The sequence below is a fragment of the Actinotignum timonense genome, from assembly GCF_030216305.1.
In the GTDB taxonomy this organism is placed as follows: domain Bacteria; phylum Actinomycetota; class Actinomycetes; order Actinomycetales; family Actinomycetaceae; genus Actinotignum; species Actinotignum timonense_A.
On sequence record NZ_JASOKT010000001.1, the window covers coordinates 115,054 to 230,396 of the forward strand.

At 62.5% G+C, this 115,343-nt stretch carries 99 protein-coding genes, 2 tRNA genes, 1 pseudogene and 1 riboswitch (2 of these 103 only partly in view); of the genes and pseudogenes, 26 read left to right on the forward strand and 76 right to left on the reverse strand.

All coding sequences use genetic code 11. The annotated features are described in order from the left end of the window. Positions 1-233: the 3' portion of a hypothetical protein gene (locus QP305_RS00525; RefSeq protein WP_284903274.1), read on the forward strand. It extends 133 nt beyond the left edge of the window; only the last 233 of its 366 coding nucleotides appear in the window; its start codon lies off the left edge, out of view; it ends in the stop codon at positions 231-233. 117 nt (positions 234-350) lie between these two features. Here the strand turns inward: QP305_RS00525 and QP305_RS00530 are convergent, their stop codons facing one another. The 3 genes from QP305_RS00530 to QP305_RS00540 form a co-directional block, all read right to left on the reverse strand. After that, complete coding sequence (locus QP305_RS00530; protein ID WP_026429366.1) at positions 351-1,040, reverse strand: DUF981 family protein; 690 nt, start codon at positions 1,038-1,040, stop codon at positions 351-353. Positions 1,041-1,046: 6 nt separating this feature from the next. After that, positions 1,047-1,298, reverse strand: a complete 252-nt coding sequence (locus QP305_RS00535; protein WP_016442796.1) for a hypothetical protein — start codon at positions 1,296-1,298, stop codon at positions 1,047-1,049. A gap of 241 nt (positions 1,299-1,539) precedes the next feature. Next, positions 1,540-1,613: transfer RNA gene (locus tag QP305_RS00540), tRNA-Pro, on the reverse strand. Between the two features lie 329 nt (positions 1,614-1,942). On the opposite strand from QP305_RS00540, the gene QP305_RS00545 reads away from it, so the two are divergent. From QP305_RS00545 to QP305_RS00570, 6 genes are all read left to right on the forward strand, one after another. Further along, complete coding sequence (locus tag QP305_RS00545; protein WP_016442798.1) at positions 1,943-2,392, forward strand: FHA domain-containing protein; 450 nt, start codon at positions 1,943-1,945, stop codon at positions 2,390-2,392. Further along, complete coding sequence (gene ftsR / locus QP305_RS00550) at positions 2,385-3,197, forward strand: transcriptional regulator FtsR (RefSeq protein WP_284903277.1); 813 nt, start codon at positions 2,385-2,387, stop codon at positions 3,195-3,197. Before QP305_RS00545 ends, ftsR begins: the two co-directional genes overlap by 8 nt. 204 nt (positions 3,198-3,401) lie before the next feature. Next, complete coding sequence (locus QP305_RS00555) at positions 3,402-4,820, forward strand: purine-cytosine permease family protein (RefSeq protein ID WP_101594742.1); 1,419 nt, start codon at positions 3,402-3,404, stop codon at positions 4,818-4,820. A 53-nt stretch (positions 4,821-4,873) separates the two neighbouring features. Continuing rightward, entirely contained in the window at positions 4,874-6,640 is a 1,767-nt protein-coding gene (locus QP305_RS00560; protein ID WP_284903279.1) for an adenine deaminase C-terminal domain-containing protein, read from the forward strand. 43 nt (positions 6,641-6,683) lie between these two features. Next, positions 6,684-7,691, forward strand: coding sequence for an adenosine deaminase (gene add / locus QP305_RS00565; protein WP_284903282.1), 1,008 nt, complete (start codon positions 6,684-6,686; stop codon positions 7,689-7,691). A 361-nt stretch (positions 7,692-8,052) separates the two neighbouring features. Continuing rightward, positions 8,053-8,616: a MerR family transcriptional regulator gene (locus QP305_RS00570; RefSeq protein WP_026429372.1), complete on the forward strand. Its 564-nt coding sequence runs from the start codon at positions 8,053-8,055 to the stop codon at positions 8,614-8,616. A 161-nt stretch (positions 8,617-8,777) separates the two neighbouring features. Here QP305_RS00570 and QP305_RS00575 read toward each other — a convergent pair whose 3' ends face one another. Beyond that, positions 8,778-12,674: a S8 family serine peptidase gene (locus QP305_RS00575; RefSeq protein ID WP_284903284.1), complete on the reverse strand. Its 3,897-nt coding sequence runs from the start codon at positions 12,672-12,674 to the stop codon at positions 8,778-8,780. 409 nt (positions 12,675-13,083) lie between these two features. Here QP305_RS00575 and QP305_RS00580 point away from each other — a divergent pair, with 409 nt between their 5' ends. Then, a complete protein-coding gene (locus tag QP305_RS00580; protein ID WP_016442806.1) occupies positions 13,084-13,437 on the forward strand; it encodes an RNA polymerase-binding protein RbpA in 354 nt (117 codons plus the stop codon). Positions 13,438-13,508: 71 nt separating this feature from the next. Here the strand turns inward: QP305_RS00580 and QP305_RS00585 are convergent, their stop codons facing one another. The 5 genes from QP305_RS00585 to QP305_RS00605 are packed head-to-tail and all read right to left on the reverse strand — an operon-like array spanning position 13,509 to position 20,785. Next, entirely contained in the window at positions 13,509-14,279 is a 771-nt protein-coding gene (locus QP305_RS00585; RefSeq protein WP_284903286.1) for a polyprenol monophosphomannose synthase, read from the reverse strand. A 2-nt stretch (positions 14,280-14,281) separates the two neighbouring features. Then, positions 14,282-15,907: an apolipoprotein N-acyltransferase gene (lnt, locus tag QP305_RS00590; protein ID WP_284903289.1), complete on the reverse strand. Its 1,626-nt coding sequence runs from the start codon at positions 15,905-15,907 to the stop codon at positions 14,282-14,284. Further along, positions 15,904-18,501 carry a DEAD/DEAH box helicase gene (locus QP305_RS00595; protein ID WP_284903291.1) on the reverse strand — a complete coding sequence of 866 codons (2,598 nt, stop codon included), beginning with the start codon at positions 18,499-18,501 and terminating at the stop codon, positions 15,904-15,906. Before QP305_RS00595 ends, lnt begins: the two co-directional genes overlap by 4 nt. Beyond that, positions 18,498-19,736: a WYL domain-containing protein gene (locus QP305_RS00600; protein ID WP_284903292.1), complete on the reverse strand. Its 1,239-nt coding sequence runs from the start codon at positions 19,734-19,736 to the stop codon at positions 18,498-18,500. Before QP305_RS00600 ends, QP305_RS00595 begins: the two co-directional genes overlap by 4 nt. Then, on the reverse strand, positions 19,733-20,785 hold the full coding sequence (locus QP305_RS00605; protein ID WP_284903294.1) for a helix-turn-helix transcriptional regulator: 1,053 nt from the start codon (positions 20,783-20,785) through the stop codon (positions 19,733-19,735). The genes QP305_RS00600 and QP305_RS00605 overlap by 4 nt, the downstream gene beginning before the upstream one ends. A gap of 36 nt (positions 20,786-20,821) precedes the next feature. Here QP305_RS00605 and QP305_RS00610 point away from each other — a divergent pair, with 36 nt between their 5' ends. Next, positions 20,822-21,931 carry a DUF3866 family protein gene (locus QP305_RS00610; protein ID WP_284903296.1) on the forward strand — a complete coding sequence of 370 codons (1,110 nt, stop codon included), beginning with the start codon at positions 20,822-20,824 and terminating at the stop codon, positions 21,929-21,931. Between the two features lie 292 nt (positions 21,932-22,223). Here the strand turns inward: QP305_RS00610 and QP305_RS00615 are convergent, their stop codons facing one another. From QP305_RS00615 to mihF, 12 genes and pseudogenes are all read right to left on the reverse strand, one after another. After that, positions 22,224-23,000, reverse strand: coding sequence for a hypothetical protein (locus QP305_RS00615; RefSeq protein ID WP_284903298.1), 777 nt, complete (start codon positions 22,998-23,000; stop codon positions 22,224-22,226). A gap of 213 nt (positions 23,001-23,213) precedes the next feature. Next, positions 23,214-24,260 carry an ABC transporter substrate-binding protein gene (locus QP305_RS00620; protein WP_284903300.1) on the reverse strand — a complete coding sequence of 349 codons (1,047 nt, stop codon included), beginning with the start codon at positions 24,258-24,260 and terminating at the stop codon, positions 23,214-23,216. A 122-nt stretch (positions 24,261-24,382) separates the two neighbouring features. Then, complete coding sequence (locus tag QP305_RS00625; protein WP_284903301.1) at positions 24,383-25,186, reverse strand: ABC transporter permease; 804 nt, start codon at positions 25,184-25,186, stop codon at positions 24,383-24,385. 103 nt (positions 25,187-25,289) lie between these two features. After that, positions 25,290-25,408, reverse strand: a riboswitch (FMN riboswitch). Between the two features lie 72 nt (positions 25,409-25,480). After that, complete coding sequence (gene rpe, locus QP305_RS00630; RefSeq protein WP_284903302.1) at positions 25,481-26,155, reverse strand: ribulose-phosphate 3-epimerase; 675 nt, start codon at positions 26,153-26,155, stop codon at positions 25,481-25,483. A gap of 10 nt (positions 26,156-26,165) precedes the next feature. Continuing rightward, on the reverse strand, positions 26,166-27,608 hold the full coding sequence (locus QP305_RS00635; protein ID WP_284903304.1) for an RsmB/NOP family class I SAM-dependent RNA methyltransferase: 1,443 nt from the start codon (positions 27,606-27,608) through the stop codon (positions 26,166-26,168). Continuing rightward, positions 27,601-28,584: a methionyl-tRNA formyltransferase gene (gene fmt, locus QP305_RS00640; protein ID WP_284903306.1), complete on the reverse strand. Its 984-nt coding sequence runs from the start codon at positions 28,582-28,584 to the stop codon at positions 27,601-27,603. The genes QP305_RS00635 and fmt overlap by 8 nt, the downstream gene beginning before the upstream one ends. 46 nt (positions 28,585-28,630) lie before the next feature. Then, entirely contained in the window at positions 28,631-30,850 is a 2,220-nt protein-coding gene (locus QP305_RS00645) for a primosomal protein N' (protein WP_284903310.1), read from the reverse strand. 108 nt (positions 30,851-30,958) lie between these two features. Next, entirely contained in the window at positions 30,959-32,158 is a 1,200-nt protein-coding gene (metK, locus tag QP305_RS00650) for a methionine adenosyltransferase (protein ID WP_284903311.1), read from the reverse strand. 74 nt (positions 32,159-32,232) lie between these two features. Next, positions 32,233-33,516 carry a bifunctional phosphopantothenoylcysteine decarboxylase/phosphopantothenate--cysteine ligase CoaBC gene (gene coaBC, locus QP305_RS00655; protein WP_284903313.1) on the reverse strand — a complete coding sequence of 428 codons (1,284 nt, stop codon included), beginning with the start codon at positions 33,514-33,516 and terminating at the stop codon, positions 32,233-32,235. After that, positions 33,516-33,764 (reverse strand): annotated as a pseudogene (gene rpoZ / locus QP305_RS00660) (DNA-directed RNA polymerase subunit omega); the annotation flags it as partial. The gene coaBC and the pseudogene rpoZ, both read right to left, overlap by 1 nt. Positions 33,765-33,830: 66 nt before the next feature. Then, on the reverse strand, positions 33,831-34,400 hold the full coding sequence (gmk, locus tag QP305_RS00665) for a guanylate kinase (RefSeq protein ID WP_284903316.1): 570 nt from the start codon (positions 34,398-34,400) through the stop codon (positions 33,831-33,833). 95 nt (positions 34,401-34,495) lie between these two features. Beyond that, complete coding sequence (gene mihF / locus QP305_RS00670; protein WP_016442823.1) at positions 34,496-34,804, reverse strand: integration host factor, actinobacterial type; 309 nt, start codon at positions 34,802-34,804, stop codon at positions 34,496-34,498. Positions 34,805-35,043: 239 nt separating this feature from the next. Here mihF and QP305_RS00675 point away from each other — a divergent pair, with 239 nt between their 5' ends. Then, positions 35,044-35,421, forward strand: a complete 378-nt coding sequence (locus QP305_RS00675; protein ID WP_087070820.1) for an RNA-binding S4 domain-containing protein — start codon at positions 35,044-35,046, stop codon at positions 35,419-35,421. 136 nt (positions 35,422-35,557) lie between these two features. Here QP305_RS00675 and QP305_RS00680 read toward each other — a convergent pair whose 3' ends face one another. The 10 genes from QP305_RS00680 to QP305_RS00725 all read right to left on the reverse strand — a co-directional run bounded on the left by QP305_RS00680 (position 35,558) and on the right by QP305_RS00725 (position 46,203). Continuing rightward, positions 35,558-36,163: a transcription antitermination protein NusB gene (locus QP305_RS00680; RefSeq protein ID WP_284903318.1), complete on the reverse strand. Its 606-nt coding sequence runs from the start codon at positions 36,161-36,163 to the stop codon at positions 35,558-35,560. Then, a complete protein-coding gene (gene efp / locus QP305_RS00685) occupies positions 36,163-36,726 on the reverse strand; it encodes an elongation factor P (protein ID WP_016442826.1) in 564 nt (187 codons plus the stop codon). Before efp ends, QP305_RS00680 begins: the two co-directional genes overlap by 1 nt. 47 nt (positions 36,727-36,773) lie before the next feature. Continuing rightward, the gene (locus QP305_RS00690) at positions 36,774-37,295 is read right to left on the reverse strand and encodes a shikimate kinase (protein WP_284903320.1); all 522 of its coding nucleotides are present in this window, start codon (positions 37,293-37,295) and stop codon (positions 36,774-36,776) included. Beyond that, entirely contained in the window at positions 37,292-38,503 is a 1,212-nt protein-coding gene (aroC, locus tag QP305_RS00695; protein ID WP_284903321.1) for a chorismate synthase, read from the reverse strand. The genes QP305_RS00690 and aroC overlap by 4 nt, the downstream gene beginning before the upstream one ends. Positions 38,504-38,633: 130 nt before the next feature. Further along, a complete protein-coding gene (locus QP305_RS00700) occupies positions 38,634-39,179 on the reverse strand; it encodes a prepilin peptidase (RefSeq protein WP_284903323.1) in 546 nt (181 codons plus the stop codon). A 154-nt stretch (positions 39,180-39,333) separates the two neighbouring features. Beyond that, positions 39,334-40,725, reverse strand: coding sequence for an endolytic transglycosylase MltG (mltG, locus tag QP305_RS00705; RefSeq protein WP_284903324.1), 1,392 nt, complete (start codon positions 40,723-40,725; stop codon positions 39,334-39,336). Continuing rightward, positions 40,718-41,209 (reverse strand): Holliday junction resolvase RuvX, encoded by a 492-nt coding sequence (gene ruvX / locus QP305_RS00710; RefSeq protein ID WP_284903326.1) that lies wholly within the window; start codon positions 41,207-41,209, stop codon positions 40,718-40,720. Before ruvX ends, mltG begins: the two co-directional genes overlap by 8 nt. Next, on the reverse strand, positions 41,209-43,890 hold the full coding sequence (gene alaS / locus QP305_RS00715) for an alanine--tRNA ligase (RefSeq protein WP_284903327.1): 2,682 nt from the start codon (positions 43,888-43,890) through the stop codon (positions 41,209-41,211). The genes ruvX and alaS overlap by 1 nt, the downstream gene beginning before the upstream one ends. A 237-nt stretch (positions 43,891-44,127) precedes the next feature. Further along, positions 44,128-44,748, reverse strand: coding sequence for a 30S ribosomal protein S4 (gene rpsD / locus QP305_RS00720; RefSeq protein WP_016442833.1), 621 nt, complete (start codon positions 44,746-44,748; stop codon positions 44,128-44,130). Positions 44,749-44,859: 111 nt separating this feature from the next. Continuing rightward, a complete protein-coding gene (locus QP305_RS00725; RefSeq protein ID WP_284903329.1) occupies positions 44,860-46,203 on the reverse strand; it encodes a replication-associated recombination protein A in 1,344 nt (447 codons plus the stop codon). Positions 46,204-46,372: 169 nt separating this feature from the next. On the opposite strand from QP305_RS00725, the gene QP305_RS00730 reads away from it, so the two are divergent. Then, positions 46,373-49,000 carry an MMPL family transporter gene (locus QP305_RS00730; RefSeq protein ID WP_284903331.1) on the forward strand — a complete coding sequence of 876 codons (2,628 nt, stop codon included), beginning with the start codon at positions 46,373-46,375 and terminating at the stop codon, positions 48,998-49,000. Between the two features lie 7 nt (positions 49,001-49,007). Further along, positions 49,008-49,556, forward strand: coding sequence for a DUF421 domain-containing protein (locus QP305_RS00735; protein WP_284903332.1), 549 nt, complete (start codon positions 49,008-49,010; stop codon positions 49,554-49,556). A 113-nt stretch (positions 49,557-49,669) separates the two neighbouring features. Here the strand turns inward: QP305_RS00735 and aspS are convergent, their stop codons facing one another. Continuing rightward, entirely contained in the window at positions 49,670-51,526 is a 1,857-nt protein-coding gene (gene aspS, locus QP305_RS00740) for an aspartate--tRNA ligase (protein ID WP_284903334.1), read from the reverse strand. 218 nt (positions 51,527-51,744) lie between these two features. Between aspS and QP305_RS00745 the strand changes: the two genes are divergently transcribed. From QP305_RS00745 to QP305_RS00760, 4 genes are all read left to right on the forward strand, one after another. Then, positions 51,745-53,211 carry an MFS transporter gene (locus tag QP305_RS00745; protein WP_284903335.1) on the forward strand — a complete coding sequence of 489 codons (1,467 nt, stop codon included), beginning with the start codon at positions 51,745-51,747 and terminating at the stop codon, positions 53,209-53,211. Between the two features lie 137 nt (positions 53,212-53,348). Further along, a complete protein-coding gene (locus QP305_RS00750; RefSeq protein WP_284903336.1) occupies positions 53,349-55,457 on the forward strand; it encodes a DEAD/DEAH box helicase in 2,109 nt (702 codons plus the stop codon). A gap of 100 nt (positions 55,458-55,557) precedes the next feature. After that, the gene (locus QP305_RS00755) at positions 55,558-55,929 is read left to right on the forward strand and encodes a hypothetical protein (RefSeq protein WP_284903337.1); all 372 of its coding nucleotides are present in this window, start codon (positions 55,558-55,560) and stop codon (positions 55,927-55,929) included. 244 nt (positions 55,930-56,173) lie between these two features. Next, entirely contained in the window at positions 56,174-56,656 is a 483-nt protein-coding gene (locus QP305_RS00760) for a hypothetical protein (RefSeq protein WP_284903340.1), read from the forward strand. Positions 56,657-56,873: 217 nt separating this feature from the next. Here QP305_RS00760 and QP305_RS00765 read toward each other — a convergent pair whose 3' ends face one another. From QP305_RS00765 to QP305_RS00780, 4 genes are all read right to left on the reverse strand, one after another. Beyond that, entirely contained in the window at positions 56,874-57,773 is a 900-nt protein-coding gene (locus QP305_RS00765; protein WP_284903342.1) for an SDR family NAD(P)-dependent oxidoreductase, read from the reverse strand. Next, positions 57,773-60,316 carry a phenylalanine--tRNA ligase subunit beta gene (gene pheT / locus QP305_RS00770; protein ID WP_284903343.1) on the reverse strand — a complete coding sequence of 848 codons (2,544 nt, stop codon included), beginning with the start codon at positions 60,314-60,316 and terminating at the stop codon, positions 57,773-57,775. The genes QP305_RS00765 and pheT overlap by 1 nt, the downstream gene beginning before the upstream one ends. Further along, complete coding sequence (pheS, locus tag QP305_RS00775; protein WP_101594874.1) at positions 60,316-61,395, reverse strand: phenylalanine--tRNA ligase subunit alpha; 1,080 nt, start codon at positions 61,393-61,395, stop codon at positions 60,316-60,318. The genes pheT and pheS overlap by 1 nt, the downstream gene beginning before the upstream one ends. 149 nt (positions 61,396-61,544) lie before the next feature. After that, complete coding sequence (locus tag QP305_RS00780; RefSeq protein ID WP_284903345.1) at positions 61,545-63,212, reverse strand: MFS transporter; 1,668 nt, start codon at positions 63,210-63,212, stop codon at positions 61,545-61,547. 521 nt (positions 63,213-63,733) lie between these two features. Here QP305_RS00780 and uxaC point away from each other — a divergent pair. Continuing rightward, positions 63,734-65,185, forward strand: a complete 1,452-nt coding sequence (uxaC, locus tag QP305_RS00785) for a glucuronate isomerase (RefSeq protein ID WP_284903346.1) — start codon at positions 63,734-63,736, stop codon at positions 65,183-65,185. 211 nt (positions 65,186-65,396) lie between these two features. Beyond that, positions 65,397-65,705, forward strand: coding sequence for a hypothetical protein (locus QP305_RS00790; protein WP_101594883.1), 309 nt, complete (start codon positions 65,397-65,399; stop codon positions 65,703-65,705). A 136-nt stretch (positions 65,706-65,841) separates the two neighbouring features. On the opposite strand, the gene QP305_RS00795 is transcribed toward QP305_RS00790, so the two are convergent. From QP305_RS00795 to hrcA, 19 genes are all read right to left on the reverse strand, one after another. Further along, on the reverse strand, positions 65,842-66,681 hold the full coding sequence (locus QP305_RS00795) for a TrmH family RNA methyltransferase (RefSeq protein ID WP_284903348.1): 840 nt from the start codon (positions 66,679-66,681) through the stop codon (positions 65,842-65,844). 72 nt (positions 66,682-66,753) lie between these two features. Beyond that, positions 66,754-67,467, reverse strand: a complete 714-nt coding sequence (locus QP305_RS00800; RefSeq protein WP_284903349.1) for a glycerophosphodiester phosphodiesterase family protein — start codon at positions 67,465-67,467, stop codon at positions 66,754-66,756. A 77-nt stretch (positions 67,468-67,544) separates the two neighbouring features. Then, entirely contained in the window at positions 67,545-67,928 is a 384-nt protein-coding gene (gene rplT, locus QP305_RS00805; protein ID WP_026429412.1) for a 50S ribosomal protein L20, read from the reverse strand. A gap of 37 nt (positions 67,929-67,965) precedes the next feature. Then, complete coding sequence (gene rpmI / locus QP305_RS00810) at positions 67,966-68,160, reverse strand: 50S ribosomal protein L35 (RefSeq protein ID WP_016442851.1); 195 nt, start codon at positions 68,158-68,160, stop codon at positions 67,966-67,968. An 81-nt stretch (positions 68,161-68,241) separates the two neighbouring features. Next, a complete protein-coding gene (gene infC, locus QP305_RS00815; protein ID WP_434736376.1) occupies positions 68,242-68,955 on the reverse strand; it encodes a translation initiation factor IF-3 in 714 nt (237 codons plus the stop codon). A 240-nt stretch (positions 68,956-69,195) separates the two neighbouring features. Continuing rightward, positions 69,196-69,933 carry a HisA/HisF-related TIM barrel protein gene (locus tag QP305_RS00820; RefSeq protein ID WP_284903353.1) on the reverse strand — a complete coding sequence of 246 codons (738 nt, stop codon included), beginning with the start codon at positions 69,931-69,933 and terminating at the stop codon, positions 69,196-69,198. Continuing rightward, positions 69,930-70,550, reverse strand: coding sequence for a hypothetical protein (locus tag QP305_RS00825; protein WP_284903354.1), 621 nt, complete (start codon positions 70,548-70,550; stop codon positions 69,930-69,932). The genes QP305_RS00820 and QP305_RS00825 overlap by 4 nt, the downstream gene beginning before the upstream one ends. A 31-nt stretch (positions 70,551-70,581) precedes the next feature. Then, positions 70,582-71,103 (reverse strand): YbhB/YbcL family Raf kinase inhibitor-like protein, encoded by a 522-nt coding sequence (locus tag QP305_RS00830; RefSeq protein WP_284903356.1) that lies wholly within the window; start codon positions 71,101-71,103, stop codon positions 70,582-70,584. 69 nt (positions 71,104-71,172) lie between these two features. Continuing rightward, on the reverse strand, positions 71,173-72,075 hold the full coding sequence (uppS, locus tag QP305_RS00835) for a polyprenyl diphosphate synthase (RefSeq protein WP_284903358.1): 903 nt from the start codon (positions 72,073-72,075) through the stop codon (positions 71,173-71,175). After that, positions 72,072-72,803, reverse strand: coding sequence for a DNA repair protein RecO (gene recO / locus QP305_RS00840; protein ID WP_284903360.1), 732 nt, complete (start codon positions 72,801-72,803; stop codon positions 72,072-72,074). The genes uppS and recO overlap by 4 nt, the downstream gene beginning before the upstream one ends. A gap of 11 nt (positions 72,804-72,814) precedes the next feature. Further along, positions 72,815-74,677 (reverse strand): 2-isopropylmalate synthase, encoded by a 1,863-nt coding sequence (locus QP305_RS00845; protein WP_284903363.1) that lies wholly within the window; start codon positions 74,675-74,677, stop codon positions 72,815-72,817. A gap of 214 nt (positions 74,678-74,891) precedes the next feature. Continuing rightward, entirely contained in the window at positions 74,892-76,559 is a 1,668-nt protein-coding gene (locus QP305_RS00850; RefSeq protein ID WP_284903365.1) for an alpha/beta hydrolase family protein, read from the reverse strand. 3 nt (positions 76,560-76,562) lie between these two features. Continuing rightward, entirely contained in the window at positions 76,563-77,471 is a 909-nt protein-coding gene (era, locus tag QP305_RS00855; RefSeq protein WP_101594916.1) for a GTPase Era, read from the reverse strand. A gap of 6 nt (positions 77,472-77,477) precedes the next feature. Beyond that, positions 77,478-78,758, reverse strand: coding sequence for a hemolysin family protein (locus QP305_RS00860; protein ID WP_087070849.1), 1,281 nt, complete (start codon positions 78,756-78,758; stop codon positions 77,478-77,480). Between the two features lie 6 nt (positions 78,759-78,764). Next, positions 78,765-79,250 carry an rRNA maturation RNase YbeY gene (gene ybeY / locus QP305_RS00865; RefSeq protein ID WP_026429421.1) on the reverse strand — a complete coding sequence of 162 codons (486 nt, stop codon included), beginning with the start codon at positions 79,248-79,250 and terminating at the stop codon, positions 78,765-78,767. 98 nt (positions 79,251-79,348) lie between these two features. Beyond that, complete coding sequence (locus tag QP305_RS00870) at positions 79,349-80,320, reverse strand: PhoH family protein (protein WP_284903367.1); 972 nt, start codon at positions 80,318-80,320, stop codon at positions 79,349-79,351. 6 nt (positions 80,321-80,326) lie between these two features. Then, on the reverse strand, positions 80,327-81,112 hold the full coding sequence (locus tag QP305_RS00875) for a 16S rRNA (uracil(1498)-N(3))-methyltransferase (protein ID WP_284903369.1): 786 nt from the start codon (positions 81,110-81,112) through the stop codon (positions 80,327-80,329). After that, positions 81,109-82,221, reverse strand: coding sequence for a molecular chaperone DnaJ (gene dnaJ, locus QP305_RS00880; protein ID WP_101594922.1), 1,113 nt, complete (start codon positions 82,219-82,221; stop codon positions 81,109-81,111). Before dnaJ ends, QP305_RS00875 begins: the two co-directional genes overlap by 4 nt. A 149-nt stretch (positions 82,222-82,370) precedes the next feature. Next, positions 82,371-83,390: a heat-inducible transcriptional repressor HrcA gene (gene hrcA, locus QP305_RS00885; RefSeq protein ID WP_026429424.1), complete on the reverse strand. Its 1,020-nt coding sequence runs from the start codon at positions 83,388-83,390 to the stop codon at positions 82,371-82,373. Positions 83,391-83,533: 143 nt separating this feature from the next. On the opposite strand from hrcA, the gene QP305_RS00890 reads away from it, so the two are divergent. The 3 genes from QP305_RS00890 to QP305_RS00900 all read left to right on the forward strand — a co-directional run bounded on the left by QP305_RS00890 (position 83,534) and on the right by QP305_RS00900 (position 86,340). Next, on the forward strand, positions 83,534-84,391 hold the full coding sequence (locus QP305_RS00890; RefSeq protein WP_284903569.1) for a DUF3097 family protein: 858 nt from the start codon (positions 83,534-83,536) through the stop codon (positions 84,389-84,391). A 120-nt stretch (positions 84,392-84,511) separates the two neighbouring features. Next, the gene (locus tag QP305_RS00895) at positions 84,512-85,474 is read left to right on the forward strand and encodes a DMT family transporter (protein ID WP_284889062.1); all 963 of its coding nucleotides are present in this window, start codon (positions 84,512-84,514) and stop codon (positions 85,472-85,474) included. A 77-nt stretch (positions 85,475-85,551) separates the two neighbouring features. Then, a complete protein-coding gene (locus tag QP305_RS00900) occupies positions 85,552-86,340 on the forward strand; it encodes an SDR family NAD(P)-dependent oxidoreductase (protein ID WP_101594937.1) in 789 nt (262 codons plus the stop codon). 34 nt (positions 86,341-86,374) lie between these two features. Here the strand turns inward: QP305_RS00900 and hemW are convergent, their stop codons facing one another. The 3 genes from hemW to lepA are packed head-to-tail and all read right to left on the reverse strand — an operon-like array spanning position 86,375 to position 90,414. Then, positions 86,375-87,643, reverse strand: coding sequence for a radical SAM family heme chaperone HemW (gene hemW, locus QP305_RS00905; protein ID WP_284903371.1), 1,269 nt, complete (start codon positions 87,641-87,643; stop codon positions 86,375-86,377). Between the two features lie 6 nt (positions 87,644-87,649). Then, the gene (trmB, locus tag QP305_RS00910) at positions 87,650-88,558 is read right to left on the reverse strand and encodes a tRNA (guanine(46)-N(7))-methyltransferase TrmB (protein WP_284903372.1); all 909 of its coding nucleotides are present in this window, start codon (positions 88,556-88,558) and stop codon (positions 87,650-87,652) included. A gap of 2 nt (positions 88,559-88,560) precedes the next feature. Then, positions 88,561-90,414 (reverse strand): translation elongation factor 4, encoded by a 1,854-nt coding sequence (gene lepA / locus QP305_RS00915; RefSeq protein ID WP_087070857.1) that lies wholly within the window; start codon positions 90,412-90,414, stop codon positions 88,561-88,563. Between the two features lie 100 nt (positions 90,415-90,514). On the opposite strand from lepA, the gene QP305_RS00920 reads away from it, so the two are divergent. From QP305_RS00920 to rpsT, 3 genes are all read left to right on the forward strand, one after another. Further along, positions 90,515-91,492 carry an LLM class flavin-dependent oxidoreductase gene (locus QP305_RS00920; RefSeq protein WP_284903572.1) on the forward strand — a complete coding sequence of 326 codons (978 nt, stop codon included), beginning with the start codon at positions 90,515-90,517 and terminating at the stop codon, positions 91,490-91,492. 122 nt (positions 91,493-91,614) lie between these two features. Beyond that, positions 91,615-92,127: a PH domain-containing protein gene (locus QP305_RS00925; RefSeq protein ID WP_284903373.1), complete on the forward strand. Its 513-nt coding sequence runs from the start codon at positions 91,615-91,617 to the stop codon at positions 92,125-92,127. A 160-nt stretch (positions 92,128-92,287) separates the two neighbouring features. Beyond that, on the forward strand, positions 92,288-92,554 hold the full coding sequence (gene rpsT / locus QP305_RS00930) for a 30S ribosomal protein S20 (RefSeq protein ID WP_016442875.1): 267 nt from the start codon (positions 92,288-92,290) through the stop codon (positions 92,552-92,554). 140 nt (positions 92,555-92,694) lie between these two features. Here rpsT and QP305_RS00935 read toward each other — a convergent pair whose 3' ends face one another. The 6 genes from QP305_RS00935 to QP305_RS00960 all read right to left on the reverse strand — a co-directional run bounded on the left by QP305_RS00935 (position 92,695) and on the right by QP305_RS00960 (position 100,829). Next, positions 92,695-92,976: a hypothetical protein gene (locus QP305_RS00935; protein ID WP_284903374.1), complete on the reverse strand. Its 282-nt coding sequence runs from the start codon at positions 92,974-92,976 to the stop codon at positions 92,695-92,697. A gap of 218 nt (positions 92,977-93,194) precedes the next feature. Further along, positions 93,195-94,628, reverse strand: a complete 1,434-nt coding sequence (gene pntB / locus QP305_RS00940) for a Re/Si-specific NAD(P)(+) transhydrogenase subunit beta (protein ID WP_284903573.1) — start codon at positions 94,626-94,628, stop codon at positions 93,195-93,197. A 48-nt stretch (positions 94,629-94,676) separates the two neighbouring features. Beyond that, a complete protein-coding gene (locus QP305_RS00945; protein WP_284903378.1) occupies positions 94,677-96,203 on the reverse strand; it encodes a Re/Si-specific NAD(P)(+) transhydrogenase subunit alpha in 1,527 nt (508 codons plus the stop codon). A 156-nt stretch (positions 96,204-96,359) separates the two neighbouring features. Continuing rightward, positions 96,360-97,286: a DNA polymerase III subunit delta gene (holA, locus tag QP305_RS00950; protein ID WP_284903575.1), complete on the reverse strand. Its 927-nt coding sequence runs from the start codon at positions 97,284-97,286 to the stop codon at positions 96,360-96,362. Beyond that, the gene (locus tag QP305_RS00955) at positions 97,201-99,699 is read right to left on the reverse strand and encodes a ComEC/Rec2 family competence protein (RefSeq protein ID WP_196800260.1); all 2,499 of its coding nucleotides are present in this window, start codon (positions 99,697-99,699) and stop codon (positions 97,201-97,203) included. Before QP305_RS00955 ends, holA begins: the two co-directional genes overlap by 86 nt. Positions 99,700-99,839: 140 nt before the next feature. Then, positions 99,840-100,829, reverse strand: coding sequence for a ComEA family DNA-binding protein (locus QP305_RS00960; protein WP_016442880.1), 990 nt, complete (start codon positions 100,827-100,829; stop codon positions 99,840-99,842). Between the two features lie 118 nt (positions 100,830-100,947). On the opposite strand from QP305_RS00960, the gene QP305_RS00965 reads away from it, so the two are divergent. Beyond that, on the forward strand, positions 100,948-102,825 hold the full coding sequence (locus tag QP305_RS00965; protein WP_039899032.1) for a helicase HerA-like domain-containing protein: 1,878 nt from the start codon (positions 100,948-100,950) through the stop codon (positions 102,823-102,825). Positions 102,826-102,837: 12 nt separating this feature from the next. Here the strand turns inward: QP305_RS00965 and QP305_RS00970 are convergent, their stop codons facing one another. Together QP305_RS00970 and QP305_RS00975 are read right to left on the reverse strand one after the other, a co-directional pair. After that, positions 102,838-103,809, reverse strand: a complete 972-nt coding sequence (locus QP305_RS00970; protein WP_039899034.1) for an aldose 1-epimerase — start codon at positions 103,807-103,809, stop codon at positions 102,838-102,840. A gap of 126 nt (positions 103,810-103,935) precedes the next feature. Then, a complete protein-coding gene (locus QP305_RS00975; protein WP_274733123.1) occupies positions 103,936-106,836 on the reverse strand; it encodes a leucine--tRNA ligase in 2,901 nt (966 codons plus the stop codon). Positions 106,837-107,002: 166 nt separating this feature from the next. On the opposite strand from QP305_RS00975, the gene QP305_RS00980 reads away from it, so the two are divergent. After that, positions 107,003-107,443: an HIT family protein gene (locus QP305_RS00980; RefSeq protein ID WP_101594982.1), complete on the forward strand. Its 441-nt coding sequence runs from the start codon at positions 107,003-107,005 to the stop codon at positions 107,441-107,443. A 57-nt stretch (positions 107,444-107,500) separates the two neighbouring features. On the opposite strand, the gene QP305_RS00985 is transcribed toward QP305_RS00980, so the two are convergent. The 10 genes from QP305_RS00985 to rsfS all read right to left on the reverse strand — a co-directional run. Beyond that, a complete protein-coding gene (locus tag QP305_RS00985) occupies positions 107,501-108,253 on the reverse strand; it encodes an HAD-IIB family hydrolase (RefSeq protein ID WP_284903380.1) in 753 nt (250 codons plus the stop codon). A 199-nt stretch (positions 108,254-108,452) separates the two neighbouring features. Beyond that, positions 108,453-108,956: a hypothetical protein gene (locus QP305_RS00990; RefSeq protein WP_284903383.1), complete on the reverse strand. Its 504-nt coding sequence runs from the start codon at positions 108,954-108,956 to the stop codon at positions 108,453-108,455. Between the two features lie 415 nt (positions 108,957-109,371). After that, positions 109,372-110,721 carry an NAD(P)/FAD-dependent oxidoreductase gene (locus QP305_RS00995; protein WP_284903386.1) on the reverse strand — a complete coding sequence of 450 codons (1,350 nt, stop codon included), beginning with the start codon at positions 110,719-110,721 and terminating at the stop codon, positions 109,372-109,374. 76 nt (positions 110,722-110,797) lie between these two features. Continuing rightward, a complete protein-coding gene (locus QP305_RS01000; RefSeq protein WP_284903388.1) occupies positions 110,798-111,646 on the reverse strand; it encodes an HAD family hydrolase in 849 nt (282 codons plus the stop codon). A 96-nt stretch (positions 111,647-111,742) separates the two neighbouring features. Then, on the reverse strand, positions 111,743-112,309 hold the full coding sequence (locus tag QP305_RS01005; protein WP_284903390.1) for a TetR/AcrR family transcriptional regulator: 567 nt from the start codon (positions 112,307-112,309) through the stop codon (positions 111,743-111,745). Then, entirely contained in the window at positions 112,306-113,079 is a 774-nt protein-coding gene (locus QP305_RS01010; RefSeq protein ID WP_284903392.1) for an ABC transporter permease, read from the reverse strand. Before QP305_RS01010 ends, QP305_RS01005 begins: the two co-directional genes overlap by 4 nt. Next, positions 113,076-113,804, reverse strand: a complete 729-nt coding sequence (locus QP305_RS01015; protein ID WP_434736377.1) for an ABC transporter ATP-binding protein — start codon at positions 113,802-113,804, stop codon at positions 113,076-113,078. Before QP305_RS01015 ends, QP305_RS01010 begins: the two co-directional genes overlap by 4 nt. 257 nt (positions 113,805-114,061) lie before the next feature. After that, positions 114,062-114,137: transfer RNA gene (locus QP305_RS01020), tRNA-Ala, on the reverse strand. A 91-nt stretch (positions 114,138-114,228) separates the two neighbouring features. Beyond that, positions 114,229-114,888: a histidine phosphatase family protein gene (locus QP305_RS01025; protein WP_284903395.1), complete on the reverse strand. Its 660-nt coding sequence runs from the start codon at positions 114,886-114,888 to the stop codon at positions 114,229-114,231. Next, positions 114,885-115,343, reverse strand: the 3' portion of a protein-coding gene (gene rsfS, locus QP305_RS01030; RefSeq protein ID WP_284903396.1) for a ribosome silencing factor. It continues 39 nt past the right edge of the window; 459 of the gene's 498 nt are visible here — the last part of the coding sequence; the start codon falls outside the window, past its right edge; the stop codon is at positions 114,885-114,887. Before rsfS ends, QP305_RS01025 begins: the two co-directional genes overlap by 4 nt.

The following is a 115,343-nucleotide window of genomic DNA, read 5'->3' on the forward strand; positions in this document are numbered from 1 at the left end:
CATTCGAAAGTGATAATGCCGGCGAGCTTGGGATTGAAATGGATGATCCTCAATACGATGAATTCTTCGTCGTTGCGATTGAGATTGTGAGTATTGTTCACGATGGTCCCAGACGTCTCAACCAATACCTTTCGCTCGATTATCGGGATTTTCCGCAGAAGATTATCGACATCACGAACGGTGTTGTGCTCTATCCACCCTCGCCGCATTCTCCGTGCAGTACCGTTCAATAGCAATCCGCGGGGCCCGAGATGCTCACCAGGAACACCGCCAAACCCCGCGGATCGCGTGATGTGCACTAGCGTTTCCGCTACCGCGTCATCATGAAATGTGAAATATAGGAACTGTTATTAGATATAGGAACCGTCCGGCTGCGGGAAGAAGCCCACGTGGCTGTAGAACACCGTGAAGGACAGGAAGATCCACAGCATGCCCACGCCCCAGGTCAGGATGGCAGCGATACGCGCCACCCACTTGCTATCCGGAACGAAGGGGGAGAGGATCGCCGAAACCCCGGTACCCACGTACAGGAACATGACCAGCAGCGGCTCGATGAGCGATCCGGCCATGAGGCGCGCAACCGGCTCGATTTCCGGAGGACGCCACATACCGAAGTGCATACCCGCGATGCCGAAAAGCACCAGCCCGAAGCCACCGATAGCGGCAACGTAGAGAAGCGGACGCAGCGTGGCCACCAGATCGAGGGGGCGCACGCCCTTATCCGCAAGCTTTTCAGCACGCAGAATCGCAATACCGGCGATGAAGGTCAAAATCCCGTAGAAAGCGGCCGGCTCACCGAAGGTGATGTTATCAACGGAGCAGCAGAAAGCGCCGTCGATCTGGGCCAGCGGCCAGGTCAGGGTCATATGAATGCCGGTAATCCCCAGGAAGGCACCGGTAGCAACGAAAGTCCAGCCCCACCCGGCCAGGGTGCGGTGATTCGGGTTCGCAGCCACGCGGGCGAAAAGAACCACGAGCACCATAATCGCACCGGCAACGAGCGCCATGGTGGTGTTATACGTAATACCTTGCATGAGCATGGCCCGTTACCTCCTTTCCGAAAGCAGGAATTGGCGGATGGACATCAAGGCGATGGAAGCGGCAAAAGTGATGCACCAGCTCAGGACGCCAAGATCCTGCCCGGTACTTCCGCTTGCCGTGGCCCAGAAGACCAGCCCGATAACGAGTCCAAGCGCGAGGACAACCCAGGTGGCTTTAGCGAGGAGCGACGCCCACCTGGCAACCTTGTGCTCCTCTAGGTCAGTGGGGATGCCACTGAAATCTTGATGATTTTCCATGTGTCAAGCATAACTTAAATCGCCCAGACTTTTATCAGCTTGCGTGGAGCATTTCTTCGGACAATAGTCCCGTGTGACGCAAATCGCTGAAAACGCGCCATTTTTGCGAAATTTTAGTTGTAGTACGACGACGCTGCGTGTCTCACCACCCGGAATGGACTCAGCAGCACGCCAGTACAGCAACCCGGTATAAGAAAATTCCCGCGTCACAGGCGGACCTATGACGCGGGACATCACAACGTCGGGCTAGCGGGATTTGAACCCACGACCCCTTGACCCCCAGTCAAGTGCGCTACCAAACTGCGCCATAGCCCGAAGCGATAAGAAAACTTAGCGCTATCCCCGCCCCAATAACCGGATTTCAACATCAGGTCATCGCCACGTGGACCACATGAGATTACCTCATACGAACAGAAAAAGACAAATCCCAGAAGGTGACATAGCCCGCTCTTCGCGCGGTGCTGCGATATGCCCTGGGCCGTGTGGCGATAAGTAGAGCGCAGCATCGCGACATGTACGGCACAGCGCCGCAATACGCCTCGCGCCGGATGATCTCACTAGAGTTATAGCCCCAAATCGTTATAGGATTGTTACCGATAAAGAGGCGCCGGAGGGAGTTCTCCAGGGCAGTGAAGGAGAGGCATATGGCTGAACAATTTGATCCGAGGTCGGCCGCACCCGCGCCTACGGAAACATCTCGCTTCACCGCTATTGGCGCGCAGCCCGATCAGCCGGTGGCCGAACGCCATCTCAGCCCTCAAGAATGCACCGCCATCGATGCCCTCCCCGCAGGTTCCGCGCTCCTTATTGCGCTATCCGGCCCGAATTCGGGGGCCCGGTTCCTCCTCGATGGGGAAGTGACGAATGCGGGGCGTTCCCCACGCGCTGATATTTTCCTTGACGACGTTACGGTTTCCCGCAAACACGTGCAGTTCTTCCGCCGTGGCGATACGTTCCACGTGCGTGATTCCGGCTCCCTCAACGGCACTTACGTTAACCGGGAACGGGTGGATGATGCTGTGCTCCGCACCGGCGATGAAATCCAAATCGGAAAATTCCGTTTGACCTTCTACGCTTCGCGAGCCGGTGCGTGATACACCGGTGATATCTCGCGCTTCTACGGCCACCCCGGATTCTTCCTTCTCGCCCGCTTCCGCTCCGCGCCGCATGCGGGCAGATGGCAGCCCGAGCACCTGGCCTCATGACCTCAGCCACGAACCAACCCTGCGCATCGGGGAAGTTCGCCGTGCCCTCACCGATGAATTCCCCATGCTCTCGGTTTCGAAAATCCGGCATTACGAATCCATCGACCTTATTTCTCCCTATCGCACCGCAACCAATCAGCGGCTTTTTTCCACCTCGGATACCGAGCGTTTGCGTTTCATCCTGAGGGAACAGCGTGACCGCTTCCTGCCCCTCGACCAAATCCGGGAAGAGCTGCGCCAGCTCGATGAAGGCATTATTGAGGCACCGGGCCGCCCCGGGGGGATGCGCGCCGTCGCCGCACCGGAAGTGCGCCGCCCGAAACCGGGCGAACGTATCACCCAAGCCGAATTGGCCGATATGACCGGAGCGGCGCTGGGCACGATTGAAGAGCTGGTCACCGCGGGAATCCTCGCCACCGATGCGCGCGGGCGCCTATCCGCGCAATCGGCGGATATTGTGCGCTACTGCGTGATGCTGCTGGAAGGCGGCTATGACCTGCGCCAAATCCGCAGCGTCAAGAATTCCGCGCACGCCCAGGCCGTGATGATTACCACCCAGTTGGCTACCGAGCTGGCAAAGAAAACCCCGGTTGCCTCCGAACGCGCCCTCAACCAGGCCGCCGAGGATGGCGCCACCATCGCCCGGCTTTACGGCGCTCTCCTCACGGAAAACGTCGAAGTGGAACTGCGCTAAATCGCATCGCGCGCCGCCGGTCATCCCCGGTAAAACCTTCCACTTCGCTCCCCTGAAAATGCAGTTCACGGCGCTATTTGCGCAAAAGTGAGCCACGCCGGGCAGACAGCACCGCCCACCCAGGAGTAGGGTGGTAGTACAACTTCATATCGATTGAACCGAACCCAGGTCATGCTGGGCACCTCAACTAGCAGGAGACAATTAATGTCAGGTTCTGTGGAAACCCAAGGTATTGACCTTGTTTCTCCCCGGGAAAGGTACGGTCGCCCCCGCGATCTTTTCTTCCTGTGGGCGGGCACAACCACTAATATTTTTACCGTGTCCTACGGCGCCATGCTGGTGCTACTGTACGGACTTTCATTCACCCAGGCACTCGCCGTTATTGTGATCGGCAACGTTATTGCCTATCCGCTTCTCGCGCTAACCTCCATTCAAGGGCCGCTCACCGGTACCACCACGATGACCATTTCGCGGGCATCACTCGGTACCCGCGGGGCTCGTATTAATGGGGTGCTGTCCTGGCTTATGCTCATCGGCTTCGAAGCCGGGGGACTCATTCTCGTCTACTACGCCTGTGAGGCACTCCTCGCCCGCGCGGGCATTGCCCTAGAGGGCGGCGGGCAGATTGCCGTCGTCGTTCTTCTTGCAGGGATTCAGCTTCTTCTTCCCCTTCTTGGCCACCGGATTCTCATGGCAGCGCAAAAATACGCAACCATGATTTTCACGGTGGCTTTTCTCGTGCTGGCGGCCCTCATTATTCCGCAAGCTGCACCGGGTGCCTCGGCGGGCACCGATTCGCTTTTCACCCTAATTTCCGCAACCTCGCTCGTTATTGTCTCGGGTGGGCTGTCTTGGGCGCCGAGCGGTGCGAATTTCTCCCGCTACCTGCCCGCTGATTCTTCGCCCCTCGCGGTGGGAACCTGGGCGGCGCTGGGCGGGTTCATTCCCTACGTACTACTCCAGACTCTCGGAGCAGCGATGGCAACCGTGGCGGTTCCCGCGGAGGTGGAGCTGTCCAATCCGCTGGCCGTCCCGGCCATCCTCAGCCCGGCCTTCGCGGTGCCCTTCCTCATCCTGGTGATGGTCGGTTTGCTGCTTCAAAACGGCACCAACCTCTATTCCTCGGGCCTGAATTTGCAGACGGCCGGTATCCACGTGCCGCGCATGGTGATTGTGTGCATCGACAGCCTCATCTGCGTGGCCATCTGCATTTTCGCGATCCAGCAAGAAGCTTTTTACAGCCTCCTCAACGCTTTCGCGGCCTCGCTGAGTATCTGGCTGGCGCCCTGGGTGACCGTGTATCTGCTCGATTGGGTGGCACGGCGCGGTACCTACCACCTGTCCGGCCTGGCCATTGAATCCCACGGTCCGTACTGGGGCAGCGGTGGGGTGCGCTGGTCCGGGATGGCCGCGCTGCTGGGCGGGATGCTCTGCTCGGCGCTGTTCACGAACTCGGGTTACCTGGTGGGTCCGCTTACTCGGCTCCTCGTGGACGTGCCCGCCGCGGCCCCCGATCTGTCTATTCCCGCCGGCGTGATCGCCTCCACCCTCATCTACCTGGCCCTGCGGCCGGTGCGTGAACGTGAACGCGCAGCCCGCCGCGCCTTTATTACCGCTGCCTAAGGGCCGCGCAACAGCCACATCCGCCCCGACCCTCATAGTTTTTAGGAGAACCCATGCCTCATCGTCAGCTTCTCGACGTCGCCTACGGGCGCGCCCACGCCGATACCATTATTGATAACGGAATCCTGGTGAACGTGCTCACCGGGGAAACGTACCCGGCCTCCGTCGCCATCGCCTACGGGCGGGTGGCCGCGGTGGGGAACGTGGACGCGCAGCGCGGCCCGAATACCACCGTTATTGATGCCGACGGCGCCTACCTGACTCCCGGACTCATTGACGGGCACCAGCACATCGAGTGCTCCAAACTTTCCGTAACCATGTTCGCGGATCTGGTATCCCGCTACGGAACCACCTCCGTGATTTCCGGCCTGGACCAGATCCTGGTATCCGCCGGCCTGGAAGGCGTGCAGGAATTCCTGGCCGAAGCCGAGGAATCCTCCATGCGGGTATGGTGGGGCGCGCCCGCCAAGGCGCCCTACACGGTGCCCGAATCCACCGTGGGGCACCGTTTCGCCGTGGAAGACCACCGGAAAGTGCAGCGCATGCCCGAATGCGTGGGCCTGTGGGAAACCGTGCAGGAAATGGTGGAATACGGCGATGAAGAAGTCCTCACCGCCATGGACCTGGCCGAAGAAAACCGCCTGCACGCCTTCGGCTGCGCACCGCTCGTGGATGCGCGGCGGGTTGCCGGCTACGCGGCCTCCGGCGTGACGCTGTGTCACGAATCGTATTCCCCGGAAGAAGAACTGGAGAAGATGCGTAACGGCATCAATATCCTCATCCGAGAATCCACCGCCGCCCCCATGCTCGCGGAAAATATTAAGCTCATCACCGAGATGGGCGCCCCGGCCCACCGGGTTGGTTTCTGCACCGACGATGTGACCGCCACCGATATTCTGGGCCGCGGCCACCTCGATTACGTGGTGCGCCTGGCCATTGAGAAGGGGATTGACCCGGTGACCGCGATCCAGATGGCCACCATTAACACCGCCCGGATGTTCCAGCTCGATGACCGCATTGGCGCCATCGCCCCGGGGCGTTTCGCCGATGTTCTCTTCGTTGATTCTCTCGAAGATTTCCGGCCCCGCACCGTCCTCAAGGGTGGGCGGATCGTGGCGCACAACGGCGCCGCCGTGCAGGCCCCGCAGGCCCCGCAGCGCACCGCCACGGTGCTCGATACTTTCAAGCTCGCCCCGGTGAGCGCGGATCGCATTGCGGTTCCGGTTGCCGATTCGGCTACTTCTGCGCGAGTGCGCACCATCGTGCTCTCCAAGGACGTTGCTTTCAAGCGCCCCGGCGCGGAGGTCGAACTCCCGGTGGTGGATGGCAAGGTGCAACCCGATATCGCCCAGGATGCCATTTATGTATGCGTGGCCGAACGCTACGGCAAAACCACGAACCTGCCCGTTGCTTTTATTCAGGGCTTCGGCCTCAAGCGCGGGGCGATTGCCACCTCGGCGGCCCCGGACGATAACAATGTGGTGTGCGCGGGGGTGAACCCGGAGGATATCGCCCTGGCAATCAATGAAGTGGCCCGGCTGGGCGGGGGACAGGTTGCGGTATGCGACGGTGAGGTTGTTGCCTCGCTGCCCCTCCCGGTGGGCGGTATTGTTGCCGACCTGGCTGCTGAAGATATGGCCGCCGCCGAAGCTGAAATGGACCGGGCCGCCCGGGAGGTGCTGGGCGCGGAGCTCGATTCGCCCTTCGGCCAGCTCATCTTCCTGTCCATCACCGCGATTCCCGATTGGGCGATCACCGATCTTGGCCTCATTGACTGCGTCACATTCAACGTCGTCGACCCCGTTATTGCAGCGCGGTAAACGTGCGCGACCGCGCGAACGTTACCACGCAGAAAGGAAAAATATGACCGCGATTTCGCCCTTCGTGCAGGGCCTGCCCAAAGTTGAGCTGCACCTGCATATTGAAGGAACCCTGGAACCCGATCTCAAATTTAAGCTCGCCGCCCGCAACGGCGTGGAGCTGCCCTACGCGAGCGAGGAGGAGGTGCGGGCTTCCTACCAATTCGATGACCTCGCTTCCTTCCTGGACGCGTATTACGAAGGCATGAGCGTGCTCCTCACCGCGGAGGATTTTTACGACCTCGCGATGGAGTATTTCCGCAAGGTCGCGCGCCAGAACGTGCGCTACGTGGAGATGTTCTTCGACCCGCAGGCGCATACCTCGCGCGGGGTGGAGTTCCACACCGTAATCTCCGGGCTGCGACGCGCCCAGATTGAGGCGCGTGAGCAGCTGGGGGTGGACAGCGCTCTCATTATGTGTTTCCTGCGGGATTTCCAGGCGGAATACGCCATGGCGACCCTGCTGGAATCGCTGCCGTACCACCCGTGGATTATCGGCGTGGGGCTCGATTCGGATGAAACCGGCAACCCACCCGCCAAGTTCGCGGCCGTCTTCGCCAAGGCCCGTGAGCTGGGCTATCAGCTCACCATGCACTGCGATGTTGATATTGCCGATTCGGCCGAGCATATCCGCCAGGTCCTCGAGGACGTGCGGGTGGACCGCGTGGACCACGGCACCAATGTGCTGGAAAAGCCCGAGCTGGTGGAGTACATGGCCAGCCACGGTATTGGCCTGACCTCCTGCCCGATCTCCAATACCTGGGTTTCCGACGGCTCCAAGGTGGGGCTGCTCACCGAGCTGGATAAGCGCGGGGTCAAGGTCACCGTCAATTCGGATGACCCGGCGTATTTCGGCGGGTATATCGCGGAGAATTACCAGCGCGTGGTGGACGAAGCCGGGGTCGATAAGGAGACGCTCAAGCGTTTCGCGCGCAATGCGGTGGATATTTCCTGGGCTCCGGCCTCCCTCAAGGAGCGCATCGCCGCGGAGATTGCCGCCTATGAGGGCTAGATGAGGTAGGCGCTGGGGCGGGCGAGTAGCATCTCGCCTGCTCGCCTCAGCCGCCTCAATTTTCACAATAACATCGCGTGTATCGTTTATCACATCGCGATAGGAACGACGGCGCCGGCCGCTTCTCGTGTGGGAGCGTGCCGGTGCCGCGGGCTTTAAGTGTTGGAAACTAGCCAATTTTGGGTGAGGATGCGGTAGGCTAGGGGAGTAGTAAACAGTGCTTTCTTGCGGCGCCTTACCCTAAACCTCAAGTTGAGCTTTAGACACGCCGCGCCGGGCGCTGATCCGCTGGCCGGGCTGCTATATCGTGGTAGCTAACACTGGCAACCGGCCAGAATCCACGCTGCGAAACGGAGAGACTATGAGCGACGCGACTGCCAAGGACGCGACGTATCGGCGTACCCAACCGATGCTCTTCGGCGATCCTCTTCCCGAGCTTGACGCCGAAACCGGCTACCGCGGTCCGATTGCCTGCAAGGCCGCAGGCATCACCTACCGCCAACTCGATTACTGGGATCGCACCGGTCTTGTGTCGCCTACCGTGCAGAATGCTTCGGGTTCCGGCAGCCAGCGTCTCTACTCTTTTAAGGACATCCTGGTCCTCAAAGTGGTCAAGCGCCTCTTGGATACCGGGGTATCACTTCAGCAGATTCGGGTTGCTATCGCGCAGCTCAAGGATCGCGGGGTGGAAGATTTGGCCGGTATCACGCTCATGTCCGACGGTGCTTCGGTCTACGAATGCACCTCTGACGATGAAGTGATCGACCTGGTCAAGGGCGGCCAGGCTGTTTTCGGCATCGCGGTTGGCCGGGTTTGGCGTGAAATCCAAGGTTCGCTTTCCGAGCTTCCTACCGAACGCGCTGAAGAAGAAGTGGTGGATGAATTGGCCCAGCGCCGCCTCGCCAAGCGCCGCCGCGGAGCGTAGCAAGGCTTCAACGGGGAGCTGGTGTTCCAGCTAGCTTCCCAGCAGTTCTAGTCTTTTCCGAACAACTCCTATATAACAAAGAAATCCCGGTTACCTCGTCTGCTTGAGTAGTGAGGTAACCGGGATTCTTCTTGGGCTAGCGGGCCCGTGCCGGCGCTACCTTAGCGGCGCACAGCAGGGGTATCCGTTCCGTTACCGTCCCAGTCCCCGAGGAAGACCGCATCGCCGTGCCGCCCGTAGGCGAGCGTTGTTTCAGCATCTCCTCCGGTGAGGCGGTTGGTGATGTGGAAGGTGTTTCCGCGGCGCACCGCAAAGGTATCCTTGCCGTCTGCGTCGAAGTCTCCGGCGAAGACCTGGTCATCGGCGCGTCCGTAGGAGAAGACCTGCTCAGCATTCCCGCCAACGAGCGAGTTCTGGACGTAGAAGGTGTTTCCGCGGCGCACCGCGAAAGTATCCTTGCCATCCCCGTCGAAGTCTCCGGCAAAGACCTGGTCATCGGCGCGTCCGTAGGAGAAGACCTGCTCAGCATTCCCACCAACGAGCGAGTTCTGGACGTAGAAGGTATTCCCGCGACGCACCGCGAAAGTATCCTTGCCATCCCCATCGAAATCACCCACGAGGACTTCGTCACCTGCACGCCCATAGGAGAACACCTGCTCAGCATTCCCACCAACCAGCGAATTCTGGACGTAGAAGGTGTTTCCGCGGCGCACCGCGAAAGTATCCTTGCCATCCCCGTCGAAATCACCCACGTAGACCTCGTCACCAGCGCGCCCGTAAGAGAAGACTACGGAGGCAACGGTCGCCGTCCAGTTATTGGAGACGAAGAAGGTATTGCCGTGCGCGGCCGGGGGAGTGGCCGGCTTGCTCGGCTCCGCGCTCGGTTCCGGATCTTCGCTCGGCTCGGGCGCCGGAGGTTCGTCCGTGGGCTCCACGCTCGGAGTAGGAACCGGGGTCGGTTCCGGAACGGGCGTGGGTTCCGGCTTGTCACTCGGGCTCGGCGCCGGCTCGGCCGGCTCCACCGAAGGCGTCGGCACCGGAGCGGGCGTGGTCGGATCGACCGTCGGCTCAACACTCGGAGTCGGTGCGGGAGCAGGAGTCGTCGGCTCAACGCTCGGAGTCGGTGCGGGAGCGCTCGGCTCCGGCTTCTCGCTCGGGGTAGGCTCCGGCGTGGGCGTCGGCTGCGGCGTTGTGCATTCCTTGACGCAGAAGGGGGCGGTTACGAAAGTTTCTTCACTGGAGCTGCGGGTGAAACCGGGAAGGGTCTCACCGCTCGGCTCCGTTGTTCCCCCGCCGGTACCCTTCACGACCCGCAACTCGAAGACATAGCGACCCGGGGCGGCCGCGGTGCGCGTCGTCGCCGAAGCAGATTCGAGGTAGGTACCGTCCCAGGCGAAGCGCCCCAGATCGGTACGGCCCACACCGTCCTCGCTATGCACCACGTTATTTTCCGAAACTGGGGCGCCCTTCGAGCCGTCCTCGTTGGCGTGGAAGACCCGGATCTCCAGCTTCTGTACCGGGGAATCAATATGGTATTCCACCACCGGAACCGCGCCGTTGGTGTAGTCCATGGCGTAGGCGAAAAGCTCGGAATTGGGAGCGTTGGAGTACTGCGCACCCTTGTCCAGGCACTCACCCTTGTAGATGGTGGCCGGGTTGGGGCAGGCAATGAGCTTGGTCAGCGAGGGCGGATCGTAGGCGAGTAGATTCGCCAAATCCGGGCGCTTCTGGGCGATATCCGGGCGAATATCCTTGACCTTCCACGTGGTGTGGAGGAATTGCAAAGCATTTTCGTAATCGCCCTTGAGGCCCGCAAAAGGCACCTGGTAGGTGGAATTATCATCGCCGTGGGCCACCACATAACCGCCGTAAATCGCGCCCTCGGGCACATTCGTCGGATCGGTGACCGAGACCTGTACCTGGGCATCCGCCCCGGGCTGCACCGTCACCTGCGCGGGGTTAATCGCCACCTGCGCATCGGTCCCGTTGTAGGTGGTGAAACGATCGTGCGGCCCGCTGGTGGCGCGCACGTGAGTATCCGCCGTGAAGGTGTAGGTGACGGACGCTGCCGAGGCGTTGTGCACGGTGAGCGTCGTCGTTTCCTGCACGTCCGAATCGCCCAGCGAAATCTTCGCGGGCGTGATCGCGGTGGGAGCCCCGCCGCCATTCGTGCCCGGTTCCGTGACCGCAGCGAGGGCCGCGGGCAGATTCACCAGGCCGGCACCCTGGCGGTGGGTAGCGAGCTTCGGGGCATCCGCGCTGCCGTCGACGGTGACCGGGTCGGCGGTATTCTGCAAGGCTGTGCGCACCTGGGCCGGCGTGAGCTTCGGGTTGGCTTGGAGCAGCAGGGCTGCGCTCCCGGCCACGTGCGGGGCGGCCATTGAGGTACCCGAAATCGTCTTCCACGAGGGCGTCACGGCATCATCAACCGGCCACGCGGAATAAATATTGCCGCCCGGGGCAACCACGTCCGGCTTGAGCTGGAGGTCCGCAGCTAGGCCCCAGGAGGAGAAGTCGGAAATTTTCCCGCCGGTGGGGGAGGTGGCTACTCGCTTGGCGTCCGTCCATTCCAGGCTGGCGTTTCCGGCGGCCGCGGCCTCTTCGAAGCGCTCGCCCTGTTCCTGGGTGACCGCGATGACCGGGATCGTTACGGCCGGGTTTCCGGCGATCGTTGCGTTAATGGTGCCGGGTTGGTTGTTATAGATGATGACCGCTGCGGCGCCGTCGTCCTGCGCGGCACGGGCCTTCTGGTAGAAGGTCGAGGTTCCGCGCGAGATAAGCACTGCTTTCCCGGTAAACGGTGTTCCGGGAAGATCAACGGCGCCGGTTTTTTGCCCTTCGGGATAGGCGACGACGTCGAGCCTACCCGCCGTGGGCACCGCGGGAGATTCTGTAACATTCTCAAATCCCTCAGGCCCGCCGTTGAACATAAATACCGGGCGCAGTACGTGGGTATTGTCCACGGAACCTACCGCGATAACCGAGGGGCCCACGGCCGGAGCACTACCGGAGAAAATACCCTTCGCACCGGAATTACCCTGGGAAGCCGTCACCACCACGCCGGCGGCAACGAGGTTTTCCGAGGCCACCGCGGTGGGGTAGTTAGGCCAGGTCGCGAAGGCCGCGCCGATGGACATGTTGACAACGTCCATTTTGTCCCGCTGGGCGCGTTCGAGCGCGGAGAGAATCACTTCGGAGCTGGTGGAACCCGTGCATCCGAAAACGCGGTAAGCACCGATCACGGCATCGGGAGCCACGCCCTTGAACGTGCTTTCCGGGTCATTACCTGCGGCGATGCCGGCCACGTGCGAGCCGTGCCCGCCGCCGGCCCCGCAGTCATCAGGAAGAGCATCCGGGTGGGGGACCGGCTGGAAATTCGGGTCACTGCGATCCGTATTGAAGGAATCGCCCACGAAATCGTAGCCGGTTACGATCTTGTCATTGGGGAAAGCACGCTCGCCCTTGACGCCGTTCCCGCCGAAAGCCGGGTGATCGATGGCCACGCCGGAATCAATGATTCCCACGCGCACGCCCTTGCCGGTGACGCCGAATTCCTCATTGGCTACGCTCGCGCCGGTCATATCCCGCGCGGAGTACATATCGGGGGTTTCGCCGGGGCGGTTCATTTCCGCGTCAGATTCAACTTCGGCAGGCCGTTCCACCGTGAGCACCGGGTAAACACCGATCACATTAGCGTCATTAACGTAGCGCGCTAGTTCCACCGAATCGGCTTCGACGGTCACGCCGTTCCACACGTGCTGGTAGGAGGTATCCACCTCGCCACCATCATCTTCGACCGTCTGGGTGAATTCCCGCTGCTCGCCCGCGATGCGGGCGGAGGAGCCACCTCGAATAAGAGGTTCGCTCTTGAGTTCAATAAACCATTTGCCGGTGAAATTCGGATCGCTTTCCGCCGCGGCAACGGTGGCGCGGATATCGAGGGGATCGTGCCCATCTGATTCCGTGGCCGCCGCGGTTGCGGGAGCGAGGGCGCCGCCAACGAGGGCGGCACACGCACAGGTGACGCTCAAGCGGCGCCAGCGTGGTTGCTCAGCCATACATATCCTTCCTGATAGCTGGCCGCTGGTCCGGGCATGGAAATATGAGCCCAGCTCAACGGCATGCCAGCAATTTTGCCGAATATCTTAAATAATCAAAATTGATAGTCCAGAGTGTGAACGACCGGCGGAACAGAATGTGAGAGTGGAGAGCGGGCGAGCGGGGGGATCAGCAGGGGGGGCGAGCGGGGCTCACCGTCACCCTCGCGCGGCGTCGCCCGGCCGCGTTTTGACATAATGTACATTATCGGCAAGTAGTGCAAGGGCGCCGGATTCCTGTCCAGCCCCTCTTTAAGGCGTCATGGCGCCCGATTCGGGGACGTAACCACCGGGGCCCGCGGCGTCGTCGTTAATATGGAAACGGAGAAACGTAACGCGAGCAGACACGCTCGCGAGGAAGGACAGCACGATGGCTGAACGTTCGTTGCGCGGCATGCGCATCGGAGCTAATTCGCTCGAAACCGATGACAATGTGGTTTTTGTGGACCGCCAGCAGGTGAAATACCGCTGCAAGAACGGCCACGAATTTGGCGTGGCGATGGCGGTGGACGCCGAAGTTCCTACCGCGTGGACCTGCCGCTGCGGCGTGGAAGCTGAGCTCATCGAAGGCGAAGGCGTGGACGACCGCAAGCCACCCAAGCCGGTGCGGACCCACTGGGATATGCTCCTGGAACGCCGCAACGAAGATGAGCTCAAGGTGCTGCTGGAAGAACGCCTCGAGCTGCTGCGTGAAGGCAAGCTGCGGCTGCGGCGCAATCGCTAATCGCGCTCAGTTCCGCGGCGTGCCGGCCGCGCGCTTCAGATTCGCGGCGCTGTACTCCACTACCGCGCCGCTCAGTCCCGCGGCCGGCGCAGCTGAGTAACCACGCGTTTCGCGAGATTGCCCAGCTGCCGCCCCCGCCGCGTGACGCCCATCACCGTGGTGCGCTTGAGGGATTCAGTGAAGACCGAGCCGGAGAGCTTCGACTCCCCCGCCTCGCGCTCCGAAAAAGTGATGGGCATTTCAACGATATGGCCCCCGCAGCGCGCCACGTGATCCGTCATATCGGTCTGGAAGAAATAGCCACGCGCTTCCACGGTGTCCAGGTTGAGGCGCTCGAGGATATCCGTGCGGTAGACGCGGTAGCCCGCGGTGGCGTCGCGCACCGGCAGCCCGAGCATCCCTTGAATATAAAGGTTACCCAGGCGCGAAAGCGCCTCCCGGGGCTTGGACCAGCCGTCAATTTTCCCGCCCCGCACGTAGCGCGAACCGATGACCAAATCCGGCGCATCGGACATCGCGGCGCGTTCGAGCAGCAAGGGCAGCTGTTCGGGATGATGCGAACCATCGGCGTCCATCTCCACCACGTGGCTGTAGCCGCGCTCCATGGCCCAGCCGAAAGCCGCGATATAGGCCCGCCCGAGCCCGTCTTTTTCGGTGCGGTGCAGCACGTGGATGTGCTCATCGCGCCCGGCCAGCTCATCTGCGATCTTCCCGGTACCGTCCGGTGAATTATCATCAACCACGAGGATATCCGCCTCGGGTACGGCCCGCCGGGCCCGCTCAATGATCCGCGGAAGATTCTCCGCCTCGTTGTACGTGGGAATCGTGATGAGAACGTGCACGACTAACCTTTCTTCCAGCGCAGCCTTGCGTACCACACCCATGCTATACCGCCAGCCGCGGCCGCCGCAGCCAGAAGTCCGTCCCGGTAGTACGGGTAGAAACGCGCCGCCGGCGTGAGACCTTCGTGCAGGGCGACCGTGGTGGTATGCGCTGCTTGCGTCCACGGTTCGGTGCGTTCGCGTACCGCACCATTTGTTTCGACGACGCCGGAAATTCCCACGGTGGAAACCTGGAGCGCAATACGCTGGTATTCGACCGCCCGGAAACGAACCATATCGAATTGTTGGGCCGATTCGGCACTATCCCCGAATGACGCATTATTGGTGGCCACCACATAAAGTTGGGCGCCCTGGCGGATTGCCTCAGATCCTACATCTCCCAGCGCCACTTCGAAACAAATGGGTGTGGCCAGGCGCACGGTAGTACCCTGCGCGCCCGTGGTGCCGGTTTCGCCACCGGCGGGGCTCTCTGCCGGGGCTGGCTCCTCCACTGGCGCGCGCTCCCCCACCGGAATATCAAGAACCGCCGGTGTGGTGCCGGCCCGCATATCAACGGAGACCAGATCAACGGCGGAGCTGAATTTGCGGAAGAAATCCCGGTAGGGCATATATTCCCCGAAGGGAACCGGATGCTGCTTGCTGTAAACAGCGCTTACCTCTCCCCCGGTCTCCGTGGGCAGGTAGACAACAAGGTCATTGGTACGGCTGACTGCTTGCCCGGTGGCATCGCGCTCATAGGATTGGGTACCCAAGAGCAGCGGGACACCCAGGTAGGTGGAGGTTTCGCTGACCAGGGCGCGGGCGCGCGGGTGTTCGCGAATATCGTGGTCGGAGGCGGATTCCGGCCATACCACCAGGTCCACATCCCCCGGGGTAATTGCGCGGGTGGCGGCGCTGAGATTCTCGGTCACGGTGAGAGCTTGATCGCGGCCCTCGGGAAGGCTGCCCGCCCGCGGGACGATCCCCTGCGCGTAGCCGATGCGCAGCGAACCGGTGGGCGCGGTGGCGGGAAGCGGAAGCGCCCAGGGTAGGGCGAAGAGTAGTGCTGCGCTGAGGGCTAGACTCGCCCCCGCGAAGAGCCGCCCGCTGCGCACCCGCATCAGGGCCAGGCTGAGGGCGGCCCCGCAGATGACCACCGCGGCGGAGACCAGCATGGTGGAACCCCAGGGTGCTAGCCGCACCAGCGGGCTATCTACCTGAGAAAAGGCGAGGGTTCCCCAGGCGATACCGCCGAAGGGCCATAGGGAGCGGGCCAGTTCCGCGCCTGCCCACACCAGGGCTACCGCGGGGAGGTAGATAAGCGGGCAGCGGGTCCAGCGCGCCCGGCACATAGCGCTCCAGGTGGCCACCACCAGCCCGGTAAACAGTGCTTGCGAAAAAGCGAGGGCGAGTTGGGGAATGAGAGCCCCGGAGGCTTCCCCGGCCCAGGAAAAATGCAGGGAGAAAAATATGCATCCGGAAAGGAGTCCGTATCCGAAGCCGGCGCTGGGGCGGCAGTGTGCCGCAACGAGGAGAAGCAATGCGATACTCACCGGTGCGAGGATCCCGTAGCTCAGGGGCGGGAAGGATGCGAAAAGCCCGAGCCCGGCCAACACCGCGCCGCACAGCCGCAAGAGAACACCGCTCACATGAGCTCCGATCGTCGCATGAGGTCACGAGCCTGGCGCGCGATATCGCTCAGCCAGGTTCCTTCGGTTGCTACCGTGACCTGCCCGAGGACGTCGATAATACGGCGCGCGGCGGAAATGAAATCCCCTGCGGTCATGCGGGCTGATTCTAGGCAGGCTTCCAAGCCCACTCCCCCGGCCCAGGCCGCGAACACGTCCGCGCAGCCCGGGCTGAGATCCGGGGTGCGGGTAATCCCGTATGTAAGTTCCAGAGATTGCAGGTATTGGACTTCCGCGCGCGCTACGCGGGCGGCATCAACAAGCCGGGCCTCTCGCGGCAGCGCACTGCCCAGCCGGTCATCGGCCAAAAACATGGAGACCCATCCGGCTAGGGCAGGTGCGTCCAGGCTACCTTCGGGGAGTTGCGCCAAGCACTGGTACATGAGCAGGTCGGCTTCGGTGTGCAGTTCGCGTAATTGCGCGGCACCCGGGCCCATGCGGATGGCGTCATTATCACCCTGGAGCACCCCCACTTCGCGTAGGACGGCAGCCGTGGCATCAAATTCCCGCCCCGCCGAATCGGTGAAGGCCGCTATGCGCTGATCGATTTCCTCGATGCGGTGGTGCAGCGAGACCCACGTTTGGGCCTCATCGAGGTGGGCGTACAGATGCGGGCAGGAAGCTACCGGATGCGCAGCAACTTTGGGATCGCGCGGGGTGGCGAAACGCGCCCAGGATGCCAGCAGATCCCGGTCGATTCCCAGATCGGCGCGCCCACCCACCAGGTCGAGAATATCTTCGGCGATCTGCTCGCGCACCGTCGGCTTTTTGGTGGACATCCCGAAAGGCACCGTGACCGGGCCAATTTCGCGCATCTCCGAGGCAAGGGAATCTTCATACAGCCAGGCCAGGTCCCCGAACCAATCGATCACGCGCACGCGGTCCGGGGCGGCAGAAAGCACCAGGGCGTAAACGAGATCGGTGCCAATCGCGTAAGCGTACACGTAGCCCTGGCGCACAGCCGCGAAACTCTTTGCTATGCGCTCCCGATAGCGCCGTTTCGCGGCTTTACGTTCGGCTTTTGCGGCTCGCCCGGCATTCCCGCGCAGGCGCAGATAGTCAAGCAGATCACCGCGCGAGCAACTCAAGCGGGTTTCTTCGGTTTCCACCCGGCGTTGAATCCGGGCGCGCCGCGCCGCCAGGCCGCCCAGTTCCGCATTGCGTTGGAATTGCGCGAAGGACCGGCCCATCAGATCGCGCGCCGCCGCGTAGCTCATGCGAGCCAGCAAATTCGTCACGGTGTTATAGGAGGGCTGGAAAGCAGAGATGAGGGGCTCGACCCGCCCCGAAGCCAGATCTGCCAGATGCTCCGGATCGGTTTCCGAGTCAGCCAGGACTACCCCGTAGCCCACGGTATCGCGCCCGCGCCGCCCGGCCCGCCCGATGAGCTGGGTGTATTCGGTGGCGTTCAGGTCCACGAAACCGTGCCCGTCCCAGCGCTGGAGCTCCTCCAGAACCACCGTGCGGACCGGCATATCGATACCGAGAGCCAGGGTGCCGGTAGCGTAAACAATGCTGAGGAGCCCGCGTTCCATAAGGCGCTCGGTTAGCTCTTTGATCGCGGGGAAAACCCCGGCGTGATGGGCCCCGTAGCCGCGCTCCAGCGCCGCGGCAGCCCGCTCAAAATGCACGGCCCGCCGATCCGATTCCGTGAGCGTTTCGCGCAGGGCCGCGATTTCTTGTCTAATCTCCGCACGCTGGGCGCGGGTGGTAAGAACTTCGTTATGGCGCAGCAAAGCTTCAACCGCTTTATCACAGCCTTTGCGGGAAAAAATAAATTCGATAGCCGGGAGCATGCCCCGCTCGCCGAGCTTGTCGATAATGGCACGGCGCTCGCGATCCGAGACCCGTTTTTTACGTTCCGCGCTGCGCCGGTCGAGCGCATTGACGAGGGCCGGATCGGGCTCCAAGGTGTCTGCGCGGTAGAGCGGGAAGAGTTTGCGACCCACATTAACGTATTGCGCGAGGGGAACGGGCCGTTTCGTGGATACCACGACGTCCGTTGGCCCGCGCACGGAGCGCATCCACGCCGCGAGTTCCTCAGTATTGGCCACTGTGGCGGAGAGCGCCGCCAAACGCACGTGATCGGGCAGCGATAAAATCGTTTCTTCCCATACCGGCCCGCGATCAGGATCGGCCAAAAAATGCACTTCGTCCAGAACCGCGTAGCCCACGTCAAGGATATCCGGGGATTCGTGCAGCAGCATATTGCGCAGCACTTCGGTGGTCACCACCAGAATCTGCGCTTCGCGATTAATACTCTGGTCCCCGGTGAGCAGCCCCACCTGCTCCTCACCGATTTCTCGCGCCAGTTCGGCGTATTTTTGGTTGGAAAGCGCTTTTATTGGTGCGGTATAGATACATTTTTTCGACGACGCTAAAGCCAGATACACCGCGTAGTGGGCCACCACTGTTTTCCCCGAACCGGTAGGTGCGCATACCAGCACATCATGGCCGCGTCCCAAAGCCGCGCAGGCCTCCAGCTGGAAATCATCGAGGTGGATCCCGCGGCTAGCGTAGCTTTCCCGATAGTCCTCGAGTAGCAGATCCGTCATTGCTCCCCCTCCGGTGTGCTTTCCGGTGTATGTTCACGGATGGCCGGCGTAGCGGCGGCGTCGCCCTCCTGCGCGCGTAAGCGCGTGCAATAATCGGCCACCGCGCGCGCAACTTCCGGTGGTTCTAGGGCGACCACATCGTCGATTTGCACGAGGAGTGAGACGAGCCACGGGAGGGAGCGGGCACGGACCTCAATGGTGAGCAGCTCCTCGCCAGCGCGCGCATTCGCGGTGCTGAGCGCATTCGCGTTGCCGTGATCTTCATTCGCATCGCCGCGCTTATCCGCGATGCCGAGCTCTTCGTTCGCTTCGCGTAGCCGTGCGCCGGGCAGGGTTTCCGCTACCCAGCGCGAGGCTCCGGTGACGGTGATACGCACGTCCGTGCCGCTCGGCTCCCAGGTGTTCTCCCCGCGGGCGCGCTGTGCTTTCTCGTTTTTCTCCACCTCGGCGAGGGCCCGGCGAGCCTCCGCGCGTTCCGATCTGCTGAGCTTCGCGCCGGGGCGGGCCGCGGTTATGCGATCCAGGCGGAAATGGCGCAGGCCCTGCTCGGTGAGGGTACGCAGCAGCGGGGCGTCGCCGGCCAAGATGACGAGGGGAATAACGTGTTCGTGCCCGGCGCGCGCGTGCGGAAGCGGATCGTTGAACGCGCGTTCGTAGTTGAAATCGAGGTAGCAGCCACCTTCGAGGGCGGCGTGCACGGCTTCCATGGTTGCCGCGTCGGCGGCCGGGCGGGTGGGTGGCCAGAGCGCGCCTTCGTATCCGGCTTCGCGCACCGCCTCCCCCAGCGCAGCGCGGGTGGCGGTGAGGGTCGCGGCGGCTGGCCCGGGGGCGGTAACATCCCGGGCGGCGTCAAGCAGCGCGGCCACCACCATCGCATCGTCCAGGGTGAAGGGAATAACCGGGTCATCGGTCATGGAGCGCAGGTAGACGCGGCTCTCCGGCCCGGCCACGGTATCCGCCTGCGCCATATTTTCCGGCAGCTCCGCGGCGCACGCACCTGCCGCGCTATCGGCCGGCGCCGTGCTCCCCGCGCAAGCACCGCGTTCGGGAAGCTCCAATTCGAAGGGGACATCAAAATCGGCGGTTTCGGCCAGGTTGGCATCCCAAAGGTAATCGAGGGTGCGCTTCCAGGAGGGGAACTGGAAATGTGCGGTTAGCTCGGCCAAAGTGGCGCCCTGGGGGCGTTCATGCAGGTAGATCAGCATCCCGAGGGTGGTGACGATATCGGTACTCATCGCGATCCCCCCGTCTCCAGCCCGGTGGCTTCACTCAGGTTAATGAGATTGTTCACCCGGCGCTCCCATTCTTCGCGCAGTTCGCCAGGGGCGGCCAGGCGCACATCCACCCCGTAAAAAGCCAGATATTCGAAAATACGATTAAGGCCCACGGTGGAGAATCGGTAGGCCGTCCAGCCCGTGGGGGCTGGTGCGTGTGCGGGAGCTGGCGCATCTGCTAGAGCTGGCACATTCGTTGGAGCCAAAGTTCCTGCTACAGCCGGCGCATCCGCGTGGCTGAGTTTCTCCCCGCGGGCGGCAAGGGCGGCCGCGGCGCCGTCGCGAATATGCAGAATGATGTCCACATCAAAATGCTCCCCGCTCACCTCCCCGCGCGGGAACTCGCACCGATCACCCACGCTGAGGGTCCCGGAAATTACGCGACTGAGGCGGAAGGTTCGCTCCGCCCAGGGGCCGAAATCCTTAAGGCCGCTCTCCCGCGAGCGTGCCAGCCCGGAAACATAGAACATGCCGTAATGTTCAGCGAAATTCCACGGCTCTACCTCGTAATGTTTGACCAGGTCAGCACCCCTGCGGTAATCGAAGCTGACCCGGCGGCGGTACTGCAAGGCACGCGCAACCACCCGCGCTGCCGCGCCACCCGGAATCCGGACGCGCAAGTGGGTGGGGACTGCGGCGTCGCCGCTTTCCGGAGGCGCGCCCGCAAGAAGTTTCGCCACCCCCAGGCGCGCCGATTCACCTTGGGGATCTCCCGCCTCGATACTGGAGCGCAGGGCGTGGAGCACCCCGGCGCCGATCCCGGTGACGCGCGCGAGCACCGGCGCCGCGGAATCGTATGAATAACGCCACTGGTCGTCAAAAATAATGGGATAACCGGCTTCCCGCAGCGCGTCAATATCGCGTTGGAAGGTGCGCAGATCGATTCCCGCTTCGGCGTAGGCCGGGATGCGCTCCATGAGTTCGGCCGCGGTGAGGAAACTGCCGCGGCGAATCGTGTGGAGGAGCGCGAGTTGGCGTTCGCGGTGCCGGCGTGTCTCTTTCTGCTTCACGTACCCAGCCTAGCCGACGGTAGAGTTAAAGCCGTGATGATGTGGCGCAGAGGGAAAATTATTTCCCTGGGGAAAACATGGCGCGGGGCGCGCGAAGCCGAGGTGGAACTTGAGGACGGCAGTCGCGCTCGGGCGCTTGCCTATCCCGATCTGGTGGGCGAACCGGCTGCCGGTGATACCGTGCTGCTCCAGGCGAGCGCCGCCGCGCGCGGGCTGGGCACCGGCGGGTATTTCTTTGTGTGCGCGATTCCGGAGCGGCTCCCCGCCGACTCCCCCACGCCCGGCCATATCGTCAAGGCCCGCTACACGCCGCTCCAGTACCTCACCCTGGGGGTTGATGAACAGAATTCCCCGTACCACGAGCTGCTGCGCGAGGCGGATTCCATTGCCGGGATCCCGGTGGTGGTTGCGGATTTACATTCGGCGCTTCCCGCGATTGTTGCCGGGGTGCGTGCGCGCGTGCCGGGTGCGCGTATTGCGTATGTGATGGACGACGGCGGAGCTCTGCCAGCGTGGTTCTCCCGCACCGCTGCGCAATTGGAAGATCTCGGCCTTATCCTGGGCACAATTTCGTGCGGGCAGGCCTTCGGGGGGAAGCTCGAAGCTGTCACGATCTACACTGCCTTGCTGGCGGCGCGCCTGGTGTGGCAGGCCGATGTAGCCGTGGTGGCACAAGGGCCGGGGAATTTAGGCACGGATACCCGATGGGGATTTTCTGGCACGCGCGTCGGTGAGCATCTCAATGCCGCGGATACCCTGGGAGGAATCCCGATTGCGGCCTTGCGCATGTCGAGCGCGGATCAGCGGGAGCGCCACCTGGGGCTTTCCCATCACAGCGTGACCGCCTTGAGGCGGGTGGCGCGCTGCCGGGTAAGCTGCCCGGTGCCGGTGCTGGGTGAGGATGCGCTCTCCCGCGCGGTTCCCGCTGAGGTGGGAGTGCGGCTGACCGAGCAACTGGACGAGCTTTTCCAGGCCCCGCACCTAGAGCGCGTGGACGTGGAGGTGGATGCGGTGGCGAGCGCCCTCGCGAACTTCCCGGTACGGCTGTCTACGATGGGGCGTTCGCTCACCGAAGATCCCCTCAATTTCTTAGCGGCCAGCGCGGCCGGCTACGCGGCTGGGGAGCTAGTGGCGCGGGCGAGGTGAGCTACATGCCCGAGGTGACCCGCGCGGCCGGTGGGCCGGTGGCGCGCAGCTGCGTCGTGATTGCCCTAGCAATTCCTGAGGACTGATGTGAGGCGACCTTAGCGGTTGCCGGGTATGCGCTTCTTGGGCGAAGGATACGTGCGGAACATCCGCAAACCTCCTAGATCGTGCGTGACAAACACCCAACTGGGTGCTTCGCATATCTAGTGTGCGCAACTGTTCGGGTTTTGTGTGGGGTACGAAAAACACCCGCCTTGGCTGGGTCAAGGCGGGTGTTTTTCGTACATGAGGGCTAAGGGCAACGCCAGGCGTTACCCTTCGTATCAAGCTGCCAACAATCGTCAGTGCCGTTAGGCTCCCAAGACTCCACCCATCGCCCACCGCCACTATTCACCGCAGGTTCCGGCGCAGCTGGTGCCTCATAGACAGGCTCGGGCGCGGGTGCTTCATAAGCCGGCTCGGAATAGCTCTCATCGCCGCCGCTATAACCAGCATCCCCACTTACCTCAGCGCGGCTGTCGCTGGCCGGGGCATCCGCAGCCGGTGCTTCAGGTGCAGGAGCCGCAGCGGCCACGCGCGCCTTGACAGCCTCGGTCTTGGACTTGGCTTCGGGCAGCTTCAAGCCGGCCCCTCGCAGGCTGTCGCATTCGGGGTCGAGGCTGGCCGGGCACTCCTTATCCAGGTAGGTGGCTACGGCGTTGGCCTGTTCGGTAGTCATCTTCTTCGAAAGCTCGGCCAGCTCACCCGCGAGCTTCTCGCGCTTGGTAGTAGCTTCTTTTACCTTGGCCGCGTCTTTGCCCGGCTTTTCGGCCAGCCCGGCCTTAGCATCCGCGACCGCCTTTTCCAGGGCGGAACAGGTTTCAGCGTCCCCGCCGTTATCGGTGCAGCCAGCGGTATCCACACCGGACACCACTTTTTCCAGGGCTGTACCAGCCTTGGTGTAGGCGGCCGTAGCTTCATCGAGCGCTTTAGCGCGGTTGTTATGGGCCACAACCGCCCATAGGCCAGCCCCCAGCAGCACTACAGCCATAACGCCGGCAATAATCGCCGCGATCTTCTTCCGGGACATCTTTGATTTTCCTCTATATTTATGCACCGTGCTTTGGTTACCAGAATAGCGGTGCGCGGTAGGGTATAGGCGGCTAACACCAACCTCGTTCCAGCGGACTCGGCCAGCTACGCGGCCGGGGAGCTGGTGGCGCGGGCACGGCCGAGGTGAGCTGCATGCCCGAGGTGAGCTGCGCGCCTGATGGGCCGGTGGCGCGCAGCTGCGTCGTCGTTCTTAATGCGCGCTACCAACGGTCAGATCAACGAAAGCATCGGCCGCAGCGACCGGTTCGCGCAAGAGCTTCTCGGACATGAACGCGGCCATCGCCTCCCAACGCTGCGCGTCCTGCACCCCGAGCGGAGTGCGCCCGGCGTAAAGCTCAATGGTATTCGCGAGGACTTTCTCAGCCGCGGCCGCGTTATCCGCTTCGCGCAGAGCCGGCACATGCTTTGCTGTGATCTCCACGGTTTCCTTCGGGTTGCTGCGCGCGAAGTTCACCGCGCGGTCAAGAGCTGCGAGCATGCGGGTGAAATCATCGCGATGGGCATCCGCGGTGGAGCGCAGCGAACCGAGCCCCACGCCCACGAGCGGCAGCCCGCCCGGGAGCATCTCGATAGTGCGCACCGGCACCCCCTGGCGTTCCACGCTGGGAACATCGGAGTTACGGAAGCCGATAATCGCGTCCACTTCCCCGCTGGCCAGGGCCGCGGCCTGGGTGTAACCGATGTAGTTCACGCTAATATCCGATTCACTCCAGTTGTGGGCGGCCATGAGCGCCTGGAGCGCATAGTAGTTTTCCCCGTACGGGCCGGGCAGGCCGACGCGGCGGCCGGCCAGGTCAGCGGCGCTCTTGATCGGGGAATCGGCCGGGACGATGAGCGTGACGGGGTAATCCTGGTACATCGTGGCCCAATTGACTACGTCGATACCGTTGGAGCGGCCTTCCACCATTTCATCGCCGCCGGCAAAGACCACATCCTCGCTACCGCTGGACAGCGCGCCGAGGAGGGATTCTTGGGCGCCGTGGTGACGCAGCGTGATATCGAGCCCGGCTTCGCGGAAATAGCCCTGGTCTTCGGCCACGTAGAAGGGTGCGAATTGGATATCGGGAACATAGGTGAGGCCAACGGTGAGGGAAGCGGTGGCGCTCGCGGTAGTTGGCTGCGCGGCGGAGGGGGAGGCGTTTTCCCCGTTTTTATCCGCGCCGCCTCCCGCGGTGCCTCCCGCGCATCCGGCCAGGCCGAGGGTAGCGGCCGCGAGTGTGGCAATGAGTCGTTTCATGGGTGTCCTTTCTTGTGTGGTGCGCTTCTATGCGCTGGGGTCTTGTTGGTGCGTGAGTTGTGGCTATGGGTTGGGCTTTGGCGGCCAGCGTTAGCGCACCGGATCGTTACCGCACGGCATCGTCACCGCACCGCCGCGGTCACGTGTTTTTCGACGGTAAAGATGAGCAGGTAGATGCTGATGGCGGCTGTGGCCATGACGACGATGACGGCGAACATTCCGGTGATGTCTCCGGTGGGTTGGGCGCGCGAGAGTTCGGTGCCCAGGCCCGCTCCCCCGATGATCATTTCGCCCACGACGGCGCCGGTGATGGAAAGGGTGAATCCGGTGCGCAGGCCGGCCAGGATGGAGGGCGCGGCCAGGGGGACGATGATGGGGAAAAGGAGGGTGAGCCGAGCGGCGCCGTCGAGCCGAGCTGCGGCGATGACGTCGCGGTCGATAGCGTGCACGCCCACCGAGGTCGAGACGATAATCGGGAAAATCACCATGATGGTGCAGAGCACCACAATGGAGGGCATCCCGTAGCCAATCCACACCACGAGGAGGGGGGCGAGGGCAACGGCGGGGACGGCTTGTGAGGCGGCGAGGAAAGGTTGGAGTGCGCTGTTGAGGAGGCGCCAGCGGGCCAGCGCGATGCCGAGGGGAATTCCGAGGAGGGCCGCCCAGGCGCAGCCGGTGAGGGCCGCGGTGAGGGTGTTGCCCAGTGCGCTGAGGAGGTAGGGCGGGTGGTCGCCGATTCCGAGGAGTGCGGTGGCGAGGCGTTGCCCGACCGCGCCGGGCGCGGGAAGGAGATGCTCGGGCACCAGGTGGGCGCGGGTGACCACCACCCAGAGGAGAAAAACCGCGAGGAGAGAAAGGGTGGCGGGTACCCACGCGGTGCGAGACGAGCGCGGGCGTGGGTGAGAGTTGCGGCGCACAGTGTTCACGTCCTGGTTCCTGACCTTCCCGATGGCCGGGAATGCTGAAACCGGGAGACGCTGACGCCGCGGCACGCCGAAATAGCGTAGCCGAAGCAGGGCTTGGAGCCCTTCGATGCGCCTCCCATCCGGACTGTTACCGTCGGTTGGGGAATTCCACCCCATCGGCCACTTGCGTGGTTCGCGGACTGTTACCGCCGGTTCAGACTTTCACTGACCCCGGTGCATCATGTTCTATATTAGCCTTTCGGGTGCTGGCGTGCACCCGTGGTTAATGTGTTGCGTGCGGGCGTGCACCCGTAGTTAATTTGAGGCGTGCTGGCACGCGCCCGCGGCAAGTTCACGGAGCTTCTCCACTTCGGCATAAGCATCCTCTGCACGGAATACCGCCGAGCCCGCCACGAAGTTATTGGCTCCAGCGGCTGCGGCCTGTTCGATGGTGGAGCGGGAAATGCCGCCGTCTACCTGGATCCATACGTCCAAGCCGGCTGCTTCAATAGCGCGCCGAGTGCGGGTGACTTTCGGCATCATCGTTTCGATGAAGCTCTGCCCGCCGAATCCCGGCTCCACGGTCATGATGAGGATCATGTCGAATTCGTTGAGGATATCGAGGTACGGCTCGATGGGGCTAGCGGGTTTGAGGGCTAGTCCGGCGCGGGCGCCCTGCGCGCGTAGTTCGCGGGCCAGGCGCAGCGGGGCTTGGCAGGCTTCGGCGTGGAAAGTGACAGAGGCGGCTCCTGCCTCAGCGTAGGCGGGGGCCCACCGATCCGGGTTCTCGATCATGAGGTGCGCGTCCAGCGGAACACTGGTTGCCTGCGCCGCCGCCTCAAAAATAGGCAGGCCGAGGGCGAGGTTGGGGACAAAATGGTTATCCATAATATCCACGTGCACGAAATCGGCGTTGGAGATTTTCTCCAGTTCGTCAGCGAGATGCCCGAAATCGCAGTTGAGGATCGAGGGGGAAATCTTCACGTCCATGATGGTCCTTTCAGGAGCGCCGCTCTGCGGGCGCGGGGGCGGTTGCGGGTTTGAGGATGCGTGCCATGTACATGGCGTCCGTGTGATGGATATCAGGCCAGAGTTGCACGGTCATTCCGCGAGAGGCGACCGGGCGCAGCGCCCGCCGGTTCGCGGTGACGGTTACGTCTCCGAGTTCCGCGCCGGCGGTGCGATCCAGGAAGGCGGAGATGACGTCGCGAGTTTCCGCGAGTACCGGAGAGCAGGTGGTGTAGAGCAGCAGTCCGCCGGGGCGCAGGGCCCGGTAGGCGGAGTCGAGGAGTTCACCTTGGAGTTGCGTAAGTGCGCCCAGGTCGCTTTCTTTTTTGCGCCACCGGGCTTCAGGGCGACGACGCAGCGCTCCCAAGCCAGAACATGGGGCATCCACGAGGATCCTGTCATAGCTGTCCGGTTCCTGAGCGCCAATCTCCCGCCCATCGCCTTCCCGCAACGCCACGGTATCCGCCCAAGGGGCAACGTTTTCTTCCACGAGATCGAGGCGGTGAGCCTGGGGTTCATTCGCGAATACCCGGGCCCCGCGCCGAGCAGCCGTAGCGGCGATAGTTGCGGTTTTTCCGCCCGGGCCGGCGCACATATCCAACCAGGATTCATCCTTCCCGGAAATGGAGGACTCCGTAACAACAGCGGAGATCAACTGTGAACCCTCATCTTGGACGCCGGCGACCCCGTCGCGCACGGGCCAGAGCCGGTGCGGGTCACCGGAGGCTAGCAACACTGCGCTGGGCACCAGGTAGGGATCTTCCCACGTCATTTTGGCGCGTTCAATCCGGGCTTTGAGGTGCTCGGGTGAAATATTGCGGCAGGCGAGCGCTACTTTCGCGGGCGTGTTATTCGCTTCGAGAACGGCTTCTACTTCGGTTGAGCGCCCGGCGGCGGCGAGGGAGGCTTCCAGCTGGCGCACGATCCAGCGCGGATGGGAATGCCAAACCGCCAGGAATTCTTCCCGGGATGCGGTGCTGTTTTCGATAATTCCGCGCCAGGCATCCCTGCGCTCGGAGACTCTACGTAGCACGGCATTGACAAAACCGGCGATTCCCTGCCCGAGTTCATTGCGGGCCAGCGCAACTGTTTCGTTAATGGCCGCGTGGGGTGGTGTTTTCAGTTCGATGAGCTGGTAGCAGCCCAGGCGGAGCAGATCAAGGGCACCCGGGTCAATTTCTGCGAGGGTGCGGCCTTGGGAGCATCGGGCAATCATGGCATCCCAGCGGCCCTGGAGCCGCAAAGTCCCGTAGGCGAGGTTGGTGGCGAAGGCGGCATCGCTCCGATTGAGGCGCGCTCGGCTCACCATGCCCGGGAGGATGAGATTAGCGTAGGCATCTTCGGTATGGACTGCCCGCAGTGCGTCATAGGCAACGAGGCGGGCGTGGTTCGATGACTGGCGGCGCGGTACCCAGCCGGCGGGGCGCTCATTCATGCTGGCCCTCCTTCACCTCGGCATCGAAATGGGTGTGCGCGACCAGCCGGGCGCCGTTGAGCCAGGCGGAGGCATCCATATGTGCTTTGCCCGGCGGGGCAACCCGCAGTAACTGGATTCTTCCTTCCCCGCAGCCGACCGCGCCGCCCGGACCGATTTCGCCCGGTGCCAGGGTGACGCGGGTGGCGGGGGCTTCGGGTGTTCCGGGTGTTTCAGATGTTTCGGGCGCAATGACGCGCACCGATTCGATTTTGAAGCGCTGCCCGTGGAGGGTGGTCCAGGCCCCGGGTGCGGGGTTGGCGGCGCGGATGCGATCCGCGATGCGCTGGGCGGGCCACTCCCAGTTCACCCGTGCCCAGGACGAGTCGAATTGCGGAGCGAGGGTAACTTCCCCGCTTTGGGGCTGCGCGTGGGCGCGGCCGGCAGCAATAGCGCGAAGGGTATCGCTCAATTGGCGCGCCCCGGATTCTGCCAGGCGGGCGAGCAGCTCTCCAGCGGTTTCTTCCACTCCGATCTGGGTGGCTTCGCTCGCGAAAATAGGGCCGGTATCCAGACCTTGTTCAATCTGGAAAACGCTGGTTCCGGTGGTGGTATCCCCCGCGGCGATCGCGTAATTGACCGGGGCTGCCCCGCGCCAGCGCGGCAGGAGGGAGAAGTGCAGGTTGATCCAGCCGTGGCGCGGCACGTTGAGAAGCGCGGGCGGAATAATGAGCCCGTAGGCAACCACCGCAACAGCTTCGGGGGCAAGTTCAGCGATCTGTTCCTGAATCGCGCCGTCTTTCAAGGTGTGGGGAGTGAGCACGGGAATACCTAGTTCTGTTGCCCCTCGGTGTACCGGCGAAGGGGTGAGCACCCGTTTGCGACCCTGGGGTGCCGGTGCGCGGGTGAGCACCCCCGCGATATCGAAACCTTCATCATGCAGTAGCTGCAAGGCCGGGACTGCGGTCTCCGGTGTTCCTGCGAATAATATTCTCACGTGTCAATCCTACCTAGTTCTTTTCCGTGCCTATGATCCGGGCTGGTTACAGGGGCGGATTGACCTGTAAGCGCAGTGAGCCACCCAGGCGCTGGGCGGAGTAAGCGCCGTAGGTTTTTCGTGCCTGCCGGGTCAGGGTGATGCCCCGGGAGAGTTCTGCTCGGGCATAAACAGTGATTTCTCCCGGGCGCGCCCCCGGCACCGGGCCAAGCAGCACGATTCCGGAGGCTAACTCAAAGGCTCCCCCGGTGAGCAGATCAGCTTCTGTTTCTTTCCCGCTCTCCGACTGCCATTCTTTGCTACCGGTACCAGGAGAAAACTGGGTGAAGAGATGCTCACCATACGCATCCTGAACATCGTGCGTTCCCTGCGTACCGCGCGCCCCTGCCGCGGATTCCCCGCGGTTGAGCGCGGCGCGCAGCATGGCAAGGTAGGTACGCACATCCCCACTGGCCCCGGTGATCCCCACCCAGGTGGCAGTGGGAGGCAAATCGAGTTCGGCCCGTTGTTCGAGCAGCTCAGCCGCGTATTCACCCAATTCCCACCGTGCGATCCGGTTGAGGAGTTCGGGTGGTGCTCCCCCGGCTACCAACATATGGCCGCCTTCTGCCGCGCAGCGCACCCGAGCCGCGACCCGTGCGAGCACCCGAATAAAACGTGTTTCAGCGCCCAGGCCTTCCCCGAGGAGGTAGCGTGCGTCCAGTACCAATGCGGCGGCAAATCCTCCTTCGGCTTCCGGTTCTGCCCCCGGAGTTGCCACCACGATCCGCGGGCGCTGGGAAACATTCCCAATAATTCCCTCCGGGGAGTGTGCTCCGGAGAGAATAATGCCCACCCCGGGGAAAGCCCGCCCGATTTCTTCTGCCGTGCGCGCTGAACCAATTCGGATAGCCCGCAGTTTCCCGTTGTGGCAGTGCTGGCAGCGCCACGGGTGCACCCGCACCCCGCAACGTTGGCATTGCAGAGGATCATGCGGAGTGCCCTGGGCCAAGTTACCTCCGCAGATCGTGCATAAGGCACGCTCCCCGCAGTAGGCGCAGCACAGTGCCGGGATGTACCCGCTACGCGGCACCAGAATTAGAACCGGGCCATCTTCCAGGGCCCGCCGCAGAATGGGGAACGCGGGTTGGGGTAGGCGTAAATGATCCGCTTCTCCCCCGGGCCACTGGTGCGGGCCAGAAATATTCGGGAGGGCGGCGCGGCGCGCGGCCGCGGTGCCATCTAGCAAGGTGATGCGGTGTTCGGATAGCAATTGCGCGCATTCTTCACTCACATAGGGTGAGAAGGCGAGGAATGCAGCGTTTTCCCGCCGTGCCCGTTCCAGTACCACGTCACGCGCAGCCAAGTAGGGCGCACGGATATCCCGCAGGGTGGAGGCGGCATCATCCATGATGATGGCGAGCCCCAGGTCAGTGAGCGGAGCCCAGGCGGCCCCGCGGGTGCCCACTACGATACGTGATTGCCCCGAGAGCACGCTCAAAAAAGCACGGTAGCGTTTTTCATGGGATTCTTCGGAGACCATGAGCGTGGGATTTTCCCCCACCCGGGTGGCGAGGGTAGCTTGAAGCGTTCGTGCCGCGCGGGTGGTGGGAACAACCAGCAGGACGCTGCGCCCGGCGCGCCGCACTGCCTGCACGGCTCGAACCAGGACCTCCACTCCCCCGGCGGACCCGGGTAGCGCAGCCATACAGGCCCGCACGGCTTTCCCGGCCCCGAGTGCCGCCAGGAATTCCGGCCCGCCCCGATAGGCTTCCCAGGGCCCCGGTTCAGGAGCCGGGCGCGGACTGGCCAAAGGAATAGCCTCTTGGGCATCGGCCAAGAATTCTTTTGCGGCGCGGGCGTGCCGTTCCGGGATGGCAGCCCGTAAAATATCAGCAACTGTTCCGGTGTATTTATCGGCAAGGGTGCGGGCAACCGAGTACACCGATGCGGTAAGAACGGGGTGTTCCGAGACCACCCGATACAGGGGGCGCAGCCGCCCGCTGCCTTCCGTGGTGCCATCCCGGGCAACGATGAAGCCGCCCACCCGCTGCGCACCGAGATCTACCACCACCCGGGTTCCCACCCGGGCGCTATCCGCGAATTTTTCGGGGATAAGGTAGTCAAATACCCGGTCCATATGGGGTTGGGAATGAAGCACATGAACATGTGCCACCGGATCGGCTACCTTGGAGCGCACGCGGGTGCGTGCCGGGCGCGCCTCAAGCAGGGCACCCTGCTCCCCCATGAGGGGGAGGGCATCGAAATCAAAGAGTGTGCTCTCCATGCCACCTAGGATATCCCGGCCCTACGACAGAAAAATTCGCCGCGAAACTTCAGGCCCTAGGGACCTTAGATATCTGAGATACCTCAGTTAGCCCTACCTCACTCATCCTTAGATAGCGCGGAGGAGCTCTTCAACCCGATCCGTTTTCTCCCAGGTGAATTCAGGAAGTTCCCGCCCGAAATGACCGTAGGAAGCCGTCTTCGCGAAGATGGGGCGCTTGAGTTCCAGGGCCTCGATAATCGCCGCGGGGCGGAAATCAAAGACTTTCTGAACCGCGTTTTCGATGCGACCCAGTTCTTCTGTTTCCGTGCCGAAGGTATCCAGGCGCACGGATACCGGGTGGGCGCGCCCAATCGCGTAGGCGAGCTGGAGTTCGCACCGGGAAGCGAGCCCGGCAGCAACCACATTCTTGGCCGCCCAGCGCGCCGCGTAGGCCGCGCTGCGATCCACCTTGGAGGCGTCTTTTCCGGAGAAAGCCCCACCGCCGTGCCGGGCCATTCCGCCGTAGGTGTCCACGATGATCTTGCGGCCGGTCACTCCGGCGTCGCCCATCGGCCCTCCCACCACGAAACGCCCGGAGGGGTTAACGAGAAGCGCAAATTTATCGGTATCGATGTCGATATTTTCTTCTTCGAGCACGGGCGTGACCACGTGGTCACGCAGGGTTTCCGTGAGCCAGTCACGCTGCACATTTTCATCGTGCTGGCTGGAGATGACCACGGTATTGAGGGACACGGGCCGCGCGCCTTCGTAGTCAATGGTGACCTGAGTTTTACCGTCGGGGCGCAGCCCGGGAACCACGCCTTCGCGCCGCACCAGCGCCAGGCGTTCGGCAAAGCGATGGGCGAGCAGAATGGGCGCGGGCATAAGCGTTTTGGTTTCATTGCAGGCGTACCCGAACATGAGGCCCTGATCCCCGGCGCCCTGCAGGTCGAAATGATCGTATTCAGCTTCCTGGCTTTCGCGCCGTTCCAGGGAAGTATTCACACCGGCCGCAATATCCGGGCTTTGCTCATCGATGGAAATCGTCACGCCGCAGGAGTTGCCGTCAAAGCCGACCTGCGAGGAGTTGTAGCCGATCCCGGTCACCACATTGCGGATAATATGAGCGATATCCGCGTAGGCATCCGTGGTCACTTCACCGGCCACGTGCACCAGCCCCGTGGTCACCATGGTTTCCACGGCGACGCGCGAATTCTCATCCGACGCGAGCAGCGCGTCAAGAATGGAATCGGAGATAAGGTCACACACCTTGTCGGGGTGTCCTTCCGTGACCGATTCGGACGTGAACGGTTGCCGGTAATGCATCGTATCCCCTCGCTATTTCAATCTATTTTCTCAGTATTAGTCACCAGCGGCTGGCAGGTAAGGCAAGCCTTATTCTATACGCGCTCGGTGGTGAAATAATCGGCTATAAGGCCCCCAATAATAACAGCCATCTGGGCTTTGGTGCCCGCTCCGCTCGCAATGATCTCACCTGCTGGAGTGACCACGGTGATCTCGGTAGGTACCTCGCCGAATCCGGCCTTCTCCCCCACCCGATTGATCACAAGTAAATCAGCGCCTTTGCGCCGGGCTTTTTCGCGTCCATAATCCAAGACGGTTCCGCCCGCATCCCCGGTTTCCGCCGCGAAACCCACAATGAGCTGGCCGGCCCTGCGGCGTTTATGGGAAATATCAGCCAAAATATCGGGATTTTCCACCAGTTCGACGACGCGTTTCCTGCTGCCGTCTTTTTTCTGTTTGCTCGCGGCGGTTTCGGCCGGGCGGAAATCGGCCACCGCGGCGCTCATGACCACGCCATCCACATCCTTCACCCGCGCCAGAACCGCTTCGTGAAGATCGCGTGCTGAACTGACCGGAACAATTTCAGCTCCCGGAGCAAGTGCGGTAATATCGCGACTCACATGGGCCGCTAGCACGGTGACCTGCGCGCCACGTTCCAGCAAGGCACGCGCAATTTCCAGGCCGAAGCGCCCCGAGGAACGGTTGCCGATAAAACGGACTGGGTCGAGAGCTTCGTGAGTACCGCCCGCGGTAACGAGGATATGCCGCCCGCGCAGCGATGTACGTTCCGCACTATCCTGTGTAGCGCGCATTTCCCGGTTTTCGCCGGTGAGGATCGCCCAAGCGTACGCGAAGATCTCTTCCGGTTCGGGCAGCCGGCCCGGCCCGGAATCCGCCCCGGTGAGTTGCCCGGTGGCGGGTGGAATAATATGCACCCCGCGCGCCTGCAGCACCGCAATATTTTCTTGGGTGGCCGGATGCTCCCACATTTGGGTATGCATCGCCGGTGCCATGATCACCGGGCACTGCGCCACCAGCAAGGTGTTGAGAAGGAGGTTATCAGCTATGCCTGCCCGAGCTTTGGCGATGGTATTCGCAGTTGCCGGGGCAATCACAATGAGATCGGCTTCTTTTCCGAGCCGAACATGCGCAACTTCATCAGCGTGTTCACTGGTGCGCACCAGAACGGGATGGTGGGTGAGGGCTTCCCACGTGGTGACGCCGACCATCTCCAGGGCGGCCGGGGTGGGAATAACATGCACATCCGCACCGGCTTTCACAAAAAGCCGGACGAGGTAGGCCGCTTTATAGGCGGCGATACCTCCGGTCACGCCGATAACGACGCGCGGCGTGTGCTCTACTTTTCGTCCAGCTGCCATTCGAGCTTGTCCTCGGCGATTTCACGCAGCGCGATGGACAGGGGCTTTTCTTCCGGTTCCGCCGAGACAAGCGCACCGTAATGCTCGATATTGCCGTCCCCGCGGGCCATTTCCTGCTTGTAGGAGTTGATCTGACGTGCACGATCCGCTGAAAGCACGCACAGCGCGTACTTCGAGTCAATCTTTGCGAGAAGATCATCAATGGGCGGGTTGGTAATGCCTTCGGGTTCCGGAACAGTTCCGAACATGTAGTTCCCTTCTGGATAAACGTGGTGCCGCGTACGGGCACCACCGTGAAGCTTCGGCCTTTTATTCTAACGCGTGGGGGCGATGAGGTCGAGGATTTCGCCGGTGGCACGTGCCACGGTGTCATTAACGACGACGGCATCAAACTCCCCCTGCGCAGCTAATTCACCACGAGCAGTTTCCAGGCGGCGTTCGATGGCCTCCTCGGTTTCAGTACCGCGCCCCCGCAGCCGCGCCTCAAGTTCTTGGAACGACGGCGGGGCTAGAAAGATCTGGAAAGCTTCGGGCAGCGACCGGCGAACCTGGCGCGCCCCTGCCAGATCGATTTCGAGAAGCGGAATTTTTCCCGCTGCGTACGCTTCCAGCACGGGCTGGCGCGGGGTGCCGTAACGATGCTTCCCGTGAACAACGGCCCATTCGAGCATCTCCCCGCTTTCCACGAGGTGATCGAAGTGTTCATCATCCACGAAGAAGTAGGATTCCCCTTCGCGTTCCCCCGGGCGAGGCGCGCGCGTGGTGGCAGAAACGGAAAGCCAGATGCGCGGCTCCCGCTCAAGGAGCTGCGCAACCACGGTCCCCTTCCCTACCCCGGAAGGGCCGGCAAGCACGCAAATACGGCGATCATCCTCAGGTGTCATGACATTTATTCTGCCACAGCCCTACGACACAAATTTCGGTCGCAAAATCCCGTGCCGGCCGCCTGGAGTAGTTGAGTCCTGCCCCGGCTCAGCCTTTAACCGAAAAGCGCGATGAGGGCCGCAGTTTGATGCACACCCAGCCCGCGCACCCGCCGAGAAGGAGCGATCCCAATATCGGCCATGGCCCGCGCGGCCTTGGCTTCACCAATACCGGGAAGTGCCCGCAGCAGCACGCTGGCGCGGGTGCGCGCGATGACAGGGTCATCACGCTGAGCCAAAACCTCCGAAAGGTGCAGCTGTCCGGATTTCAGTTGCTGCAAAAGTTCCGCGCGGCGCCGCCGTGTTTCGGCGGCCTTATCCAAAGCGGCGAGACGCTGCTCCGGAGTAAGTGGTGGTACCTCCACAGTGTCCCCTTTCTAGCGCATCAGATATACCCTGGTGCTCATAACAATTCCGTCAACATCAGTCACGGCGACGCTGACGCTACGAAACTTCTTCGTCTTGTTAGTAGCGTAGAGCGAAATAGCGCTAAATAATATAAGAAGCCACGCCCTTGTTTTTTTATAAAACCATCGCGGCAGGTCAGCGCCGCGGCTTGTGACGAAGTTCGCGACCGGTAGCGGCGTCCGAGTAGGCTACAGCCATGGAAACAACCCGGATTGACGTGTGGCTATGGAGTGTGCGCCAGTGCAAAACTCGCTCGCTCGCCACCTCCGAATGCAAGGCTGGCCACGTGCGCATCAACGATGAACCGGTCAAGCCCGCCGCGAAAGTCCGTGTTGGTGATGTGGTGCGCTACCGGGTGGAAGGTTTTGATCGGATCCTCAAAGTTACCGGAATTATTACCAAGCGCACGAGTGCCCCGCTGGCCCGGGAAAATTACGAGGATCTCACCCCGGTGCGGGAGAAAGTTTATCTGCCGGTGATGAGGCGCGATCCTGGTAGCGGCCGCCCCACGAAGAAAGAACGGCGCGAACTCGACCGCCTTTTCGGCCGCAATTCCAATTACGGCCGCCGGTAACCCCGCGGATCCCAGGGATGCACAGCTACGCTATTATCGCTGAGCAACGGAAGTGCTCGCATAAGCATAAAAATGGCGAGTTTCCGTGAAATTTTCACGGAAACTCGCCATGGGGTACTAGCTGGCAGAGAAACTATTAGTCTTCTACGCTGACTTTGCCGGCTTCGGGAGCATCCAACTGGCCGGTGCGGATAGCATCAATAAGGCCCGCCTCGTCGGATTCCGAAAGCTCGCTTTCTTCGCCAGATTCCACTGCGCTAGCGGCGTCGTCGTTCTGAAGAATGGGTGTGCTGCTGCTTTCCTCACGTTCGCGGATATCGGCAGCCTTGTTGAGCACGCCCATCACGAAACCGACTGAGCGGTCGGTGGAGAATTCGCGCACCAGGTTGGTCCACTCCACGATAACGGCACCGCGGAAAGTCCCCAGGTACATGAGTTCGGCAACCGCCCCGCGCAAAGCGCTGCGATCCACCGCGTTCATGCGGTCAAGGGCCCAATCCTCCGAGGATGCCTCAATGAGGGTATCCACCTGCGAGATTTGCTGCGCGTAAGCGGTCACGATCTGCGAGCCGAATTCCCCGATAGGAACCTGGGCCGTGGAGACACGCTGGCGTTCGGCAAGAAGATCGAGGATGCCCGCTTCCGAGGTGATGTTCTTTTCATCAGCTTCGAAAAGCACATCCAAGGCGCGATGGCGCTGGGTGGAGCGGCCCGTGGACCGGCGTTTCTTCTGTTTAGCCATTAGTCGTTCGCCCGGGAAATGTATTCACCGGTGCGCGTATCAACCTTAATCTTGTCCCCAATATTGAGGAAGAGCGGCACCTGGAGTTCGTACCCGGTCTGCACCGTAGCCGGCTTGGTGCCCGCATTCGAGCGGTCGCCCTGAAGACCCGGTTCGGTTTCCGTCACTTCGAGAATCACCGAAGCGGGAAGTTCCACGAAGAGCACATTGCCTTCGTGGAAAGCCACGATGGCCTTCTGGTTTTCCAGCAGGAAGTTTGCGAGATTGCCCATGACTTCAGCGGTGACGGGAACCTGTTCGTAGGTATCCTCATCCATGAAGATGAAATCAGTGCCGTCATGGTAGAGGTACTGCATATCGCGGCGGTCCACGGTGGCGGTTTCGACCTTAATGCCCGCGTTGAGGGTGCGATCCACAGTCTTGCCGGAGAGGACATTCTTCAGCTTGGTCCGCACGAAAGCGGGGCCCTTGCCCGGCTTGACGTGCTGGAATTCAACAACCTGCCACAGCTGGTTGTCGAATACCAGGACCATGCCATTCTTCAAATCATTGGTTGTTGCCACAAGGTATCCTTTCAGAAATAGTCCTCCCCAAGTTTACACGGGGAGTTTCATCTTTGCGACGCACACGCCTCCAAAGCCGCGCGGATCCGGCGTACCACCCGGTGCGGAGAGCCACCATCGGACGTCACCGTCACGCTTGCCACCTCGCGGTAGAGCGGAGTGCGCTCCCGGTCGAGTTCGCGTAGCCGCGCCGCCGGATTATCCTCGAGGAGCGGGCGGCGGGTGCGTGATCCGGTAATGCGCCGTACCAAAATATCCATCCGCGCTTCGATAAGAACCACGGGATAGCCGCGCAGTGCCCGGCGGGTGGCCTCACTCAAAATAGCGCCTCCCCCCAGGGAAAGCACGCCGTCAAAATCCGCGAGGGTCCGCGCGATAATATCGGCTTCCAGCCGCCGGAATCCCTCTTCCCCTACCGTCTGGAAAATCTCCGGGATGCTCTGCCCGGTTTCGCTGACGATAAGAGCATCCGAATCGGCGAAAGGAAGCTCAAGATCCTTGGCCAGCAGCTTTCCTACAGTCGATTTGCCCACTCCCGGCATCCCGACCAGCACTGCCCGCACGCTCATCGGCGTTCCTCCGGGATGCGTTCCAGGTAGGCGCGCACCGCCGCTTGGGTATCACCGAGGGTATCCCCGCCGAATTTATCCTGGATGGCTTCCGCGAGAACCAGGGCCATCATCGCTTCGCAGATAACCGCCCCGGGAACCACGGCGCTGGCATCACTGCGCTGGTGCAGCGCGGTGGTGGCTTCCCCGGTTTCGGTATCGATCGTGCGCAGGGCCCGCGGGACGGTAGAAATCGGCTTGAAAGCAACCCGGACCCGGATCGTTTCCCCATTGGACATGCCGCCTTCGATGCCACCCGCCCGATTGGTCAGGCGGTGCACGCCCTCTTCGGTGCGGACGATCTCATCATGGGCCTGGCTGCCGGGCCTGCCGGCGGTGGCGAATCCGTCCCCAATTTCCACGCCTTTCACGGCTTGGATCGACATCATGGCGCGGGCCAATTCCGCGTCGAGACGCCCGTAGGGGGTTGCGTAACTGCCCAAGCCTTGCGGCACGCCGTAAGCAAGAACTTCGACGACGCCGCCCAGGGTATCCCCGGCGCTTTTCGCCCGATCAACTTCATCCATCATGGCCTGTGCTGTGGCCTCATCCAGGCAGCGCACCGGCGAAGCATCGAGAGCCGCGGCATCGCCCGGCCCCGGAACGGTATCCGAGGTATCACGCACTCCGCCGAGGGCCACCACTCTGGAAAGAATGGTGATTCCGGCACTTTGCTTCGCGTACTCGCGGGCGATGGCACCCAGAGCCACCCGGGCCGCGGTTTCCCGGGCCGAGGCGCGTTCGAGGACGTTCCGGGCATCGCTGTGATCGTATTTATTCATGCCGGTGAGATCGGCATGCCCGGGCCGGGGCGCGGTGAGGCGCTTATTACGGGCAAGTTCTTGGCTATCTCCCCGCCCGGCATTACGCAGCAGGGCTTCGGGTGGGACCGGATCAACGGACATGACCGCTTCCCATTTGGGCCATTCGGAATTCTCAATAACGAGGGCGATAGGTGAACCGAGGGTGGCTCCGTGCCGCAATCCGGTGAGAACGTGCAGCTTATCCTGTTCGAATTTCTGGCGGGCACCGCGACCGTAGCCGAGCCGGCGGCGGGCCAATTGATCGCGAATGGTATCCGAGCTCAGGCTCAGGCCCGCCGGGATCCCCTCGATAAGTGCCACGAGGGCTGCTCCGTGGGATTCCCCCGCTGTTGACCACCGAATCATGCGCCGTCCTTCCCCGTTCCTATGTTCATAGATCCCGTTCCCCATCCTGGCCATCCGTGCTGGTGCCAGATGAGTAAGCGGTTCCGTTCCGCGCGCCGCTGCCCGATGCTGCCGGGATGCGGGCGCCTACCTATCCTAGCCCGGCCAGCCAGGCGAGGGCGCCACCGCCCATGAGCCACGGCCCGAGCGGCACCGCATCCGCTAGGGTGAGCCGGGCGCTCAGCACCCGCACCGCGGCGAAAATGCCCGCTCCCAGCACACTGAGGAGTAGAGCGAGCCCGAGCTGCGGGCCCGTCCACCACCCCAGCACAATCAGCATTTTGACATCACCCCAGCCGAGCTGGGCGAGGCGATGTGCCACGTAGCCTCCCAAGCCGGCCGCTGCTCCGATAGCGATATCCTCCCACTGCCCGCGTAGCGCGATCCCCGTGAGTGCGGCTCCCCCGGCCGCGGCCAGCAGCGGATCGGGAAGGAGCTGTACCCGCGCGTCCACCACCGCGGCAAGCGCCAGGCATCCCCCGCAGAGGGCCTCGCAAAGAAGCGCAGGCATGCTCGCACCTACCGCGCGCGAACACCCCAGCCCCGCCCAGCACAGGCTCAGGCCCAGCAGGAGCACGACCGCTACCGGTGGGCTGAGGGTGCCGCGCAGGATGCGCTCGCGGGAAAAGAAGGTCATGCGCTCAGGTTACGGATGCCCCAGCGCCTCAGCCAGTACCCGTTTGCGCCCTGTGGATAGCACCGCCATTTGGGCAACCTGGGGATAAGTACCGGCACCGCCGAATGGGCACGTGCCAAAGCAGCTTGCGCAGTCGTACCTATACGCGGCTGCGCTAGTGGTCCTTCTTCTCTCCGTCCGGGTGCGCGGCGTACCACTCGCGGAATTCGGCCTGGAAACGCATCTGCTCCTCGTAATCGGCCGTGAACTTCGTTTCCCCGGTTTCCAGATTGACGGTGGTGAAGTAGAGCCAATTGCCCTCGGCCGGATTGACGGCCGCTTCAATGGCCTCCACCCCGGGTGCCCCGATAGCGGTGGGCGGCAGGCCCTTCACCCGGTAGGTGTTATAGGGATTATCCGCATCCAATTCGGCCCGGGTGGGTACCCCGCCGGATTTACCCACCCCGTAGAGCACGGTGGAATCCATCTGGAGCCGCCCGGCGACCTCCGGGGCGTTATCCCCCAGCCGGTTCTCAATGACCCGGGCAACTTTCGGATAATCAGCCGGATGCCCTTCGCGTTCCACAATGGAGGCCGTGGTGAGCACCGCCTGCCACCGGCTCCGCTCCGCGCCGCTGGCTTCCAGGCGCCCCACCTGGACCTCCACCATTTGCTGGAGTGCCTCGGTCACCGTGGTATTCGGATCGAAATCATAGGTGGCGGGCGCCAGCCATCCTTCCACGTTCCCGCCGGCTTCCGCGGGCAGCCCGATAGCTGCGGCGTCGTTCATCGCATCTTCGACCACGCCAACATCGATATCCATGAGGTTACCGAGCCGGTCCCGCACCTGCCATTTCGTGAAGCCTTCGGGAATCGTCACCTTAATTGTGGCGGCATTGGCCGGGTCCAGCAGCGCGGATAGCGCGGCCGATGCGGACATTTGCTCGCGCAGGGTATAGGCCCCGGCCTGGATTCCCGTGGAGCGCGGGTCGCGGGAAAAAACATCAATAAATGCGCCCTCGGTGGCAACAATATTTTTTTCGGCGAGCACCGCGGCGATCTGCCGCCCGGTGGCCCCTTCCGGAATCCGCACCACTACCTGGCCGGTTCCTTCTCCGCTGTAATCGCGCACGGTATCGGAGCTGTGCAGCAGGAGCGGGAAGAAAATAACAGCCGCCGCGGTGAGCGCGGTGACAAGCAATACAGTAATAATTCCGGTGGTGATACGACGACGCCTACGCAAGCGGGCCCGCTCATTGCGCCGCGCCGCGGCCCGGCGCCGGGCCTCCGCGGCATTGCGGCCTTCTGAATTTCGCCCCGATGCGCTACGCCCGGCCGGCACCCGCCCGGAGCTTCCCCGCCCCTGCGAGCCGCGCCCGTGCGGATGACTTCCGCGCGCCGCGCCCCGCGGGGAGCCGCCCCGTAAATCGCCGCTTCGCGATGCCGCGCCGCGCAACTCACCGCCCCGCTGCGAGCCAGCCCCGTGAGACCTCCCCCGCGCACCCGATTGGCGACGGCGCGGGGTATCGGCGTCGTCCGCACTCAAGCGGTCAAAAACGTCACTCATTATCGCCTTTCGCTTCGCTTTGCGCTTCGGTTGTCGCCGCCACGAGTTCGCCGGCAGGTGCGCCGGTGAGCCGCTCTGCTTCCAACGCATTATTAAGAATAACGGTCGCGGCAACCTGGTCAACAACGGCGCGGTGGCGCCGTGAGCTGCGCCCCGCCTCATGCAATTGGGCGTGAGCGGCCACGGTGGAGAGGCGCTCGTCGAATAACCGCACCGGCACCGGGGCGATACGCCGGGCTAAACGCCGCGCCCACCTGCGCGAATACCGCGCGGAGGCGCCTTCGCTTCCGTCCATATTGCGCGGCAAACCCACGATCACCTCGATGGCGCCGCGCTCGCGCACCTCGCGAGCAACTTCACTCACGTCCGTGCCGTTCGCCGGGAGCGTGGCGATCGGAGTGGCGAGGATTCCGTCGCTATCGCAACTGGCCACGCCGGTGCGTGCCCGCCCTACATCCACTCCGATCCGTACGCCTCGCCGCATTAGCCGCGCAGCTCCGCTTCCAGAACCGCGAGGGCTTCATCCAGCTTCGTCACATCCGAGCCGCCGCCCTGCGCGAGGTCCGGCTTACCGCCGCCGCCCCCGCCCAGGATCTTCGCCGCGCGCGAGACCAGCGCCCCGGCCTTCATCCCGGCACTGCGCGCCGCTTCGGAGGCCGCCACCACGATGAGGGGCCGCTCATTGCTAATCCCGGTGATAATCACGATGAAATCATCGGAAGGAGCCAGGCGCCCGCGCACTTCCGTAGCCAGCACCCGCAGATCATCCGCGCTTTCCACCACGCCCAGGTGAGCGCGGTAGAGGGTGCGATTGCCCAGGTGTACGCCCTGGGAAATAACCGTGTCTACCTGCCCCACAATATCCTTCTGGCGCAGCGCCGCGATTTGCTTTTCGGCCGCCTTGAGCTTGCCGAGCATGGTGTCGATACGCTCGGGAAGTTCCTCCGGGCGCACTCCCATCATCGCGGTGAGCTGGGAAACCAGGGCACGTTCGCGCGCCCCCTGCGCGTAGGCGCTTTCACCCACCAGCGCGTCAATACGGCGCACCCCGGAACCGATGGAGGATTCACCCAGCACGGTAATCATCCCGATTTCACCGGTGTTCGCCACGTGGGTGCCGGCGCAGAATTCCCGCGACCAGGCGTCATCAATGGAGACCACCCGCACAATATCGCCGTATTTCTCCCCGAAGAGCATTTGCGCCCCGAGTTTCTTGGCTTCTTCAATCGGGTATTCGGCCCACGTGACTTCCAGGTTGTCCTGGAGGCGCTCATTGGCGCGCGCTTCGATCTGCGTCATCACATCCACCGGGATTTGCGAACCGTGCCGGAAGTCGAAACGGAGCCGCGAGGGAGCATCCTCGGAACCGGCCTGGGTGGCCTGCTCCCCGATAAATTCGTGGAGCACCTTGTGGATCATATGGGTTGCGGTATGTGCCTGAGCGATCCGGTGGCGGCGCAGGGTATCGATTTGTGCGTGCACGATATCGCCCACCGCGATGGTCCCTTCGGTCAGCGAGCCGCGGTGCACATGCAGTCCCTTGACGGGCGCCTGCACGTCAACGACGTCGAACATCCCGCCCCCGGCCACGCTAATGGTGCCGTGATCGGCCAGCTGCCCGCCCATTTCGGCGTAGAAGGGGGTCTTGTCCAAAATAACATCGGCATCGGAAGGCGCGCTCACCGCCGGCACCGGCACCCCATTTTCGAGGATGGCCACCACGCGCGCTTCCGCGGCCTTTTCTAAGTAGCCGAGGAAGGAGGTGGGCCCGCCCTGCGCATCGAGAATCTCATGGTACACGTGGGCGTCCACGTGCCCGGTTTTCTTCGCCTGGGCATCGGCCCGCGCGCGTTCGCGCTGCTCGGTCATAAGGGCCCGGAAGCCCTTTTCGTCCACGTCCACCCCCTTTTCGGCCGCCATTTCCAAGGTGAGGTCAATGGGGAATCCGTAGGTATCATGCAGAGTGAAGGCCGCAGAGCCGGGAATAATCACCTTGCCGGTATGCGGCGCGCTCTTTGCGCTATCCACGGCCGCCGCGAAAATCTGTTCGCCGGTGGCCAGGGTGCGCCGGAAGGCGGCTTCTTCTTCCACGGCCACCTGGTGAATCTGCCCGAAGTTTTCCTCCAGATCGGGGTAGGACTCCTTCATGGCGTTCTTCGAGGTTTCCACCAGATCCCCGAGGACCGCGGCATCCACCCCGAGCAGGCGAACCGAGCGGATGGCCCGCCGCATCAGCCGGCGCAGCACGTAGCCGCGTCCGTCATTGCCCGGGCGCACGCCGTCGTTAATAAGCATCATGGCCGAACGTACGTGGTCGGCGATCACGCGCATGCGGACGTCGTCTTCTTCGTTCGCGCCGTAGGTACGCCCGGTGAGTTCCTGGGTGCGGGCGATAACCGGCCAGACCTCATCGGTTTCGTACATATTATTTTTGCCCTGGAGCAGGAAGGCGATACGTTCCAGGCCCGCGCCGGTATCGATAGCGGTTTGGTCCAGCTCCCCGAGCAGCGGGTAGTCACTACCCGAGCCTTCCCCGCGCCGGTACTGGTCGAAAACGAGGTTCCACACTTCTAGGTAGCGGTCCCCGCCCGGGTCCACGGTTCCGCCCACGGCATCCGGGCCGTATTCGGGGCCGCGGTCGTAATGAATTTCCGCGCAGGGGCCGGCCGGTCCGGGCTGGCCCGTGGACCAGAAAATCTCTTCCCGGGTCAGTTTGACGATATGGGCCGGGTTCACGCCCACCTCAACGAGCTTGTTGAAGGAGACCTCATCTTCTTCCCAGATGGTCACCCACATCCGCTCGATTTCCAGGCCGTAGCCGCCTTCGTCCAGCGGCGCGCACAGCAGCCCGAAGGCCAGATCAATAGCGCCTTCCTTGAAGTAGTCCCCGAAGGAGAAATTGCCGCACATTTGGAAGAAGGTACCGTGCCGCGTGGTTTTGCCCACGTTATCGATATCATTCGTACGAATGCACTTCTGCACCGAGGCTACCCTCGGCCACGGAGCTCGCTGGGTTCCCACGATATAAGGAATGAAGGGAACCATGCCGGCAATCGTGAACAAAATGGACGGATCGGGCGACACGAGGGGCACGGACGGCTCAATATGATGGTCGTGCTTCGCGAAGTAATCCAGCCAGCGCCGGCGAATCTCAGCGGTGCGCATACGTATTTGTCTCCTTATGACTTATGTGGCCGAGCCGGCCACGCACCTATGGTACAGGCTCTCCCACCCGCTATTTTCGAGGCGCGGGCGGGAGTGGCATATTTTTTACGACGACGCCGCAGCTGCCTGCGTGGGCGCTAGAAGCAGCGGCGGGCATCGCTGTCACATAGCTACCAAGCTATGAAATAAAGAAAGGGCACACCTTTGCGGGTGCACCCTTCCTCACGTCCCACCGATTTAGCGGGAGTAGTATTCGACGATCATCTGGACATCAGCCTGGACCGGAACTTCCACGCGGCGCGGGCGGCGCACCAGGGTGAACTTCAGCTTCTCCAGGTCAACATCAAGATATTCGGGAACCGCGGGGAGCACATCGCGGTGCGCGCCCTGCGCGGCCACGAGGAACTGCGGGGAGGCCTGCGACTTCGGCTTGACCTGCACAACCTGGCCCGGGGTCACGCGGTAGGAGGGGAGGTTGACGATCTTGCCGTCCACCATCACGTGGGAGTGGCCCACAACCTGGCGAGCCTGGGCGATGGTGCGCGCGAAGCCGGCGCGCAGCACCAGGGCATCCAGGCGCATTTCCAGCAGCTCCACGAGGTTTTCACCGGCCAGACCATCCTGGCGGCGCGCTTCTTCCCACACGCGGCGCATCTGCGCTTCGCGGATGCCGTACTGAGCGCGCAGGCGCTGCTTTTCCTTAAGGCGGACCGAGTAGTCGGAATCCTTGGTGCGGCCGCGGCCGTGTTCACCGGGACGGTAGGGGCGGCGCTGCATATAGCGCTCGGCCTTCGGGGTGAGGGCGATGCCCAGGGCGCGCGACTGACGCACGGCCTTACGAGAACGATTTCCTGCCATGAATTATCTCCTGTAGATGTACGTTCCAGCGCCGAGTGGCGCCGGTTCGGGGCCAACACAATCGGCTAAGACCCCAGGTGTTACTTCTCGCAAAGCAACCGAACTAGTGTATCAGTTCTCGCGGCCGAGCACCTCGCGGTTATGGGCCAGGCGCGGGGTGATATTCGCCTCGTAGCCGCGGGTGGTGGGTTCGTAATACCGGGTGCCTTCCAGGCCCTCCGGCATGAATTGCATAGGAGCGATACCTTCCTCGTAATCATGGGCGTAGCGGTAGCCCTCCCCGTAGCCGTGTTCGGCAGCGCCCTTGAAGGAAGCATTGCGCAGCGCCAGGGGCACCGGGGCGCTTTTCCCGGCCCGCACATCGGCAATCGCGGCATTGATGGCCCGGTAGGCCCGGTTGGATTTCGGGGCGGTGGCCAGGTGCACCACGGCTTCCGCCAGGATAATTCGCGCTTCGGGCATCCCCACCAGCGCCACGGCCTGGGCCGCCGCGGTGGCGGTTTGCAGCGCGGAAGGATCGGCCATCCCCACATCTTCAGCCGCGGAAATCATGAGGCGGCGCGCGATGAACCGCGGGTCCTCCCCCGCCTCTAGCATGCGCGCCAAATAATGCATGGCCGCATCCACATCCGAGCCGCGGATCGATTTGATAAAAGCGGAAATCACCTGGTAGTGCTCATTACCATCGCGGTCGTAGCGCACGGTGGCACCATCGGCGGCCCGCGCCACATCCTCTACGCTCACCCGGTGTTCCCCGCGGGCGCGCGCCCCGTCCACCGCGGCTTCCAGGAGGGTCAGGCTGCGCCGCCCGTCCGCCCCGGCCAGGCGCACCAGGTTATATTCCGCATCCTCGTCCAGGGTATATGCGCCGCCCAGCCCGCGCTCACTGGTGAGGGCTCGATTGATGATGGCGCGGATATCGTCGTCGTTCAAACCACGTAGCGTCACGAGAAGCGAGCGTGAGAGCAGCGGCGCCACTACGGAAAAGGCCGGATTTTCAGTGGTCGCGGCCACCAGGATCACCCACCCGTTTTCCACGGCCGGTAGCAGCGCATCCTGCTGCGTTTTCGAGAAGCGGTGCACTTCGTCAATAAAGAGCACGGTTTCGGTGCCGCTACTCACCAGTTTGCGCCGGGCGCTCTCCACCGCGGCCCGCACGTCTTTCACCCCGGCGCTCACCGCGGAGAGTTCAATAAAATCGCGCTGCCCGGACCGGGCGATGAGGTACGCGAGGGTTGTTTTCCCTACCCCGGGCGGTCCCCACAAAAATACTGACGACGGCGCAGACCCGGCCTCCGCATCAATGAGGCGGCGCAGGGGCGCCCCGCGGGCGAGCACCTCATCCTGACCTACCACCTCGGCGGCCGTGCGCGGGCGCATCCGCACCGCCAGCGGGCCGGTATCAGAATCGGGCACCCCGCGGGCATCAACTTGGCTACTTTCGAAGAGATCCACCCTCCCAGTCTACGAGCTCGGCGCTTAGGCGCACGCGCGGGCCGCGCACCGGGTACGGGCGGCGGATACGGATGGCGGGTACGGGCGGCGTGCGCGAAAGCTCCAGGTCAAGCGTTCAAAGATGGCTTAAAAACCGCTATTTTTCGGGAAAATGAGCAATAATAGAGACATGACAGAGTTGTTAGCGCGTGCCTCTATTCGCCACCCGTGGAGAGTCATCATCACCTGGATATTGTGCGCCGTTGTTGCCGGCATCGCCGCACTGTCAGGTTTCGGTCAGGGAGGCCTGTTCTCCCGCATGTCCTCCACCCAGGGCCTCACCACCGGTACGGAATCCGCCCGCGTCCTGGAGCTCACCGATTCCCAGGGTGATTACCGCATGGTGGCCGTGGTCCACGGCGCCGCGAACCCGCAGGAACTCACCGCTGATATTGCTGATCTCAGTGAGAAGATCGCGAAAATCCCGGGCGTTGCCAGCGCGGTGAGTTCCCCCTCCCTCGTGCGGGAAGCCGAAGCGGAAGGCGCCGCCCAGGCGGAGGAAAAGGCACGCGCGGAATATCAGAAAGCCGCCGCCGCGGCCCAGCAGCAACTCGCCGCCCAGATTGAGGCGGCTACCGCGCAGCTCATGCGCGCCGGCATGCCGCGCGAAGCTGCCCAGGCCCGCGCCACCCAGGAAGTAAGCGCCGCGGCGGCCGCGGCCCAGGCGGGCCAGCCCAGCGAGGAAGAAGTCATCGCTTCCGCGCGTGAAGAAGGCATCGCGCAAGCCCACACTCAGGCGAGCGAGGAAACGGCAGGTTTGCGCTCCGCGAGCGGCTTCGCCCTCGTCATCACCTTCACCTCCGATGCGAAAAGCGAAGCCACCGAAGCCGAAGTCCAGCAGGCGCTCGATTCTTTCGCGGCCGCTCACTCTGTCCAGGTGGATGCCACCTCCGCGAACGCCGCGATGACCGCTATTAACGACGTGGCCCGCCACGATCTGGTGCGCGGGGAAGCCATTGGCCTGCCCGTGGCCCTCATCCTCATGGTGCTGGTCTTCGGCGGGGTTCTTACCGCCCTCATGCCGCTGGCCGGGGCTATTGTGGCCATCATTATTACCTTGGGTGGTATTTGGCTCCTCACCTTCGTAGCGGATGTGGATTCCTTCGTGCTCAACGTGGTCTCCATTATCGGCTTGGCGCTCTCCATCGATTACGGCTTGCTGGTGGTTTCCCGCTACCGGGAAGAAATCACCCGCGGTATTGAGAAACGCTACGGGCCGGGCGTGCGCCCGGAGAAGAAAGACCTGGCCGTCATTATGGAAGGGGCGCTGGCCACCACTGTCCGCACCGCCGGGCGCACCGTGATCTTCTCCGCCGTCACCATTGCTTTTGCCATTGCCGGGCTGCTGGCCTTCAATTCCCGCATTATTCGGGTGATTGCCATGGGCGGTTTCGTCGTCGTGCTGCTCGCGGTTATTTCCGCGGTGAGTTTGGTGCCCGCCCTGTTGCGCATTGCCGGGCCGCGGCTGGCCCAGCCTTCCGTGCTCGCGAAAATTCCCGGGTTGGGGCACCTCATGCGCGCGGTGGGTGATACCCATACCGATCACGGGGTGTTCTCGCGGATTGCCGGCTGGGTGCAGCGCCGCCCGTGGGTGATTATGACCGTGGTGACGGCCATCCTCGTGGTCATGATTATTCCCATTAAGGACACCACTTTACGCACGGATACCAGCGAATATATTCCGGTGAGCTCGTCCCCGGGCACCACCCAGGAGATTCTCAAACGCGATTACCCAGATTTGAGCCAGCCGGCCATTACCGTCCTGGTGAAGGGCGACGCCGCTGCCCTGCGCGAGCAATCGGAGTGGATCGCCGGGCTGCCGGCGGTATCCAAGGTCGGGGAATCCACGAAGATGGATAACGGCTGGCATAACCTCGGGGTATTTGTCAGCGGTGGGGATCCCACCTCCGCCCAGGCCACTAATACCGTTCGCGATATTCGCGCCCACGCGGAAAGCGCCGCGAATACGGAGATTCTGGTGGGAGGAAGCGCGGCCATCCAGATTGATTTCAATCAGGTACTGCGCGAGGGCGCACCCATCGCCTTCGCGGTGGTGCTACTCGCGGTCCTCATTTTGCTCTTCCTCATGACCGGCTCGGTGCTGATTCCCCTCAAGGCCATCATTATTAATTCGCTCTCGCTGGTGGCCTCCCTCGGGCTCACCGCTTTCCTCTTCGATAACGGCCTGCTCGGCTTGCCGGAAACTAACGGACTTACCGCGGTGGTGGTGGCCTGCGGCCTGGCCTTTGGCTTCGGGCTTTCCATGGATTACGAAGTATTCCTGGTGGCCCGTATGAAGGAATATTGGGATGCCGGGGAATCGAATGATCGGGCAGTTTCGCTCGGCTTGCAGCGTTCCGGGCGGATTATTACTTCCGCGGCCGCGATTATCGTGGCGGTTTTCGTGGGCTTCTGCTTCGGGCAGATGCTGGCGATTAAGGAAGTGGGCGTGCTATTGGCCATCACCGTCATTGCGGATACCAGCCTCAGCCGTATCCTCCTGGTCCCGGCCACCATGACGGTGCTGGGCAAGTGGAATTGGTGGGCGCCGCGCTGGCTTTCGCGCATCTACCAGCGTTTCGGGGTATCCGAAGGCGGGCACCGCACCCTCGAACACCACGAGCCGGCAACCGCCAAGGGCAGTGCGCCGGTAGCGCTCCCCGCGGGTTCGACGCCGGGAAGCGCCAGTACCACCGATGCCACCGCAAGCGCGAGCACCGCCGCACCGGCGCCACGCGGCCGGCACGCCGCGCCATAATGGAGGCATGTCTGAGATCGATCACCTGAAACTACCCGAACTCCTAGGTATCACCTGGTTGCAAGCGGGCGCCATCGCGGTGGCCACCTGCCTTATCTACCTTTTCCTCGTGGTGATTCTGCGGGCCCTGGGGCAAAACGTGGTGAGCCGACTGTCCACCTCGGATATGGCGGCCGTCGTCGTTATTGGGGCGATCGCGGGGCGCGTCACCCTCGGGCATACTCCCACCCTGGCCGGCGGCGTCGTCGCCCTTCTCACCCTCTTCTTTATGCAAGCGCTGCTGCGCTTTATCGCGCTCTCCCACCGCGGGGAGGCCTGGGTGCACGCGCGGCCCGTCGTTATTTGGGCGCGCGGGGAACTCACGCCCGCGGCGCGCCGGCACTCGACCACCACGGAAGAAATCATGATGGCCGTGCGTTTGCGCGGCATTGCGTGTGTGGACGACGTCGCAGCTGTCATCCTCGAACCCAATGGGCAGCTATCGGTGCTTACCGGGCCGGCCACCGCGCTTGATCCGCGCTTGCTCGCGGGTGTGAAAGACGCCGAGCGCATCTGAGTACGCTCGGCGTCTTCCTTCTATCCCGCTAGCTTTTTCGCGGCTGCCGGCTACGCGGCAGCTGAGCCGCTACTTTCCCGCAACTTGGCCGCTACTTCCCGGCAACCGGACTGCTACTTTCCAGCAGCTGCTCCGGCATCCTCACCGGCCGCCGGTGCTTCCTCCGCGAGGGGCGCCCCGGTTGCGGCATCTACCGCGCCGGAGCGAGCCTTTGGGGTGGCATCCACACCGGCTTCCTTACGCTGCTGCGCGGTAATTTCCGCGGGGGCATCGGTGAGGGGATCCCAGCCGTTGCCGATCTTCGGGAAAGCGATAACGTCGCGAATCGACGGCGCCTTGACCAGCAGGGACACAATGCGATCCCAGCCGAAAGCAATCCCGCCGTGCGGGGGCGCACCGAATTTAAAAGCTTCGAGGAGGAAACCGAATTTCTCCTCGGCGGCTTCCTTATCGATACCCATGACCTTGAAGACGCGCTCCTGGATATCGCGGCGGTGGATACGGATGGAACCACCACCGATCTCGTTACCGTTGCAGACGATGTCATAAGCATTCGTCAGCGCGCCGGCCGGATCGGTATCGAAAGTATCGAGGTGCTCGGGCTTGGGAGCGGTGAAAGCGTGATGGACGGCGGTCCAGCGTGAACCGAGGGCCACATCGCCTTCCGCGGCGGCCTGGGAAGCCGGCTTGAACATGGGGGCATCCACCACCCACACAAAAGCCCAGGCATCCTCATCAATGAGGCCTACCCGCTGGCCAATTTCCAAACGGGCCGCACCCAGCAGTTCGCGGGAGAAGGTCGGCTCACCCGCGGCGAAGAAAATGCAATCCCCGGGCTTGGCGCCGGTGGCTTCGGCCAGGCCGGCGCGTTCCGCATCGGTAATATTCTTGGCCACCGGGCCACCCAGGGTGCCATCCTCCGCGATGGTGACGTAGGCCAGGCCGTGCGCACCGCGCGCCTTGGCCCATTCCTGCCACTTATCGAAAGTGCGCCGCGGCTGGGAAGCCCCGCCGGGCATGACCACCGCACCAACATAGGGGTTCTGGAAGACCCGGAAGGTGGTGTCCTTGAAGTACTCGGTCAGGTCGATGAGTTCCAACCCGAAACGCAGGTCCGGTTTATCCGAACCGTACTTTTCCATGGCGTCCTTGAAGGTCATCCGCGGAATCGGGGTGGACAGGTCGTAGCCGATGAGCTTCCAGATTTCGCGCAGCACTTCTTCGGCCACCGCAATAACGTCATCTTGATCAACGAAGCTCATCTCCACATCCAGCTGGGTGAACTCCGGCTGGCGATCCGCGCGGAAATCCTCATCGCGGTAGCAACGGGCGATCTGGTAGTAGCGTTCCATCCCGCCCACCATGAGCAACTGCTTAAAGAGCTGCGGGGACTGCGGCAGGGCGTACCAGGTTCCCGGGTTGAGGCGCGCCGGCACAATAAAATCGCGCGCGCCTTCCGGTGTGGAGCGGGTGAGGGTCGGGGTTTCGATCTCCACGAAATCATGGCCGTCCAGTACCCGGCGGGCCGCCTGATTCACCTTGGCGCGCAACCGCAACGCCTTCTGCTCATAGGAGCGGCGCAAATCCAGGTAGCGGTACTTGAGGCGAATATCTTCGGAGACCTTGCCGGAACCTTCGGCATGATCGGAGACCTGGAAAGGCAGGGCTTCGGCGGGGCTGAGGACCTCAACGTCCGTGGCCTCCACCTCGATCTCCCCGGTGGCCAGGGCGGCATTTGCATTGCCTTCCGGGCGTTCGCGCACGACCCCGGTCACCTTAATGCAGAATTCGTTACGCAACTCGTGCGCAATTTCTTCACGGACGGTCACCTGGGCGATACCCGAGGCATCGCGCAGATCAATGAAGGCGATACCCCCGTGGTCACGGCGGCGATCCACCCACCCGGTCAGCGTCACTTCGCTGTCAATATCACTTGCTCGCAGCGAGCCGGCATAACGAGTACGTAACACGCTTTTGTCACTCTTTCTATCGTGGGAAACGGCTAGACGGGCCGTCCTAAGGTGCTTGCGAGACGAGCAAGCACCGGCTCCATGGTAGAACCCGCGGCACGCTCCGGGCAAAAGTTACGCTCCTGCCGCACCTCAGTACATCACGGTGGCACACACCACCGCATTTACCGGGCTCCGCCTCTTCCTTTCTGCCCCCTTCCGCTGGTCTAATGGATCTAATGAGCAGGTATCTATCTCCGGAGCGCGAACGCCTTTTCCGTATTTTTTCCGTTGGCTTTATTTCGCTCGTTGCTTTTGAGAGCATGGCGGTCACCACGGCCATGCCTACCGTGGCACGCGCTTTTGACGGCCAGAACCTTTACGCCCTCGCGCTCGGCGTGGTACTTGCAGCCCAGTTAATGACGACGGCGCTCGCCGGAGAATGGTCCGATTCCAAAGGCCCGCATTCCTGCCTGTACACCGGCGTTGTGCTTCTCACCGTGGGGCTCACAATCTGTACCGTCTCCCCCAGCATGGAAATTTTCGTGGCCGGCCGCGCTATCCAAGGCCTGGGCGGGGGCCTCATTATCGTGCCCTTCTACACAATCGTGGGCAATAGCGTGCAGCCGCGCCGTCGCCCCGGATTCTTCACCGCTTTCGCCGCGGCCTGGGTCCTCCCCTCGCTTTTCGGCCCCCTGCTCGCCGGAATTATTGTTGAGGCGATGTCCTGGCGGTGGATTTTCGGTTTCGTGCCGGCCACCATCCTGCTCATCGGGCCCTTCTTCTTTATTGGGATGAATAAAATACCGGATATTGATCGTGTCAAAAAGCCGATGAATATTCGCACCATGGTCATTCCTGCCTTCGGGACCGGCGCCCTGGTGGCTTGCCTGCAAATTATGAGCGGGGCAACGGAGCATAGTGCGCACACCTTCGCCATTATCGGGGTGTGCGGATTCGCCCTACTTTTCTGCGCCCGCCCGCTTTTCCCGCGCGGGACTTTCCGCGGGATACGCGGGCTGCCCGCAACTATTGCCACCCGCGTTCTCCTCGGTACCTTCACCGCAATTGAGATGTTTTTGCCGCTCCTGCTCCAGGATGTGCACGGGTGGAGCCCGGTGGAAGCCGGTCTTATTTTGTCGGTCGGCTCGATTACCTGGGCGGTGGGATCGTATTTCTCCGGGCGGATCACCAATGCGGCGCTGCGCCTGCGCCTGCCGCTATGGGGCTCAATTGGCGATGCTATCGGCCTTGCCCTGGTGCTAGCCGGCTCGCATCATGCTCTGCCCGGCAGCCTCGTTATTATCGGGTGGGCTATCGCGGGTATTGGATGCGGCTTCGCGTTCCCGGCGCTGAGCGTGCATGCGCTCGCCTGCACCTCCCAAGAGGGCCAGGGCCGCACTTCTTCCGCGCTCCAGGTGGCCGATTCCATGGGGACTTCGCTGGTAGCCGCAATTATTGGGATTATTTATTCGGTGCTTACCCCGCCGCAAGATATTGCGCTGATGGCCGGCATCGCGGTGTCCATTGCGCTGACCATTGCCGGCGCGGTGGTGGCCAGCCGCATTGTGCCACCGGCGGGCAGCGAGGCCGCGGAAAATCTTGCCGAATCGCAGCGCCTGAGCGGCGTGGGTCCGGGCGGGGAAAAGCTGAGCGGCTCGGATATGCTCAGCGAAGATTCCAGCGCCGGCCCGGGTGCTCACTAGCCCCCGGCAGCAGCGAACTACCCCTTTGCCCTACCGAACAGAGGGCAAGCTCACCGCATATATCCAGCGCCGGGCTTGCACCCCGGAGTAAACTAGTAGCGGCGCGTTTGCGCCCCCTGTGCCTATGTTAGGAATTCATGTCTGAACATCTCGGCGAAAATACGCCGTCTGATTCTTCCTCCACCGCCACCCCGGCGACTTTCGCTGACCTCGGTCTTTCTGAGGAAACGCTCACCGCTATTCATGCTCTCGGTTTTGAACACCCCTCCCCGATCCAGGAGCAGGCCATTCCGCTGTTGCTGAGCGGGCGGGATGTTATCGGTGTTGCCCAAACAGGAACGGGGAAAACTGCCGCTTTCGGTTTGCCGCTTCTGGAACAGGTGGATACTAGCAGCGCCGTCGTTCAAGCTCTGGTGCTCGCACCCACCCGCGAACTCGCGCTCCAGGGCGCGGACGCCATTGAATCTTTTGCGCGCGGCACGGATACCAAAGTGCTGGCCGTGTACGGCGGTTCGCCCTATCCCCCGCAGCTGCGCGCCCTCGAAAACGGTGTGCATGTGGTGGTGGGCACGCCCGGCCGCATTATGGATCTTATTGATCGCGGTGCGCTCGTGCTCGACCACGTTTCTTATTTCGTTTTGGACGAAGCGGATGAAATGCTGCGCATGGGCTTCGCGGAGGACGTGGAAAAGATCGCCTCCGATCTGCCCGCCGAGCGCGTCTCGGCACTTTTCTCCGCCACCATGCCCCCGGCGATTCGCCGCGTAGCCGACTCTCATCTGAATGATCCGGAGGAGATTACCGTCACCCCGCCGGCCTCCACGGTTGCGAATATTACCCAGGAATTCGCGGTGGTTCCGGCCCGCCGCAAGGTGGGTGCCCTCGCCCGGGTTCTCGCGGTTTCTGAGGCCGACGCCGCCCTTGTATTCGTGCGCACTCGCGCCACCGCGGAGGATTTGGCGATTGAGCTGGGTACCCGCGGGGTGGCCACCGCGGCGCTTTCGGGCGACGTCGCCCAAAAGGATCGCGAACGCCTGGTCTCGCGCCTGCGCGACGGCACCCTGGATGTTCTGATTGCCACCGACGTGGCCGCGCGCGGCCTGGACGTGGAACGCATTGGGCTGGTCGTCAATTTTGATGTGCCGCGCGAAGCCGATACTTACGTGCACCGCATCGGCCGCACCGGCCGCGCCGGGCGCGAGGGCCGCTCGCTCACCTTCGTGACACCGAAGGAACTGCCGCGCCTGCGCCGCATCGCGAAAACCACCAAATCGAAGATGGAAGAAATCGATCTTCCCACCCCGGCCGAAGTCTCGAAGCTGCGCGCCGCCAAACTCATGGAGCAGGCCCGCACCCGTTTCGACGCCGGGCGCCTCGGGGTCTACCGCGAGGTCCTCGAGCAATTCCTGGCCGCCCAGCAGGAGGCGCAGCAGAATAAGAACGACGACGCCGCAGCCTCCACCGCTATCCTCCCGCTTGACGAGGGCGTTGCTGAGGCAGCAAGCTCGGTTCCGGCTGACTCGGAAGGCGCCGTCGTTACCGATACTGTAGAAGGCTTCGAGAACGAAACCGGTACCGGAAACAATACCGATGTCAAGACAGAAACCGGTGCGGAAAACGAGGCTGCGACCGAAGCTCCCGCACCGATGAGCCTCGAGGATATTATCGTGGCGCTGCTGGCCTTGGGGGTGCGCGATCCCGGGCCTTCCGCGGATGAAGAGGAAAGCTTCACCGGGGAGGACAGCCGCGATTCCTTCAAGAAGAAGCGCCGCGAAGCTCGCGAATTCAAGGGCGGGAAGCGTTACCGCATCGAGGTCGGGCACAAGGACCGGGTACGGCCGGGCGCGATTGTTGGCGCGCTCACCCACGAAGGCGGGCTGCGCGGCTCAGACCTGGGCCATATCGATATTTACCCCACCTTCTCCCTGGTGGAAATTGGGGTGCCGCTTTCTCCGGAAGCCCGCCGGCGTATTTCCGAGGCCCAGGTTTCCGGGCGTGCCCTGCGGATTTCTGAAGACAGTGGCGCTCCCGCCGCGCGCCGCGGCGGCCACAGCCGTTCGGATCGCGCGGGGCGTTCGGATCGGGGCGCACGCGGAGACCGGCGCGGGCGTGGCCGCGGTTCTTTCAACCGTGGCGATGAGGGCGATTACGGTTCGGATTACCGCTCTGAGCGGCGCTCGGATCGGCGCCATGATCGGCATGACCGCGGAGAGCGCCGCGGCGGGCGCGGGTGGCGGCGTTCATAGTTTAGGCTTCCCGGTGTTCACGCGCTGGTAACCATCTCCCGGTAGGGTGCGCGTGGGTGGATAATCTTTCATCCATCACCGCTCTTCCGAGGAGAATTCCATGCGTAAACTTGTTACCGGTCTTGCAGCTATCTGCACCGCATTCACTCTGACGGCCTGCTCGAACGGTTCCGGAAAGGATGCCGCCCCCTCGCGTGATGAGGTTGTGGCCGGGCTTAACAAGGGATTCAATTCCGCTATTGAGGAGGCGGGTAACAAGCTCCCAGCCGGACTTCACGAATCCATTGTTACCGGATTCGTTGAGTGCATGGCCGATGGTGCTATCGAACAAGGTGTCTCCGTAGAAGGCCTCAAGATTATTGCCAACGGTGACGTAAAGAAATTCGATGAAGTCTCTAAAGAAGACAACGATATCCTCCAAAAGGTAACGGAGAATTGCGCCACGAAGCTCGTCGGGCAGCCCCAGGGGTAATACTCATCGGGAAGAGCCACCGGGTCGTACCCTGCCCAACGGGGAGACGGCCCAGCTCGTGACGCATCTTCACTCAAACGCCCGCGAAGTTACGCGACACCCGTGGGATTGCGTGACAACCCCAGGGGCTGCGCAACTCCCGCGGGGCTAGGCAAGGCGGTGGATCTCACGCGGGCATCCCCCGGGCGAAAGCCGCGCAACTGATAGTATCTACTTGTTTTATTCCGCCTGGAAATGAGTGAAGATGCGTAAACTTTTAGGTGCAGCAGCTGTGGCATGTCTCGCGGTGAGCCTGGCTGCCTGCTCGGGTAATAGCGATAAGTCGGAATCGGCTTCGCCAGCTTCGGAAACTTCGGTCGCTTCGGCGCCGGCGGCTCCCTCGGCAGCGGATGCGAGCCCCGCTCAGCCTTCCGCGCCGATCACCGATAAGGGCCCGGCAGCTATTGCAACGGACGGCCCGGCCCCTACCCGCGATGAGGTGAGCGCCGGCATGCTTGCCGCTACGTCCGAGCTGCTCAAGAACACCCAGGATATCCCGGAAGCTCAAAAGGCGCTGCTCCCCAAGCTCGTGGAGTGCACGGTCGATGAAGGGCTCAGCCGTGGCCTATCCGAGCAGGGCCAGCGTAATATCGCCGCGCAGATCCTTTTGCTCTCGCAGGAAGACCAGGCGATTATGGGCGAAGCAGCCAAAGTCTGCGGGGAAAAGTTCGGGGCTAATACCCAGTAATCATTGGGCCGGCTGCCGGCAGAGGATGCGAGTCTCGATACATAATTAATTGCTGATCGTGTTCCTGGCGCGCACTTTGTACGCCGCGGATAGTCTGTGTTGCAGATAAGCCTGTACCGCAGATAAAAAGCAGATGAGTAAGGGCGGGAGTCTCCATACAGGAGGCTCCCGCCCTTAGTCCGCTGTGCTTATGCACGCTGCTTACGCACTCTGGGTTTTAGGCATCCCATCCGGTGAGCCGCAGGCGGCGCGCCCGCCCGGAGACCCCGCGCGCGGAGAGTTCGCGGAGCTTCTCCAGGGAGTCGGTTCCGGCCCGCACCTGGGTGCCGGAGAGTCCATCGAGCTCACCGGCCGCGAAAGCCTGGGCGATAGCCACAGATTCGCCGAGCGGTACCCATTCGGTGCGGTCCCGATAGCGTTTCATAGACGCCGTCATATCGGTTTTCACCGCGCCAGGATTGAGAGAAAGCACCCGCAAACCGCGCTGGTAACCGGCCAAATGCAAAGATGCTGCCAGGCGCAATAGCGCTGTTTTTGAGGTGTAATAGGATACCGCGTCCGCGGAATCGTGGGATGCCGCGGTGGCGGACAGATCTAGGATTCTCCCGCCGCCGCGCTCGAGCATAATAGGCACCAAAGTTTGGGCCAGCTGGAACGGGGCTTCCACGTTAATCGCGATGGTTCGCTGGAAATCCTCCAGGCTGGTATCCCAGGGAAGTTCTTCTTCCCCGTACACCCCGGCAGAGTTAAGCACCATATCGGGGGCGCCTTCCTCGAGGAGGATACGCAGCATCTCGCGGATCGAGGATTCTTTGGCCAGGTCACACCCGAGGGTAATAACCTGGGCACCCCGGATCTCACATTCGGTGGCGGTGCCATCCAAATTGGATAGCTTGGTCGCCAGCAAAATGAGGGTGCGTCCGGGCGCCGCTAAGCCGATAGCGAGCTCCTTACCCACGCCCCGGGAAGCCCCGGTAATGAGAATCCTGCGGGCCGGTGCGAGTCCTTCCGATTCCTGCGGTGCGCTAACTTGCTGCGCGGTCCCTTGCTGCGCGGTAACCTGCTGCCCGGTCACCTGTTCACCGGCATCCACGCGCTCCACCTCCTGCTGTGCCATTAGGCCCTCAGCTCCGCACCGAATTCCTTGCGCATCCGGCGTGCCACCCGGTGGCGCACCTGGGCAGTTTCCTCAGCGGTCAGGGTGTGATCGGTGCGGAAGCGCAGCGCGAATGCCAGCGACTTCTTCCCTTCCGGAACGGGATCACCCGTGAATACATCGAAAAGCTCAATGTCTTCGAGGGCCTCCCCCGCGGCCGCCACGATGGCGGCCCGCACATCACCGGCAATCACATCGGCATCAACAATAAAGGCAAGATCTTCCTTAGCAACCGGGCTCGTCCACACCGGCTTGACCGCGGCGGGTTCCACGGTTTCCGGAAGCGCGGCGTCGGTATTCACTTCGAAAGCAACCGAGCGCGCCGGAATATCCAAGGCCTTGCACACCGCCGGCGCGAGTTCCCCGGCGTAGCCAACAACGCGGTCTCCGCTGAGGATGGCCGCGCAGCGCCCCGGGTGCCAGGGTGCCTGGTCCGCAGCCCGCACCGAAACCTCGGCGAGCATCCCGGCTGCGCGCCGCCCGGCTTCTACCGCATCCCGCCAATCCCAGGTTTCCACCGGGTAACCGGCCCGAGCTGCGGTGCGCGGCCCGCAGGCCACCCCGGCCACGTGGTGGGGCTGAGCAGGAATCGCTGCGTGCAGGGCGGCAATCTCTTCCTCCGAGGGCCGCTGACCCGCCGCCGGAATCGGGGCCGGGCTGATACCGGCCGGCCGGCTCACCGTGCCCATCTCAAAGACCGCCACCGCCGGATTACCGCGCTTGACGTTGAGCGAGGCCACCGGAATGAGGGTATCGAGCAGGGAGGTGCGCAGTAGATTGGCCTCATCCTGCAGCGGATTGGCCAGCGCGATAGCGGTGCGCCGCTCATCATCGGCGGCGTAGCCGAGCTCATCGAAACGCGCGGCCGGAATGAAAGGATAGGTCAGCACCTGCACCCACCCGGTTTCCGCCAGAGTGCGCGCAATATCGCGGCGCTGACGCTGCGCGGGGCTCAGCCCCCTCCCGGCCGGAGCTGCCGGAACGGCGGTGGGAATCGCATCATAGCCTTCCAGGCGCGCGATTTCCTCCACCAGATGAGCCGAGCCCACCAGATCCGGGCGCCAGGTGGGAGGCTGCACGCTCCACACCGCACCGCCGCGTTCCACCGTGCAGCCAATATCCGTGAGGATATCCGCGATACGATCCTCGCTCAACTGCAAAGAGGTCAGGCGTTCCACATCCGCAACCGGGAAAGCGAGCGCGGGCAACTGGTGTACCTGGCCGTACACAAAGACCTCATCGGTTGCTTCTCCCCCGCCGTATTCCACCAAAAGGTCGACGACGCGCTGCGCGGCCACCGCCGCCACCGCGGGATCCACCCCGCGTTCGAAACGCTTGGAGGCTTCGGTGGGGAGCTTATGGCGCCGGGCGCTGCGCGCCACCGATACCGCATCAAAATGCGCTGCTTCCACCAGCACACTGCTGGTTTCCGCGGTGATCTCTGTATCGGCTCCGCCCATCACGCCGGCCAGGCCGAGCACGCGCTCTCCCCCGTTATCCGTAATAAGTAGATCTTCCGGATCGAGGCTGCGTTCCACATCATCGAGGGTGGTGAGTTTTTCGCCGGCTTGGGCCCGGCGCACCACCAGCCCGCCGCCGCGGATCTTGTCCAGATCGTAGGCGTGCAGGGGTTGGCCCAGGTCCAGCATCACGTAATTGGTGGCGTCTACCGCCAGGGAGATGGAGCGCTGGCCGGCTTGCTGGAGACGGCGTGCCATCCAGGCCGGGGAGGGCGCTGCCGGGTCTACCCCGCGCACCACCCGGGTGACGAACAGATCGCATCCGGGCTGGCCGTGAATCGGGGCGTTATCTTCCACGCGCACCGGGAACCCGGTGGGAGTTGCTTCCGGGAGCGGAGCGTCCGCCAGGCCCGGGTCGGTGAAGCGAGCCCCGGTGGAGTGGTGGTATTCGCGGGCTACCCCGCGCATGGAGAAGCAGTACCCGCGATCCGGGGTCACGTTAATTTCCAGGGTCTCCCCCGGTAGGCCCAGGAATTGCCGGGCGTCACTTCCGAGTTCTACACTGGCCGCGGCTGCGTCGTCGAGAACAATAATGCCCGCGCTTTCATCTGACAGCCCGAGTTCACGTTCCGAACACATCATGCCGTCGGAAATATGGCCGTAAGTTTTGCGGGCCGCGATCTCAAAACCGCCCGGCAGCACGGCGCCGGGGAGGGACACCACCACGGTATCGCCCTCCTCGAAATTATGGGCACCGCAAATAATGCCGCGCGAAGGCAGCTCGGAAGGTTCCCGCCCGGTTCCGGGTTCGTCATTGTACTGCCCTACGTCCACGCGGCAGTAGTTAATGATCTTGCCGTTGCTTTGTTTCTTCGGTTCGCGGCTGAGGACCCGGCCGAAGACCAGCGGGCCGGTGACCGCGCCGGGGTGGATTGTTTCTTCTTCCAGGCCGACTTTTACCAGCGCGGCCGCCAGCTGCGCGGGGCTGAGATCCTCGGGCAGCTCCACGTGCGAGCCCAGCCATTCCTGCGGAATCAGTGGCATTAGTTTCCCCTCCCGGTGGTTCCGAATTGCATGGAGAAGCGCACATCGCCTTCCACCATGTCACGCATATCAGCGATGGAATTACGCAGCATCAGGGTGCGCTCCAGGCCCATTCCGAAGGCGAAGCCGGTATAAACATCCGGGTCAATGCCGTTATTACGCAGCACTTCCGGATTGACCATCCCGCAGCCGCCCCATTCGATCCAGCCCGGACCGCCCTTCTTCTGCGGGAACCACAGGTCCATTTCGGCACTCGGTTCGGTGAAGGGGAAGAAGGAGGGGCGCAGCCGCGCCTTCGCTTCCGGCCCGAACATATGGCGGGCGAAGTGATCCAGGGTGCCCTTGAGGTGGGCCATGGTCAGGCCCTTATCCACTGCCAGACCTTCCACCTGGTGGAAAACCGGGGTGTGGGTGGCATCCAGCGCATCGGTGCGGAATACCTTGCCCGGGCAGGCGATGTAGAGCGGGGCGCCGCGGCGCAGCAGCGCGTGGGATTGCACGGGCGAGGTGTGGGTGCGCAGCACCAGGTTGCGTTCCTCGGTAACCTCACCATCGGGGCCGACGACGCCCGATACGTAGAAGGTATCTTGCATCTGGCGTGCCGGGTGGTCAGGCCCGAAATTCAGGGAGTCGAAGTTGAACCACTCGTGCTCCACTTCGGGGCCTTCGGCGATCTCCCAACCCATGGCAATAAAGAAGTCAGCAATGTCCTCACTGAGAACCGTGAGCGGGTGGCGTGCCCCGCGCGGAAAGCGGTTGGTCGGCACGGTAACATCCACCGTTTCGGTGGCCAGGGCCGCGGCCGCTTCCGCTTCCTCAATACGAGCGGTGGCGCTGGCGAGGGCCGCCTGGATTTCCTTGCGGGCCGCGCCCAGAAGTTTGCCGGCGATGGGCTTTTCTTCTTTGGCGAGGTTCCGGATCTGCATATTCGCGTGAGTGATCGGAGCATTATCACCGCTGTGCGCCAACCGCGCGGCTTTCAACTCCTCGAGGGTGGTGGCCGCCGCAAAAGCGCTACATGCCTGCGCGACGGCCGCCTGCACTCCCGCTTCGTCCAGGGGACTGAGCTGTGAGGACATAGCTGCCTTTCTTGTTGTTAACCATGTCAATTCTAGTCAAACTCGCCGAAAGTGCGTAACAGCGGGGCCGAGATGGACTCGGCCCCGCTGTGAGGTTACTGGTAGCGCTCTTGCGCCGCGGTACGCGGCGCCGGCGTCGTTCCTAGAATTTAGCGCTGGCTGAGGGGAACCTCAGGCCAGAGCTTGTCCCAGGAATGCCCGGTGAGGTCTTCGGCAACCTTGCGAGCTTCGGGAGTGGCATCTTCCTTCGCCCCGCCCGCTTCCAGGCGGTGGATCTCATCCATGAGGATGGCGTGGGTGCGCTTATCCAGCTTGACGAAGCGGGACACCAGCAGCGCCACCCCGATGAGGATCGCGGGAAGGATGACCGTCACGAAGGCGATCATATGGGAAGCGCCGGCGGACTGAACCACCTGGCAGGAGCTTTCCAGTGCGCCGGAGGCATCCACCTTGCAGGCACCTTCGTGCAGCGGGGTGTAGCCGGAGGCCGCGAGGTTCGTGCCCTTTTCCAGCGGGTTGACGAAGCCGCCCAGGTCCATGAACCAGCCCACGAGGAAGGTTCCCAGCGCACCGGTGGACTTACGCCCGAAGGTCATAACGGCGGCGTAGATGCCGGCGCGATCTTCGCGGGTCATGATGTAATCAACGTCCGGGATGAAGGGGTACACATTCCACGGGGTGTATTCGAGCAGCGCGCGCCCGCACTGGTAAATGACCGCGGTGGCCAGCAGGTAGATGAAGGCGTTGCTTTCCGGCCCGATGAGGTAGATCGCGCCCACACCCGCCAGCGAGGCGAGGATCAGGGTGAAGGAGAAGGCCCACAGGAAGCGCGGCCCGTGCGAGAGCATGAGGAACATGGCCCAGATCGTCATGGGGATACCCACGATGGACACGGCCTGCAGCCAGAAGCCCTGGGATTCGCTCATTCCCACCGCGTAGACCGCGAAGAAGGTCAGCGCCGAAGCGTACACATCCTTCCCGGTGAAGGAGAAGAGGTAGACCGTCAGGTGCTTGTTGTACGAAGAGTTGCGGAATACCGAGGTGAATTCCTTCGCGGTGTGCTTGAGCATCTGGAAGCCGTTCATCTTCGGCATGGCGTCGAGTTCTTCCACGAATTCCGGGGTGAGCGGGCGCTCCCAGGTGGTGGCGTAGGTGGTGAATACACCGATGGCGAAGAGCACCGCGAAGGCGCCGCCGATTCCCAGGTAGGCCCAGGGGTTGGAGACGTTACCGCGCACCAGCGCCGGGATGAAGAACACCACGAAGGTACCGGTGGCCGAGCAGAACATACGCATCGAGGAGAGCGTGGTGCGTTCCTCGTACTTGCGTGTCATTTCGGTAGGCAGGGTTTCCCACGGAATGAGGATGATCGCGATAATAACCTCGATCAGCAGGTAGATGACGAGGTAGTACCAGAATCCGCCGAAGGGAATCCACAGCAGCGGGAAAATAATGAGCAGCAGGGGCGCGCCGATCATGAGGAAGAAGTGGCGCCGGCCGAAACGCCGCCCCAGCTTCGTGCGGTAGAAACCGTCCGTGAGCGGACCAATAAACACCGAGATAAGGGCGTCAACGATACGAGCAATACCGAGGATCAGACCACCCTGAGTGGCCGTGACCCCGCCGTAGTTCGTGAAGAAGTAGAGCAGCAGACCGGAGATGATGGTATTCCACCCACCACCCATGAGGTCCACCAGCCCGAAACAAATACCGCGACCAATGGTGATCGGCTTGGCGGTGTACACGCGCAGCTTAGAGAGCTTCTCCAGCTCACTGCGCTTATCGGCGTCGAGGGCGCCGCTATTGTGTGTTCCCATTTTTCTTTTGTCTTTCTGTGAAAGGAGGAACGGTTGTGGTTCGCCATCGACTCTTACCGCGCTCACGCTCGGCTTCTGTGCCCGCGCGAGCTGTTACCGCGCTACACTGCCGCGAAGCTATCACTACCGCTCTTTCGCATCAAAAGCTTATAAGTTTCCGCGGCTTTCCAGCAGTTACCTAGCTCCCCGTTCGTATCGTGGACGAGGAACGTGCCGCCGGGGAGATTCTCTGAAAACCGCGGATTCTCGCGGTTTTTAGCACGACGACGGCGCTGACGCGCACCCTCCCTCCGCCACCGTAATGTTTTTCACATTTAGAAATTCCCGTTTCTAGCTCTCAAATACTCTCCCGAAAACCGCATGTTTTCGCGTAAAGTGAGAGAGCGGGCCGCGGCGTCGTCGCCGTTGGCTACGCACCCGGTCTCCGTGCCCGCGTGCCCCCGGGCGGGGTGGAGTACCTTAAAAGAAGCAAGCCGAGGCGAGGGAAAGCCCCGCGCCCGGCTCGAAAATAGGAGGATTCAATGTCGACGCCCCTCACTCTCAACCCGGACCGGCTTTTCCCGGCAGATCCGACGCAGCGGAAACTGGCGCGCGAAATTTTCGAGGTCACCAAGAAGCATCCCATTATTTCCCCGCACGGCCATGTTCCCCCCGAATGGCTCGCTCTCAATACTCCCTTCAGCGATCCTACGAGCATGCTCCTCACCCCGGATCACTACACCAATCGCCTCCTGCACGCGGTGGGCCGGGTGGATCTGGCCGATCTGGGCGTGCCGGTAGGAAGCCCGCTCTCCCCTGAAAAGTCTCGCGCGGCCTGGCGCCTGTTCTGCAAGAACTGGTGGACCTTGCGCGGTACCGCGGTGCAGGGTTGGTTTGAATCCGAATTCGTGGACGTCTTCGATGTGCATGTGCGCCCCTCCGAAGAAACGGCCGATGAGATCTACGATCACATCAACGCACTGCTCAAGACGGAAGAATTCCTCCCCCGCTCGCTGTACAAGCGTTTCAACCTGGCGATGATGGCCACCACCGATGATCCGGTTTCGGACCTGCGCTACCACAAGCAGTTCCTGGATGATCCCACCTGGGAAGGCTATATTCCGCCTACCTTCCGCCCCGATAAGTACCTCGAACCGGCCACCCCGGACTTCAAGGCCAATGTGGAGGCGCTCGGCCAGGCAGCTGACCAGGATGTGTCCACCTATGAAGGCTACGTGGAAGCCATGCGCAAGCGCCGCCTCTTCTTCAAGGAGATGGGCGCGGTATCCTCCGATCACTCGCATCGCGATCCGGGTACGGCACGCCTGCCCGAAGCGCGGGCGGCCGAACTCTACAAGCTGGCCCTGGCCGGCAAGATTTCGCCGGAAGATGGCGCGGCCCTGCGCCGGCATATGCTCAACGACCAGGCGCGCCTGGCCTGCGAGGACGGTCTGGTTATGACCTTCCATCCGGCCGTGTACCGCAACCATCACCAGGCGGCCTTCGAGCGCCTGGGTGCGGACGTTGGGGGCGATGTGCCCATGGCCGTGGAATTCACGAATAACGTGCAGCCCATGCTCTCCGAATACGGAGACAACCCGAACTTCCAGGTTGTTTTCTTCACCATCGATCAGGATGTCTACCAGCGTGAACTGGCCCCGCTGGCCGGGTACTACCCGAGCGTGTACGTGGGTGCCCCGTGGTGGTTCATCGATGAGCCGGATGCGATCCTGCGCTACCGCGAACAGGTCACCCCCTACGGCACCTTCTACAAGACCTCCGGGATGATCGACGATACCCGCGCCTTCGCCTCCATTCCCGCACGGCACGACGTCGCCCGCCGGATGGACTCGGTTTACCTGGCACGGATGGTGGCCGAACATCGCCTGGAGCTGGATGAAGCCCTCGAGGTGTCCGAAGCCCTCGTGACCACGATTCCGGCTCGGGCCTTCCGGGTGGATACCTCCAAGCTGAGCGGGACCACCGCGAAGTAAGGAAACACGCCCAAGTAACGGGTACTAGTCCGTGGCCGGAGTACCGCTCTGGAACTGGAGTGCGGCTCTGCAACGAACTACCCGGAACTGAGAATTTGGCCGTGCGCGATACGTTCGCGCACGGCCAAGTGTTTAACTACCTTAATATGAAGTGATGGCCACCACTTTGCTATGATCGACTTGTTTCATTAATCAATGGAAAGGAGTCGCCATGGCGAACGAATTTGTGGACAAGATTAAGGAAGGCGCAACCGAGGCTTTTGATCGGGCCAAGGAATTCGGCCAGAAGGCCGCTGATAAGGCGGGCCAGCTGGGCGATGCTGCGAAGGAAAAGTTCGAGGAAGTCAAGGACGAACTGACGGACAAGGACCACGGCGATAAGGCTGAGGAGAAGGCCTCCGAAGCCGGTGACAAGGCGAAGGATGCTGGCGAAAAGGTCAAGGATGCCGCTTCCGATGCTGGTGATGCCGCCAAGGAAAAGTTCGAGGACGTCAAGGACAACCTCTCCGATAACAAGTAAATCCACCATTATCGGTACATCCACCCAGTACTGATATATCCACCTCAGTAGTGATGGGTTACCCGGTAGCGGGTGCCCCGCAGCGGGCGGCGAAGAATCTTCTTCGCCGCCCGCTTGGCTTACCCCGTGTATTTATTTAGGGGCGCTGCTGGATCATCGCCGTCGTACTGGAAAGGATCGCGGCGGCCATAGCAACATTGCAGGATTCGGCTTTCCCGTAGATCGGGATGGCGACGGTCGCATCCACATTGGCATCTACATCCGCGAAACCGTGCGCTTCATTGCCCAGCAGCCAGCACACCGGCCGGGTGAGATCCGGGCCAAGGGGCGGCTGCCCGAGGTAGGCGGCGTCGTTCGCGGAGGCCACCAGGGTGGCCAGGTCCCACTCCCCCTCCCCGGTTGCTGCCAGGAAGCTGATGCCCGCGCGTTCGAGCACGCCGTCGAGCTTGCTGACGTTAATGGAATCGAGAACCGGGAGGTGGAAAATGGAACCGGCCGAGGAGCGAATAACTTTCGGGCACCACAGTTCCACGCTGCCGCGCCCGAGCAGCACCGCATCGCATCCGGCCACGTCCGCGGCCCGAATAATGGCACCCACATTCCCGGGGTCTTGAATATTCGCGGTGGCCAGCACCAGCTTCGCGCCCTTGACCGTGGGTGTGAGTGCAGGTGTTTCCGGAATATCGATGACGGCCACAACGCCGCGCGCATCTTCGGAGAGCGCCTGCATCTCATCAGCGTTGAGCGGGTGGTGGTAGACGCCAGCATTTTTGATAAGGTCACCGAGTTCCGGGTTGGAGATGAGGCTCGCCTTCGTATAGTAAACGTCGCGAACCAGATTCGCGCGGTGCGCGAGGAGTTCTTGAACAGCTCCGGGGCCTTCCACCAGGGTTTGCCGGAAGCGTTCGCGCCGTTGGGGGCGGTGCAGGCGGGCGGCTCGGGTGAGTTGGGTATGCGATGCGGGTGTGCTTTTCACGGGTCGTTTCTTTTTCTGTAGGGGTGGATGTAGCAGGGTGTGCAGAAGGCGGGCGCAGCTTCTAGGAAACCGCTAGGGCCGCACGAAGCCGTCGGTAAAGATACCGGCCACACCCCAGCGTTCTAATTGCCGGGCGCGTTCGGGGTTGTTAACTGTGTAGACGTGCACGTCTCGGCCCGCCGCGCGAGCCTGCGCCACCACGGCCGCGGTCACGGCGTCGTCACTCAGATGCAGGTAACGCGCATCGCTGAGGTCAAGGACGGTGCGCCAATCCGGCCCGAAACTCGCGCGCTCGAATAGCGCTCCGCGCGGGATTTCCGGGGCGTGACGCGCGAATTCGGCCAGTTGCAGGTGGGAGAAGGAGGAAACGAGGGCCCGCTCGGGGCCGAGCCGCCGGGCTTGCTGCGCCACCGCACGAACCAGGGCGCGAGCCTGCTCGCCGCCCTGCGCGCAGGGTTTCATTTCGATATTAATGCCCATCCCGGTCTCACGGGCAAAATCGACGAGCTGGGCGAGGGTGGGAATCTTCTCCCCCGCGAAGCCGGGGCTGAACCAGGACCCGGCGTCCAGGGTTTCCAGGTCCGTAGCCCGGAGTTCATCAACGCGCCCGCGGCCGGTGGTGGTGCGTTCCAGGGTGGCATCATGGCACAGCGGAAGGGTGCCATCCGCGGTGATATCCACATCCGTTTCGATCCAGGTGAATCCTGCCTGGTAGGCGGCCCGGAATGCGGCCATGGTGTTTTCGGGTGCGTCAGCGGACAGACCGCGGTGGGCAAAAAGTTTCATGATTGTAGTCTAAACGCAGCGGCCCGAGTAACGAGGTATCGTCACTCGGGCCGCTGATGTATCACGCTGGAAAAAGCTTAGGCAACCTTGGGTGCGTTTACGTCTTCCGGAAGCGCAGCCTTGGCGGCATTGACCACCGCGGTGAAACCGGTGGGATCATTGACGGCCATTTCAGCGAGCTGACGGCGATCAACTTCAATTCCGGCCAGGCCCAGGCCCTGGATGAAACGGTTGTAGGTCATGCCTTCGGCGCGCACGGCCGCGTTGATACGGGTGATCCACAGCTTGCGGAAGTCGTTCTTCCGCTTCTTGCGGTCGCGGTAGTTGTAGACGAAGGAATGGGTGACCTGCTCCTTGGCCTTGCGGTAGAGGCGGGACCGCTGCCCGCGGTAGCCGGACGCCCGATCGAGGGTAGTGCGACGCTTCTTCTTGGCGTTAACGGAGCGCTTGACGCGTGCCATGTTTTTCTCCTTTTACAAAACTTTTCGTCGGACGAATCTAGCGGCCGAGCAGACGGTTAACTTCGCGAAGGTTGGACTTGTCCACAACCTGGTCGCGCGAGAGCCGACGCTTCCGGGTGGAGCTCTTGTGCTCCAGCAGGTGGCGCTTATTGCGCTGTTCGCGCATGAGCTTGCCGCTTCCCGTCACGCGGAAACGCTTCTTCGCACCGGAGTGCGTCTTCATCTTGGGCATTGTTCATCCTCACTCGTGCCCCGGGGGCACATTTGATCTACCAGATCTTTCGCGCCCGCGGGCGCGCTTTCACAAGGCAACTTATTCGGTTGCGGCTGCGTTGTTATCCGTTTCGGAGGTTTTTGCGTTGCGGTCAGCCGCGCGTTTGGCGGCTTTCGCGCGCCGGTTCTCGCGTTCAGCTTCACGACGACGCCGCTGATCAGACTTCGCTTCGGACTTCCGCCGCGTGGGCGCAAGGACCATGGACATATTGCGCCCGTCAGCGCGAGGTGCTGCTTCCACAGTGGAAATTTCCGCGAGTTCTTCAGCCAGGCCGGAGAGCAGGCGCACACCCATTTCCGGGCGGGATTGTTCACGGCCGCGGAAACGAAGATCGAATTTGACCTTATCCCCGGCGTTCAGGAAACGTTCCGCCTGCGACTTCTTGGTGTTGTAGTCATTACCGTCAATCTTCAGCCCAATCCGGATGGATTTGATCTGAGTATTGGCCTGGTTACGACGTGCTTCCCGAGCTTTCTGGGCGGATTCGTACTTGTATTTCCCGTAGTCCATGAGGCGCGCGACCGGCGGATTGGAATTCGGAGCAACTTCCACCAGGTCGAGGTTCGCCTCAACGGCCAGGCGGAGCGCATCTTCCGTGCGCACCACACCAACCTGTTCACCGCTGGGGCCAACAAGGCGCACCTTAGGGACGTGGATGCGATCATTTACACGCGGTTCGTTGTTAATTGCAGTTCCTCTGTTCCTCAACGTGGACAACGCACGGAGTACTCCCGAGGTGACACGGCACGCCAAACGGCCATGTTACGAACCCGCTACCCTTTGATATGACCCGGTCCTTCCTTTTCCGAAAATTTCTTTTCGAAATAGCGGCCCGGGCGGGCGGCTAGGTGGGATTTCTCCACTTGCGTTCCGGCAGAATGCCGGATTGACCGTACTAGTTTAGCACATCGGCATGAGTTACGGATAACACCGCGGGTTATTCTCCCCACATGCGACGGCGCAGCCACGCCCCGCGGCTGCGGAACTCACCGCTCAGGAAAGCTCCGCGAGGGCCAGGGCAACGGTGAAATTACCTTCGTAAAAGGCTTTGCCAATGATGACCGAGTCTACGCAGCCGGGCGAATCGCTATCGGCGCTCGCACGGCGCTCGCTCAGCTCCCGAACCGCGCGCAGATCGGCAAGCGTCGCCATGCCGCCCGAGGCAGTGATATGCGCCTGGCTCAGCTCCGCGACCCGGTGGAGTAGCTCAAGGTTCGCCCCGGCAAGGGCGCCATCTCGGGTTCGATCTGTGACGATGTAGCGGCGCGCACCGGCGTCGTCGAGAAAATCTATAACCTCACGCAACTCCCCAACATCGGTACCGGCACCGCGCGCAACCACCCGGGCGCCGTCGACATCAAGACAAACCGCCACCCGATCCGCGTGCTGCGCCAGTACCCCCGCAACCCACGCGCGATCCCGCAGGGCGGTGGTCGCGAGATTAATGCGCTCGGCACGGGTAGCGAGAGCGCGGTCGAGCACCTCCGGGGTGTCGATGCCACCGGAAAGCTCCCAGCGCATCGGGTGGCTGTCCATGAGGCGCTCGAGCAGAGCGAAATTATCCCCGGTGCCGTATACAAGGTCGAGGTCCACCAGGTGAATCCACAGCGCTCCGGCCGCCCGAAAATCGGCGATAGCCGCCGCGGGGTCACTCCACGCTTCCGGGCCGCTACCCAGCCGCGCCGAACGCCCCGCCCGAATATCTACCGCGACGAGCAGCTCACAGCTCATCGCGATCCCCCGCGGCTGGGTTCTTCGCCGGCCTCACCGGCCGCGTCTGCCGAGCCGGCCTCGCCTTCCATGCCGTCCAGATCATCCGCATCTTCGCCCCGCGCGACTTTGCGCAGAATCTTCTCAATATCCGCCTGGGTGAGTTTCCCGGAATCCAAGGCTGCGCAGTCGGTGATGGAGCGCTCCCCCAGCATGAGCTCCTCCACGATGGGATCCAGGGAGTTGAGCAGCAGGCCGGAAGCAATTTCTTCATCGGCCTTGCCAGCGAAGAAACGCCGCGCGCGCACCATCCCGGATACGCCCGGCTCAAAACCGGTGGATTCTTTATCCAGATTGACGTCAATAAGGATGGAGCCGTAGGGGCTGAGGCGGGAAAGCATTCCGGCCACCGCGGGCGCATCATCGGAAAGGGAGGCTGGTTCCTCATCGGGATCCGGGCCGGTGATATTGCGGATATCCCACTCATCGTAGACGGGCGTTGCCAGCTGGCGGTACACCAGCGCCCCGGAATCCGTGGCCACCACCTGCACGTCCAGGCCGTGCAACGCGCAGAGCGCCGCGAGGGCATCCGCGCTATCAAAAGGTGTGAGTACCGCGTAGGTGCGCACGTCAGTCATCGAGTTATCCTCCCCTTGCGCTTCGCTTGCTTTAGTTATTTTCCCAGGTGCCGGTGAGCAGGCCGCGCCCTAATACATGCTCGCGCGCCAGGAAATACGCCACCGCGGGCCGGGTTTCCGCATCAATATCCAGCACGGTATCAAGGGCCAGCACCGCGAAAATATAGCGGTGCGGGCCGTGGCCGGCCGGCGGGGCGGCGCCCTGGAAGCTCGGAGTTCCGCCGTCGTTCTTCAAAGTGAGGGCGGGTGCCGGAAGGTCATCGGAACCGCCGGCCGCAATTTCCGCGGTATCGGCGGGCAGATTCGCAACCGTCCAGTGCCAGTAACCGGACGGGGTGGGAGCATCCGGGTCATAGCAGGAGACGAGCAAACTCACCGTGCCCTCCGGCGGGGTATCCCAGCCCAGTTGCGGATTGCGGTCCGCCCCGCCCGGGGTGGTGCCGGTGCCGGTTGCGCTTTCGGGCAGGGCTTCCCCGTTCGCGAAATCATCGGAGGTGAGGTGAAGATCAACGCTTCCGGCCGGCACTCCGGCGTAGGGATCGTGGGTGGTCATATCCGCTCCTTATGCGTGTCTTTGTGCGTGGGCGCCGCGGCCGTGCGGCGGGCGCGCTTAGGGTCCAGTCTAGCGTGATGAGGCGGCGCCTTCCGGCGCAATTTTGTCGACGGCGCCTGCGCCCCGCGGCGCGCTTACCTTACCGGTGCCGGTATCTTGAGGCGCAATTTTGTCGACGGCGCCGCCGAATCGCCTTTCGCGCTGCCCGTAGGCGGCGCAGGCTTCCCATAGGGCACGCCGTTCAAATTCGGGCCACGGCAGCGGAGAAAAATACAGTTCCGCGTAGGCGCTTTCCCACATGAGGAAATTGGAGGTGCGGTATTCCCCGCCGGTACGGATAAGGAGGTCGACGTCGCGCATGCGCGGGGCGTAAAGCTGGGCGGTCAGGGTTGCTTCGCTAATGCGCTCGGCTTTGAGTTCGCCGCGGGCCACCCGCTCGGCAACCGCGCGCACCGCATCCACGATTTCCGCGCGCCCGCCATAGTTAATGCACAGGTTGAGAACCATCCGGGTATTCCCCGCGGTCAGTTCTTCCGCGGCGCGAATTTCACGCAGCACCGAGCGCCACAGCCGGCCTTCGCGGCCCACCCACTGCACCCGCACTCCCCATTCGTGGAGCTGATCGCGGTTGGCGCGGATAATATCGCGGGAAAATCCCATGAGGAACCGGACTTCAGAAGGTGAACGCCGCCAGTTTTCGGTAGAAAAAGCGTAGACGGAGAGCTCCGCGACTCCCACTTCCAGGGCGCCGGCCACCACGTCCATGAGGGAACGCTCGCCGGCTTTATGACCTTCGGTGCGCGCCAACCCGCGGGCATTCGCCCAGCGCCCGTTACCGTCCATCACGATGGCCACGTGTTCGGGCACCCGGCCCAGAGGCGGGGGCGTGATGCCGGGCCGGTGGGCCGGAGTGGGCCGCTCCAGGTGAGGGAGATGGTCCAGCTGCGCTCGATTCGGGTGCTCGTCTGTCATGATGCCGACCTCACGATCTGCAAGGAACGTACCTTGCGTTCCAAATACCATTGCACATACGCGGAAATATAGCCGTGTGCGGTTTCCCCAGCGGTACCGGCCAGCGCGTCAATAACGTTCCAATCCCCGCGTGCCAGGGCTGCAAGGAGCCTGCGGGTATCCTCGCCCGGATAAGCGGCCCCGCGCGGGGCGCAGCGCCGGCACACCAGTCCGCCGGCTTGCACGTGGAAAGCCGTGAGATCCTCCCCGCTACCGCAGAGCGCGCAGGAGGTCACCGCTAGGCCCCACCCGGATACCGCCATGGCGCGCAGCAGGTAGGAATCCATAATCGGATAGGGAGCGTGCTGGCGGGCAGCCAGGGAATTGAGTGCGCCCAGGAGAAGGCGGTAGTGGGCCCGATCCGGTTCGCCTTCCGCCCCGAGTTTTTCCGCAACTTCCACCATGGTGCTCGCAGCCGTGTAGGCTTCAAAATCGGGCGCGATGGCCCGCCCGAAGGGATTGAGGGTAGCCACTTCCGTGACAATATCGAGGCTGCGCCCCCGGTAGAGCTGCACATCCACATAGGTAAAGGGCTCCAGGCGCGCCCCGAATCGGGAGCGGGTGCGGCGCACCCCTTTGGCCACGCAGCGCACCAAACCGTGCGCGCGTGCCAGCAGGGTGACGATGCGGTCCGCTTCCCCCAGGTCCTGCGTACGCAGGACTATTCCTTCATCCCGATAGAGTTTCACTGGCTCCCAGTTTAGCGGTGCGCGCGATTGACAGCCGAGATAATCGCCTTGAGGCCGGCGCGTGTCGTGGAGGTGTGAATACCGCAGCCCCACAGCACCTGGTCATCAATCTCGCATTCCACATAGGCGGCCGCGGAAGCATCCGTACCCTCGCTCAGGGTGTGTTCGGCATAGTCGAGCACGTGGATATACTCGCCCAGCTGTTCCATCGCGTTGACGAAAGCGTGGATGGGTCCGTTGCCGCTGCCGTGCAGGCTATGTTGCACGCCGTCGGCCTGGGTTTCCACGACGGCGCTAATATCGGTCACCCCGCCGCTGTGATTGGTGAATTCCAGGGCGCGCAAACGGTAGCGACCCCACGGGGTGCTGGCCGCACCCGGCGCGCCAGGTGCGTTCTGCGAGGTCGCAGCGCCCGCCGAACCCGTTGCACCGGTCAGCTTCGCCGCAGCAGCGCCCGCCGGCTCTTGCTCCGCATACCCTTGCGAGAGCGGGAGGTATTCGTCCACGAAAATATCCCACAGGGTATCCGCGCTGACTTCTTCGCCGGTGCGTTCCGTCCAGGTTTGCACAATGCGGGAGAGTTCGATTTGCATGCGCCGGGGCAGATCCAGATTGCGGGTGGTTTGCATAAGGTAGGCAACCCCGCCCTTGCCGGACTGGGAATTAACCCGCACGATGGCATCGTAGGTGCGCCCCACGTCCTTGGGATCAATGGGCAGATAGGGCAGCGCCCAGGGAACCTGCCGTTCATCTCCGCCGGCCGCGGCCAGATCCGCGGCCCGCCGTTGCATCCCCTTCTTAATGGCGTCCTGATGGGAGCCGGAGAACGAGGTGTAGACAAGCGAACCGGCGTAGGGCACCCGCGGGCCCACCTCAATCCCGGTGCATTCTTCGCACACATCCACGATGGCATCAATATCGGAAAGATCCAGTTCCGGATCAATCCCCTGCGAATAAAGATTCATCGCCACCGTAATAAGATCAACATTTCCGGTGCGCTCCCCCTGCCCGAAGAGGCAGCCTTCCACCCGGTCAATACCGGCGAGCATCGCCAATTCGGTGGTGGCCACCCCGGTGCCGCGATCATTGTGATTATGCGCGGAAAGCGCCACGTACTCGCGCTTGGGGATATGGCGGGAGAAGTATTCGATTTGATCAGCGTAGACGTTCGGAGTGGCGCGTTCCACCGTGGTGGGAAGATTAATAATAATTTCGCGCTCGGCATCCGGTTGCCAGACATCCATAACGGATGAGCACACCTCGAGGGCGTAATCAATTTCAGTATCCACGAAAATTTCCGGGGAATAATCGAAACCGAAAATGAGATCATCCGGAAGTACTTTTTCGGCGTAAGCCACGATTTCCCGGGTTCCGGCCATGGCCAGTTCGCGGATGGCTTCCTTGGAGGAGCCAAAAACCACATCGCGGAACACCGGTGACGTGGCGTTGTACAGGTGCACGGTGGCGCGCGGGAATCCAGCCAGCGCATCGATGGTGCGGTGAATAAGTTCGGGGCGCGACTGGGTGAGAACCGAGACGGTCACGTCGTCAGGCACCGCGCCGTCTTCCGCCAGGGAGCGTACAAAATCCCAATCGGTTTGGGAGGCGGCCGGGAAACCGATCTCAATTTCCTTCACACCGATCTTGACAAGTAGATCGAAAATCCGACGTTTGCGGATCATATCCATCGGTTCGATAAGGGCCTGGTTGCCGTCACGCAGATCGGTGGAAAGCCAGCGCGGCGCCTTGGTAATGCGATTATTGGGCCAGGTACGATCCGGCAGCGCAATCGGATTGGTATCCAGGAACGGCCGATACTTGTAGAAGGGCATACCCGAGGGGCGCTGACGGTGCGTGTATCCGGAAGTTTTCATGGGGTGGTCACCTTTTATTTTTGTGTGGCGGTCAAATTTAAGAACGACGGCGCAGCTTAACCCGCCGCGAGAAGCCGAATAAGCTCGCGGCGGCTCATAAGGAGAAGGCGAAGGGTACCCATAGGCATAACTCTAGCCCCTCAGCTAGCTGAATATGCACAGATTTTTCCGAGATGTGAGACATAACGCCCGTATTATGGACGGTCTCGTCGGTTTATAGCACCGCGGGGAAAGCATTCCAGTATCCCAGGCTCATGAGTAGCACCGCTTGGGCGCACAAAGTGAGCAGCGTAGTAACCCGTGCGATGCGCCCCATGCCGGGCCGGGCATTCCAGCTACGGAAAGCGGCCCGCACGTGCATCCACGCCGCCCCCAGCGCCGCCAGGTGAACAAGGGCGAAACCGCCCTGCACGATGAGGAGATTATGGGAGTAGGTGAGCGCGATATGGGCCACGGCCACCAGGTACACGAGGAAGACCGCCCAGGCGCCCACCACCGAGAGGGAAGCGAGATTGAGAGCTGCCCCCGATCCGGAGAAATTCGAGAGGCGATGCCCGCGCACCGGAATCCAGCACACCGCCACCAGCACAATGCTCACCGCCAGGAGGGCAACGCCGCCCAGCGCGATATAGAGCGCTGTTTGAGCGGTGAACCACCCGCCGGCCGTGAGGGTGGGGGCCACGAAGGCCTGCCGTGGTTGGTCACCGGCCACCCGCGGTTGCGCCGTCGCCGTAAAGGGTAAACCATTGACCCAATCCGCGGTGTCTTGCATGGCCGCGCGCGAAAGCTTACTGCGGTTGATCTGGAGGCCGTGGTCGGCGTCCTTGTAATAGCGCACCGTGAGCGCGCTGTTGCCGGCTTCTTCCAGGTAGCGGGCCATCATCTGCGGGCCCTGGATGGTCGGCATGGAATTATCGGCCGTGCCGTAGAGCATAAGGACCGGCATGGTCATCTGCTTCTCGTAGGGGGCCGCATCGAAATCGATATAGCGGAAGGTATCGGGGCCAAAATCCTGGCCGATGAGCTTCGGGATGGCGGCGCGCAGCCGGGCCGGGGCGTGAATTTCGCGCAGGTAGGCGTCCGCCGCGTAGGCTCCCTGCTGGCGGATCGGGAGCACCGGCGCGCTGATGAGGGCCACGTAATTGACCGCCTTCGCGCTGGTGGCCACAATCGGGGCCACGAAACAGCCTTCGGATACCGCGTACAGACCCGAGTGGCGTGCATCGACATCCTCCCAGGAGAGCATCTCCCGGTACACATCTTCAAAATCCGCGGCGAGCTGGAGGTAATCGCGATGCGTCGTCGTATAGTTCGCTACCCGTTTTTCCGGAACCACCGTAATAATCCCGGTGGAAGCAATCGCTTCGGTTTCCCGCCCGAAATCGCGCGCAGAAGAGGTGCCGGTGCCGTGGATAAAGAGCATCCCGGGGACCACCGGGCCCGCGCCCACCGGGCGTTTGACGACGGCGGGAATGAGGGTGCCATCGCGCAAGGTGATTGTGACGGTGCTGCTAGCCACCTGGTAGGTTCCCAGCCGCGCTGTGGGGACCCCGGTAGAAATGGTGGTATCCGGGGTTTGCGGGGCGATCGCCGCGGTCATGGGCTGCGGATTCCAGCCCGGCCCGAAGGCGCTCCCGATGAGCCCGGCGGCCAACACTACAATGAGCCAGGTGACGAAGCGTTTGTGGGTGGGCAGCCAGCGCCGCCAGCCCCTGCGCGCGGTGCGTTCCGGCTGGTCGGTGTGATTCGGGTGCTCATCGCGCCCCCGGCGCGCGGTACGTTCTGCGCGATCCGCGCTCTCCAGGTGGCTAGCTGGCACCAGGGTGCGCCCCGGCGGCGGATTCTCGGTGGGCGGGGTGTAGGGAAGATCGGTCAGGCGCACGTATCAGAACCCGAGTCGATCCAGCATTTTCGGGTCGCGCTGCCAGTCTTTGGAGACCTTCACGTGCAAATCGAGGTAGACCGGCGTGCCCAGCAGCGCCTTAATAGCTTTGCGGGCATCGCGCCCGATCTGGCGCAAGCGCGCTCCCCCGCGCCCAATAACAATCCCCTTCTGGGAATCGCGCTCCACGTGCAGCGAGGCGTGGATACGCACCAGCGGGCCCCCATTAGGTGCGGTCTCCTCAATAATTTCGTCGATGGTGACCGCGAGGGAGTGCGGAAGTTCTTCGCGCATTTTTTCCAGGCCGGCTTCGCGGATAAGCTCCGCGATGAGGGTTTCTTCCGTTTCGTCGGTAATGGCATCCAACGGATAGAGCGGCGGGGAAACGGGCAGCTGCTTAATAATCTGCTCGGTGAGGAGTTCCACCTGATCCATCGTGGTGGCACTCACCGGCACGATCTCCACAAAATCATGGAAGGCAGCCACGGCCACAATTTTTTCCGCGAGGGCTTCGCGAGTGACCAGATCAGTTTTGGTAATCGCGGCGATCATGGGGACTTTCGCGCGCACCGCCAGATCGAGGAGGTATTTATCACCCGGCCCGAGTTTTTCATTGGCGGGCAGGCACATAATGATGGTGTCCACATCGGCGATGGAATCGCGCACCATATCGCCCAGGCGTTCGCCCAGCAGGGTGCGCGGGCGGTGCATCCCCGGGGTATCCACAAGGATCACCTGGCCGGCATCCCGGGTCACAATGGCGCGAATAATACGCCGGGTGGTTTCCGGGCGGGCGCTGGTGATGGCGACCTTCTTCCCCACCATCGCGTTCGTGAGGGTTGATTTCCCGGCGTTCGGGCGGCCCACCACCGAGGCGAACCCGGCCCGAAATTCTGTGTTCTCCACCGTCATTGTGTTCTAGTCCTCGCCCTCATCTTCAGTTTCTTCGCGCGCAACGATAATAGTCGATAACCGGCGCCGGCGCCCTTCGAAACGGTCGGCCACCATGTGGATTCCGGCCACGGTTGTTTCGGCGCCGCGGATGGGGACGCGCCCGATGCTCTTGGCGAAGAGGCCGCCGGCGGTATCTACGTCGTCGTCCTCCAATTCGATTCCGAAGAGGTCACCGAGGTCGTCAATGGGCATGCGCGCCGGGATCCGGAAGCTTCCCGCTTCGAGTTCTTCCACCGCCGGGAGGGCCCGGTCGTGTTCATCGGAAATTTCGCCCACGAGTTCTTCCACGAGGTCCTCGATGGTAACCAGGCCGGCAATTCCGCCGTATTCATCCACAACGAGGGCGATGTGGACCTGGTCGGCCTGCATTTCCCGCATGAGGGTGTCAATAATCTTAGTTTCCGGAACGAAAACCGGTTCGCGTACCAGATCGGCTACCCGCAGGTCATCGTGCTGGTGGCGCCGGTGCACCCGCCGGATCACGTCCTTGAGGTAGAGCACGCCGATCACATCATCAATGGATTCCCGGTAGACCGGCACCCGGGAGAAACCGGAGCGGGTGAAGAGGGAAATAGCGCGATCCAGGGTTTCATCCGCCTCCACCGCGATCATATCGGTACGCGGCACCATGACCTCGCGCACCAGGGTATTACCCATATCGAAAAGCGATTGCAGAATATCGCGTTCGGCATCGTCCAGGGCTTCGGATTCGGCCACGCGTTCCACCATCACGGCGAGCTGGTCTTCTTGGCGCTGTTCGGCTTCCTCGGGTGAAAATTCACGTTCCCGGATGAGCAGCGAAAGCAACCAGGTGAGCGGAGAAAGCCACCAGGTGGCTTTGCGTAGCACCCGCTGGTGGCGTTCCACCCCGAAACTCAGGGGGTTGAAGAAGGCGAAAGCGAGGAGGGCCAGGACCGTCACGCCGAAGAAAATGGGGAAGATCTGCCACCAGGCCGCCACATCGGTTCCGAGGGCGAAAGTGAAGCAGATTCCGTAGCTGGCCATGAGGAGCGCACGCACCACGGCGATGCCCATGGAGGCGGCCGGGCGGCGGGCCATAATGGCCACCACGCGCGCCGAACCGCGTTCCTTATGTGCGTACATTTCCGCGGCTTCGGTGCGGGTCATGCGCCCGAGGGCCGCGCCCACCACCGTGCACCACAAAGAAAGCAGGAGGCACAGGCCGGCAGCAATATAAAACGGGGCGGAGGGCAGCGTTCCCGCTGCCACGGGTAAGTGATCCATCCTTTCTTACACCTCCGTGGGGCGCGGATCGCCTCCCCCGCGTTCGGAAAGGAACACGAGGAGGAGTTGGCGTTGCAAAGCGAACATGGTGTCTTTTTCTTCCGGGGTTGCGTGGTCGTAGCCGAGCAGATGCAAAATCCCGTGGGTTACGAGGAGCAGAATTTCCTCCGCGGTGGAGTGCCCCATGGCGTGGGCCTGGCGGCTGGCAACCTGCGGGCATACCGCAATATCGCCGAGCATTCCCGGGCGCGGTTCTTCACCGGGCGGGGCCGGGCGCACCTCATCCATGGGGAAGGACATCACGTCTGTGGGCCCTTCCAGGTCCATCCACGTGACGTGGAGATCCGCCATGGCATCCTCATCGAGGAGCACGATGGACAGATCCGCCATGGAATGCACCCGCATCTTATCGAGGACGTAGGTGGCTAGCTCCGAGATCTCTTCCAGATCCGGAGCCGGACTAAAACTCGATTCGTCATTTACTTCTATCATGTGGTCTTTCCTGACAACCGTTCCCTAGATTCTCCCGAAACTGCCCTACCGCAACGCGCGCCGCACTACTCGCCGCTACTCACACCTATCGCCCCGCGCTAGCGCTGCCGGGAATCCCAGCGGGCATAGGCGTCAATAATTTCGGCAACTAAACGGTGGCGCACCACGTCCGCCGAGCTCAGCTCCGAGAAATGGATCCCCGGAACATCGCGCAGAATCCGCCGCACCACCTGCAATCCGGACACTTTATTCGCCCCGAGATCAACCTGGGTGATATCGCCTGTCACCACCATTTTAGAGTTGAAGCCGAGCCGGGTGAGGAACATTTTCATTTGTTCGGGTGTGGTGTTCTGCGCCTCGTCCAGAATCACGAAGGCATCGTTGAGGGTGCGCCCGCGCATATACGCCAGCGGCGCCACCTCAATGGTGCCGGCCGCCATGAGTTTCGGAATGGAATCCGCGTCGAGCATGTCATACATGGCGTCGTAAAGCGGGCGCAGGTACGGGTCGATTTTATCGGTGAGGGATCCGGGCAGAAAGCCGAGGGATTCTCCGGCTTCCACCGCCGGGCGCGTCAAAATAATACGTTTGACCTGCCCGTCATTGAGAGCCACCACCGCTTTGGCCATCGCCAAATAGGTTTTCCCGGTGCCGGCCGGCCCGATCCCGAAGGTAATATCATGGGCGTCGATGGCGTCCACGTAGGCTTTTTGCCCCAGGCTTTTCGGCCGGATCGTTTTACCGCGGTTCGATAAAATATCGGTGTGCAGCAGCGTGGTGGGATGCGCCACGCCGGCGCGCGCAATATTAACGGCACGGGCAACTGCGTCCCGGGTGAGGATTTCACCTTCGGCGACGACGTCGATTAATTCCCCAATGAGCGATTCGGCAAGATCGAGCTCCGCGGCCGGGCCCGTCAGGGTGATCCGGTGGCCGAGCACGTGAATGGTGGTGGGGGCTAGCCGTTCTTCCAAGGTTCGCAGCACGTCATCACGATGCCCGAGCAGATGAATCATGGAAACCCGGTCCGGCACCACAATGGTGCGCTGGCTGTTTTCTGTGTGCGTCATTACGTCCTATAGTAGCGTGCCCAGCGCGCGCACGGTGGCGATACTTGCCAGGGCGTAGGCCCCAGCAGAAGCACTGCGCAGCACATGCGCGCCCAGCAGCACCGGGATGGCCCCCGCTGCCTGCAGCATCGCCATTTCTTCCGGTGCGATTCCGCCTTCCGGGCCGATAATGACGGCCACGGGGCCGGCCACCTGCGCGGTACTCACTTTTCCGCGGGCCACCGCCTCAGCCAGGCTCAGTTCGGCTTCCTCGTGGCAGAGCAGCACAGTGCTCCCGGTAAGGGCCTGAGGTAGCTGCGCCGTCGTACTTAAGGAACGGATGCGCGGAATATAGCTGCGCCGTGATTGTTTCGCCGCGGCGCGTGCCGTCGCCTGCCAGCGCGCCCGGCCCTTCTCCTCTTTGTTTTTCCAGGAGGCGACGCAGCGGGCCGCTTCCCACGGGAGGATATCCCACACCCCGTATTCGGTGCAGGTTTCCACGGCCTGTTCGTCGCGGCCGCCCTTCGCGAGGGCCTGGACGAGGGTGATCGGCCCGGCCGGTTTCGGTTCCGCGCTCGCTTCCTCCACGCGGGCGCGCACCTCATTTTTGGCGACGACGCTCACCGTGCAGCGGGCCCGCCGGCCCTCCCCATCGGAGATCAGGATCTCCTCCCCCACCCGGATGCGCATCACGCTAGCGTGGCGGGCTTCGTCACCGGTGAGGCTCAGTTCCTGGCCCACGCTCAGGGCGGCGCCGGCTCCGCCCCCGGGCCGGGTGGCGGGGAAATCGGCGAAGAAAAGCGGGAGCGTCACAGTGAACTCAACCTTTCGCGCAATTTATCGAAGAAGGATTTGCCCTGCTCGGCGAGCTGGGCGTCCTGCACGCTTTCCCCGCGTAGTTCGGCCAGTTCACGCAGGAGTTCGCGCTGGCGTTCATCCAGGTCAGTGGGTGTTTTCACCGCGACGGTGATCCGCATATCCCCGCGGCCCTTGCCGCGCAGCCGGGCCACGCCCAGGCCCTTGAGGGTGAGGACCACGCCGGAGGAGGTCCCGGCGGGAATCTCCAGCTCGCGGTCCCCATCCAGAGTGGGGATGGTGACACTGCCGCCCAGGGCCGCGAAAGTCATGGGCACCTGGACTTCGCCAAGGAGTTCATCGCCCACCCGCTGGAAAATGGGGTGTTCTTCCACCCGGATTTCCACGAAAATATCGCCGGCCGGGGCGCCGAAGGTTCCGGCGTCGCCCTGGCCGCGCAGGCGGATACGCATACCGTTCTCGATGCCGGCCGGGATGTCCACGGTGAGGGTTTTTTCTTGGCGGATGCGCCCGGTGCCGTGGCAGGGGCGGCAGGGGTCGGCGATAACGGTGCCGTGGCCTTCGCAGGTGTGGCAGGGCACCTGGGTAACCATCTGGCCGAAGAGGGAATTCGTGACCTGCTGGACCATCCCCTGGCCCTGGCAGGCCCCGCAGGTCACCGGCTGGGATCCGGCCGCGCAGCCGCTACCCGCGCAGGTGGGGCACACGGTGAAGAAGGAGTCGCTCACCTGGCGCTGGGCTCCGAAGACCACATCGGAAAGTTCAATGCTCAAACCAAGGAGGGCATCGCGCCCGCGTTCCCCGCGCGGGGCCGGGCCACCGGCGCGCATTCCCCCACCCCCGAAGAAGGTGGAGAAAATATCGTTCATATCGAAACCGAAACCGGCCGCCCCGGCTCCCCCGCCGCGCCCGCCGAGGTCATATTGGCGGCGCGAATCCGGGTTGGAGAGCACCGTATACGCTTCGTTGACTTCCTTATAGCGTTCTGCGGCTTCCGGACCGGCGTGATCCGGGTGTAATTTGCGCGAGAGGCGCAGGTACGCTTTGCGGATTTCTTCCTGGCTCGCATCGCGTTCCACCCCGAGGGTTTCGTAAAAATCAGCCACATTTCTCCCGTCTTTGTTCTTTTCTGCGCCCTGCCCGCGCGCCGGCACGCTTCACTCGCGAGTGACCGCGCCCGGTGCCGCGCACTACGCTGCGATAGTTCCGTTCCCTACCACTGCGACCGCCACTACGATCACCACTACGACCGCCACTACGACTGCCCGGACAGAATACCGGATAGATAGTGGGCAACGGCGCGCACCGCCGCGATATTCCCGGGATAGTCCATTCGGGTAGGGCCGACGACGCCTACCCGGGCCACTTCATGCCCGGCTACTTCGTAACTTGAAGAGACCACCGAGGTTTCACTCAGGTTTTCATGATCATTTTCCACCCCGATGGATACTGCCACATCAGTTTCCATCGCGGCGAGGAGGCGCAGCAGCACTACCTGTTCTTCCAGGGCATCCAGCACCGGGGAAATCGAGTGGAGGAAATCCACCGAGTGGCGTGAGAGATTGGCGGTGCCGGCCATCGTGAGGCGGTCCTCCGCGCCAGTATGCACCGCGGTAGTGAGCGCCGCCGCGATATCGCGCAGAGCCGCGGCGGCTTCCGGTTCACTACGTTCGGCGATCTCCGCGAGAACGGCCACCGCGGTGGTGAGCGGCTGGCCGTTACAGCGGGTGGTAACCTCCCGGCTCACCGCATCCACATCCAGGCCCTCCAGGTGCGGGGGCACCGCGATGACGCGCTGTTCTACCCGCCCCGCGCTGGTAATAACCACGAGGAGAATACGGGTGGCGCCGAGCCAAATGAGTTCCAGGTGGCGCAGCACCGCTTTATCGAGGGCCGGGTATTGGATAACCGCGACCTGCTGGGTGAGATGGGAAAGCAGGCGGGCCGCGCGCTCCAGCACATCGTCCAGGTCCACCGCGGCGTCCAAGATTTGGCTAATGGCGCGCCGTTCCGCTCTGGAGAGCGGTTTGACGGTGGTGAGGGAATCCACGAAAGCCCGGTAGCCCGCATCCGTGGGAATACGCCCGGCCGAGGTATGCGGGTGGGTGAGCAGCCCGGCTTCTTCCAGAACCGCCATATCGTTGCGGACGGTGGCCGGGGAAACTCCCAGCGCGTAGCGTTCCACGAGGGCCTTGGATCCCACCGGTTCGCGGGTGGTGACGTAATCGCGCACAATCGCCTCAAGAACGCGCCCGCGCCGATCTTCTGCCGCCACCGGTATCCTTCCTCCCTGCGCCGTGGAACCACGGCGGTGCTTGTTGCCTTACCCTGAGTTACCTTGAGCCCCGCTCAGCACTCTATACCTTCGAGTGCTAATTCTACGCGGGGCGGCCCGGGAGCGCATACCCTTAGAGCGTGATGTTCTCTGCTACCGGAATGCCTGATCGCTACGGCGACGACGTACTCGCTCGCGATCCGCACGACCACCGCCGCGCCTCCCGCCCCGTCCCGGCCGCACCCGGCCTCCTCATTGAAGACGTGGCCTCCGGCTTTGTGGGCGAAGTGCTCTCGGTGGGGAAAGTAGCCGGGCGCTGGCAAATGGAACTGGAGGGCCGCGGCGGGGTGCGCCGTTCCTTCCCGCTGGGCAAAGGCTATTGGATCGACGGCGAGCCGGTGGAGATCACCGCCCCGCGCACGGAGGCGCCGCGCGGCCGGCTCCTCACCGCCTCCGGTTCTTTTCACGTGAAAGCGCGGGCGCGCGTGGCACGCGCCTCGCGTATCTGGGTGGAAGGGAAGCACGACGCCGAACTGGTGGCCAAGATCTGGGGTGAGGATCTGGCCCTCGAAGGGGTGGTGGTCGAGGAATTACTCGGGGTGGATAATTTGGAAGCGGTGGTGCGGGAAACTGCCCCTGATGATGAGCACCGCCTGGGCGCGCTGGTGGATCACCTGGTACCCGGCTCGAAAGAATCGCGGATCGCGGCGCGGGTGGCCGGCCCGGGCGTACTGGTGCTCGGCCATCCCTATATTGATGTGTGGCAGGCCATTAAACCCGCCGCGGTGGGTTTGCGGGCCTGGCCGGAGGTACCGCGCGGGGAAGATATTAAGGTGGGTACCCTGCGCCGGCTCGGCTGGCCGCACGAAACGGCTGAAGATATTGGCCGGGCCTGGACCCACATCCTCTCCTGCGTGCACTCCTATAAAGATATTGAGCCCGCACTGCTGGGCCGCATGGAGGAACTCATCGATTTCGTCACCGCCGCCGGGACCAGGTAGTAACTACAATCCCGAGGCCCTCAGGGTATATCCTTGCTGCGTGCGCTTATCCGGCCCCGGCCGGAGCCGCTGCCCTCGTTGTTTCGGTTCTTCTTCACCCCTATCAGGAGTTGTGATCACGTGGCCCTCCAGCGCCGCTCCCTCGTGGACAAAATCGCTGTTGCGTCCCCGCGCGGCACCCTCGCCGTCGCTTCGGTTCTCGTGGGACTTGTTTCTCCCTTCATCACGCTATCGGGAGAAAACGCCACCACGATTGTGTTCTTCCGCTTCGGCTTAGCTTTCCTCGCCCTGCTGCCCATGGTGGTTCATGAATGGCGCCAGTACGGGCCGATGCGGCGCGCCGATCTGCTGCTCTACGCGGTGTGCGGGGTGTGCTTCGGGGTGGATATGGCCCTGTGGACACCCTCCGTGCTATTGGCCGGCCCCTCGGTTTCCGCCGTGGTGGTCAATTACGTGCAGGCCCTCGCGGTACCTTTGGTCGCGTGGCTGTTCTTCCGCAACCGGGTGCCGTGGATGTTTTTCGTAGCCGCACCTTTTTCCCTCGGCGGGATTTTCTTGCTTTCCGGTATTCTCGACGGCGCAGGCGGATCTGACCTGGTACGTGGCATTATCCTCTCCGCGCTCGCGGGCCTGACCTACACCGTTTATGTAGTCCTCACCGGGCGCACTAATTCTCCACACCACCAGGGCACCGCCATGGCGATTGTGTGCCTGGTTACCACGGTGGTTTCCACCCCGCTGCTCATTGCTACTCACGGGCCCCTCACCCTCGCGCTGTCGGCCAGTTCTTGGGGCTGGATGATTCTGATTGCGCTGTCCAGCCAGGTGCTGGGGTGGTTGTTCTGCCAGGCGAGTATGCCGCTGGTTAACCCTTCCGTGGCCGCCACCCTTATTTTGATTCAGCCACTGAGCGCCATTGTTTTTTCCGCAGTGCTCGTAGGTGAACGACTCTCCGCCCTGCAATGGCTGGGCGCGATTATTATGCTGCTCGGAATTTTCCTTATCGGGCGGGCTCCAAAGCGCCGCTACCGGCTCGGCATCAAACGCCCCTCACTGCGCATCCGGCGTAGGCCCGTAGCGTAAAACTTCCCCGACGGACGACCTTCGCGGCACCCCTTCGATAGATTGCGACTATGGTCCCCTACCACGAAGGAGTAGCTATGCGGGGTAACAATGTCACCACTTTCCCGGTTCTCGCCGATAAGAGCGTTATTGTCACGGGCGGAGCCTCCGGACTCGGGCGCGAAGCATCGATTCTTTTTGCTGAAGCCGGCGCCAAGGTCATCGTCGCTGATTACAATCTGGAAGGCGCTGAAGAAACTGTCGCTACCATCAAGAAGGCCGGTGGCGAAGCTATTGCGGTGCGTACCGATGTTTCGGATTCCGAATCTGTCCAAAAGATGGTTGCTACCGCGGTAGAAACCTACGGGCGCTTGGATGGTGCTTTCAATAATGCCGCGGCGGCCCCCGATAATGCGCTCACCTCGGAATTCGATGAAGACTACTGGGATAAGCTCATGAAAGTCGATCTCAAGGGTGTGGCGCTGTGCATGAAGTACGAAATTAAGCAATTCCTCGCGCAAGGCGATGGAGGTGCCATCGTCAATACCGCTTCGGTTTCCGGAATTCGGCCCCAACCCTTTAACCCCGCTTATGTTTCCGCCAAGCACGGAGTGATTGGCCTAACCAAGGTGGCGGCAGTGGAGAACGGGCCACATAATATCCGCGTCAACGCTATTGCCCCGGGCGCAATTGATACTCCCATGCTGCACGATGCACTCGAAGCCCTGGGTACGAGCGGCGAGGAATACGCACCCATGATTTCCTTGCTCAATCGTTTTGGTAGCCCGCGCGAAATCGCGCAACCGGCCCTGTGGTTGCTTTCCGATGCAGCTTCTTACGTGACGAGCACCGTGATCGCCGTGGATGCCGGCTACACCGGGCGTTAGCGCCCGGCACGTTCAGAAATAACCAGACCCCGCGCTACCAGAGGGCCCGGGTCACGGTATCAGCCAGGAGCCGCCCGCGCCGGGTCAGAACAAGACGCCCGGCGCGGGCGGTTTCTGCCTCAACTAAACCGTCCCGGATCAGGCCTTCCACCACCGCGGCATCCACGCCCCGGGGAATATCAATTCCGCGGCTCATCCGGATACCGAGCATGATTTTTTCTTCGCGTTGTTCGGCCGGGCTGAGGATTTCCCGCTCCAGGGCCGGCGAAACAATGGCTGGCTGGCTCGCGGCTGGCTCGCCCGGCGCGCGGAGCGCGGCGGCGGCGTCGTCGTTCCCTATTCCGCGCGCCCAGACCCGATCCGCGTAAGCACGCGGGTGTTTGACGTTCCAGAACCGAACCCCGTTAATATGCGAGTGCGCGCCGGGGCCGTAGCCCCACCAATTCGCATTCTCCCAGTAGTAGCAATTGTGGCGGCATTCGTGACCGGGGCGGGCCCAATTCGAAATCTCGTACCAGCGGTAGCCGGCCGCGGAGAGGATATCGTCGGCGACCTCGTATTTATCGGCGAGCTCGTCCGGATCGGGGAGGCTAATGAGGCCGCGGCGGGCCTGCATCCCCATTTTGGTGCCCGGTTCCACCATGAGCCCGTAGGCGCTGATATGCGCGGGTTCGAGAGCGAGAGCGGCCGCGAGCGAGGTGCGCCACTGCTCCATCGTTTCTCCGGGCGCCCCGTAAATGAGGTCGAGGGAATACTCCAGACCCAGCTCCCGGGCCCAGCCGGTCACGCGTTCGACCTGGCCGGGGCTGTGTTGGCGATCAAGGGTACGCAGCACCTCGGGCACGGCTGATTGCATCCCGAAGGAGATGCGGGTGAAACCGCCGGCCCGCAGGGTGGCGAGGGCCGCGCGGTCCACGGATTCCGGATTGCATTCCGTGGTGATTTCAGCGCCCTCGGCCAGGCCGAAAGCGCGGTCCAGCTCCGCGAGCACCGCGACGAGCTGCCCGGCATCCAGCAGGGTGGGGGTACCGCCCCCGAAGAAAACAGTGCGCAGCGCGGCGCGGTTGCTGCCGGTATCGAGGACCTCCCGCGAGAGCGCTATTTCGCGGGCGAGGGACGCCGGGAAATCATCGCGGCCTGCCCCCGGCCCGAAGCTCGGCTTGGTGTAGGTGTTGAAATCGCAATAGCCGCAGCGCACCGTGCAAAAAGGAATATGAACGTAGGCGGAAAAACCGGCGCTCACATCCGGATTCGGGAGCGCGCCGGAGGCCGGGGCCGGCTCGCCGTGCGGAAGGGACGCCATCGGAGCCTAGGCTCGCAACGCGAGAACATCGTGGATGGTGCGCCCGGCCGCGATGCCGCGTTCCTCGAAACGGGTGAGCACGCGTTCCTCCCAGCGCGGCGCGAAACCGCCGCGTTCGGGGGTGGGATCCGCGGGGTCCGGGCGTTCACCGGCGTGCGGATTCGTGAAATACGGGGATGATTCGACGACGTCGCGCATCTGCCAGGCGTAATTATCCCAATCCGTGGCCAGCCGCCAGGCGCCCCCTTCCCGGAGCATCCCGGCCACCACCGTGGCAAAAGGCGCGGCAACCAGGCGGCGCTTATGGTGGCGGGCTTTACGCCAGGGATCGGGGAAGAACGTCCACACCTGCTCGGCGCGCGGATTCGCGGCATTCGGATGGGCGGTGCTGCGCGCCGGCCCGCAAGCAGTCACGTCCTCCCCGCGTACCAGGCCCGCGCATTCCAGCCCAAAGAGGACGGGGAGGGCTTGGGCGGCGTCGGCCTCCAGCACCCGCACGTTGGTCACGCCCGCACGCAAAATACTGGCCACGCAGCGCGCCGCGCCGGGAGCCCAGGCTTCCACGAGCAGCACATTATATTCGGGGTGGCGCTGGGCGAATGAAACACCGTGCTCGCCCGAACCGGGGCCGATTTCCACGGCGAGCGGGGCCTCGCGGCCGAAAACTTGCCCGAGGTCGCAGCGGGCATCCAAGGCTACCGTGGTGGCCTGGGGGCCGGGTGCCAGCGGCACAAAAAGTTCGGGGTGGCGGGCCACCGTTTCTTCGTGGCGCGCACCCAGGCGCGAACCACGCAGGGAGAAGGAGCGGATGCGCCATTGGGAGCGGTCGGGTGCGGAGGGCCCGGCTGCGCCGTCGTACTGCTGCGGCGTGGCATCCGGGCGAGCCGCGCGTGAATCTTCGGGACGCTCGGACATAGCTACTTCCCCGTGGGTGCTTCGGAGGTGAGGGCAGCCACGAAAGCTTCCTGGGGCACGTCCACGCGCCCGATGGATTTCATGCGCTTCTTACCTTCCTTCTGCTTCTCCAGCAGTTTGCGTTTACGCGAGACGTCGCCGCCGTAGCACTTGGAGAGCACGTCCTTACGTAGGGCCTTGATGGTTTCGCGGGCGATAATGCGCGAACCTACCGCGGCCTGCACCGGAATTTCGAATTGCTGGCGCGGGATGAGGGTCTTGAGTTTCTTCGTCATCTCATTGCCGTAAGAGTAGGCCTTGTCCTTGTGGACGATGGCGGAGAACGCATCGACCTGTTCGTGATTGAGCAGCACATCCACCTTGACCAGATCGGAGGGCTGTTCACCGGCAATATCGTAATCGAGGGACGCATAGCCCTTCGTGCGCGACTTGAGCTGGTCAAAGAAATCGGTGACGATCTCCGCCAGCGGCAGTACGTAGTGAATCTCCACCCGCTCGGCGGTGAGGTAATCCATGCCCTGGAGCGCCCCGCGCCGTTCCTGGCACAGCTCCATAATGGAGCCCACGTAATCGGAAGGAGCCAGGATCGTGGCGCGCACGGTCGGCTCGTAAATCTCCCGAATTTTCCCTTCCGGGAATTCCGAAGGATTCGTGACGGTCAGTTCTTCACCGGCATCCGTGATGACCCGGTAGATCACCGAGGGCGCGGTGGCAATAATATCGAGGTCGAATTCCCGCTCGAGGCGTTCGCGAATAATCTCCAGGTGGAGCAGTCCCAGGAAGCCGCAGCGGAAGCCGAAACCGAGGGCCACCGAACTTTCCGGCTCGTACACCAGCGAAGCATCATTGAGCTTGAGTTTTTCCAGGGCCTCGCGCAGGTTCGGGAAATCGGAGCCGTCCATCGGGTAGATCCCGGAGTACACCATCGGTTTCGGATCGAGGTAGCCGGGCAGGGCTTCGGTGGCACTCTCCCGCGCGCCGGTCACGGTATCCCCCACGCGGGTTTGGCGCACATCCTTCACGCCGGTGATGAGGTAGCCCACTTCCCCGGCGCCCAGCGCGGTGGTGGGCGTGGGTTCAGGGGAAATCACGCCCAGTTCCAGGAGTTCGTGTTCGGTGCGGGTGGCCATGGTGCGCACCTTCGAGCGGGTGGTCAGCTCACCATCAACCACACGCACGTAGGTGACGACCCCGCGATAAATATCGTAAACAGAATCGAAAATCATGGCGCGGGCCGGGCCGTCCGGGCGCCCCGACGGCGCGGGAACCTCCGCGACGATCCGGTCGAGGAGCTCGGGCACACCCTCCCCCGTTTTCCCGGAGACCGCCAGGCAGTCTTCCGGTTCCACGCCCAGGAGCGAGGCCACTTCTTCCGCGATTTTTTCAGGCTGCGCGGAAGGCAAATCGATTTTATTAAGCACGGGAATAATCGTGAGGTCATTTTCCATGGCCATATACAAATTGGCCAGGGTTTGCGCTTCAATTCCCTGGGTGGCATCCACGAGCAGCACCGCACCTTCGCAGGCCGCCAGCGAACGATTGACCTCATAAGAAAAGTCCACGTGGCCCGGGGTGTCGATCATATTGAGAGCGTAGGCTTTCCCCTCCACCGACCACGGCAAACGCACGGCCTGCGATTTGATGGTGATGCCGCGCTCACGCTCAATATCCATCCGGTCCAGGTATTGGTCACGCATTTCGCGCTGCTCCACAATCCCGGTGAGTTGGAGCATCCGGTCAGCCAGCGTGGACTTTCCGTGATCAATATGCGCAATAATGCAAAAATTTCGGATACGCTCGGGCGCCGTCGCGCCCGGAATAATGGCGCGCGATTCCTCAGCGGAAGAAATAGGCACGTCTCTCCTTCACAATAAACTCTGCTCAAGTATAGTCCTTGGACCATAATGGATATGGATATATCGGTCACGGGAGTTTGCCATGAATGTTCCTTTGTCAGTGTTAGATTTCGCTACGCGGTACGACGGCGAAGCTCCGGCCGCGGCCCTGCATCGCTGCGTGGACCTCGCTCAGCGCGCCGAAGCCGCCGGCTACACCCGGGTGTGGTACACCGAGCATCACAATATGCCCACGGTGATCTCCTCCTCCCCCGCGATCATCATCGGCTACGTTGCCTCGCATACCTCCCGGATTCGACTGGGTGCGGGCGGGGTGATGCTCCCCAACCATTCCCCGCTCGTCATTGCTGAACAATTCGGGGCGCTGGCCGAAATGTATCCGGGGCGTATTGATTTAGGGCTCGGGCGGGCGCCGGGCACCGATAGCCGCACCCTCTACGCGCTGCGCCGCGATGCCAGCGCCTATGAGAACTTCCCGCGTGATGTGGTGGAACTCCAGGGATTCCTCGGGGATACCTCCCGGGTGCCGGGGGTTGCGGCCTATCCGGGCCAGGGCACCCACGTTCCCCTCATTATTCTGGGTTCTTCGCTTTTCGGGGCGGATCTAGCCGCGCAACTGGGCCTGCCCTATTCTTTCGCTTCCCATTTCGCTCCGCGCCTGCTCCACGAGGCAATTGCCCACTACCGGGAGAATTTCCAGCCCTCGGAGGAGCTGGCCGAGCCCTATGTTATTGCGGCGGTGAATGTGACCGCGGCAGAAACTTCGGAGGCTGCCGCTCGTGAATTTGAGCGGGTCAAGCGGGCCCGGGTCCGGAATATGCTGCTGCGCGGGGCACCGGGCCGCGATATCTCCGATGCGGATCTTGAGACGGTCATGGACAGCGCGCAGGCCCGCCACATCCTCGATATGCTGCGCTACACCGCGGTGGGGGACGCGGCCGAGGTGGGTGAATATCTGCGAAAGTTCGCCCGCGATGCGCAGGCCGATGAGCTCATGATCTCGGTGCAGGCTACCTCGCATGAAGAATCGCTGGCCTGCTTGGAGCTGGCCGCGCGTGGCTACGGCTTGAATAGCTGAGGAATGCGCGGCGCTGGCAGCTAGGCGCGGCGTCGTACCGTATCGCGCAGCTTCGCGTTTCTCTCCCCCACGCTATCGGCCGCTTCACACGCCCGCTTTTTCTTTGTGGCACGATGGTTAGTATGCCTCTGTCGCAAAAACTACTAGGAACCGGCGAAGAACTCCTTGTCCATATGCACCCCGATGCCCGGCATTTACTGCCGCGGGTGCTCGGTGCCGCGGCGGTGGTGTTCCTCGCGATGCTCGGGGTGGTAGCGCTGCCGGGTAGGTGGCAGCCGCTGGCCGGGTGGCTGGTGGTGGCGGTCGGAGTTCTCGCGCTTATTGCGATTGCCGGATGGCCGTGGCTGCAGTGGTATATGAGCACGGTGAGTATTACCAACCGCAGGATTATTACCCGGCGCGGGGTGTTCACAAAGCTCGGGCACGATCTTCCGCTTGCCGCGGTGGCACGGGTGGATGCGCAACCTGCGGGTACCGGCACCTCCGGTTCCCTTCTTGTGACGACGACGTCAGGTGCCACGGTTACCCTGCACCGCATCGCGAATCTTCCCGCTGTCACCACGTTCCTGAATACGCTGCTGGACAAGCGCGCGGGAGAGGGGATTCACACCGGGGCCTCGCGCGAAACCCCCTGATTCTGGTAGTGTTTGGAGATGGACTTTCACCGGTCGGGTGGCAAGTCCTTGTTCTTTCGTAACAACCACGGGTGCCCCACGCCCGCAGTCCTACGAGGAACGCTTCCCTCTCCGACCATATTCATCTATCGCCTAGCGATTGACCGAAAGAGATATTTCATTGGCTAATATCAAGCAGCAGAAGAAGCGCGTTCTGACGAACGAGAAGCGTCGCCTTCGCAACCAGGCCGTTAAGTCGGAACTGAAGACCTACATCCGTAAGACTCGCCTTGCCGTGGAAGCCGGCAATGCCGAAGAGGCGGAAACCCTCCTGGCCGCGGCCTCCCGCAAGCTGGACAAGGCTGTGTCCAAGGGTGTTATTCACCGCAACCAGGCGGCGAACCGCAAGTCGAAGCTTGCTAAGCGCGTGAACGCACTGGCCAAGTAGGCTGTGCTCCGGCCATGCAGGCTGGACCCCCGGCGCGGTTGTATCTGTTATATCTACCGCGCTGATGCTTAGAGAAAAGCGGCTGGAACCTAGGCGTTCCAGCCGCTTTTCATATCCGTTCGCATCCGGCGCGAATTTTCTCATTCTTCTCCTTCGTGCTCGCCTTCTCGTTCCGCTTCCAAACCGCGGCGTTCCGTATTCAAACGGCGCAGCGTAGCGCGTACTTCGTTTTCACGATGCCGGTGCCATAGCGCAAGGCAGAGTAACGCAAGAGTGACGAGGGCGGGGATAAGAGCATAATCGTACCAGCGATCACCTATCAATATGTTCGCAATGCAGCCTCCCAGAGTAGCCCCGAATGCAAGTTGTGAGAAATAAAAATACCTTTTTGAGCGCATATTTCTTCCTCCTTTCTTCTTCATTCCACGGTAATTGACACCTTCATTATAACGTGATCCCCGTCTCATATGTGGAATTTTGGCTCATGTATTCCGGTATTTCCGCGATATACACGTAGCGCAGGTGGCCGGAACCTGAAAGGTGTTCCGGCCACCTGCGCTAACTGAGGGATTCCCTAAGCGGTTATAGTTGTGCAGCTCGCCCCGGCCGCGCCCGGACTTGGGCGCAGGAGCGGGCTACCTTAACCGGGGAAAGCCGCGTTGATGGCATCCACGGATGCCTTGGCATCGCCGAGCAGCATATCGGTATTCTCATTAAAGAACAGCGGGTTTTGCACCCCGGCATAGCCGGCATTGCCCATGGACCGCTTGAATACGATCACCTTCTTGGCATCCCACACATGCAGCACCGGCATACCCGCGATGGGCGAACCGGGCTCAGAAGCCGAAGGATTGACCGTGTCATTCGCCCCGATAACCAGCACGACATCGGTATCCGCGAAGGAATCGTTGATATCGTCCATTTCCTCCACGATGTCATAGGGGACTTTCGCTTCGGCCAGCAGCACGTTCATATGCCCGGGCAGGCGCCCAGCCACCGGATGGATAGCGAAACGCACCTCGGTTCCGTTCTCGCGCAGCTTCTTCGTCAGCTCCGCCACCGGATATTGGGCTTGGGCCACGGCCATACCGTAACCGGGGGCAATAATCACCGAGCTGGCGTCCGCGAGTTCTTGGGCCACCTCCGCCGCGGTGGTTTCCGTGTGGCTGCCATAGTCACGCGCCTCCCCGGTAACTGCGCCGTCGGACCCAAAACCGCCGAGGATCACGGAAATGAAGGAACGGTTCATGGCCTTGCACATGATGTAGGACAGGTACGCGCCCGAGGATCCCACCAGCGCACCGGTAATGATAAGGAGGTCATTACCGAGGGTGAAGCCGGCCATCGCTGCCGCCCAACCCGAGTAGGAATTGAGCATAGATACGACGACGGGCATATCGCCACCGCCAATCGCGAGCACCATATGTGCCCCGAGCAGCAGCGCAATAATCGTGATGAGGATGAGGGGAATGAGGCCGGCCCCCACCCCGCGGGTCCAGGCGAACCAAATAATAAGCCCCAGGCACGCCAGGATCGCCAGCAAATTGAGAAGATTACGGGCCGGAAGCACCAGCGGCTTGCCGGGGATCTTCCCCGCGAGTTTCAGATAGGCGCATACCGATCCGGTGAAGGTGATCGCGCCGATGAACACCGCCAAGCCAACTTCGCCCATATGGAAGGCGTTTGTGGGCGAGAAATCTTCTCCGGGTTGCTGGAGGAACGAGTTGTAGCCCACCAGTACCGCTGCCGCACCCACGAAGGAATGCAGCAGGGCGATGAGTTCGGGCATGCCCGTCATTTCCACGGTGCGGGCCCGCCAGATCCCGATGCCGCCGCCCACCACGAGGGCAAGCACGAGCACGAGGACAATTACCGTCGAGGATGCCTCCGTCGGGAAGGCAAGGACCACGATGATCGTGGCGACGAGGGCCAGTACCATTCCGATGGCGCCCAGGATATTGCCTTTCGCCGCGGTTTCCTGTTTGGAAAGCCCGGCCAGGGCGAGGATGAAGAGCAGGGCCGCCACCAGGTAGGCGACGGTTTGCACGCTAGCAGCGACCTTGAGACCGCCCAAGCTCGGGGCGGCAAGGGTAACGACGTCGTTAATAGTGGTGAGCACGGCTTAGCTCCTCTTGAACATAGACAGCATGCGCGCGGTCACCAGGAATCCACCGAAAATATTGATGGATGCGATGGTGAGGGCGATGGCGGCAAGGATGGTCACGGCTATATGCCCGGAACCGAGCTGGAGGATTGCCCCCACCACGATGATTCCGGAAATCGCGTTCGTCACGGACATGAGCGGGGTGTGCAGCGCGTGCGTCACCGAAGTGATGACGTAGAAGCCCACCACGCAGGCCAGCATGAACACGATGAAATGCGAGGTCATGCTCGGCGGGGCTGTGAAGAGAATCCATAGCGCTATCGCCGCTGCCAGGCCGGCCCACAGGTAGCGCAAGGGGTTGGGGCGGGCCGGTTCGGGCGCAGCCGGAGGTGCGGGAGGCGCCGGGGGCGCGGCCGGGGCGGCCGAGACCTTGATGGGCGGGGGCGGCCAGGCCACCGCTCCCCCGAGGGTGACCAGAATGCCACGCACAATATCATCCTCGGTATCCAGGACCAGCTGGCCATCCTTTTGCGGGGTGGTGAGTTTGAGGAAGTTGACGAGGTTCTGCCCGAAAAGCTGGGAGGCTTGGCCGGGCAGGCGCAAGGCGAGATCTTCGTAGCCGATAATCGTGACGCCGTTGGCGGTGTGGACGATTTCTCCCGGGCGGGTGCCGGCCACGTTTCCGCCGTTGGCCGCCGCCAAATCCACGATAACGCTGCCGGGTTTCATGGCGGCCACTGCCTCCGAGTCCAAAAGGAGCGGGGCCGGCTTGCCGGGGATGAGCGCCGTCGTAATAACAATATCCGCCGCGGCTGCTTCCCGGGCGTAGACCACCCCGGCTGCGTTGGCCTGATCCGCGGTCATTTCACGGGCGTAACCGTCCGCGGATTCCTGGCGTACCGGGATCTCCACGAATTCGGCACCCATGGACTGAACCTGTTCGGCAACATCGGCACGCACGTCCGTTGCCTTGACGATCGCACCCATGGAATTGGCGGTGCCAACCGCCGCAAGCCCAGCAACTCCCGCTCCAATAACGTAGACGGTGGCCGGGGGAACCTTACCGGCGGCGGTAACCTGCCCGGTGAAAAGCCGCCCGAAGTGGGAGGCTGCTTCGATAACGGCACGGTAGCCGGAAATATTGGCCATCGAGGAACGTACATCCATGGACTGAGCGCGCGAAATACGCGGAATTGCGTCAAGCGCCAGGGCCGTGAGTTCACGGCGCGAAAGTTCCTCGATAAGCTCGGGCGAGCCGGCCGGGTTCATACGCGCAATGAGGGTGGCGCCGCGGCTCATGCGGTCAAGGTAGCTCACATCCGGGGCGTCGGTGGCTAAAACAATATCCGCAGCCCAGGCTTCTTGCGCGGAAACGAGGCGTGCGCCCGCGCTTTCGTATTGGCTATCGGGGTAGGACGAGGCCTCCCCCGCCCCCGTTTCCACCACGACCTCGTAGCCCAAAGCGATGAGCTTGGCGACGGTATCGGGGGTGCCCGCCACCAGGGGGTCACCCGGGCGGGTACTTTGTGGTATTCCAACAAGCATAAAGTGCTCCTCAGTACAGCACTACCGTGCTGCGGTCTGCGTGGGCGGCGCTCCAGATACGCCATTGTCGCGCCGCCGCGGGACATTCCTTATTATTCCACGTTTCCCGAAGGGGCCTGAGCACCCCGGCAAGCGTGAGACTGTGCGGGTTAGTCGCTACCGCGTGCGCCGGGCGCGCCCGATGGTGATAATCGCGTGTTCAACAGCGAACTGCGGGTCGCGGGAGGCACCCTTGACCTGTTCATCGGCGAGCGCCACCGCTCGAATGGCTTGCCCGAGTCCGGCATCGCTCCACCCGCGTGCTTCCCGGCGGGCCCGTTGGGCCTGCCAGGGCACCATTTTCAATTCTCGCTGGGTGATGCCAGGCGCCTGGACAATAGCGAGCTGGCGCAGTTTCGCCGCGAGCGCCGCCACGATGGGAACCGGGTTGACCCGGGTGGCGAAAGCGTGGCGGGCCAGTGCCAAAGCTTGGCCGGTACGCCCGGCCAAGGCAGCATCCGCGATCTCAAAGGGTGTTGCTTCATTGCGCCCGGCATAGAAATCCCGAATATGGTCCTCGGTGATCATCCCCTCCACATCCGCGAGGAGTTGGGAGGTGGCACTGAGTAATTCGCGCAGGTCCTGGCCGAGTGCATCAACGAGCGCCCGCACCGCCCCGTCCGTGATTTTGCGCCCGGCGGCCCGCACATCCGCTGTCACCAAGCGCGCCTTATCGTCATCGCGTTTGATTTTTTCGATCCGGGCTACTTGCCAACCACCCGCCGCGATAGCGTCAAGGAGTTTTTTACCGCGGGTACCTCCCCCGTGCTGGATGATCACGGGAATATCCGCATTGGGCTGCGGTAGGTAGGCGAGCATCTCCGTGAGGAACGCGTCATTCATATGTTCGGCGCCGGTGACGATGACGATGCAATGGTCACCAAAAAGTGAAGGTGAGGTGTGCAGGGCGAGGGCCCCGCGTTCATAGGTTGCCGCGTCCACGCGCACGACCTGCACCTCAGGGTGCGCCTGGCGGGCAAGGCTGATGAGGCGGGCCCAGGCGCGCTCGGCAAGGACCGGTTCCGCGCCAACGATGAGGATCACCGGTTCTAAGCGGAGAGCGTCGTACCCGACCGCGCGTTCTTTGGCTGCCATAGCTCCATTCTCTCATGTCATAACCCACCTGCTGCACGGCGGGTGGCTTGGGTGGCGTGGGCTGCGTGGGTGGCTCCTCGCATTCGGAAACGAGGTCCCCTTCCGCCCATGCGATTGCCCCGCACGCGAGGGTGGGATAAATCTGGGCACCGGAATAAAGCTCATAGACGCGTGCGGAGGGATGCCCGTAACTATTCTCCCCCACGGATATCAGGGCAATTGCGGGGTCAAGTTCACGGGCGAGGCGCGCGGATTGGTCCGCGCTTCCGTGATGGGCGACGACGGCGATATCAACCGGCCCGACCGCCCCCACGAGGCGTTCTTGGGCCGGGGCAGTCGCATCTCCGAGAACCACGATGCGTTGAGCAGCCTGGCTAGTGCCACCGCTCGCGCCGGCGTTAGCTGCCCGGCCCGGGCTGTCCACACCATCAGCGTCGAGGAGGATCACGAGGGAATCCGCGTTGGCTTCCTCGGGAATGCTACGCGCACCCGGATGCGGGCTAAGAATCCGGGCGATGGGAACATCATCTACCCGCAAGGTTGTTCCTGCGGCTACCACGTTCACCGGAATGGAATGGGAATCGAGTAAGTCGAGTGCGGTGCGGGACTGGGGCTTCGGGGCGGAATTTGGAGATATCCATACCGCGCTGATTGTTGCGGTGCTGAGAACGTCGCGTAACCCTTCCACGTGATCGGAGTGAAAATGGGAGAGGATGAGGAGATCAAGATGACTCACCTGAGCATCGCTTAGGCAGCGAGCAGCGGCGGGAGTGCGAGGTCCAACATCAATCATTATCGTGTATCCGCGCACCCGGTAGAGGAAAGCTGATCCCTGGCCCACATCGCATTGCACCGCCGTCCAGTTGGAGGGAATCACGGTAGCGCCCGGCCCTCGTGATAGCCCGAGGGCCACGAGGGCGGCCACCAGAATCAGGATTGCGCTCAGGCGGGGTATCACCAGGAGCACCAAGACCGCACATATATGACCGATTCCGGCAAGGACAAGGGGAATTCCCGATCCCGGTAGGGAGGCAAGGGCGCGGGCTACGTGGTCAATCCACCACGTGGCCAGTTGCGCAAAGGAGATGGCGAGGCCGGCGAGCACCGGGAACAGCGGTGCGGTGAGCGCCCCGACAAGTCCGAAAATAGTGAGGGGTGCGACGACGGGTGCCACAAGCGCATTAGCCGGAACCGCCCACAGCGACCCAGCTTCGGTGAAGAGGAGCAGTACGGGTAGGCAGGAGATTTGGGCCACCAGCGGAATGGCAACGACCCGGGCGAGTGCGGCCGGGAAGAACCTGCTGAGGTGTTCCGTAAGCGGGTATCCTCCGCAGATAATTCCGAGGGTGGCACTGGCGGAGAGCAGGAAACCGTAGCCGGTTGCGAGCCACGGATCAATGAGGGCAGCGGTGATGCTCGCGCAGCTCAGGGCATTGATAGCTTGGCTTCGGCGGTTCATTCCCACTGCTGCGAGAACCACCAGGCCCATGAGTGCCGCCCGGATAACCGAGGGCGCGGGTCCCACCAGAATAACCAGTCCACCTAAACCCACCACTCCCGCTAACGCGGTACGCAGGGGCCGGGCCCGGCCCACCGCCATAATAATGATGCCGAGAACAAGGGATACATGAGCCCCGGAGACCGCAATGAGATGGGTAAGGGCCGTTGTGCGCATGGCTTCTTCCAGTTCCGGGGATACCCGGCTATCGTCTCCGAGGGCGACCCCGGGGATAAGGCCGCGGGCGTGCTCAGGGCGGGTGGAGAGCAGCGTGGCAAGCGCGGTATCGATGCGGTGAACGATGCCGGCGCTCAGCGCGCCACTCCCGCGTGTTTGGAGGGCAGGCCCGGACCAGCGGGCACTTTCCCGCCGCCCGTGCGCGGGGGTGAGTCGGCCCTGCCCAAACACGCGCTGACCCGCCAGGGCTGTGCAGGGAACTTCCGCTCGGATTCGCGCGCGGGGGCCGCTGGCAAGCTGCACCCCGTTCGGGCCAGCGGTGGTGATCTTTGCGGGGCGCAGCAGCGCCGTGCATTTTTCTTCTCCCCACGGCATAGTGGAGGGTTCCGGGCGGGTCATGACATAGGCATCCAGTTCCACGCTTCCCCTGACTGCCGGGATATGCGCGGCAGAGAGGGCGAGCAGCCCGGCGATACTGGTAGCACCCAGCGTGCACGCCACCGCGAGGATACTCAAAACCACCCCGCTTGCTTTCCCGCGCCGGCCGGGATGCGCCCGGGCATACCCGGTTACTGCCCAAGCTGCCACGATGCACAGGGCAGCACCGAGGAATCCGAAGTGCGCATACCCGCTCAGCGCCGCCCACGCCCCGCCCAGGGCCGCGGCGGCTGATGGAAGGAGGCGCATATCCTGACCGTGGCCCGCATGCGCGCAATGCGAACTTCGCTGGCTTCTGCGAGTGCGGGGATCGCCGAACACCCTAGGCTTGCACAGATCGCTGCGCTTGCCCCTGGCACTGCGACTGCGCGGGACATCGAGCTTGCGGATCATACTGTCACCAGCGCGGAAAGCTTATTAAATTTAGCTGGTCCAATACCGGGGACCTCAAGAAGATCTTCCGGAGCGGTAAAGGGGCCGTTGTTTTCCCTCCAGGTGAGGATATCCCGAGCGGTAGCCGGGCCAACCCCGGGGAGGCTCTCCAAGTCGCTGGCTGAGGCGGTATTAAGGTTGATCAGGGCACCCGAGCCGGCTTTCCCAGATGCTTTATCCCCACCGGCCGCGCCGCCGCCCGCCCCACCGCTATTCCCACCTGCGCTACCACCGCTCCCACCCGGGCTTGTGCTAGCTCCAGAGCCGATGCGTGCTCGCGGTGCTTCACCGGGAGCGGGAATATGAATATGGGAGCCATCCGCTACCGGTTCGGCAAGATTGATCGCGGCGCCATCCGCATTCGGGGTGAGCCCACCGGCTAATTCCACGAGGTCATTGACACGTGCCCCACCGGGAGCGCTATACACTCCCGGAGTGGCCACTTCACCAGAAATATAGGCAACGATGGTTGCGGGAGCGGATTCTCCCGCGGTAGGGCCAGCCGGCCCAGGTGTGCTACCCATTACCCGGCCGTGCGAAGGGCCCGGCGAAGCCTGCGGATCGGTAGATACCACAGCCGGATTTTCCGTGTTGGAACCCGAACTGGCCACACTGCTTCCCGGTGGCACCGCTGCGGGGTTGGCGGAAACGGGACCACCACCGCGCCCGAGCCATACCAGCAGCCCGAGAATGAGCAGCCCGCCCAGCAAAGCTATAGCAAAGGCGCCCAACGCGCGGGGTGACCACCGCCACCGCGATGATTGCGCGGGTGTGGTGAGCACGGCGATATCCTCGCCGGTGCCCGCACCGAGGGCCAGCGTGGCGAAATCCCGTACCGGGCTCTGGCCGGGCGGCGCACCCGCACCCGGATCCCCGCGGGTTTCGTTGAGAGGATCGTTAAAGGGCAGACTCAGGCGCGGGGCAGGGCGAGGCAGAGAAGCATTCATGGGGCTATCATGCACACCGAGGCACACCCAGCGTTGGCAGCCCCACTGGCCTGGGGATAACGCTAACGTTTGCCGAGCTGTGGATAGCCACGGCCATTGCCCGCTCTACAATATTGGTATGAACGACGCCGATATTGCTCGCCTGCGTGCCCAAGCGGCCGAAGCCGCTGCCAAAGCTGCCCGCGCCGAAGCCGAACTCGCCCAGGCCCGCCTCGATGCCGCACTTGCCGCCGCAGCCTCCCCGGCAGTAGCCACCGCCGCCGATGCCACGGCAGGAGCGGAAGGCGCGGACGGCGCGGACACCATAACCACCGCCACCGCGGCAGAGAAGCGCTCACCGGCGCAGCCGGCGGCGGCGTCGCCGGAACAATCGCCAGAAAGCACCGGTGAGGATTACGCGAGCGAGGTTGCCCGCAGCTACCAGATATCGGGCCCGGCTCTCACCCTGGGCGCCTACCTGGACCCGGCTGGGAATCCGCGCCCCGATGTTCTGGTGCGGCTGCCCTTCGCTAGTTTCAACCGGCACGGCCTGGTGTGCGGAGCAACCGGAACCGGGAAAACTCGTACTCTCCAGCTGCTGGCCGAACAGCTGAGCGCGGCCGGAGTGGCCGTTTTCCTCACCGATATTAAAGGAGATCTGTCGGGCCTGTGCGAAGCGGGCGTGGCTTCCGATAAGCTCACGGCCCGCACCCGAGCTTTAGGGCAGGATTGGTCCGGTGCCTCGTTCCCGCTCCACCTGTATTCCCTCACCGAATCAACCGGGGTGCCGCTACGTTCCACGGTGGAAGATTTCGGTGCTTTGCTCTTAGCCCGGGCCCTGAAACTAAATGACACCCAGGAATCGGCGCTGGCCTTGGTTTTCGCGTGGGCGGAAAAAGAGAATCTGCACTTGTACACCCTGGAGGATCTGCGCGAGGTACTTCATTATTTGACCACGGCGGGGAAGGCGGAGCTATCCGGTATTGGCGGGGTATCGACCGCCACCGCCGGGGTGATTCTGCGCGAGGTATCAGCCCTGGCTGCGCAGGGCGGAGACATGTTCTTCCAGCGCCCGTCCTTTAGCCCCAGCGAGCTCATCGCCCACGAAGGCGAACGCGGTGTTATCTCCGCCCTCGAACTTCCCGACGTGCGCGATATGCCCGAACTTTTCTCCACTTTCACCATGTGGATACTCAGTCGGCTCTTTTCCGATCTTCCCGAAGTGGGCGATACTCCCCTGCCCCGCCTGGTGTTCTTCTTCGACGAAGCGCATCTGCTGTTCTCGGGCGCTTCCCGGAATTTCGTGGACGAGGTTACCCGCGTGGTGCGCCTCATCCGCTCGAAAGGTGTAGGCGTTTTCTTCGTGACTCAAACGCCGCAGGATATTCCCGAATCGGTGCTCGCGCAGCTGGGCACCCGCATTCACCACGCGCTGCGCGCCCACACGCCCAAGGACGTGAAGATTCTCAAGGAAACAGCAAAAACCTTCCCCTTCTCACCCCTCGATATAGCGGCCGTGCTACCCGCGCTCGGCACCGGCGAGGCTGTGGTTACAGGTTTGGGCGACGACGGCGCCCCTACGGCCGTGGCCCCTACCCGGCTCTGGGCGCCGCGCTCTATCATGGGCCCAGCCGGACCGGCCGCGTTGAGCACCGCTCTTGGCACCACACCCCGGCCTGCTCCTATAGCCGGGGATACCGCAAGCGAAGGTGCTGCCCGCGCTGTTGCCGCGCGGCGCGCGCAACGAGAAGCTGCCGCGGTGGCTGCTAAAGAAGCTGAAGAGCAGCGGCGGGCCGCGGAAGCCGCGGCGAAGAAAGCTGCCCGCGAGGCGGAGAAAAAACTGGCGGCCGCGGAGCGGGAAGCGGAGCGTCAGGCTCGGCAGGCCCAACGGAATGCCGAGAAGGAGGCGCAACGGCAGGCCCGGCGCCGCGATGCCGCAATTGATTCGGTGGTGCGCAGTGCCGGAAGGTCACTCGGCCGTTCAATTATTAATTCGATTTTCGGGCGGCGGCGCTAGCGCGGATTCCGCTTACTTTCGGGCATACGGAGCAGAGGTAGCCGGATAGCTCATGGTGACGGTGAGGCTGCGGGACTGGCCCGGCGCTAGCGCCACGCGCCCCACTTGATCCGAACGATTAAAAGCATTGGGCAAGGCAGAGGCCGGGGCAACCAGGAGAGCTTCCCGGGCCCCGCGTTCCAGAGTATCCCCGGTCCATAGCCGCACATAGGGTGCTTCGCTCGGTTCCTGGGCGAGGATGATATCGCGTTCGCGAGCTGGATCGGTCAGCACGGTTGCCACGACTCCGTCACTGGTGGGCACCAGCGAGGTGAAGGTGGAGTCGATACGGCTAGCTCCGAGTACCGGCCACTCCACGGGGGTGCTTACCCCCGTGAGCGCGGCATCGCCGGGAGCCGGGATTCCGTGGGCATCGGCTGCGATCTTGGTGCGCGCACTAACCGTCGTCGACATTTTTGAAATGGAAGCGAGCTGCGGGAAACGCAAGTAGCCGTTCCACGCGACCGCCACCGGGGCGCAGCTCTCACCCCGGTTCGTCACTTCCAGACTGACGGAAAGATGATGGGTTCCCGCGCTGGAATCCCCCAGCGCATAGACCACTTGGATTCCCACGGGCCACGGGTAGCCCGCTACCGCGGGAAGCTCCGCGCGCAAAATAAGCGCATCTGCGGAGCGTTCCCGCCGGAATTCGCAGCTGTGGACCCGCAAGCACCGCCCGGTGGTATCCGCTTCGAGGCGGTAGCTCTGCCCATCCCAGGTGTAGCACCCGCCGGCGAGAGGCCCCACCCAGGGGGCTTCGATAAGCCCACGCCCCCCATCTGCCTCCTCCAGTTCGGCACCGTTACGGTATCCGGAAAACACCTCCCCGTCGGGACTCCAGGAGAGGAGGGTGGCCCCGCGTGCAGCTACGAGGGCGCTGGCTCCGCCCGGTGCGCTAAGAAGCCACGCCGGGTTACCGTCAAAGTCCTGCGCTGTGATTCGCATACGTGCCACGATATTCCTCCTTACTCCCGCGGGTTCCTCCCCTTGGATTGGCGCCCACTTCACGGGCGTGAACGAGCATTTCAGGCTCGGACCCCAGCAGAGCCTGAGACTTGCCTGCGTTCCGCTTTAGGGAACGATATTGATGAGTCCCGGAGCACGCACAATAATCTTGCGCGGTTCGCCCTCCAGGAAGGCCTGCACCCGTTCTTCAGCCAGGGCCCGGGCGGTCAGATCCGCATCGGAAATATCCTGGGGTACCTCCAGACGGGCGCGGACCTTACCCTTCACCTGCACCACGCAGGTCACGGTGTCATCCACCAGCAGCGCTGCGTCGCTAACCTGCGGGAACGCAGCGCGCGCGACCAGGCCGCTATTACCCAAACGTGCCCAGAGTTCTTCGGCAATATGGGGGGCCACCGGTGCCACCATGGCCACGATAGCGCAGGCAGCTTCCCGCGGTACCGCCGTCAGCCCGGTGAGATGGTTATTGAGAACAATGAGCTTGGAGATCGCGGTGTTGATACGCATATGATCGTAATCATCAGCCACTCCCGCGATGGTGCGGGCCAGGAGCTTAGCGGTTTCGGTATCCGGAGCCGCGTCACTGACCGTCACCTCGCCGGTGCGCTCATCAACGATATTGCGCCACAGCCGCTGCAAGAAGCGCTGCGAACCTACCACCGCGCGGGTATCCCAGGGCCGGGAAACATCAAGCGGACCCATGGACATTTCGTAGACGCGGAACGTATCCGCACCGTACTGATCAGCCATATCATCAGGTGTGATGATGTTCTTGAGGGACTTGCCCATCTTCCCGTATTCCCGGTTGACCTTCTCCCCCCGGTAGTAGAAGACCGTTTCGCCGTTTTCTTCGCGTTCTTCTACCTCATCGGCCGGCACGTAGGCCCCGCGAGCATCGGTATAGGCATATGCCTGTACGTAGCCCTGGTTGAAGAGCTTGTGGAAAGGCTCCGAAGAGGAAACATAACCCAGGTCAAAGAGGACCTTGTGCCAGAAACGCGCGTAGAGCAGGTGGAGCACCGCGTGTTCGACGCCGCCCACGTACAAATCCACCCCTCCGGAAGTGTTACCGGCCTCGGGACGCGGGCCCATCCAGTAGGCTTCGTTTTCCGGGGCGCAGAAGCTATCCGAATTGGTGGGATCCACATAGCGCAATTCGTACCAGCACGAACCTGCCCACTGCGGCATGGTATTGGTTTCGCGGCGGTACTTCTTGAGACCATCACCCAGGTCAAGCTCCACATTCACCCATTCCGGGTTGCGTTCCAGCGGAGGTTGGGGCAGTGAATTTGCGTCGTCGGCATCGTAAGACGCCGGCGAGAAGTCTTCCATTTCGGGCAGCTCCAAGGGGAGCATCGATTCGGGTAGCGCGTGCGCAATACCCTCCTCATCCCAAACAATCGGGAAGGGCTCACCCCAGTAGCGCTGGCGGGAGAAAAGCCAATCGTGCAGGCGGTAGGTGACGGTGGCGGTTCCGGCACCGCGTTCTTCCAGCCAGGCGATAATAGCGGCCATGGATTCGGATTTCGTCATGCCGTTGAGGGAGATTTCCTCATTGGCGGAATCAACGAGGATGCCATCCCCGGTGTAGGCACCCTCTTCCAGGTCCGGGCCGTACGGATCCTCCGCCGGGCCGATGGTGCGGATAACGTCCAGATTGTATTCGCGCGCGAAAGCCCAGTCGCGATCATCATGGGCAGGAACCGCCATAATGGCACCGGTTCCGTAACCGACCAGCACATAATCCGCCACGAAAACCGGAACCTTGGCGCCGTTGACCGGATTAATCCCGAAGAGCCCGGAGAAAACGCCGGTCTTTTCGTGAGTATCCGAGGTGCGTTCCATATCCGATTTCGCGGCGGCGCGCGCCCGGTAGGCCGCAACCGCTGCGCGCGGAGTGGCGTATCCGCCAGTCCATTCTGCGCGGGTGCCTTCCGGCCAGCTATCGGGAACCCGGAGTGCCTGCGCATCCGTATCCGTACCCGCTTCACTTCCGCCCAAGGCCTCATGTTCGGGAGCAACGGCCATGAAGCTGGCCCCGAAGAGAGTATCGGGGCGGGTGGTATAAACATCCAGGACCCGCCCGGAGCCGTCAGAAAGCTCAAAACGAACCGTGGCGCCGTGGGAGCGCCCGATCCAGTTCTGCTGCATGGCCCGCACTTTATCCGGCCAGTCAATGGTGTCCAGGTCACTCACCAGGCGGTCCGCATAGGCGGTAATCCGCATCATCCACTGGGCAAGATTGCGCCGGAACACCGGGAAGTTACCGCGTTCGGACCGGCCTTCCGCGGTGACTTCCTCATTGGCAAGCACCGTTCCCAGCCCCGGACACCAATTAACCGGGGCTTCCTTAATATAAACCAGGCGGTACTCGCTGAGCGCATCCGCTTTTTCTTTCCTGGAGAGCGCCTCCCAGGGCCGACCATCCGGCGTGGCCTTTTCCCCACTGGCGAATTTCGCTTCGAGTTCCGCAATGGGCCGGGCCGCTCCGTTGCCACGCCCGTCCCGGCGCGGGTAATCCGGGTCAAACCAGGAATTAAACACCTTGGTGAAAATCCATTGGGTCCACTTCACGTAATCAATATCTGTGGTGGAGAAAACCCGCCGTGAATCGTGGGAAAGCCCGAGGCGATGCAGCTGAGCTGCCATATTGGCAATATTTTCCGCGGTGGTGATAGCCGGGTGCTTGCCATTTTGCACCGCGAACTGTTCGGCGGGAAGTCCGAAGGCGTCATAGCCCATGGTGTAGAGGACGTTCTCACCCTTCATGCGGTGGTAGCGGGCCACGGTATCCGTGGCAATATAGCCGAGCGGATGGCCCACGTGCAGGCCGCGCCCGGACGGATAGGGGAACATGTCCTGGATGAAGAACTTCGGCGCCGAGGTATCCCCCGCGAGATCCCCAACCGGGTTCGCGGCGTAGAAGGCACCTTCCTCTTCCCAGCGTTCCTGCCAGTGGGCTTCGATCTCATTAGCCAGTTCTGCGGTGTAGCGGAACTGGGTCATATCCTCAGCGCTCAAGGGTACTCCTTTTCGACGGTCGACTTCGGTCAATTGTAGCTCTCTCCTCCGACAAATCTCAGGTCGTCCACAGCGGGACGGCGGCGCTGGCAACCGCGGCCTATGCAGCCGGCATCCGCGCGCCACCAAAGCCGGCGGCTAGACTGGAACCATGAGCGTCTTTTCAAAAATTATTGCCGGTGAGATTCCGGGTCGTTTTGTTTGGGCCGACGACGTGTGTGTTGCTTTCGCAACTCTTGAACCGCACGCCCGCGGGCATGTTCTGGTTGTGCCACGCGCGGAAATTGATCGCTTCACCGATCTTGATGATGACACGGCGGCGCATCTTTTCATCGTTGCCAAGCGCATCGGTAAAGCCCAGATCGCGGCTTTCGGGGTGGATCGGGCAATGCTGGTCATCGCCGGCCTGGGCGTGCCCCACACCCACCTGCACGTTATTCCCGCGGATTCGGAAAACGTCACCAGTTTTGCGTCTGCACGCAAGGATGTGCCCGGCGCCGAATTGGATGCGGCGATGGAGGAACTGCGCGCGGCCCTACGCGAACAGGGCTGGGAGGAGTTCGTTCCCGAACAGCTCGGTTCCCTCGCCTAGGATCGCTCGTTTCGACTCGCGTTGCGGGCAAGGCTTGAGGCCCGCGCGCGGAGCGGTTTAGGCCAGCCCCACCAGGTTCTCAATGAATTCGGCGGTGTCGGTCCAGTCCCGTACCGCGTGGGTGTCGATGCCGAGCCGAGTCACCGGGTAGTCGTTGCCGGCCGGATCGAGCCGGTCCCCCACAAAAAGCATCTGCGCGATGGGGATACCGGTTTGTTTGGACAGTTCCGCAATTCCGTAGGCTTTGTCCACGCCCTTGCGGGTAATATCCACGGAGGTTGAACCGCCCGAACGCACTTCCAGGTGCGGTAGACGCGCTGCGACAGCTTCTCGCAGCGCGTTTTTCTTTTCCCCACTCGGATCCCAGGCGCGTTTCGCTTCCAACGGTGCACTTTGCCCGAGCGCGGAGAACGTGACTTGGGAGCCGCGGTCTTCCAGGATTTCCCCCCAGGTGGTGCTTTCCCACAGACCGAGCCGGCGTGCTTCTTCTTCCAAGGCCAGTGCCGCATCCCGGCGTTCTTCCTCGGTGAGGTTGCGGACGTACACATCGCGCCACTGCCCCGCATCGTGAACGAGGTAGCGGGTTCCGCAGGTGGGCATGAGGTGGAGGCGAGCGAGCTCCGCGGGAGTGCCGTCCAGCCCTTCCAGGAGCTGGCTTTCGAACTGTCCGAATTGCCCGCCGGAAATCACGCATACTTCGTATGTATCCAGCAGCGCCCGCAGGGCCCGCGCCATGCGTTCGGGCAGCGCAGATTTGGAGGGTGCCAGGGTATCGTCCAGGTCAAAAGCAATAAGGCGGTAAGACGTCATAGCCACAGTATGGTGCATGGGCCGCGCAGATGCGAAATAGTGGCCGGCTTGATGCACAGATCCGGTCCGATACCCACGTATTCTTACGACGACGCAGCGGGCTGATACATCGCGATGTATCAGCCCGCTGGTGGGTTTCGCGCGGCAGGGTAGTTGGCTGGTGAGAAGCCCGCGGCCCGGCCAGGCGTGCTAGACCTGCTTATTGTTCGTCTTTGATGGCTGCTTCGCAGAGCAACCGGGCCCCGCCAATAATAAGGACAGCAACCACGAGGCTGAGGAGGAAGCTGAGGACTCCGGCGAGCGCAACCGTGGTGGGAGTGTATTCACCGAAAACGCTAATCATCGCGAAAAGCGAGACGAGCACGTGGCAGCCGGCCACGATAAAGGCGAGGATCATGATGATCGGCGCGATGGAGCGGGCCACCCGGGTGGAGAAGTTCACGGAGAACAGGGCCGCGAAGCCGGAAGGGTTGTGCGGCTGCTGGGGCTGAGGCAGGTAGCCGTAGCCTGGCGCCGAGTAGGCCGAAGGCGCCCACTGACCCTGCTGCGGGGCGGGGATATAGGGCTGGCCCTGCGCCTGATTCTGCTGGCTCTGCTGATTTTGCTGGTCAAAGCCCTGCTGGTAGGACTGCTGCTCCGGCTGGGCGCTCTGCTGACCATAACCGGGGTTATTATCAGGGAACTGGTTATTCTGTTCGCTCATGAGTATTCCTTCCGTAACGAGCGATGGCCACGACGCGATCATGACCCGAGGCACTTCACACTTAAAATACCAAGAAAGTGGAAACGCGCGTATTCATCTCACTACCCACCGGAGGCGGGTAGGTACCAACTAAGCGTAGCTATCCGTAGCGGCCACCGCGAATAGGACAGATCTAATACAGGACCTGAGGGCGGGCCGAGGGATAGGGCTACCTGGACATCTTCTGGCAGTATCTCATTCATACCTGAATGATGGCATGAGGTTACGACAGAAAAATCTTGAGGTCGCCCTCCCCCGGCCCGCTACGTTCCGGATCGGCGCGGCACTACCGCTAGTTGCAGTGCTGTTAGTGGCACTACCGTTAGTGGCAACGCCGCTAGTTGCAGCACCGCGCTACGGATATCACCGCAGTGCCCTACGCTCCGACCTTCTCCAGTTCTTCGCTATCCAGCTTCGGAGAGGCACTTAAGGTCCCCTGGCGTGCTCGCCGCGAGAAGGGATGGATATCCCCCACGATCACATCGTGGCGCTTGGGGAAGAGGAAGTACTTCGAGGCGAGGTTGGCGAAGGTCGCGAACATTTCCCGCCCGGACTGGAGCTGCTGGATATGCAGGGCATTCCACATGAGCCAGGAGAACTTCCCGGTAATGGCCGGCAGATGCGGAATTTCGGTGACCGCGAAACCAACACCCACGGTGGCCATGGTGCCCTTGTTGAAGTACTCGAAAGGCTCGGTTTCCCTGCCCGCCAGGTTATTGGAGATGACCTTGGCGATATGCCGCCCGCCCTGGATAGCAGGTTGGGCCAGCTGCGGAAGCCCGCGTTCTCCGCTCACAGCAACGTCCCCGGCAGCGAAAACGCCGTCGACCCCTTCCACCTGGAAGTGTTCGTTCACCTGGATGCGCCCGCGCGCCCCTTGCGGCACGCTCCATTCCTTGACCTCGGGCGGAACCCCCACTCCGGAGGACCAGACGATCAGCGAGGCGTCAATCCACTCTTCTTCTTCCGTCTCGGTGTTCTTCACCAGGATGCGGTTGTCCTCCACCGCGGAAACGGCCTGGTTGAGGAGCACTTTCACGCCGCGATCTTCGAGAGCGCGGTGGGCGGCGTTACGGCTCTTCTCATCGAAAGGCCCGAGGACGGTGGGTGCCATATCCACGAGGATGATCTCGAATTGCTCGGTATCGATGCTGGGATAGAGCGTCTCGAAATCGAAATTACGCAGTTCGGCAATGGCGCCGGCGGTTTCCACGCCGGTGGGGCCCGCACCGCACACAACCACCCGGAACGGCCCGGGATTTTCGGCGGCATCCATGCCGTCCAGCAGCCCGTAGAGCCGGTCGCGTACCTGAAGCGCTTCATCGCGCGTGTACATCGGCAAGGTGTGCTCCGCGGCGCCCTTAATACCGAAGTAAGCAGCGCTCACACCGGTGGCGAGGACGAGGTAGTCATAAGCCATCGTGCGCTCGTCATCGAGCTCGATGATCTTATTATCCGTATCCACGTGCTGGAGCTCCCCGAGCACGAAACGCAGATTCTTCTGCTTGCTCCGCAATGCGCGCAGGTTGTAGGTAATATCCCCCGCGTTGAGAGCGCCCGAAGCCACTTGGAAAAGCAGCGGCTTGAACGTGGTATACGGATTCTTATCAATGAGCGTTACCCGCACGGGTGCCTCGCGAAGGCCACGTGCCGCTTGGATACCGGCAAAGCCACCGCCGACGATGACCACATGCGGTAACGCACTTCCTTTAATATTGTGACTCATACCCCATAACATAGTGGATATGTGAGCTAGTTTCCAATACTTCACTCAAACGCAAAATAGTGACCCTCGGCAAATATCACCGCAGCACCGCGGCAACCAGATCGGCAACCGGCGCGGGACCCTCGGGGAGAATCCAGCGGGCGGCGGCCTTAGTTTCGGCGCTGGCCTGCGGCATTGCACAGCTCTGCGCTATTTCGCGCATCCAGGGAATGTCATTAGCGGAGTCCCCCACCCCTAAGGTGTGTGCTGCGTCCAGCCCGCGCGCCCGCAGCGCCAGCTCAATTCCTTCCCACTTGGTCACCCCGGGAGCCACCACATCAACAAAATTCGCGTGCCCGCGCACCGCCCCGGGAAACGCCTCCTGCCAGAGTCCACGGAGCCGGTCCAGTTCAGTTTCAGTTCCGGAGAAGGAGAGTTTCGTGATGGTATCGGCCGCAAGGCCGGCGACGTCGCCGCGGAGCGGTTCCCGCCCCGCGGAAGCGTTGCACATAACGTCCTCATACAGGGGCGCCCCAAAACTTTGTACGACGACGCTCTCGCTGCCATTGACGACTATGCCGAGGCGGTGTTCCTCCGCGAAGCGAACGGCGCGCGCATAGGCAGCGCTGCCGAGCGGGTGACGGCGCACTACCGCGTGCCCGTCCCAGACGATGGAGCCGCCTTCGGCCACCACCCATCCGGGTACCCCGGCGTCCGAGAGAATAGCGGCCGCCCCGGCGATGATGCGCCCGGTGGCCAGGGTAATCGGGATGCCAGCGGCGTGGAGCTGTTGGAGGGCGCGGATATTCTCCGGGAGTACCCGCGAGCTAGCGTCCGTGAGGGTGCCGTCCACGTCGAAAAGCATATTCGTGGGCCGGGCGAAGTCGCGTTCGCGATAGGTGATGTGCCCGGAGGCGTCCACTACTCCCAGCTGATGGCGCGGCATTAGCGCTCATTCCTGGGGATGGTGAATTCCGCTGTGCTCATAGCAACGATAGTAACCGAGTGCATGAATCGGGTGAAAATACGAAAGCCTATTAGCCTACAGTTCACCTGTGAGATAGCGCTGAATCGTGGGGCCAACGAGAGATACGAGTTCGTCGGTAGTCAAGCTGGCGAGAGGTTCGATTGTGAGGATGTACCGCGCGACTATGATTCCCGCCATCTGACTGAGCACCAGCGAGATGCGTAGTTCACGGTCGGGGCTATCGAGGTGCTTGAGGATGCGATCTATTAATAGCGTCTCCGCCGCCTTGTGTAGCACATGTGGACTGCTTGCCATTGCCCGTCGAAACAACGCAAGAATGGCTTTTCCTGACGGGGAGCACCACATTGTGTCTGCGTAACGCACGATTTCGTATCCCCATCGCTCCTTGGGCAGACTGCTGATATGCGTGACGGCTTCTCGCGGCTGGACAATACGATCCAGAACCTTGTTGAAGAGTCCTTCCTTCGAGCCAAAGTAGTGATTGATCAACGATGCGTCTACGCCAGCTTTGCCCGCTATTTTCCGTACCGAAACAGAGTCGAATGAAAACTGCGAGAAAAGCTCCTCTGCTACGTCCAGTAGGCGTTTGCGTGTTTGGGCGCTCTTGGACGTTTCAGTCACTTCGTGCTCCTTCGCATGGTTGCCGAGGCGAGCAATAAGGCAAGAAGGATGACTCCGGCTAAAAGTCCGATACGAAGCCATGAATCGGAGGATAGCGAGCTGGTTTCCAGGGTCTGGCGAACTACATCAACAGCCCACGTCATCGGGAGCACATCGGCGACCTTGGCCAGTACGGCAGGCATGTGTTCATTTTGCACGAAGAGACCGCAAAGAAAGATCTGAGGGGCAACGAAAACAGGCATGAACTGCACGGCTTGGAACTCCGTGCGAGCGAAGGCGCTTGCCAACAAACCAGAGGCGACACCGAACAGGCCGTCAAGTAGTGCCACTATGATGAGCCCCCACCACGGTCCCGCGAGCTCCACACCCATCGGCCCCAAAACTAGAACCGCGAGGATTAACGACTGGGTAACGGATAAGAACCCAAACACGGCCCCGTACGACGCAATCAGATTCCATCGGCTCAGCGGGGTGGTGAGGACGCGCTCGAGCGTGCCGGATGTCCGCTCACGGAGCATGACCACCGAGGTGACGATGAACATCAGCAGCATCGGCAAGACCGCGAGCATGATGGGGCCAATCGTATTGAAGAGAGGCGTATGGCCGGGGGCGACGGGAACATCGACAAATACGAAATAGAGCAGCGTCAGCAGCAGAGCAGGTACCACCAAGATCAGGCCGACAGTGCGGGGATCGGCCTTCAACTGGCAAATAATACGAGCAACGGTTGCGAATGGCGAAGGCTTGCGAACGGCTGGGGTGACACTCATTCTGACTCCTTAATGAGAGCGAGAAAAGCTTCCTCCGGATTATCGGTGCCGGTCCGAGCTTGAACTGACTCGATAGATTCTTGTGCCAAGAACTCGCCTTCGCGCATGAACAGCACTTCGTCGCAATGTGAGGCTTCGTCCATGACGTGACTAGATATAAGCAAAGTAACCCCTTCGGCAGCAAAACCTCGGAATACTTGCCACAGCTCCTGGCGGGTAATCGGGTCGAGGCCGACGGTCGGTTCGTCAAGCACCAGTACCTCCGGGTGGCCGACCAGAGCACAGGCAAGCGAGGCACGGTTTGCTTGACCTCCGGACAATTTCGTGATTGGCCGGGAGGCATAGTCGTTCAACTGCACACGGCTGATGGCCTGCGCAACATCGGTGCCGCTGGCCCCAACCAGTCGGCCAAAGTAGGCGACATTATCATGAACGCTAATATCTGGATATATCGACAGTGATTGGCTCGTGTATGCAACTTTATGCCGCAGAGCCTTTGCTCCCGCGGGAAGCCCAAGAATATCTATGGAGCCACTGGTGATCTGCTGCACGCCCAGGATTGCGCGCATCAGCGTGGTTTTGCCGCACCCGGAGGGCCCTAAAAGGCCGGTAATGGATCCGCGCGACAAGTTACAATTCAGGCCCCGTAAAACTGAGGTTGTACCACGGCGAATATGTAGATTCCGTACCCTCAACACGGATTCAACACCTGTTGAATTTCTCATGTACAAGACATTACCGCCGCAAAATAGGGAAAGCAACGGTTGGGAGAATGTTTAGTCGCCACCGGTATGCGCGACAGTTCTCGCGTTTATACCCGGCGCTGTTCTTGATACGAGGTCTGCCGAGCATTAAGCCTGGCTAGCGGCACATAGATAGAGTAAATAGCCGGCTCATTCGGCGAGAGCAGACGTGATGGAGAACGAACTGGACAGCCGTAAAAACTATCAGATTACTGTGCATTGGAATAGTAAATTCCCAGTGGTGGAGCTAAGGGGATTCGAACCCCTGACCTCTTCCATGCCATGGAAGCGCGCTACCAACTGCGCCATAGCCCCAAGCGACTTATAGAACTTTAGTCGGAGAAGAAACGCTTGGCAAATCGGAACCGGATTTTGTGTCGAGCATCGCATTCTTGCAGGTGGGTGCTTAGCCTTCCGGTCCTTCCACCTCAAAGTTTTTCACCGGATCGTGCTCATCGGCGAGGAAACGGTTGAAGCCGGTGAGGCGCCATTGCGGGTCCGCGTTCTTGCGCCGCTGCAGCATGGCCCAGTGGCAGTTATCCAAGCCGCCCAGGCCTTGCCATTGCGCCCCGCACCCGAGGAGCACCCCGAGTCCGCAGGTGATCGCCGCGCCGTGCGCGGTCACAACCAGCAGGCCGCCATCCATATCTTCACTGGCTTCGCTAATCGCCGCGGCCACGCGTGCGCCGACGTGTTCCTTTGTTTCCACGCCGACACCTACGGGTTCCTCCCCCGCCCGCCACTGCGCGAATTCACGCGGGTAACGTTCGGCAATCTCGGTGCGGGTCAAGCCCTCAAAAAGCCCAAAACAGCGCTCTTCTAGACGCGCATCGGTTGCCACCTCGAGGCCCACCAGCTTGGCAGCCTCGAGAGCGGTGGCATAGGCGCGCTGCAACGGTGATGCCACGAAACGCGCCGGGCCAGCAGCGGCGATATAGGGAGCCACGTAACGTGCCTGGCCCAGGCCTACCGCATTGAGGGGTATATCTGTAGAGCCCTGGATTCGCCAGGCCAGGTTGTAATCAGTTTGGCCGTGGCGCCAGAGCAGGATGCGATCTGCACTCATGCATCTACCTCAGCGGCACCGGCCGCCTCAGAGTCCCTAGAGTCCCCGGGTTCCCCTGGTTCCCCTGGTTCCTCGGATTCCGCAGCGCCCTCCGGCGCCGCGGGTGCTTGCGCTCCGGTAATAACAGCCTCATCATCTAGCTGGAGATCCACATGCGGGCAATCGGCCCACAGGCGCGCGAGGGCGTAATCATCACGGTCCTCATCGCGCTGAATATGCACGATCAGTTCGCCGTAATCCAGGAGCACCCAGCGCGGGTCGAAAGTGAGTCCTTCGCGGCGCAAGCGTTGCCCGCCGGCGTCGTCGAGTTTCTCCTCCACGCGATCCACGATGGCGCGCACTTTCGGCTCCGAATCACCGGAAATAATAAGGAACACATCGGAAATGGCGAAACGCTCACCAACGTCGAGAGCTTCAATCGATGTTGCTTTCACCTCTGCCGCTGCCGCGGCTCC

Coding starts and splice junctions, on each gene's coding strand:
- QP305_RS00860 (WP_087070849.1), bottom strand. CDS start 78,758: ATGGATCACTTACCCGTGGCAGCGGGAACGCTGCCCTCCGCCCCGTTT.
- QP305_RS01010 (WP_284903392.1), bottom strand. CDS start 113,079: ATGAGTGTCACCCCAGCCGTTCGCAAGCCTTCGCCATTCGCAACCGTT.
- QP305_RS00955 (WP_196800260.1), bottom strand. CDS start 99,699: ATGCGCCTCCTTCCATCAGCCGCCGCGGCCCTGGGCGGGGCGTGGGCG.
- QP305_RS00970 (WP_039899034.1), bottom strand. CDS start 103,809: ATGCGAATCACAGCGCAGGACTTTGACGGTAACCCGGCGTGGCTTCTT.
- QP305_RS00530 (WP_026429366.1), bottom strand. CDS start 1,040: ATGCTCATGCAAGGTATTACGTATAACACCACCATGGCGCTCGTTGCC.
- QP305_RS00675 (WP_087070820.1), top strand. CDS start 35,044: ATGGAAACAACCCGGATTGACGTGTGGCTATGGAGTGTGCGCCAGTGC.
- QP305_RS00980 (WP_101594982.1), top strand. CDS start 107,003: ATGAGCGTCTTTTCAAAAATTATTGCCGGTGAGATTCCGGGTCGTTTT.
- QP305_RS00560 (WP_284903279.1), top strand. CDS start 4,874: ATGCCTCATCGTCAGCTTCTCGACGTCGCCTACGGGCGCGCCCACGCC.
- QP305_RS00900 (WP_101594937.1), top strand. CDS start 85,552: ATGCGGGGTAACAATGTCACCACTTTCCCGGTTCTCGCCGATAAGAGC.
- QP305_RS00535 (WP_016442796.1), bottom strand. CDS start 1,298: ATGGAAAATCATCAAGATTTCAGTGGCATCCCCACTGACCTAGAGGAG.
- QP305_RS00575 (WP_284903284.1), bottom strand. CDS start 12,674: ATGGCTGAGCAACCACGCTGGCGCCGCTTGAGCGTCACCTGTGCGTGT.
- QP305_RS00820 (WP_284903353.1), bottom strand. CDS start 69,933: ATGAGCTGTGAGCTGCTCGTCGCGGTAGATATTCGGGCGGGGCGTTCG.
- trmB (WP_284903372.1), bottom strand. CDS start 88,558: ATGTCCGAGCGTCCCGAAGATTCACGCGCGGCTCGCCCGGATGCCACG.
- QP305_RS00995 (WP_284903386.1), bottom strand. CDS start 110,721: ATGAGTCACAATATTAAAGGAAGTGCGTTACCGCATGTGGTCATCGTC.
- QP305_RS00830 (WP_284903356.1), bottom strand. CDS start 71,103: ATGACCACCCACGATCCCTACGCCGGAGTGCCGGCCGGAAGCGTTGAT.
- QP305_RS00555 (WP_101594742.1), top strand. CDS start 3,402: ATGTCAGGTTCTGTGGAAACCCAAGGTATTGACCTTGTTTCTCCCCGG.
- QP305_RS01015 (WP_434736377.1), bottom strand. CDS start 113,804: ATGAGAAATTCAACAGGTGTTGAATCCGTGTTGAGGGTACGGAATCTA.
- QP305_RS00985 (WP_284903380.1), bottom strand. CDS start 108,253: ATGACGTCTTACCGCCTTATTGCTTTTGACCTGGACGATACCCTGGCA.
- QP305_RS00615 (WP_284903298.1), bottom strand. CDS start 23,000: ATGTCCCGGAAGAAGATCGCGGCGATTATTGCCGGCGTTATGGCTGTA.
- QP305_RS00595 (WP_284903291.1), bottom strand. CDS start 18,501: ATGACGGATCTGCTACTCGAGGACTATCGGGAAAGCTACGCTAGCCGC.
- QP305_RS00890 (WP_284903569.1), top strand. CDS start 83,534: ATGTTCTCTGCTACCGGAATGCCTGATCGCTACGGCGACGACGTACTC.
- uppS (WP_284903358.1), bottom strand. CDS start 72,075: ATGACAGACGAGCACCCGAATCGAGCGCAGCTGGACCATCTCCCTCAC.
- QP305_RS00870 (WP_284903367.1), bottom strand. CDS start 80,320: ATGACGCACACAGAAAACAGCCAGCGCACCATTGTGGTGCCGGACCGG.
- rplT (WP_026429412.1), bottom strand. CDS start 67,928: ATGGCACGCGTCAAGCGCTCCGTTAACGCCAAGAAGAAGCGTCGCACT.
- gmk (WP_284903316.1), bottom strand. CDS start 34,400: ATGACACCTGAGGATGATCGCCGTATTTGCGTGCTTGCCGGCCCTTCC.
- uxaC (WP_284903346.1), top strand. CDS start 63,734: ATGTCGACGCCCCTCACTCTCAACCCGGACCGGCTTTTCCCGGCAGAT.
- QP305_RS00730 (WP_284903331.1), top strand. CDS start 46,373: ATGACAGAGTTGTTAGCGCGTGCCTCTATTCGCCACCCGTGGAGAGTC.
- QP305_RS00790 (WP_101594883.1), top strand. CDS start 65,397: ATGGCGAACGAATTTGTGGACAAGATTAAGGAAGGCGCAACCGAGGCT.
- QP305_RS00600 (WP_284903292.1), bottom strand. CDS start 19,736: ATGAGTACCGATATCGTCACCACCCTCGGGATGCTGATCTACCTGCAT.
- QP305_RS00925 (WP_284903373.1), top strand. CDS start 91,615: ATGCCTCTGTCGCAAAAACTACTAGGAACCGGCGAAGAACTCCTTGTC.
- rpe (WP_284903302.1), bottom strand. CDS start 26,155: ATGGACGTGAAGATTTCCCCCTCGATCCTCAACTGCGATTTCGGGCAT.
- QP305_RS00800 (WP_284903349.1), bottom strand. CDS start 67,467: ATGAAACTTTTTGCCCACCGCGGTCTGTCCGCTGACGCACCCGAAAAC.
- mltG (WP_284903324.1), bottom strand. CDS start 40,725: ATGAGTGACGTTTTTGACCGCTTGAGTGCGGACGACGCCGATACCCCG.
- rpmI (WP_016442851.1), bottom strand. CDS start 68,160: ATGCCCAAGATGAAGACGCACTCCGGTGCGAAGAAGCGTTTCCGCGTG.
- QP305_RS00945 (WP_284903378.1), bottom strand. CDS start 96,203: ATGCTTGTTGGAATACCACAAAGTACCCGCCCGGGTGACCCCCTGGTG.
- pheT (WP_284903343.1), bottom strand. CDS start 60,316: ATGCCACTGATTCCGCAGGAATGGCTGGGCTCGCACGTGGAGCTGCCC.
- QP305_RS00570 (WP_026429372.1), top strand. CDS start 8,053: ATGAGCGACGCGACTGCCAAGGACGCGACGTATCGGCGTACCCAACCG.
- rpsD (WP_016442833.1), bottom strand. CDS start 44,748: ATGGCAGGAAATCGTTCTCGTAAGGCCGTGCGTCAGTCGCGCGCCCTG.
- QP305_RS00745 (WP_284903335.1), top strand. CDS start 51,745: ATGAGCAGGTATCTATCTCCGGAGCGCGAACGCCTTTTCCGTATTTTT.
- metK (WP_284903311.1), bottom strand. CDS start 32,158: ATGCATTACCGGCAACCGTTCACGTCCGAATCGGTCACGGAAGGACAC.
- QP305_RS00545 (WP_016442798.1), top strand. CDS start 1,943: ATGGCTGAACAATTTGATCCGAGGTCGGCCGCACCCGCGCCTACGGAA.
- QP305_RS00690 (WP_284903320.1), bottom strand. CDS start 37,295: ATGAGCGTGCGGGCAGTGCTGGTCGGGATGCCGGGAGTGGGCAAATCG.
- ruvX (WP_284903326.1), bottom strand. CDS start 41,209: ATGCGGCGAGGCGTACGGATCGGAGTGGATGTAGGGCGGGCACGCACC.
- QP305_RS00935 (WP_284903374.1), bottom strand. CDS start 92,976: ATGAAGAAGAAAGGAGGAAGAAATATGCGCTCAAAAAGGTATTTTTAT.
- add (WP_284903282.1), top strand. CDS start 6,684: ATGACCGCGATTTCGCCCTTCGTGCAGGGCCTGCCCAAAGTTGAGCTG.
- QP305_RS00620 (WP_284903300.1), bottom strand. CDS start 24,260: ATGAAACGACTCATTGCCACACTCGCGGCCGCTACCCTCGGCCTGGCC.
- QP305_RS00610 (WP_284903296.1), top strand. CDS start 20,822: ATGATGTGGCGCAGAGGGAAAATTATTTCCCTGGGGAAAACATGGCGC.
- coaBC (WP_284903313.1), bottom strand. CDS start 33,516: ATGGCAGCTGGACGAAAAGTAGAGCACACGCCGCGCGTCGTTATCGGC.
- QP305_RS00845 (WP_284903363.1), bottom strand. CDS start 74,677: ATGAAAACTTCCGGATACACGCACCGTCAGCGCCCCTCGGGTATGCCC.
- QP305_RS00735 (WP_284903332.1), top strand. CDS start 49,008: ATGTCTGAGATCGATCACCTGAAACTACCCGAACTCCTAGGTATCACC.
- QP305_RS00990 (WP_284903383.1), bottom strand. CDS start 108,956: ATGAGCGAACAGAATAACCAGTTCCCTGATAATAACCCCGGTTATGGT.
- era (WP_101594916.1), bottom strand. CDS start 77,471: ATGACGGTGGAGAACACAGAATTTCGGGCCGGGTTCGCCTCGGTGGTG.
- QP305_RS00580 (WP_016442806.1), top strand. CDS start 13,084: ATGGCTGAACGTTCGTTGCGCGGCATGCGCATCGGAGCTAATTCGCTC.
- ybeY (WP_026429421.1), bottom strand. CDS start 79,250: ATGATAGAAGTAAATGACGAATCGAGTTTTAGTCCGGCTCCGGATCTG.
- QP305_RS00700 (WP_284903323.1), bottom strand. CDS start 39,179: ATGACCTTCTTTTCCCGCGAGCGCATCCTGCGCGGCACCCTCAGCCCA.
- hemW (WP_284903371.1), bottom strand. CDS start 87,643: ATGGCGTCCCTTCCGCACGGCGAGCCGGCCCCGGCCTCCGGCGCGCTC.
- QP305_RS00960 (WP_016442880.1), bottom strand. CDS start 100,829: ATGAATGCTTCTCTGCCTCGCCCTGCCCCGCGCCTGAGTCTGCCCTTT.
- QP305_RS00765 (WP_284903342.1), bottom strand. CDS start 57,773: ATGGCACAGCAGGAGGTGGAGCGCGTGGATGCCGGTGAACAGGTGACC.
- QP305_RS00780 (WP_284903345.1), bottom strand. CDS start 63,212: ATGGGAACACACAATAGCGGCGCCCTCGACGCCGATAAGCGCAGTGAG.
- QP305_RS00975 (WP_274733123.1), bottom strand. CDS start 106,836: ATGACCCAGTTCCGCTACACCGCAGAACTGGCTAATGAGATCGAAGCC.
- QP305_RS00755 (WP_284903337.1), top strand. CDS start 55,558: ATGCGTAAACTTGTTACCGGTCTTGCAGCTATCTGCACCGCATTCACT.
- QP305_RS00680 (WP_284903318.1), bottom strand. CDS start 36,163: ATGGCTAAACAGAAGAAACGCCGGTCCACGGGCCGCTCCACCCAGCGC.
- aroC (WP_284903321.1), bottom strand. CDS start 38,503: ATGATTCGGTGGTCAACAGCGGGGGAATCCCACGGAGCAGCCCTCGTG.
- QP305_RS01000 (WP_284903388.1), bottom strand. CDS start 111,646: ATGCCGCGCCATCAGCTGGGAGTAGTGGACGCCTCCGGGCACATCACC.
- QP305_RS01025 (WP_284903395.1), bottom strand. CDS start 114,888: ATGAGTGCAGATCGCATCCTGCTCTGGCGCCACGGCCAAACTGATTAC.
- QP305_RS00760 (WP_284903340.1), top strand. CDS start 56,174: ATGCGTAAACTTTTAGGTGCAGCAGCTGTGGCATGTCTCGCGGTGAGC.
- alaS (WP_284903327.1), bottom strand. CDS start 43,890: ATGCGCACCGCTGAGATTCGCCGGCGCTGGCTGGATTACTTCGCGAAG.
- QP305_RS00965 (WP_039899032.1), top strand. CDS start 100,948: ATGAACGACGCCGATATTGCTCGCCTGCGTGCCCAAGCGGCCGAAGCC.
- pheS (WP_101594874.1), bottom strand. CDS start 61,395: ATGTCCTCACAGCTCAGTCCCCTGGACGAAGCGGGAGTGCAGGCGGCC.
- QP305_RS00750 (WP_284903336.1), top strand. CDS start 53,349: ATGTCTGAACATCTCGGCGAAAATACGCCGTCTGATTCTTCCTCCACC.
- QP305_RS00825 (WP_284903354.1), bottom strand. CDS start 70,550: ATGACTGACGTGCGCACCTACGCGGTACTCACACCTTTTGATAGCGCG.
- QP305_RS00635 (WP_284903304.1), bottom strand. CDS start 27,608: ATGAATGAGCGCCCCGCCGGCTGGGTACCGCGCCGCCAGTCATCGAAC.
- QP305_RS00645 (WP_284903310.1), bottom strand. CDS start 30,850: ATGGAGAGCACACTCTTTGATTTCGATGCCCTCCCCCTCATGGGGGAG.